Annotated in this window: 107 protein-coding genes and 1 pseudogene (1 of these 108 only partly in view); 61 read left to right on the forward strand and 47 right to left on the reverse strand. The window is 64.3% G+C overall.

From position 1 onward, the window contains the following. Nucleotides 1-112: 112 nt before the first annotated feature. Nucleotides 113-946: an S-formylglutathione hydrolase gene (fghA, locus tag LB551_RS12595; protein WP_224659703.1), complete on the forward strand. Its 834-nt coding sequence runs from the start codon at nt 113-115 to the stop codon at nt 944-946. 17 nt (nt 947-963) lie between these two features. On the opposite strand, the gene LB551_RS12600 is transcribed toward fghA, so the two are convergent. Next, nucleotides 964-1,929, reverse strand: a complete 966-nt coding sequence (locus LB551_RS12600) for an alpha/beta fold hydrolase (protein WP_224659366.1) — start codon at nt 1,927-1,929, stop codon at nt 964-966. A gap of 171 nt (nt 1,930-2,100) precedes the next feature. Between LB551_RS12600 and LB551_RS12605 the strand changes: the two genes are divergently transcribed. Together LB551_RS12605 and LB551_RS12610 are read left to right on the forward strand one after the other, a co-directional pair. Further along, nucleotides 2,101-3,156: a PdxA family protein gene (locus LB551_RS12605; RefSeq protein ID WP_224659367.1), complete on the forward strand. Its 1,056-nt coding sequence runs from the start codon at nt 2,101-2,103 to the stop codon at nt 3,154-3,156. 41 nt (nt 3,157-3,197) lie between these two features. Continuing rightward, entirely contained in the window at nt 3,198-4,271 is a 1,074-nt protein-coding gene (locus tag LB551_RS12610; RefSeq protein WP_224659368.1) for a tartrate dehydrogenase, read from the forward strand. Nucleotides 4,272-4,345: 74 nt separating this feature from the next. On the opposite strand, the gene LB551_RS12615 is transcribed toward LB551_RS12610, so the two are convergent. From LB551_RS12615 to LB551_RS12625, 3 genes are all read right to left on the reverse strand, one after another. Continuing rightward, nucleotides 4,346-5,689: an MmgE/PrpD family protein gene (locus tag LB551_RS12615; protein WP_224659369.1), complete on the reverse strand. Its 1,344-nt coding sequence runs from the start codon at nt 5,687-5,689 to the stop codon at nt 4,346-4,348. Between the two features lie 67 nt (nt 5,690-5,756). Continuing rightward, complete coding sequence (locus tag LB551_RS12620) at nt 5,757-6,506, reverse strand: SDR family NAD(P)-dependent oxidoreductase (protein WP_224659370.1); 750 nt, start codon at nt 6,504-6,506, stop codon at nt 5,757-5,759. 73 nt (nt 6,507-6,579) lie between these two features. Beyond that, nucleotides 6,580-7,290 carry an FCD domain-containing protein gene (locus LB551_RS12625; RefSeq protein ID WP_224659371.1) on the reverse strand — a complete coding sequence of 237 codons (711 nt, stop codon included), beginning with the start codon at nt 7,288-7,290 and terminating at the stop codon, nt 6,580-6,582. 100 nt (nt 7,291-7,390) lie between these two features. Between LB551_RS12625 and LB551_RS12630 the strand changes: the two genes are divergently transcribed. The 9 genes from LB551_RS12630 (at nt 7,391) to LB551_RS12670 (ending at nt 17,502) form a co-directional block, all read left to right on the forward strand. Continuing rightward, complete coding sequence (locus LB551_RS12630) at nt 7,391-7,975, forward strand: chromate transporter (protein WP_224659372.1); 585 nt, start codon at nt 7,391-7,393, stop codon at nt 7,973-7,975. Further along, complete coding sequence (locus LB551_RS12635; protein ID WP_224659373.1) at nt 7,962-8,501, forward strand: chromate transporter; 540 nt, start codon at nt 7,962-7,964, stop codon at nt 8,499-8,501. The genes LB551_RS12630 and LB551_RS12635 overlap by 14 nt, the downstream gene beginning before the upstream one ends. A 229-nt stretch (nt 8,502-8,730) precedes the next feature. Then, nucleotides 8,731-9,798: an ABC transporter ATP-binding protein gene (locus LB551_RS12640; protein WP_140551289.1), complete on the forward strand. Its 1,068-nt coding sequence runs from the start codon at nt 8,731-8,733 to the stop codon at nt 9,796-9,798. Between the two features lie 12 nt (nt 9,799-9,810). Then, nucleotides 9,811-10,857 (forward strand): ABC transporter substrate-binding protein, encoded by a 1,047-nt coding sequence (locus LB551_RS12645; RefSeq protein WP_140551288.1) that lies wholly within the window; start codon nt 9,811-9,813, stop codon nt 10,855-10,857. Nucleotides 10,858-11,051: 194 nt separating this feature from the next. Further along, nucleotides 11,052-12,722: an ABC transporter permease gene (locus LB551_RS12650; protein ID WP_224659374.1), complete on the forward strand. Its 1,671-nt coding sequence runs from the start codon at nt 11,052-11,054 to the stop codon at nt 12,720-12,722. Between the two features lie 211 nt (nt 12,723-12,933). After that, nucleotides 12,934-13,641, forward strand: coding sequence for an FCD domain-containing protein (locus LB551_RS12655; RefSeq protein ID WP_140551287.1), 708 nt, complete (start codon nt 12,934-12,936; stop codon nt 13,639-13,641). Between the two features lie 243 nt (nt 13,642-13,884). Beyond that, nucleotides 13,885-15,294 carry an MmgE/PrpD family protein gene (locus LB551_RS12660; RefSeq protein ID WP_224659375.1) on the forward strand — a complete coding sequence of 470 codons (1,410 nt, stop codon included), beginning with the start codon at nt 13,885-13,887 and terminating at the stop codon, nt 15,292-15,294. Between the two features lie 59 nt (nt 15,295-15,353). Further along, nucleotides 15,354-16,445, forward strand: coding sequence for an isocitrate/isopropylmalate dehydrogenase family protein (locus tag LB551_RS12665; protein ID WP_224659376.1), 1,092 nt, complete (start codon nt 15,354-15,356; stop codon nt 16,443-16,445). Beyond that, the gene (locus LB551_RS12670; protein ID WP_224659377.1) at nt 16,432-17,502 is read left to right on the forward strand and encodes a tartrate dehydrogenase; all 1,071 of its coding nucleotides are present in this window, start codon (nt 16,432-16,434) and stop codon (nt 17,500-17,502) included. The genes LB551_RS12665 and LB551_RS12670 overlap by 14 nt, the downstream gene beginning before the upstream one ends. 42 nt (nt 17,503-17,544) lie before the next feature. On the opposite strand, the gene LB551_RS12675 is transcribed toward LB551_RS12670, so the two are convergent. Further along, the gene (locus LB551_RS12675; RefSeq protein WP_224659378.1) at nt 17,545-18,480 is read right to left on the reverse strand and encodes a LysR family transcriptional regulator; all 936 of its coding nucleotides are present in this window, start codon (nt 18,478-18,480) and stop codon (nt 17,545-17,547) included. 78 nt (nt 18,481-18,558) lie between these two features. Between LB551_RS12675 and LB551_RS12680 the strand changes: the two genes are divergently transcribed. Continuing rightward, complete coding sequence (locus LB551_RS12680) at nt 18,559-19,419, forward strand: class I SAM-dependent methyltransferase (protein WP_224659379.1); 861 nt, start codon at nt 18,559-18,561, stop codon at nt 19,417-19,419. 23 nt (nt 19,420-19,442) lie between these two features. Next, complete coding sequence (locus LB551_RS12685) at nt 19,443-19,970, forward strand: hypothetical protein (RefSeq protein WP_224659380.1); 528 nt, start codon at nt 19,443-19,445, stop codon at nt 19,968-19,970. A gap of 60 nt (nt 19,971-20,030) precedes the next feature. On the opposite strand, the gene LB551_RS12690 is transcribed toward LB551_RS12685, so the two are convergent. From LB551_RS12690 to LB551_RS12700, 3 genes and pseudogenes are all read right to left on the reverse strand, one after another. Beyond that, the gene (locus tag LB551_RS12690; protein ID WP_224659381.1) at nt 20,031-20,777 is read right to left on the reverse strand and encodes an SDR family NAD(P)-dependent oxidoreductase; all 747 of its coding nucleotides are present in this window, start codon (nt 20,775-20,777) and stop codon (nt 20,031-20,033) included. A 59-nt stretch (nt 20,778-20,836) separates the two neighbouring features. Further along, a pseudogene (locus tag LB551_RS12695) lies at nt 20,837-22,346 on the reverse strand (UxaA family hydrolase). A 190-nt stretch (nt 22,347-22,536) separates the two neighbouring features. Beyond that, nucleotides 22,537-23,211 carry a GntR family transcriptional regulator gene (locus LB551_RS12700; RefSeq protein ID WP_224659382.1) on the reverse strand — a complete coding sequence of 225 codons (675 nt, stop codon included), beginning with the start codon at nt 23,209-23,211 and terminating at the stop codon, nt 22,537-22,539. Between the two features lie 312 nt (nt 23,212-23,523). Here LB551_RS12700 and LB551_RS12705 point away from each other — a divergent pair, with 312 nt between their 5' ends. The 6 genes from LB551_RS12705 (at nt 23,524) to LB551_RS12730 (ending at nt 29,160) form a co-directional block, all read left to right on the forward strand. Next, entirely contained in the window at nt 23,524-25,023 is a 1,500-nt protein-coding gene (locus LB551_RS12705) for a sugar ABC transporter ATP-binding protein (protein WP_224659383.1), read from the forward strand. Continuing rightward, the gene (locus tag LB551_RS12710; protein WP_224659384.1) at nt 25,020-26,018 is read left to right on the forward strand and encodes an ABC transporter permease; all 999 of its coding nucleotides are present in this window, start codon (nt 25,020-25,022) and stop codon (nt 26,016-26,018) included. Before LB551_RS12705 ends, LB551_RS12710 begins: the two co-directional genes overlap by 4 nt. After that, complete coding sequence (locus tag LB551_RS12715; RefSeq protein ID WP_224659704.1) at nt 26,018-27,013, forward strand: ABC transporter permease; 996 nt, start codon at nt 26,018-26,020, stop codon at nt 27,011-27,013. The genes LB551_RS12710 and LB551_RS12715 overlap by 1 nt, the downstream gene beginning before the upstream one ends. Before the next feature lie 14 nt (nt 27,014-27,027). Beyond that, nucleotides 27,028-27,966, forward strand: coding sequence for a sugar ABC transporter substrate-binding protein (locus tag LB551_RS12720; RefSeq protein WP_224659385.1), 939 nt, complete (start codon nt 27,028-27,030; stop codon nt 27,964-27,966). 164 nt (nt 27,967-28,130) lie between these two features. After that, nucleotides 28,131-28,346, forward strand: a complete 216-nt coding sequence (locus tag LB551_RS12725) for a KTSC domain-containing protein (RefSeq protein WP_224659386.1) — start codon at nt 28,131-28,133, stop codon at nt 28,344-28,346. 133 nt (nt 28,347-28,479) lie between these two features. Beyond that, nucleotides 28,480-29,160 (forward strand): aspartyl/asparaginyl beta-hydroxylase domain-containing protein, encoded by a 681-nt coding sequence (locus tag LB551_RS12730; protein ID WP_224623579.1) that lies wholly within the window; start codon nt 28,480-28,482, stop codon nt 29,158-29,160. A 42-nt stretch (nt 29,161-29,202) separates the two neighbouring features. On the opposite strand, the gene hutH is transcribed toward LB551_RS12730, so the two are convergent. Continuing rightward, a complete protein-coding gene (gene hutH / locus LB551_RS12735) occupies nt 29,203-30,699 on the reverse strand; it encodes a histidine ammonia-lyase (protein ID WP_224659387.1) in 1,497 nt (498 codons plus the stop codon). 259 nt (nt 30,700-30,958) lie between these two features. Between hutH and LB551_RS12740 the strand changes: the two genes are divergently transcribed. After that, the gene (locus LB551_RS12740; protein ID WP_224659388.1) at nt 30,959-31,639 is read left to right on the forward strand and encodes a GntR family transcriptional regulator; all 681 of its coding nucleotides are present in this window, start codon (nt 30,959-30,961) and stop codon (nt 31,637-31,639) included. A gap of 194 nt (nt 31,640-31,833) precedes the next feature. After that, a complete protein-coding gene (locus LB551_RS12745; RefSeq protein ID WP_224659705.1) occupies nt 31,834-32,667 on the forward strand; it encodes an SDR family NAD(P)-dependent oxidoreductase in 834 nt (277 codons plus the stop codon). Nucleotides 32,668-32,673: 6 nt separating this feature from the next. On the opposite strand, the gene LB551_RS12750 is transcribed toward LB551_RS12745, so the two are convergent. Beyond that, entirely contained in the window at nt 32,674-33,549 is an 876-nt protein-coding gene (locus tag LB551_RS12750) for an SMP-30/gluconolactonase/LRE family protein (RefSeq protein WP_224659389.1), read from the reverse strand. Then, entirely contained in the window at nt 33,546-34,205 is a 660-nt protein-coding gene (locus LB551_RS12755; RefSeq protein WP_140497561.1) for a GntR family transcriptional regulator, read from the reverse strand. The genes LB551_RS12750 and LB551_RS12755 overlap by 4 nt, the downstream gene beginning before the upstream one ends. Nucleotides 34,206-34,345: 140 nt before the next feature. On the opposite strand from LB551_RS12755, the gene LB551_RS12760 reads away from it, so the two are divergent. From LB551_RS12760 to LB551_RS12800, 9 genes are all read left to right on the forward strand, one after another. Continuing rightward, on the forward strand, nt 34,346-35,542 hold the full coding sequence (locus LB551_RS12760; protein WP_224659390.1) for a UxaA family hydrolase: 1,197 nt from the start codon (nt 34,346-34,348) through the stop codon (nt 35,540-35,542). After that, nucleotides 35,539-36,348 (forward strand): ABC transporter permease, encoded by an 810-nt coding sequence (locus LB551_RS12765; RefSeq protein ID WP_224659391.1) that lies wholly within the window; start codon nt 35,539-35,541, stop codon nt 36,346-36,348. Before LB551_RS12760 ends, LB551_RS12765 begins: the two co-directional genes overlap by 4 nt. After that, a complete protein-coding gene (locus LB551_RS12770; RefSeq protein ID WP_181172489.1) occupies nt 36,345-37,097 on the forward strand; it encodes an ABC transporter permease in 753 nt (250 codons plus the stop codon). Before LB551_RS12765 ends, LB551_RS12770 begins: the two co-directional genes overlap by 4 nt. Further along, a complete protein-coding gene (locus LB551_RS12775) occupies nt 37,094-37,900 on the forward strand; it encodes an ABC transporter ATP-binding protein (protein ID WP_224659392.1) in 807 nt (268 codons plus the stop codon). The genes LB551_RS12770 and LB551_RS12775 overlap by 4 nt, the downstream gene beginning before the upstream one ends. Before the next feature lie 24 nt (nt 37,901-37,924). Then, nucleotides 37,925-39,157, forward strand: coding sequence for an ABC transporter substrate-binding protein (locus LB551_RS12780; protein ID WP_224659393.1), 1,233 nt, complete (start codon nt 37,925-37,927; stop codon nt 39,155-39,157). A gap of 57 nt (nt 39,158-39,214) precedes the next feature. Next, on the forward strand, nt 39,215-40,114 hold the full coding sequence (locus LB551_RS12785; RefSeq protein ID WP_224659394.1) for an NAD(P)-dependent oxidoreductase: 900 nt from the start codon (nt 39,215-39,217) through the stop codon (nt 40,112-40,114). Beyond that, a complete protein-coding gene (locus tag LB551_RS12790) occupies nt 40,111-40,392 on the forward strand; it encodes a UxaA family hydrolase (protein ID WP_224659395.1) in 282 nt (93 codons plus the stop codon). Before LB551_RS12785 ends, LB551_RS12790 begins: the two co-directional genes overlap by 4 nt. 128 nt (nt 40,393-40,520) lie before the next feature. After that, on the forward strand, nt 40,521-41,309 hold the full coding sequence (locus tag LB551_RS12795) for a DeoR/GlpR family DNA-binding transcription regulator (protein WP_224659396.1): 789 nt from the start codon (nt 40,521-40,523) through the stop codon (nt 41,307-41,309). Nucleotides 41,310-41,392: 83 nt separating this feature from the next. Next, nucleotides 41,393-43,870, forward strand: a complete 2,478-nt coding sequence (locus tag LB551_RS12800) for an FAD-dependent oxidoreductase (protein WP_224659397.1) — start codon at nt 41,393-41,395, stop codon at nt 43,868-43,870. On the opposite strand, the gene LB551_RS12805 is transcribed toward LB551_RS12800, so the two are convergent. Beyond that, on the reverse strand, nt 43,867-44,736 hold the full coding sequence (locus tag LB551_RS12805; RefSeq protein WP_224659398.1) for a LysR substrate-binding domain-containing protein: 870 nt from the start codon (nt 44,734-44,736) through the stop codon (nt 43,867-43,869). The two genes, LB551_RS12800 and LB551_RS12805, sit on opposite strands and share 4 nt — an antisense overlap. A 292-nt stretch (nt 44,737-45,028) precedes the next feature. On the opposite strand from LB551_RS12805, the gene LB551_RS12810 reads away from it, so the two are divergent. From LB551_RS12810 to LB551_RS12850, 9 genes are all read left to right on the forward strand, one after another. Beyond that, nucleotides 45,029-46,228 (forward strand): 2-aminoethylphosphonate--pyruvate transaminase, encoded by a 1,200-nt coding sequence (locus tag LB551_RS12810; RefSeq protein WP_224659399.1) that lies wholly within the window; start codon nt 45,029-45,031, stop codon nt 46,226-46,228. A gap of 25 nt (nt 46,229-46,253) precedes the next feature. Beyond that, nucleotides 46,254-47,510, forward strand: coding sequence for a phosphonoacetate hydrolase (gene phnA / locus LB551_RS12815; RefSeq protein ID WP_224659400.1), 1,257 nt, complete (start codon nt 46,254-46,256; stop codon nt 47,508-47,510). Between the two features lie 236 nt (nt 47,511-47,746). Next, entirely contained in the window at nt 47,747-49,204 is a 1,458-nt protein-coding gene (gene phnY, locus LB551_RS12820) for a phosphonoacetaldehyde dehydrogenase (protein WP_224659401.1), read from the forward strand. A gap of 71 nt (nt 49,205-49,275) precedes the next feature. Further along, nucleotides 49,276-50,634 (forward strand): aspartate aminotransferase family protein, encoded by a 1,359-nt coding sequence (locus LB551_RS12825; RefSeq protein ID WP_224659402.1) that lies wholly within the window; start codon nt 49,276-49,278, stop codon nt 50,632-50,634. A 2-nt stretch (nt 50,635-50,636) separates the two neighbouring features. Then, nucleotides 50,637-51,647: an NAD(P)-dependent oxidoreductase gene (locus LB551_RS12830; protein ID WP_224659403.1), complete on the forward strand. Its 1,011-nt coding sequence runs from the start codon at nt 50,637-50,639 to the stop codon at nt 51,645-51,647. A 255-nt stretch (nt 51,648-51,902) separates the two neighbouring features. Further along, nucleotides 51,903-52,931 (forward strand): 2-aminoethylphosphonate ABC transporter substrate-binding protein, encoded by a 1,029-nt coding sequence (locus LB551_RS12835; RefSeq protein ID WP_140564380.1) that lies wholly within the window; start codon nt 51,903-51,905, stop codon nt 52,929-52,931. Between the two features lie 59 nt (nt 52,932-52,990). Then, nucleotides 52,991-54,103 carry an ABC transporter ATP-binding protein gene (locus LB551_RS12840; protein WP_224659404.1) on the forward strand — a complete coding sequence of 371 codons (1,113 nt, stop codon included), beginning with the start codon at nt 52,991-52,993 and terminating at the stop codon, nt 54,101-54,103. After that, nucleotides 54,096-54,953 (forward strand): 2-aminoethylphosphonate ABC transporter permease subunit, encoded by an 858-nt coding sequence (locus LB551_RS12845; protein ID WP_224659405.1) that lies wholly within the window; start codon nt 54,096-54,098, stop codon nt 54,951-54,953. The genes LB551_RS12840 and LB551_RS12845 overlap by 8 nt, the downstream gene beginning before the upstream one ends. Before the next feature lie 2 nt (nt 54,954-54,955). Further along, on the forward strand, nt 54,956-55,753 hold the full coding sequence (locus tag LB551_RS12850; RefSeq protein WP_224659406.1) for an ABC transporter permease subunit: 798 nt from the start codon (nt 54,956-54,958) through the stop codon (nt 55,751-55,753). A 7-nt stretch (nt 55,754-55,760) separates the two neighbouring features. On the opposite strand, the gene LB551_RS12855 is transcribed toward LB551_RS12850, so the two are convergent. The 8 genes from LB551_RS12855 to LB551_RS12890 form a co-directional block, all read right to left on the reverse strand. Then, nucleotides 55,761-56,207, reverse strand: coding sequence for a MaoC/PaaZ C-terminal domain-containing protein (locus tag LB551_RS12855; RefSeq protein WP_140551264.1), 447 nt, complete (start codon nt 56,205-56,207; stop codon nt 55,761-55,763). A gap of 8 nt (nt 56,208-56,215) precedes the next feature. Further along, complete coding sequence (locus LB551_RS12860) at nt 56,216-57,292, reverse strand: Gfo/Idh/MocA family protein (RefSeq protein ID WP_224659407.1); 1,077 nt, start codon at nt 57,290-57,292, stop codon at nt 56,216-56,218. Further along, a complete protein-coding gene (locus LB551_RS12865; protein WP_224623567.1) occupies nt 57,285-57,614 on the reverse strand; it encodes an L-rhamnose mutarotase in 330 nt (109 codons plus the stop codon). The genes LB551_RS12860 and LB551_RS12865 overlap by 8 nt, the downstream gene beginning before the upstream one ends. A 10-nt stretch (nt 57,615-57,624) precedes the next feature. After that, nucleotides 57,625-58,737 (reverse strand): mandelate racemase/muconate lactonizing enzyme family protein, encoded by a 1,113-nt coding sequence (locus LB551_RS12870; protein WP_224659408.1) that lies wholly within the window; start codon nt 58,735-58,737, stop codon nt 57,625-57,627. A gap of 4 nt (nt 58,738-58,741) precedes the next feature. Continuing rightward, nucleotides 58,742-59,839 (reverse strand): ABC transporter ATP-binding protein, encoded by a 1,098-nt coding sequence (locus tag LB551_RS12875; RefSeq protein WP_224659409.1) that lies wholly within the window; start codon nt 59,837-59,839, stop codon nt 58,742-58,744. Nucleotides 59,840-59,843: 4 nt separating this feature from the next. Beyond that, nucleotides 59,844-60,710: a carbohydrate ABC transporter permease gene (locus LB551_RS12880; RefSeq protein ID WP_224659410.1), complete on the reverse strand. Its 867-nt coding sequence runs from the start codon at nt 60,708-60,710 to the stop codon at nt 59,844-59,846. After that, nucleotides 60,710-61,606, reverse strand: a complete 897-nt coding sequence (locus tag LB551_RS12885; RefSeq protein WP_224623565.1) for a carbohydrate ABC transporter permease — start codon at nt 61,604-61,606, stop codon at nt 60,710-60,712. The genes LB551_RS12880 and LB551_RS12885 overlap by 1 nt, the downstream gene beginning before the upstream one ends. Before the next feature lie 145 nt (nt 61,607-61,751). Next, nucleotides 61,752-63,071: an ABC transporter substrate-binding protein gene (locus LB551_RS12890; RefSeq protein ID WP_140655549.1), complete on the reverse strand. Its 1,320-nt coding sequence runs from the start codon at nt 63,069-63,071 to the stop codon at nt 61,752-61,754. 166 nt (nt 63,072-63,237) lie between these two features. Between LB551_RS12890 and LB551_RS12895 the strand changes: the two genes are divergently transcribed. Together LB551_RS12895 and LB551_RS12900 are read left to right on the forward strand one after the other, a co-directional pair. Then, complete coding sequence (locus LB551_RS12895; RefSeq protein WP_140514524.1) at nt 63,238-64,023, forward strand: IclR family transcriptional regulator; 786 nt, start codon at nt 63,238-63,240, stop codon at nt 64,021-64,023. Between the two features lie 63 nt (nt 64,024-64,086). After that, complete coding sequence (locus LB551_RS12900; RefSeq protein ID WP_224659411.1) at nt 64,087-64,923, forward strand: amidohydrolase family protein; 837 nt, start codon at nt 64,087-64,089, stop codon at nt 64,921-64,923. Between the two features lie 20 nt (nt 64,924-64,943). On the opposite strand, the gene LB551_RS12905 is transcribed toward LB551_RS12900, so the two are convergent. The 8 genes from LB551_RS12905 to LB551_RS12940 all read right to left on the reverse strand — a co-directional run bounded on the left by LB551_RS12905 (nt 64,944) and on the right by LB551_RS12940 (nt 72,505). After that, nucleotides 64,944-65,912, reverse strand: a complete 969-nt coding sequence (locus tag LB551_RS12905) for an ABC transporter permease (protein WP_140551255.1) — start codon at nt 65,910-65,912, stop codon at nt 64,944-64,946. Between the two features lies 1 nt (nt 65,913). Next, nucleotides 65,914-66,864 (reverse strand): ABC transporter permease, encoded by a 951-nt coding sequence (locus LB551_RS12910; RefSeq protein ID WP_224659412.1) that lies wholly within the window; start codon nt 66,862-66,864, stop codon nt 65,914-65,916. Then, nucleotides 66,861-67,601, reverse strand: a complete 741-nt coding sequence (locus tag LB551_RS12915) for an ATP-binding cassette domain-containing protein (RefSeq protein WP_224659413.1) — start codon at nt 67,599-67,601, stop codon at nt 66,861-66,863. Before LB551_RS12915 ends, LB551_RS12910 begins: the two co-directional genes overlap by 4 nt. Then, complete coding sequence (locus LB551_RS12920; protein WP_224659414.1) at nt 67,594-68,331, reverse strand: ATP-binding cassette domain-containing protein; 738 nt, start codon at nt 68,329-68,331, stop codon at nt 67,594-67,596. Before LB551_RS12920 ends, LB551_RS12915 begins: the two co-directional genes overlap by 8 nt. A gap of 72 nt (nt 68,332-68,403) precedes the next feature. After that, the gene (locus tag LB551_RS12925) at nt 68,404-69,591 is read right to left on the reverse strand and encodes an ABC transporter substrate-binding protein (protein ID WP_224659415.1); all 1,188 of its coding nucleotides are present in this window, start codon (nt 69,589-69,591) and stop codon (nt 68,404-68,406) included. A 21-nt stretch (nt 69,592-69,612) separates the two neighbouring features. Next, entirely contained in the window at nt 69,613-70,758 is a 1,146-nt protein-coding gene (locus LB551_RS12930) for an ABC transporter substrate-binding protein (protein WP_224659706.1), read from the reverse strand. A 32-nt stretch (nt 70,759-70,790) separates the two neighbouring features. Beyond that, entirely contained in the window at nt 70,791-71,951 is a 1,161-nt protein-coding gene (locus LB551_RS12935; RefSeq protein ID WP_224659416.1) for a CaiB/BaiF CoA transferase family protein, read from the reverse strand. A gap of 2 nt (nt 71,952-71,953) precedes the next feature. After that, nucleotides 71,954-72,505: a MaoC family dehydratase gene (locus LB551_RS12940; RefSeq protein ID WP_140551249.1), complete on the reverse strand. Its 552-nt coding sequence runs from the start codon at nt 72,503-72,505 to the stop codon at nt 71,954-71,956. 198 nt (nt 72,506-72,703) lie between these two features. Here LB551_RS12940 and LB551_RS12945 point away from each other — a divergent pair, with 198 nt between their 5' ends. Further along, a complete protein-coding gene (locus LB551_RS12945; RefSeq protein WP_224659417.1) occupies nt 72,704-73,801 on the forward strand; it encodes a lactonase family protein in 1,098 nt (365 codons plus the stop codon). A 310-nt stretch (nt 73,802-74,111) separates the two neighbouring features. On the opposite strand, the gene LB551_RS12950 is transcribed toward LB551_RS12945, so the two are convergent. From LB551_RS12950 to LB551_RS12960, 3 genes are all read right to left on the reverse strand, one after another. Then, nucleotides 74,112-75,101, reverse strand: a complete 990-nt coding sequence (locus LB551_RS12950; protein WP_224659418.1) for a Tim44 domain-containing protein — start codon at nt 75,099-75,101, stop codon at nt 74,112-74,114. Nucleotides 75,102-75,176: 75 nt separating this feature from the next. Further along, entirely contained in the window at nt 75,177-75,473 is a 297-nt protein-coding gene (locus LB551_RS12955) for a zf-TFIIB domain-containing protein (RefSeq protein ID WP_140497640.1), read from the reverse strand. A 311-nt stretch (nt 75,474-75,784) separates the two neighbouring features. Further along, on the reverse strand, nt 75,785-76,774 hold the full coding sequence (locus tag LB551_RS12960; protein ID WP_224659419.1) for a zinc-dependent alcohol dehydrogenase family protein: 990 nt from the start codon (nt 76,772-76,774) through the stop codon (nt 75,785-75,787). 102 nt (nt 76,775-76,876) lie between these two features. Between LB551_RS12960 and LB551_RS12965 the strand changes: the two genes are divergently transcribed. Next, the gene (locus LB551_RS12965; protein WP_224659420.1) at nt 76,877-77,779 is read left to right on the forward strand and encodes a LysR family transcriptional regulator; all 903 of its coding nucleotides are present in this window, start codon (nt 76,877-76,879) and stop codon (nt 77,777-77,779) included. Nucleotides 77,780-77,920: 141 nt separating this feature from the next. Next, on the forward strand, nt 77,921-79,567 hold the full coding sequence (locus LB551_RS12970; RefSeq protein ID WP_224659421.1) for an acetolactate synthase large subunit: 1,647 nt from the start codon (nt 77,921-77,923) through the stop codon (nt 79,565-79,567). Between the two features lie 94 nt (nt 79,568-79,661). On the opposite strand, the gene LB551_RS12975 is transcribed toward LB551_RS12970, so the two are convergent. The 8 genes from LB551_RS12975 to LB551_RS13010 form a co-directional block, all read right to left on the reverse strand. Beyond that, nucleotides 79,662-80,810 carry a substrate-binding protein gene (locus tag LB551_RS12975; protein ID WP_411970942.1) on the reverse strand — a complete coding sequence of 383 codons (1,149 nt, stop codon included), beginning with the start codon at nt 80,808-80,810 and terminating at the stop codon, nt 79,662-79,664. Nucleotides 80,811-80,911: 101 nt separating this feature from the next. Then, on the reverse strand, nt 80,912-81,613 hold the full coding sequence (locus LB551_RS12980) for an ABC transporter ATP-binding protein (RefSeq protein WP_140638473.1): 702 nt from the start codon (nt 81,611-81,613) through the stop codon (nt 80,912-80,914). Nucleotides 81,614-81,615: 2 nt separating this feature from the next. Continuing rightward, complete coding sequence (locus tag LB551_RS12985; protein ID WP_224623551.1) at nt 81,616-82,320, reverse strand: ATP-binding cassette domain-containing protein; 705 nt, start codon at nt 82,318-82,320, stop codon at nt 81,616-81,618. After that, nucleotides 82,317-83,303 carry a branched-chain amino acid ABC transporter permease gene (locus LB551_RS12990; RefSeq protein WP_224659423.1) on the reverse strand — a complete coding sequence of 329 codons (987 nt, stop codon included), beginning with the start codon at nt 83,301-83,303 and terminating at the stop codon, nt 82,317-82,319. The genes LB551_RS12985 and LB551_RS12990 overlap by 4 nt, the downstream gene beginning before the upstream one ends. Continuing rightward, complete coding sequence (gene urtB / locus LB551_RS12995; RefSeq protein WP_140551239.1) at nt 83,300-84,157, reverse strand: urea ABC transporter permease subunit UrtB; 858 nt, start codon at nt 84,155-84,157, stop codon at nt 83,300-83,302. The genes LB551_RS12990 and urtB overlap by 4 nt, the downstream gene beginning before the upstream one ends. Before the next feature lie 4 nt (nt 84,158-84,161). Next, nucleotides 84,162-85,283: a class II histone deacetylase gene (locus LB551_RS13000; protein WP_140551238.1), complete on the reverse strand. Its 1,122-nt coding sequence runs from the start codon at nt 85,281-85,283 to the stop codon at nt 84,162-84,164. Between the two features lie 83 nt (nt 85,284-85,366). Next, a complete protein-coding gene (locus LB551_RS13005) occupies nt 85,367-88,090 on the reverse strand; it encodes a LuxR C-terminal-related transcriptional regulator (protein WP_224659424.1) in 2,724 nt (907 codons plus the stop codon). Next, nucleotides 88,087-88,731 (reverse strand): GNAT family N-acetyltransferase, encoded by a 645-nt coding sequence (locus LB551_RS13010; RefSeq protein ID WP_181172488.1) that lies wholly within the window; start codon nt 88,729-88,731, stop codon nt 88,087-88,089. Before LB551_RS13010 ends, LB551_RS13005 begins: the two co-directional genes overlap by 4 nt. 177 nt (nt 88,732-88,908) lie before the next feature. Here LB551_RS13010 and LB551_RS13015 point away from each other — a divergent pair, with 177 nt between their 5' ends. The 4 genes from LB551_RS13015 to LB551_RS13030 are packed head-to-tail and all read left to right on the forward strand — an operon-like array spanning nt 88,909 to nt 93,261. Then, a complete protein-coding gene (locus LB551_RS13015) occupies nt 88,909-90,210 on the forward strand; it encodes an ArgE/DapE family deacylase (protein ID WP_224623546.1) in 1,302 nt (433 codons plus the stop codon). After that, a complete protein-coding gene (locus tag LB551_RS13020; protein ID WP_224659425.1) occupies nt 90,207-91,265 on the forward strand; it encodes a phosphotransferase in 1,059 nt (352 codons plus the stop codon). Before LB551_RS13015 ends, LB551_RS13020 begins: the two co-directional genes overlap by 4 nt. After that, on the forward strand, nt 91,266-92,585 hold the full coding sequence (locus tag LB551_RS13025) for an aspartate aminotransferase family protein (protein ID WP_224659426.1): 1,320 nt from the start codon (nt 91,266-91,268) through the stop codon (nt 92,583-92,585). 19 nt (nt 92,586-92,604) lie between these two features. After that, complete coding sequence (locus LB551_RS13030; protein ID WP_224659427.1) at nt 92,605-93,261, forward strand: GntR family transcriptional regulator; 657 nt, start codon at nt 92,605-92,607, stop codon at nt 93,259-93,261. A gap of 32 nt (nt 93,262-93,293) precedes the next feature. Here the strand turns inward: LB551_RS13030 and LB551_RS13035 are convergent, their stop codons facing one another. Genes LB551_RS13035 through LB551_RS13055 form a run of 5 tightly spaced genes read right to left on the reverse strand, consistent with a single transcriptional unit; the run spans nt 93,294 to nt 98,032 of the window. Then, nucleotides 93,294-94,592 (reverse strand): FAD-dependent oxidoreductase, encoded by a 1,299-nt coding sequence (locus LB551_RS13035; RefSeq protein WP_318012731.1) that lies wholly within the window; start codon nt 94,590-94,592, stop codon nt 93,294-93,296. Further along, the gene (locus LB551_RS13040) at nt 94,589-95,566 is read right to left on the reverse strand and encodes a branched-chain amino acid ABC transporter permease (protein ID WP_224659428.1); all 978 of its coding nucleotides are present in this window, start codon (nt 95,564-95,566) and stop codon (nt 94,589-94,591) included. Before LB551_RS13040 ends, LB551_RS13035 begins: the two co-directional genes overlap by 4 nt. Next, on the reverse strand, nt 95,563-96,471 hold the full coding sequence (locus tag LB551_RS13045; protein ID WP_224659429.1) for a branched-chain amino acid ABC transporter permease: 909 nt from the start codon (nt 96,469-96,471) through the stop codon (nt 95,563-95,565). The genes LB551_RS13040 and LB551_RS13045 overlap by 4 nt, the downstream gene beginning before the upstream one ends. After that, complete coding sequence (locus tag LB551_RS13050) at nt 96,468-97,235, reverse strand: ABC transporter ATP-binding protein (RefSeq protein WP_224659430.1); 768 nt, start codon at nt 97,233-97,235, stop codon at nt 96,468-96,470. The genes LB551_RS13045 and LB551_RS13050 overlap by 4 nt, the downstream gene beginning before the upstream one ends. Next, nucleotides 97,232-98,032, reverse strand: coding sequence for an ABC transporter ATP-binding protein (locus LB551_RS13055; RefSeq protein WP_224659431.1), 801 nt, complete (start codon nt 98,030-98,032; stop codon nt 97,232-97,234). The genes LB551_RS13050 and LB551_RS13055 overlap by 4 nt, the downstream gene beginning before the upstream one ends. Before the next feature lie 145 nt (nt 98,033-98,177). On the opposite strand from LB551_RS13055, the gene LB551_RS13060 reads away from it, so the two are divergent. From LB551_RS13060 to LB551_RS13085, 6 genes are all read left to right on the forward strand, one after another. Continuing rightward, the gene (locus tag LB551_RS13060; protein ID WP_224659432.1) at nt 98,178-98,906 is read left to right on the forward strand and encodes a GntR family transcriptional regulator; all 729 of its coding nucleotides are present in this window, start codon (nt 98,178-98,180) and stop codon (nt 98,904-98,906) included. After that, nucleotides 98,907-99,404 carry a DUF3830 family protein gene (locus tag LB551_RS13065; RefSeq protein ID WP_224659433.1) on the forward strand — a complete coding sequence of 166 codons (498 nt, stop codon included), beginning with the start codon at nt 98,907-98,909 and terminating at the stop codon, nt 99,402-99,404. Nucleotide 99,405: 1 nt separating this feature from the next. After that, nucleotides 99,406-99,765, forward strand: coding sequence for a TIGR04076 family protein (locus LB551_RS13070; protein WP_224659434.1), 360 nt, complete (start codon nt 99,406-99,408; stop codon nt 99,763-99,765). Then, nucleotides 99,762-100,817, forward strand: a complete 1,056-nt coding sequence (locus LB551_RS13075; RefSeq protein ID WP_224659435.1) for an aldo/keto reductase — start codon at nt 99,762-99,764, stop codon at nt 100,815-100,817. Before LB551_RS13070 ends, LB551_RS13075 begins: the two co-directional genes overlap by 4 nt. After that, nucleotides 100,814-101,245 carry a DUF4440 domain-containing protein gene (locus tag LB551_RS13080; RefSeq protein ID WP_224659436.1) on the forward strand — a complete coding sequence of 144 codons (432 nt, stop codon included), beginning with the start codon at nt 100,814-100,816 and terminating at the stop codon, nt 101,243-101,245. The genes LB551_RS13075 and LB551_RS13080 overlap by 4 nt, the downstream gene beginning before the upstream one ends. A 63-nt stretch (nt 101,246-101,308) precedes the next feature. After that, nucleotides 101,309-102,568, forward strand: a complete 1,260-nt coding sequence (locus LB551_RS13085; RefSeq protein WP_140551225.1) for an ABC transporter substrate-binding protein — start codon at nt 101,309-101,311, stop codon at nt 102,566-102,568. A 202-nt stretch (nt 102,569-102,770) separates the two neighbouring features. Here the strand turns inward: LB551_RS13085 and LB551_RS13090 are convergent, their stop codons facing one another. Beyond that, complete coding sequence (locus LB551_RS13090) at nt 102,771-104,432, reverse strand: alkaline phosphatase family protein (RefSeq protein WP_224659437.1); 1,662 nt, start codon at nt 104,430-104,432, stop codon at nt 102,771-102,773. A gap of 129 nt (nt 104,433-104,561) precedes the next feature. On the opposite strand from LB551_RS13090, the gene pcaD reads away from it, so the two are divergent. From pcaD to LB551_RS13105, 3 genes are all read left to right on the forward strand, one after another. After that, on the forward strand, nt 104,562-105,386 hold the full coding sequence (pcaD, locus tag LB551_RS13095; RefSeq protein WP_224659438.1) for a 3-oxoadipate enol-lactonase: 825 nt from the start codon (nt 104,562-104,564) through the stop codon (nt 105,384-105,386). 87 nt (nt 105,387-105,473) lie between these two features. Next, on the forward strand, nt 105,474-105,818 hold the full coding sequence (locus tag LB551_RS13100; protein ID WP_224659439.1) for a hypothetical protein: 345 nt from the start codon (nt 105,474-105,476) through the stop codon (nt 105,816-105,818). 154 nt (nt 105,819-105,972) lie between these two features. Then, the gene (locus tag LB551_RS13105; protein ID WP_140551222.1) at nt 105,973-107,007 is read left to right on the forward strand and encodes a LacI family DNA-binding transcriptional regulator; all 1,035 of its coding nucleotides are present in this window, start codon (nt 105,973-105,975) and stop codon (nt 107,005-107,007) included. Here the strand turns inward: LB551_RS13105 and LB551_RS13110 are convergent. Together LB551_RS13110 and LB551_RS13115 are read right to left on the reverse strand one after the other, a co-directional pair. Next, entirely contained in the window at nt 106,995-107,960 is a 966-nt protein-coding gene (locus LB551_RS13110) for an alpha/beta hydrolase (RefSeq protein WP_411970943.1), read from the reverse strand. The two genes, LB551_RS13105 and LB551_RS13110, sit on opposite strands and share 13 nt — an antisense overlap. Nucleotides 107,961-107,968: 8 nt before the next feature. Beyond that, the gene (locus LB551_RS13115) at nt 107,969-109,117 is read right to left on the reverse strand and encodes a Gfo/Idh/MocA family protein (protein WP_224659440.1); all 1,149 of its coding nucleotides are present in this window, start codon (nt 109,115-109,117) and stop codon (nt 107,969-107,971) included. Between the two features lie 168 nt (nt 109,118-109,285). Between LB551_RS13115 and LB551_RS13120 the strand changes: the two genes are divergently transcribed. The 3 genes in view from LB551_RS13120 to LB551_RS13130 are tightly spaced (at most 2 nt apart) and all read left to right on the forward strand, a layout consistent with a single transcriptional unit that may run on beyond the window. After that, nucleotides 109,286-110,632: an ABC transporter substrate-binding protein gene (locus LB551_RS13120; RefSeq protein WP_224659441.1), complete on the forward strand. Its 1,347-nt coding sequence runs from the start codon at nt 109,286-109,288 to the stop codon at nt 110,630-110,632. Nucleotides 110,633-110,634: 2 nt separating this feature from the next. Further along, nucleotides 110,635-111,567, forward strand: a complete 933-nt coding sequence (locus tag LB551_RS13125) for a carbohydrate ABC transporter permease (protein ID WP_224659442.1) — start codon at nt 110,635-110,637, stop codon at nt 111,565-111,567. Next, nucleotides 111,564-111,861, forward strand: the beginning of a protein-coding gene (locus LB551_RS13130) for a carbohydrate ABC transporter permease (protein ID WP_140551217.1). 539 nt of this gene lie beyond the right edge of the window; the window shows 298 of its 837 coding nt (coding positions 1-298); the start codon lies at nt 111,564-111,566; its stop codon lies beyond the right edge, outside the window. The genes LB551_RS13125 and LB551_RS13130 overlap by 4 nt, the downstream gene beginning before the upstream one ends.

The following is a 111,861-nucleotide window of genomic DNA, read 5'->3' on the forward strand; positions in this document are numbered from 1 at the left end:
ACCGAGGTGCACCTCGGTCACGCCGCTGGTGCTGTTTGCAGGGCTGAAGGTTGCGGGTGCGGCGGCCGGCAGTTATGTCGGACCGAAAGGTCATGACGAAAAGGCAGAGTTGATGAAAGTCGTTTCCACGTCCAAGTCGCATGGCGGCGTCCAGGGTGTTTACTCGCACGCTTCAGAGGTCTGCGCCTGCGACATGACCTTTGCCGTCTTCGTGCCGCCGCAGGCCAAGGATGGGCCGGTGCCGGTGCTGTGGTATCTTTCGGGTCTCACCTGCACCCATGCCAACGTCATGGACAAGGGCGAGTACCGGCGCCTGGCGGCCGAGCTTGGTCTCATCGTGGTCTGCCCCGACACCAGCCCGCGCGGTGTCGATGTGCCGGACGAGAAGGATAATTGGCAGTTCGGCTGCGGCGCCGGTTTCTATGTCGATGCGACGCAGCAGCCTTACGCCAGGAACTACCGTATGTATTCCTACGTTCTCGACGAGCTGCCGGGATTAATCGCCGCGAACTTCCCTGCCGACACGGCGCGCCAGGGCATATCGGGTCATTCGATGGGCGGACACGGCGCGTTGACGATCGCGCTGAAGAACCCCGACCGCTTCAGGAGTTGCTCGGCCTTCGCGCCGATCGTTCAGCCGACGACAGCTGGCTGGTCGCGGCCTGCGCTCGAGAAATATCTCGGCGCCGACGACAGGCGCTGGCGCGCCTATGACGCCACGCTGCTTATCGAGGACGGCCGCCGTTTTGGCGAGTTCCTGGTTGATCAGGGCACGGCCGATGGGTTCCTTGACGAAGGCCTCCGTCCGTGGCTGCTCGATGAAGCCTGCAAGAAGGCCGGCATCGACCTCACCTTGCGCATACAGGAAGGCTACGATCATTCCTACAACTTCATCTCGACCTTCATGGACGATCACCTGAAGTGGCACGCCGCGCGGCTAGGCTGAAGAACCGCCGGGCATTATCAGCGGTAGGGCTTCGGCTCGCCGCCTTTGAAGAACGTCCAGAAGCTTTCATAGATCAGGTCGGGACGGTGCTCGGCCGGGTAGTGGCCCGTCGGAATGGCCCAGCCTCTAAGGTCCGGCGCCCAAGGGGCCCATGCCTCGATAGGCGTGAGATGGCGTCCGACATGACTGTTGCTGCCCCAGATCACCATGACCGGGCATCCGATCTTCTTCTTGCCGAAATCGGCTGTGTCCATGGCAAGGTCGAGTGTCACGGTCGCCCGGTAGTCCTCGCACACCGCGTGGATCTGCTCAGGCGTCGTGCAGCGGGCATATTCCTTGAAGGCTTCCGGCGTGAATATCTCCAGCCCCACGCCCTTCTTGTTGAGCTTGTACTGGATGTAATAGTCGAGGTCTGCACAGATCAGCTTTTCCGGGAATGGCGCCTTCTGCGCCATGAAGAACCAGTGATAGCTTTCCAGCCCCCAGCCTAGGGTGACGTTGGTGAGAAGATGATAGGTCGGGATGATATCGAGCGCGCAGAAGCGCGTGATCCTGTCAGGCCGATCGAGCGCCATGCGGAAACCGACGCGGGCGCCGCGGTCATGGCCGGCAAGCGCGAATTTTTCAAAGCCGAGTTCGCTCATCACGTCGAAGGCATCTTCGCCCATGGCGCGGAAGCTGTATGCGGCATGGTCAGGGCCGCCGTCGGGCTTCGAACTGTCGCCGTAGCCGCGCAGGTCGATGGCAACCACCGTGAAGGATTTCGCCAGCGAAGGCGCGATCCGGTGCCAACTGACATGTGTCAACGGATTGCCGTGGACCAGCAGCAATGCCGGGCCTGAGCCCGCGATCGCGACATTGATCTCGGCTCCCCTGGTCTTGATCCTCCTGTAGGAAAATCCCTCCATCAGGCTCCGATGCTCCGTCTCCAGTGGGGGCATGAGGGATGCGGCGGCGACGTCCGAGGTGTTTTGACTGGCCATAAGGTTCTCCAGAACTCTGTCCCCTAAACCTCGCCTTCAAATTGAATACTGTCAACAATTTTCAGTTGACTTTTTTTGGATGCAGCGCAACATCGCACCGAGGTCGCCAAGCGAGGCTTGCGCGGCCAGTATCGGGTGGCCTTGCCACCGCCGAGCCGAAGGGGCGTGTCCATGCCAGATCCAGATAAGTCCTCGCGCAAAGCCGTTTCGCCGCTGCCTCGCCTGGCCCTGTTGCCGGGCGATATGACCGGCATCGGCCCGGAACTCGTTGCGCGCGTGCTGTCGGATGGCCGGCTTTCCGATGCTGCGCGCATTGTCGTTCTCGGCGACCGGCGTGTCCTGGAGATGGGCGCCCGCGATGCCGGCGTGTCTCTCTCCATCAAGACCGTGCCGGACGTCGCCTCGATCGACTGGAACGCGGCGGAGACGCCTGTCATCGATCTCGGTAATATCGATCCCGCGGCCTTGCCGCGCGGCGTGGTTTCCGCCGAGTCCGGAAAGCTGACCGGAGACACGTTGGCCGCCGCCGTGCGGCTGGCGATGAAGGGCGAAGTGGACGGCATCACCTTCGCACCGCTGAACAAGGCGGCGCTTCATGCCGGCGGCTGGAAATTTCCGGACGAGCACAAGATGTTTGCCCATTTGCTGGAACACAAAGGGTATTTCTCCGAGATGAACGTGCTCGACGGCCAATGGATGTCGCGCGTCACCTCGCACGTCTCCATGCGCACGGCTCTCGACCAGATCACCCATGACAGCATCATCGAGGCGATCCAACTTGTTGACCGCACCATGCAACGCGCCGGCATGAAGAAGCCGCGCATCGCCGTCGCTGCCCTCAACCCGCATGCCGGCGAGAACGGGCTGTTCGGGCGCGAGGAGATCGATCTGATCGGTCCGGCGGTCAAGGTCGCCGCGGCAACGGGCATCGATTGCAGCGGGCCTTTCCCCGCCGACACCATCTACATCAAGGCCTTCGCCGGCGAATATGACAGTGTGGTCGCCATGTACCATGACCAGGGCCAGATCGCGACCAAGCTGCGCGGCTTCAATCGCGGCGTGACCGTCACGGCCGGCCTCGAAACCGTCTTCACCACGCCGGCGCACGGAACCGCCTTCGACATCGTCGGCAAAGGCGTCGCCTCGACAGGTGCGCTGGAGAGTGCGGTTCGACTTGCGGCCCAGCTTGCGCGCCGCAAAAACGCGGAGCGCCAGGCTGCAGCCTGACCGATGTCAGCCAACCGGCCTTGAAACCAACTGGAAGCCAAATGACGAAATCCAACAGTTTCCGCATCGCGGTCATCCCCGGCGATGGCATCGGCAAGGAGGTCGTGCCGGAGGGCGTACGCGTCCTGGAAAAGGTCGCTTCGCGCTTCGGCATCGGCCTGTCGTTCGACTGGTTCGATTTCGCCTCCTACGATTATTATGCCCGTCACGGCCGGATGCTGCCTGAGGACTGGAAGGCAAGGATCGGATCGCATGACGCGATCTTCTTTGGCGCCGTCGGCTGGCCTGCCGGCGTGCCCGACCACGTGTCGCTGTGGGGGTCGCTTCTCCAGTTCAGGCGCGAGTTCGATCAATACGTCAACCTGCGGCCGGTGCGCCTTATGCCGGGTGTGCCGAGCCCGCTCGCCGGGCGCGGCCCAGGCGATATCGATTTCTGGGTGGTGCGCGAAAACACCGAAGGCGAGTATTCGTCGATAGGCGGCCGCATCTTCCCCGGCACCGAGCGCGAAGTGGTGGTGCAGGAAACGGTCATGACGCGCATTGGCGTCGATCGTGTGCTGAGGTTCGCGTTCGAGCTTGCCGCCAAGGGCAAGCGCAAACACCTGACCTCGGCCACCAAGTCGAACGGCATCTCGATCAGCATGCCCTACTGGGACGAGCGCGTGGAGGAAATGGCCAAGGCTTTTCCCGATGTGCGCTGGGACAAATACCACATCGATATCCTGACGGCCCAGTTCGTGCTTCATCCCGACTGGTTCGACGTCGTCGTCGCCTCCAACCTTTTCGGCGACATTCTGTCCGATCTCGGCCCGGCCTGCACGGGAACGATCGGCATCGCGCCGAGCGCCAATATCAATCCCGACCGCAATTTTCCGTCCCTGTTCGAGCCGGTTCACGGCTCGGCGCCGGATATTGCGGGGCAAGGGATTGCAAATCCCGTCGGGCAGATCTGGTCGGCCGCGATGATGCTCGACCATCTCGGCCAGGCTGAGGCGGCCGCCGGGATCGTTTCGGCCATCGAGACCATTCTCGCCGAGCCTTCGCTGCGCACGCGCGACCTTGGCGGCGCCGCAAACACCGTCGAGTGCGGCAAGGCGATCGCCGCAGCACTTTGACCTTCAGATCGTCGGCACCAAGGCAGAGAGGGTGTTTGCGTCGGCGAGATCGACCGCCGCTGCATGAGAACCGTTCAGCCCACGGGGGTTGCGGCGCGGGCGATGGCGGCGGCGTCTTCGAGCGTCTCTATCTCCCAGCACAGATCCCGCAGGCGCGCCGTTGCCGTAGCGCCCAGAACCGGTTCGGCAAGCCCGCCGAACTTTGCGTTCAGATCGTCGTCGGTCATCGGCCGCGCCAGGCTGCCGATCGCGTGCTCGACATGTTTCCTCAGGACGCGGCCGTCCTTGAGTCTGATCGTCACGTGACATTCGTCTTCGGCGACGCTTTGGGACGCCGCTGCACTCACGCGGTCGCGCAGCGCAATCACCTCCGGGTCGCGCACGCTCGCATCGCTGTATTCCTCCTCGCCGGCGCGGCCTTCGATGATGGCCACCGCTGCCGAATGGTAGACGCTGAACTTGCCCTCGAGACCGACCTTCGGCGTCTTCTTGCCGGTCAGCTCAAGCACCAGCGGATCGACTTCCAGTTCGATGCCCTCGATCTGCGCGGCCGTCAGTCCGAACTCGTTGCGCAATTGCACGCAGCCGTCGATGATCGGGTGGATGACGATGCCGCAGGCAAACGGCTTGTAGGTGTTCAGCGCGATCTCGAAGCTCTCGCCCAGACCTTTGGTGATCTCGTCGAAATTGCGTTCGGTCGACATGACGTGGGCGAAACCGCGCGGCGCCTCGAGCACGCGATTTGACGAGGTGAAATCGCGTTGCGCCATGAAGGCGGAGAGCAGTCCATTTTGCGCTGCGCGGCCCGGATGGAAGCTCTTGCACATGGTGCCGAACATCTCGCGGAAACCCGAAGACTGCGTTCCGGCGATGCCGAGCGCCCAGATCATCTGCTGTTCGGTGAGGCCAAGCAGCCGCCCCGCTGCGGCGGCGGCGCCAAAGACGCCGGCTGTTCCGGTGATGTGCCAGCCGATGTCGTAGTGAGCGGGGTAGACCGCGTTGCCGATACGGCATTCGACCTCGACGCCGAGGATAAAGGCATGCAGCAGATCACGGCCGCTTACCGGCCGCAGCTGCGCAAGGCTCAAGATGGCGGAGGCGACCGGCCCGGCGGGATGGATGATGGTGCGCAGATGCGTGTCGTCGAAGTCGAAAACATGGCTGGCGATGCCGTTGAGAAGCGCGGCATTGAGTGCGTCCAGCCGTTCGCCGCGGCCCAATATGGAAGCCTGATCCCTGCCGGCAAACGGCGACACGGCCGCGAGCGCAATATCGACGCTCGCATGTTGCGAGCCGCCCACCGCACAGCCTGTCCAGTTGAGGAAGGAGCGTACCGCTTCGCGCCGGACATTACCGGGCACGCTGTCTGCGGATGCCGACACGACATAGCGGGCCAGTGTGGCGGTGACGTCAATCATTTGATCTCTCTGGATTGCCGTTGCACAGGACTGCCTGCCGGCGTGCTTTGTTGGTGATTGGCGCGGATCACGCCATGAAGGCGCCGCCGTTGACGTGAACGGTCTGGCCGGTGATGTAGCGGGCTGCGGGGCCGCAGAGATAGCGCACGAGCAAGGCTACTTCCCGCGGCGTTCCAAGCCGGCCGACCGGCGGCAGTTTCCCGACATGGTGAGAGGGTTCTCCGCCTGCCCGCACTGTGTCGATCATGCCGGGCGAAACGCAATTGACGGTAATGCCGTCGCCGGCAAGGTCATGGGCGAGCGCGCGCGTGAAGCCGGACAGGCCCGCCTTCGCGGTCACGACATGAGCGCGTCCGCCGGCGCCGGTATGCGCCGACAAGCCACCGATGTTGATCACTGCTCCCTGTCCTGACTTCTTGAGGTGCGGGAGCGCCGCATGGGCGGTCAGGAACGCGCCGTCGAGGATGATCGAAAGCACGTCGCGCCATTCGGTGAAGCTCATATCCTCGAACGCGGTTTCATGTCGTACGGCGGCGCTGTTGACGAGAATGTCTATGCCGCCGAACTCCCGAACGGTCGCGCCGACCAAGGCATCGACGGCACCTGGGTCGACGACATCCGCCAGGACGGCCTTGGCCTTTCCTCCGGCGGCTGCGATTTCATTGACGACGGACTGGGCTTCAGCCTGGGAGTTGCGTGCGTTCACGACCACGGCGGCCCCGGCGCCAGCAAGCTCCAGCGCCATGATGCGTCCGATATTGCGGGCGGCTCCCGTTACGATGGCGACGCGGCCTGCAAGTTCCCGTCCGCCGTTCATGCCAAGCTCCCGTCGGACCGGTCCGGGCCGGCCACTGCCATTGAAGGCATCTCTCGAGACCAATCGGTGCGGCTCATGCGAGATCCCCGGTGTCGGGCGCGTTGCCGCTCGAATGTCCAGGGACGGCCGCTGCCGGCAGGGTCATACGGCTCTTGCCGCTCAGCACATGCAGGAAGGCTGCCTCCATGGCGGCTGTCGCGTCGCCGTTTCGCAATGCCGCAACGATGCGGCGATGCTCAATATTGGACACGGAGAGGCCGCCGCCTTGCAGCAGCGCGCGCTCCCGAAACAGGTGCAGTTCCTTGACGAGTTCGGAATAGGCCTTGTGCAGCCGGCCGTTGCCCGCGAAGCGCAGGATCGAATCGTGGAATTCCAGATTGAGTGGGTAGTAGGCATCGAGCGAATGCATGGCGACCGCCTCCTCCATGCCATCGAGCAAGCGCTCGAGTTCCGAAATATGCGCCGCCGTGACCTTCGTGGCCAGGAGGCGCGCCGCCGACGCGAACAACCCCGCACGCACGTCGTATAGCTCGGCGGCCTGGTCCTCGCCGATCCTGCGCATGAACACGCCCCGGTTGGGGACAAGCTCGAGCAGCCCTTTCTCGGCAAGCGCGCGGCACACTTCGCGGATGGGACCGCGGCTCACCGAAAAGCGGGTCGCCAGCGAATTCTCGTTCAGTCTTTCACCCGGGGCGAATTCTCCCGACAGGATGAGGCTCTCCAACTCGCGCCGCAGGACGCTCGTCAGGGAGTGGTTCTGAAGAAACTCAAGCTCGGCCCTCATGAGATCGTGATCTACTATTTACTGCAAACTGTCAACAGAATACAGTGCGACTGACAGGCAGGATCATTGCTGGCCGAAAGCTGGAGAAAACCGGAGTTTCATGCCTCAGGCGGACATCCCGCTGGTGAAGGATGCGTTGCCTTCGCCAAGCCTTTTCGAACTCTTCCTGGCGTTTGCCAAGCTCGGCATCACGAGCATTGGCGGGGGCGTGAACGGCATGATGCACACGGAATTCGTGGTGAATCGGGGCTGGTTCACCGACCGGCAGTTTCTGTCCGGCCTAGCTCTTGCGCAGTCCTTGCCCGGTGTCAACGTTGCAAACCTGGCGCTCTGGCTCGGATATCAACTCAGGGGTTTCGTCGGAGCCTTCGTGGCGCTGTTGGCAGTGGTGCTGCCCCCGGCCATCGCGATCATCCTGATAGGAAATGTCGTGCTGAGGCTCAGCGCCGATCCCGCGATCGGCGCGCTGCTTGCGGGCCTCGCCGTCGCGGCAGCCGGACTGTCGCTTTCCGTCGGCTATCTTGCCATGCGGTATGCCTGCGTCGACGTCATTTCAACGGTCCTGTTTGCCTGCACGCTGGTCGGTGCATCCGTCTTTCATCTTTCTGCTCTCGCCATCGTTGCGGTGCTGGCGCCCATCGGCATCGGCATCGGCTTTGTAAGAAAACGGCATGAAAGACGATGATCTGCTTCTTACCCTGTGTCTGGTGTTCGCGCCCTTGTCATTGATGGCCATCGGCGGCGGATCCTCCATTCTGGGCGAATTGCAGCACAGCGTCGTCGATGACAGGCACTGGCTGACCAACAAGGCTTTCCTCGACATGTTTGCCATCTCCCGCGTCGCACCCGGACCGGGAACCCTGATCGTCACGCTGATGGGATGGCACCTTGCCGGATGGGCGGGGGCTATCGTTTCGACGATCGCGATTTTTGCGCCGTCCTCGCTGCTGGTGATCGTGATCGCGCATTTCTGGCACAGCCGTCCGGATGCGGCGTGGCAAGGCGCCCTGGTCTATGGTTTGGCGCCGCTCGCCGCAGGGCTGGTGCTGTCCAGCGTCTTGGCTCTCCTGAGCAACGCGAAAGGCGGCTGGATCGCCTGGTGCGTGGCCATCATGGTCGCCGTTGCGGCGCGTAGGGTTCGTTTGGGGCCCTTGACGCTGATGGTTGTCGGATCGGTCCTCTTTTGCAGCCTGCTGATGGCTGTAGGATAACGCATGTCGCCCAAATTTTGGGACAGTGACAAGGCATGGAGAAGAGCTGAAGCGCGTCGCACGGATCCGTTTCCACGCGAAGCGCCCGGCAATTCCGGCCGACAAATGCCGCTGCTCTCAACGGCAATGCAGATAGTCGTCAGTTAATTGTTGACAATTAACAAAATTAGATCGACCTTGGGGAAGAGGCACAGGCACATCGCTTGTGAGTGAGTGTTCGGGAGGACCCATGGCCTTTGTGGAACTCGACAATCTGACCAAGCGGTACGGGAAGTTGACCGTCGTCAATCAGGTCGACCTCTCTATCGAGAAGGGCAAGCTGGTGTGCCTGCTCGGCCCGTCGGGCTGTGGCAAGACCACCACCTTGCGCCTGGTCGCCGGGTTCGTTCAGCCGTCGGATGGTCAGATCCGCGTCGGGGGCCGTGTGGTGTCGTCGCCGCATGCCAGCGAGCCTCCGGAAGCCCGCAACATGTCGATGATCTTCCAAAGCTATGCGCTCTGGCCGCATATGACGGTTTTCGAGAACATCGCCTACGGCCTGCGGCTCCGCCGTATGGGCAAGAGCGACATTCAGGCGAAGGCCGGTCGCATCCTCCAGGCGACCAAGCTTGAAAAACTGGCTGAGCGCTATCCGGGCGAATTGTCGGGCGGTCAGCAGCAGCGTGTTTCCCTTGCCAGGGCCCTTGTCATCGAGCCGGAGACGCTGCTGCTCGACGAGCCGCTTTCCAATCTCGACGCCAATCTTCGTGAGGAGATGCGGTTTGAAATCCGTCGGCTTCACGACGAGTTCCGCTACACGACCGTCTACGTCACTCACGATCAGACCGAGGCCATGACCGCCGCCGATGTCATCGTGGTGATGAACCAGGGCAATGTCGAGCAGGCTGGTTCTCCCGAGGACATCTACGAACGACCGCGCTCGGAATTCGTCGCGCAGTTCATCGGCGGCACCAACATCTTCAAGGGCAAGCGGATCGGAACGGACACCGTCGATTGCGGCAATGGTTTGGTGCTGCGCTGCGGCAGCGGCGACTACGCCTCCAACGGCCAGACCGCGGTGTCGGTGCGGCATCACGACCTGCACCTCACGAACGAGAAGCCGAAAGGCGATCCGAGCAACTGGGCCACCGGAAAGGTGCTGCGCCAGGTCTATCTTGGGTCGCATCGCGATTATCTCGTCAATCTATCAGGTGGCGAAACCGTGCGGGCGATTGCGCCCGTCGATGTCGCGGTCCCGGAAAACCAGCAAATCTGGCTTCATTGCCCACCTGATCGCTGCCGGGCGCTCGCGCACTAAAGGGAGAGAGAAATGTCGAACACGAAAGTCGCAGCAGGCGCGCTTTTGGCAGCCTTGGCGTGGAGCCAGGTGGCCTGGGCCGCCCCGCCGGAGCCCTATCATGTGACGGACGAGCTGGTTGCCGCGGCAACCAAGGAGGGCTCGGTCGTCTACTACACCTCCACCGACGTGCAGGTTGCCGAGAAACTGGGCTCCGCCTTCGAGGCGCATTATCCGGGCATCAAGGTCCAGGTGGAGAGGGCCGGTTCCGAGCGCGTCTTTCAGCGCATAGGGCAGGAATATTCGAGCGGCATCCACAATGCCGATGTCATCGAGACCTCCGACGCATCCCACTTCCTCACATTCAAGGATCAGAACTGGCTGACGCCGGCCGTTCCCGAGGACGTGGCCAAGATGTGGCCGGAAAAGGATCGTGACCCCGACGGGCTCTATGCGGCTTTCCGCGCCACGCTGACCGTCATCGCCTACCGGACCGACTTGGTGAAGGAAGAGGACGCACCAAAGACCTGGACCGATCTGCTCGATCCCAAATACAAGGACAAGCTGGTCAAGTCGCATCCTGGCTACAGCGGCAACGTGATGACCGCGACCTATGCCCTCAGCCAGCTTCTCGGTTGGGACTATTTCGAGAAACTGGGCAAGCAGGGCGTCATGCAGGTCCAGTCCTCGACGGAGCCGCCGAAGGTCCTTGCCCAGGGCGAGCGCCCGATCCAGGCTGATGGCAATGAGTACAACGTGTTCATCCTCCAGGACAAAGGCGTGCCGATCAAGGCGGTCTATCCGGCGGAAGGAACCTCCATCGCCTACGGCAACGCCGCCATCCTGGCTTACGCTCCTCATCCAAACGCAGCCAAGCTTTTCTATTCCTTCATGTTCTCGCAGGAAGCCCAGCAATTGAACGACGATTTCGGTGGTCTGCGTTCGGTTCGGCCGGACGTGAAGGAAAAATCCAACCGCACGCCGCTTTCCCAGATCAAGCTGCTTGAGTCCGATCCGGCGAACGTTCGCGACGCCATCGAAGAGATCAAGCAGAAATACGAAGAGTATTTCGGCACGTGAGTAGCGGTTCGCCGTCAAGTTGGACCGGTGGCAGAATGAAATGATTTTGCGATGTCGTCGTGGGCGACATCGCAAGATCCCGGGTCGGGCCGGGGGTGTTCTGCCGATATCAGATCAAGCTCAGAGGTGACCAGGTGACCATCGCTGCATTGTCCCCCGATTCCGCCACAAGGCGGCGCCTCGGCAGGTTCGATTTGTCGACACCTCTTTTCGTGCTGCTGGCCGGCATCCTGTGCGTGCTGGTGCTGCTGCCGTTGTTCTGGCTGGGCTACTACAGCATCACCAACAAGGCGGGTTCCCTGACCCTGGCGAATTTCGCCCGCCTCTTTACCGACGCCACAATTCGCAGGGCGTTCCTCATCGCACTTGGCATGGCCGGCTGCGTCGGCCTGTTCTCGTGTCTCGTCGCCACGCCGCTGGCCTGGCTTGTCGCGCGCACCGACATGCCGGGGCAGCGCCTTGTCCGCAGTCTGGTGACGGCATCGTTCGTGACGCCGCCCTTCCTGGGCGCCATTGCCTGGGCAATGCTGGCCGCGCCGAACAGCGGTATTCTCAACAATATCTACCGCTGGGCCTTCGGTCTCGACCAGTCGCAAAGCCTGTTCGATATCTACACCTTCACCGGGCTGGTCTTCGCGGTCACCTGCTATTCGTTTCCCTTCGTCTTCACGCTGGTGGCCAACGCCTTCGACAAGGTGCCGTCCGACCTGGAGGAAGCATCGGCGATCCTCGGCGGCAAGCCCGGCACGACATTGCGGCGGGTGACGCTGCCCATGGTGCTGCCTGCCATGCTGGCCGGGTCCCTGGTGGCCATCGTCCAGGCCTTCACCATGTTCGGCTCGCCGGCGATCCTGGCGCTGCCGGCCGGCTTCCACGTCATCACCACCAAGATCTGGAGCTATTTCCAGTTTCCGCCGCGGCTCGATCTCGCCGCGGCCAGTGCCGTGCCCCTGCTCGTGGTCACCATGCTCCTGCTCTGGGGGCAGAGATGGCTGCTCGGGCGCCGCGGCTATACCGTGCTCGGCGGCAAGAGCGGCACGCCGCGGCGCGTGAAGCTGGGCAACTGGAAATGGCTGGCCGGCGCATATGTGTTGTTCATCCTGTGCGTGACGGTCCTGTTTCCCTATCTGGCCCTGCTCAAAGTGGCTCTGACGCACAATATTTCCGAGCCGCTGAGCTGGAGTTCGTTGACGCTCCATAATTTCCATTTCGTGCTCTTCGAATTTTCCAGCACGCGGCTGGCCATCTGGAACACCTTGATCCTTGGTTTGTCGACGGCAACGATCGCGACCGGCATCGCGCTTGTGGTGTCGTATCTGGTTGCGCGCCGCGCCGCGCCGGGCGCGGCATTTCTGGGCGTGCTGGCAACCGCGCCGATAGCCATTCCGGGCATCGTGCTCGGCGTCGGGCTTTTCCTCGCCTATGCCAACCCGACATTCGGTCTCTACGGTACCTTGTGGATCCTGCTGATCGCCTTCCTGACGATCGAGCTTCCGGCCGGTTATCAGCAATTGTCATCGGCATTCCATGGCGTGCATCCGGAACTGGAGGAAGCCAGCCGCATTCTCGGCGCCACCCGCCTGAAGACCTTATGGCAGATCACGGCGCCGTTGCTGCGCACCAGCCTGATCGCGGCCTGGTGCTTCGTCTTCATAGGCACCTTCCGGGAATTGTCGGCGACCGTGCTTCTGACGACGGCGCAGACCAAGCTGGTCTCAGTCATCATCTACGACCTCAACGAGAGCGGCGACTACGGAGCGATTGCGGTGCTCGGCATCTTGCTGCTGGTGGTTTCGTTCACCGTTGTTTTTATTGCGAACAAGGTCCCGGTTCTCGGCGGAGCGCCTTCGAGGAGCGGTGGCTGAGGTGGATGCGGTCTTGATTCCACAGCAATTGTCCGCGTTTCGCTTGACAAGAGGAAGTATGTCTCAGTCATGGTCCTGCTTGGATGCCGTCGGCATCAATTGGACGAAGGAGATCAAACCGTGGATGATGCCCAGGCAAAGTGTTCGCGGCCAGCCAGGCCGGATCAGGCAAATCGTGTCGTCCGCGGGGCATTGAACGGAATTCGGGCTAATGGCTAACGAAACCGAAAACATGTCGGGATTTTCGCCCATCGACTTTTTGCGCACGCGCTCGCTCGCCAATGTCGTGCAGCACGAAATAGAGCGAATGATCGTCGAGGGAGAATTCACGCCCAACGAACGGATCAACGAAAACGCGCTGGCCCAGCAGCTCAAGGTCAGTCGGGGGCCGATCCGGGAAGCTTGCAGCGCGCTTGCGGCTCTGGGGCTGATCCAGGTGATCCCCAACCGGGGCTTCTTCGTGCGCGAGCTCAGCGAAGATGAAGCCCGCGATGTGTCGGAAGCACGCGCCTGCATCTTCGCCTGCATGACCATGAGCGTCGCGGAGAAGATCACCGATCCCGAAATTGCCAAATTGCGTGCGCTCGTCGACCGCATGGACGAACTGGCGAAGATCGGCGAGGTGAGCCAGTATTATCCGGTCAATCTGGAGTTCCATTCGGAACTGGCGAGGATGTGCGGCAACGGCCGCCTGGCGCAGATCTATCTCGGCCTTGCACGGGAACTCCACATCCAGCGCTACCGCGCACTGGCGAGTGGCGACGTGCTCGACATATCCAATCGCGAGCACCGGGCGATCGTGGAGGCCGTTGCCGCGCGTGATCCGCAGCGGGCCTTCGCAGCCGGGCGCGAGCACATCGTCAACGGAACCTCGCGCACGCGCCGGGCAACCGTGGCTTTGCGACACGCTTCGGACTGACCGCCGTAGAGACGCTTCTCGGAAGAAGGCGAATTCGCCGCTGAAGCGCCGGAATGCGCCGTTTATGGTCTGCGCTCGTCATTTCCGTCCCACAGATCAGTCCGGCCGGTCCTCATTTTGTCGACAAAAAATTGTTGACAGTTTACCAAAACTGCCTTCTTAGTCCTGCTCGCAACCCTGGCAAGCAAGGGCCCGCGCGAGCGGGTTCTTGGTTCGAGGCACGGTCGACAAAGAGGATTTTCAATGCACGACATGGCACAGGCAGGTCTCACGAAATACGTGGCGGAGTTCGTCGCAGCAGCCACTCCGCAGGATCTGCCGGATGACGTCATCGCTCTCGGCAAGAAGTCGATACTGGACGGCATCGGACTTGCTCTTTCGGGCTCCGTCGCGCAAAGCGGCGACCTCGTCCGCCGCCATCTCGACGAACTCGGGCTGATGCCTGGCGCCGCGACGGTGATCGGCGCGGGCCGCAAGGTTGCGCCGCGCTTTGCCGCATTTGCGAATGGCGTTGGCATCCATGCCGATGATTATGACGACACCCAGTTGGCCGTCGCTTCCGATCGCGTCTATGGCTTGCTGACGCATCCGACTGCGCCGGCGTTGCCCGCGGCACTGGCCGTCGGCGAACTGGTGGGCGCCTCGGGCAGGGAGGTCATGCTAGCCTACCATCTCGGGGTCGAGGTCGAGTGCAAGATCGCCGAAGCGATCGCGCCTCGCCACTATCAGACAGGATTTCACGCGACGGCCACTTGCGGCACGTTCGCCGCCGCCTCGGCCGCGGCCTCGCTGCTTCGCTTCGATGCCAAGACCACGGCGCGCGCTCTTTCGATCGCCGGCAGTCAGTCGGCCGGCCTGCGCGAGAATTTCGGCACGATGACCAAGCCGTTCCATGCAGGGCGCGCATCGGAAAGCGGGGTCGCCGCCGCGCAGTTCGCCGCCCATGGATGGACTGCCACCGACAAGATTCTGGAGGCCCCGCGCGGCTTCTTCCAGGCCGCCGGCGGCGGTTACGACGAGAACGCCATCCGTGGACGCCTCGGCGCGCCGTGGACGTTCGCCGACCCCGGCATCTCGATCAAGCCGCATCCCTCGGGGTCCTTGACCCATCCCGGCATGACCGAGATGGCGCGCCTTATCCGTGAGAATGATATCAAGGCCGCTGACGTGAAGCGCGTGCGGGTCGGCACCAACTCGAACATGCCGAATGCCCTGATCCATCACAATCCGCATGACGAACTCCAGGCCAAGTTCTCGATGGAGTTCTGCATGGCCATCCTGCTGCTCGACGGCAAGGCCGGACTTGGCGAGTTCACCGACGCGACGACGCAGCGGGCCGATGTCAAAGCCATGATCGACAAAGTGGATTTCGTAATCGATGAAAAGGCCGAGAAGGCCGGCTATCACAAGATGACGACGATCATCGATGTCACGCTGAATGACGGCCGTGTCATTCACGGCGAAGCCGACTTCGGAAAGGGCAGTCCGGCCAACCCGATGAGCTACGAGGAGGTTGCCGACAAGTTCAGGGACAATGCGGCTCATGCCCGTCTTGCCCGTTCGGCGGCGGACGAGGTCGTCGCGCTGGTGCGCGACCTGGAGCGGCAGCCCTCGCTGGAGCGGCTGATGAGCCTCGTCGCCAAGGCCGGCTGACAGATCTCCAAGGGGCCGCGACGGCAGAGCCGCGGCCGGCAATTCAGAAAGGTCGGCCGATGGCCCATCTCACGATCGGCATCCTCAATGGCGACGACATCGGACACGAAATCGTGCCTGCCGCCGTGCGCGTCGCCAGGGCCGCCGCCGCGCGCAGCGGCCTTGACATCGACTGGCGCCCGATGCCGATCGGCCGCGCGGCGCTCGACACGCACGGATCGACCATGCCCGACGGCACGCTCGAGACGCTTTCGACATTGGACGGCTTCATACTCGGGCCGATCGGACATCGGGCCTATCCAAAGGTGACTGGCGCCATCAATCCGCACCCGATCCTGCGCAAGCATTTCGGCCTTTTTGCCAATGTCCGGCCGACGCGCTCCTTTCCCGGTCTCGGCGCGCTGTTCGACGACGTCGATCTCGTCATCGTGCGGGAAAACAACGAGGGCTTTCAGCCTGATCGCAATGTCGTTGCCGGTTCAGGAGAATTCCGGCCAACGCACGACACGACCATTTCGGTTCGCGTCATCACCCGCGCCGGCAGCTACCGTGTCGCCAAGGCGGCACTCGAACTTGCCAGAACCAGGCGCAAGAAGTTGACGATCGTTCACAAGGACACCGTGTTCAAGCTCGGCTGCGGCATGTTCGTGGAGGAGTGCTATCGGGCCGCCGAGCAATTCCCCGATGTCGCCGTCGACGAGGTGATAGTGGACACCTTCGCCATGCGGCTGTTGCGGGATCCACAGACATTCGATGTCGTCGTCACCACCAATATGTTCGGCGACATCCTCAGCGACGAGGCCGCCGGCCTCGTCGGCGGCCTCGGCATGGCGCCCGGCCTGTGTATCGGCGAAGGCGATATAGCCATGGCGCAGGCGGCGCACGGGTCCGCGCCCGATATCGCCGGCAAGGGCGTCGTCAATCCCTATGCGATGATCGAATCCACCCGCATGCTGCTGCAATGGCTTGGCCACAACCGCGGCGTTCCCGAGGCGCTTCGCGCGGCTTCCATGATGGCGGGGGCCACTGTTGCGGCGCTCGCGCGGCCCGAGACGCGGACCGGCGACATACGCGGAACCGCCAACACCGAGGGAATGACCAGCGCCATCGTCGCTGCCATCGAGAAGGAAACTGAAAATGTCCTCGCATAGGATCGCTGTCATCGGTGGTGACGGTATCGGGCCGGAGGTCGTCGAAGCCGGCGTGAAGGTGCTGGAAGCCCTGACCGCTGTCGAGCCGGGTCTGGCCTTCGACTTCAAGCGCTTCGACTGGGGCTCCGACTATTACCGCCGCAACGGCCGCATGATGCCGCAGGACGGCCTCGGGCAATTGAAGGGTTTCGACGCGATCTATTTCGGCTCGGTCGGAGATCCGAACCTTCCCGACGACGTCACCCTCTGGGGCCTGCGCCTGGCCATCTGCCAGGGGTTCGACCAGTATGCCAATGTGCGGCCGACGCGCCTCTTGCCCGGGCTGACCGGCCCGTTGCGGCCCGATCTCGGCAAGCAGATAGACTGGGTGATCGTGCGCGAAAACAGTGAAGGCGAATATGCCGGCGTCGGTGGTCGCGCCCATCGCGGACTGCCCATCGAGGTCGGCATGGATGTCGCCGTCTTTACCCGCGCCGGGATAGAACGCATCGCCCGTTTCGCCTGCGAGCTTGCGCTGTCGCGTCCCCGCAAGCTTCTGACCGTCGTCACCAAATCGAATGCGCAGCGCCACGGCATGGTGCTGTGGGACGAAGTCGTGCGCGGCGTGCTTCGCGACTATCCCGGTCTCAGCGTCGACTGGATGCTGGTGGACGCCATGACCCAGCGCATGGTCAACAAACCCGGCAGCATCGACACGGTTTTGGCGACCAACCTGCATGCCGATATCCTCTCCGACCTGGCCGCTGCCTTAGGCGGATCACTCGGCATCGGCTCGACGTCGAACATCGATCCCTCGCGCAGCCGACCTTCCATGTTCGAACCCATCCATGGTTCGGCCTTCGACATTACCGGCAAGGGCGTCGCCAATCCGCTCGGATCGTTCTGGACGGCGAGCCTGATGCTTGAGCATCTCGGCGAGCAGGCCGCGGCGCGGCGCCTCATGGTTGCCATCGAAATTGTCACGGACCGCGCGGAGTATCTCAGCCCGGATCTCGGCGGCACCGCGAGCACCGCCGAAGTTACCGCCGCGGTGATTGCGGCCCTTCGCGCCAATTAGCGCGGCACGGGCAGGCAAGCCCGTCATCGAGAGCGGTTGGCCTCAGGGAGTTTGCGCGCCTTCGGCGTCCGTTCCCCGATATTTCACATGCTCGATGAACGCGCGCAGCTTGGGCAGGACCTGGCGTTTGTCGGGATAGTACAGAAAAACTCCCGGCGTCGTGACGGCGAAGGGCGTGAGCAACGCTTGTAACCGGCCGTCGGCAATCGGGGCCTCGGTGAGAGGGCCGGGGACCTGTGCAAGTCCCACTCCTTGGATCGCGGCGCCAAGCAGTGTCGGGTAGTCATGCGCGACCAGCGGCCCGGAGACGATTGCCTCGACGGTCTTGTTGCCGTCGATGAAGGGCCAGGGCGCGATCGATCCGTTCGAGCGGCGCATGCGCAGGCAGGCATGGCCGCGCAGATCGTCAATCCGCTCCGGCCGCTTCTGCCGGCGCAGATAGCCAGGGCTGCCGACGACCACGAGCGGGAACGGCGGCGTCAGCCGAACCGCGACCATGTCGGCGGCGATAAACTGGCCGAGCCGGATGCCGGCGTCGAACCCGTCGGCCGCCAGGTCGACCAACTCACCGCTTGCGGCGATCTCCACCTCTACTTCGGGATAGGCCTGGCAAAAGGATGCCACCAGCGGCTCCAGCAGGATCGGCACCACGGCGCGCGGCACAGAGAGGCGCAACAGCCCGGTCGGCCGCTGCCCGAGCTCACGTGCGACCTCGGTGGCGGCGACCAGTTCCTCGAAAGCGGGCTTTGCGCGCGAAAGGAACCGTTCCCCGGCTTCGGTCAGGCCGACGCTGCGCGTCGTGCGCATGAAGAGCGCCGCGCCGACGCGCGCCTCGAGCGCGCGCACCGCCTGGCTGATTGCCGATGGCGTGACGCCGAGCTCCGCGGCCGCTTTTCGGAAGCTGCGGTGCTGCGCGACGCCGAGGAACGCCTCCACGCCGTCGAGCGCACCTTTCCGGACCGTGAAGTTCTGCTTCATGCCCCATCAACATTATCGCGAATAGTCGACCGCTGGAAGCGGGCGTAGATTGCACCTTGCAAATCAGGAGGCGCACCGATGTCGAGCCGCAGGATACTGGACAACGATCTTGGGAGACCCCTTGCCGACGCGCTTGATGGCGTGCGCGACCACTACCGCGCGACGGGCCTGACCGAACGGCTTAAGGCAGCGCTCGCCGCCTTCGGGCCGGAGGATCAGCGGCTGATGCCCCGGCAACTGGCCGCTCTCGACCAGTTTCACACCCGGGGACTTGCCGCGACTGCCGAGCTTGCCAGCTTGACCGGGATCACGGCCGACATGTCGGTTCTGGATGTCGGCTCCGGCGTCGGCGGGCCGGCGCGTTTTCTTGCCGCGACCTATGGCTGCCGGGTTACGGGTGTTGAGCTCAGCGAGCCGTTCGTGGCCGCAGCGCGCTATCTGACGGAACGCACTGGGCAGAGCGAACAGGTGTCGTTCCAGATTGGCAGCGCATTGCAGCTTCCACTTGACGACGGCCGTTTCGATGTCGCGCTGCTGCAGCATGTGGCCATGAACATCGCCGACCGGGCGCGGCTCTATCGCGAGATCCGGCGGGTGCTGAAACCGGGCGGCAGGTTCGCGACCTTCGACGTCGTGTCGAACGGCGGCGAGCCGCATTATCCCGTCCCCTGGGCGCGGCTGCCCGCAACCAGCTTTCTCCTGACGGCCGCGGCGACCCGCAGCGCAATTGAAACGGCCGGTTTCCGCGCGCTGGCCTGGCAGGACGACACCGAAGCCGCCAAGGCCTGGATCGCCCAACTGCGCGCGTCGGGGCCACTGCTGTCGCCGAACCTTGGCGTGGTCATGGGGCCGGACATGTCGGAGCTGGCGTCCAACCTCGGACGGAATCTCATGGAAGGCCGGCTCGGCATCCTGACGGCCGTGTTCGAGGCCGCGTGAATCAACGTCTCTTGGGAGGCCATATGTCGCCTGCAACCATTTTCCTGCTACACCTCGCTCTAGGCTACGTCCCTTGGCTGCTCTGCGTCGGCGTGTATATCTTGCCCCGGCTCAGATCGTTGACCGGGGTCGAGGCGCAACGCGCTATCGCCACGCTGCACAGCTTCCGCTTCTTCGGGCTTGTCTTCATCATTCCAGGCGTCGTCGGGCCCAATTTGCCGGCTGATTTCGCCACCTTCGCCGCCTATGGCGACTTCGCAACCGGCGTGTTGGCCATGCTGGCGCTTCTGACGATAAGGATACGTCCGCTGTTCTGGTTGTTCGTCGTCGCCTTCAACCTCGTTGGAACGATCGATATCGGCGTCGACTACTATCACGGGAGCCAGGCCGGTCTTCCTGCGGTGGCGGGGGAGTTAGGCGCCACATACGCGATCCCCGTAATCTATGTCCCACTGCTGATGATCACGCACGCCGTCGCGTTCTACCTGATGCTGCGCCCCCAGCTCCAGGCAACTCGAGTCTTCGCCGGCGACGCGGCCGCATCTCCGTGACGCAGCAAGTGCCGGTGTACCGGCGCGCCGCACGGCGAAGAGGGTTTCGCCCGTATTCGATTAATAGGTCGTGCGCCCGCCCGACAGGTCGAAGGTCGAGGCGGTGGTGAAGCTGTTTTCCTTTGAGACGAGCCAGGCGACCATGGCGGCGGCCTCGTCGACCTCCAGCAGACGGCCGCGTGGGATGCGCGAGCGCATGTATTCGATGTGCTCGGGCGTGAGCTGTTCGAGGATTCGGGTCTGCGCGGTGGCCGGCGAGATGCAGTTGACCGCAATGTCATACTGAGCGAGCTCCTTGCCGAGCGACTTGGTCATGCCGATGACCGCCGCCTTCGAAGCGGAATAGGCGGCGGCGTTGGGATTGCCCTCCTTGCCGGCGACGGAAGCGATGTTGACGATCCGCCCGTAATTGCGCGACTTCATCCCGGGCACCACGGCGCGGTTGACATAGAAAGTGCCGTTGACGTTGATGTCGATGATCTTCTTCCACGTCTCTATGTCGTAGCTGTCGAGCGGGGCGGCGGGACCGGCAACGCCGGCGGAATTGACCAGGATGGAGATTTTCCCGGCGCTCTCCTCGGTTTTTGCCCGCGCGGCGTCCACCGTCTCCCAATCCGCAATGTCGACGACCAGGGTCGTGGCGGCTTTGCCAAGGTCGCGCTTGGCCGTTTCGAGGCGCGCCTCGTCGACGTCCCACAAGGTGACCGTCGCGCCGGAGGCGACGAAGCGTTTGGCCATCGCGAAGCCGAGGCCTTGCGCGCCTCCGGTGACCACGGCGTGTTGGCCGTCAAGATCGATCCTGTTCATGCCGAGCGTTCTTTCTGGTTGAGAGAATTGAGGTTGCCTGTTGCGGGCGGGCGATGTCGCTACATGGTAGCGCCGAGGTTCCAGGGCACGAACTCATTATCGCCGTAGCCCAGCGATTCCGATTTGGTACGCCCGCCCGAAGCTACGCGCAGGAGCTCTGCGAAGATCTCCTGGCCTTTGTCGTCCAGCGTGACGCCGTCGAGGATGTCCCCGCAATTGATGTCCATGTCTTCGCGCATCTGCTCGAAAATGAAGGAATTGGAGGCAAGCTTGATCGAGGGTGTCGGCTTGCAGCCGAAGGCCGAACCGCGCCCGGTGGTGAAGCACAATATGTTCGCGCCGCCGGCAACCTGGCCGGTGGCCGAGACCGGATCGTAGCCCGGCGTGTCCATGAAGACGAGGCCGCGTTCGTTGATCGGTTCGGCATATTCCAGCACCGCGCGCAGATTGGTCGTCCCGCCCTTGGCGGACGCGCCGAGCGACTTCTCCAGGATCGTCGTCAACCCGCCGAGCTTGTTGCCGGGAGACGGGTTGTTGTTCATTTCCATGTCGTGCTTTGCGGTGTAGTCCTCCCACCAGCGGATACGCTCGATCAGCTTCTCGCCGATCGCGCGGCTTTCCGCACGCATGGTCAGCAGATGTTCGGCGCCGTAGATCTCCGGCGTCTCGGACAGCACCGCCGTGCCGCCTTGCGCGACAAGCAGGTCCACCGCGGCGCCAAGCGCCGGATTGGCGCTGATGCCGGAATAGCCGTCCGACCCGCCGCATTGCAGCGCGAGCACCAGTTCGGAGGCCGGCTGCGGCGTCCTTTGCGCGGCGTTGACGGTGGGCAGCATATCGAGGATCGCCTTCACCCCGGCCTCGACCGTCTTGCGTGTGCCGCCGGTCTCCTGGATGGTCATCGTGCGGAAGGTCGTGCTCTCCTCGATATTATAGGACTGCATCCAGCGCGGAATCTGGAACGCTTCGCAGCCAAGCCCGACCATCAGCACGCCGCCGACATTGGGATTCGTGGCAAAACCCCACTGCGTGCGCTTCAGGAGGTCGTAAGCGGGGCCCTTGGTGTCGATGCCGCAGCCGGTGCCATGGACGAGTGAGATCACGCCGTCGACATTGGGATAGTCGCGCAGGATACCGCGGCGGTTGATCTCTTCCACGATGAAGCGGGCGACGCTGGCCGAACAATTCACCGAAGTCAGGACAGCGATGAAGTTGCGCGTCCCGATTTTACCGCTCGGCCTGCGGTAACCCATGAAGGTCGCGCGCTCGGCGTCAGGGACGACAGGCGTTTGCCTGGCGTTGGTGCCGAACAGATAGTCGCGTTCGAAATTGCGCAGATACACATTGCTCGTGAACCCAATCGCCGGCAGCGATCGGTCCGAGGGCGAATCCGATGGTCTGCCCATATTTCACGACCGGCTCATCCGACCCGATGTCGCACAACGCCATCTTGTGTCCGCGCGGTATGCGCGCCTTGGCGGGCACGTCGCCTGCCTTGTCGCCGATCTTCAGCGGATCGACCGCCAGAAGGATGTTGTCGGCATGCGAAAGCTGGATGAACCGCGCCATTACAAACTCTGAAAAAGCCCCGCCGGCACAATGCCGTCGAATGGATCAGAATACTAATATAATAGAATGTCAACGGTCAAGCTGCGAACACGGCTCACCGGGCCTCGCAAACCGCCGGATGGCAGGTCACAAGCCGACGCTGAATGGACCTGGAACCTGCGCCGCCCGTCTCGGCGCTCAGTCGAGGTCGTCAGTCGAGAAGCTCGGCGGCGACTTCGAGCGTGTTGCGAAATGACGTCTCGAGGTGATGTTCCATCGCCTTTGCGGCGCCCTCGGCATCGTGACGCTTCAGCGCGTCCAGAATGGCTTCGTGCTGTTCGATCGTCTGCTCGCCATAGCCGGGCTTCGGAATAGCGAGATAGCGGCCGCGGTCCATCTGCGCCTTGGAGATGTCGACGGCGCGCCAGATCATCGGCAAACCGCATATTTCGGCGATGGTGCGGTGAAAGACGTCGTCGAGCTGAATCGCTGTGGCGTATCTGCCGCGCGCTATGGCGAGCTTATGCGCGGCCATATTGTCTTCCAGCAATTCACTGGCGGCCGGCGTCAGCTTGGCGGCGGCGCGCCTGGCGCTCTCCATCTCCAATGCACGCCGAATGACATAGGCTTCCTCGAGGTCGGCCCGGCTGATGGGAGCAACGTAGGTGCCGGTCTGCGCCAGGATCTTGACGAGCCCTTCGTCGCTGATGCGCTTGACCGCTTCGCGCACGGGCGTGCGCGAGACGCCCAGCGCTTCGGCGATGGCGACCTCGTTGATGACCTCACCCGGTTTCAGCCGTCCGACGACTATCATGTTGCGGATCTTGTTGTAGATCTGGTCGCGCAGCGGGAGGGCTCGATTGAGGGTCGAAGGATCTAGATCCATGGAAAATCCCATCGTTCGTCCACCTGAAATGGCAAAATTATTCGAATGTCAACGGAATGCACCTGCATGCGACGCGGGGCTCGTTGCGATCCGACGCCAGTGACGGAGCGGTCAGATCCAGCTTGCCAGAACTATTATATTAGTGCAATAGTGCCGCCCGTTGCGTGATTTTCAGTCTATGATGAAGTGCCTGGTGCGGATGCGCTGAAGGGGGCCTTCGGGCCGGCTCGAGGTGGGCCGAACCGTGCCTGGAAGTCCATTATACTAACATAACGCTACCGGCCGCATGCTACCAGGGAGGACCAAGCCTAGATGAGTGCCGCCGTTTGTGCCCTGGACATGAGAGGCATCTCCAAGACTTTTCCCGGCGTGAAGGCCCTGTCGAACGTCAATTTCGCCGTCCGGTTCGGCACCGTCCATGCGGTCGTCGGCGAGAATGGCGCCGGCAAGTCGACGCTGATGAAGGTGCTCAACGGATCCTATGCTCCGACCGCCGGCACAATCCTCGTCGGCGGCGCCGAAGTGCGCATGCGGCGTCCCGCCGACGCCCAGGCGCTCGGCATCCGCATGGTGCATCAGGAGATCAATCTTGTTCCCGACCTGACCGTCGCGGAGAACGTTTATCTCGGCCGCATGCCCGGCAGATGCAGCTGGCTGCGCAAGGGCGAAATGGTCAGGAAGGCCGCCGCCGTCCTCGACGAGCTGGGCGCGGCTATCAACCCGCGCGAGCGGCTCGGCGACCTGTCGATCAGCCAGCAGCAACTGGTCGAGATCGCCAAGGCCTATGCGGCGCAGCCCAGGATCATCGTGCTGGACGAGCCGACGTCGAGTCTGAGCGAGCACGAAACCGCGGCGCTGTTCCGGATCCTTCGCAAGATGCGCGATGACGGCATCGCCATCGTCTACATCAGCCATAGGCTGAAGGAGGTTCTTGAGATCGCCGACGAGGTGACCGTGCTGCGCGACGGCTCAATGATCGAGACCCGCCCGATAGACGGCATAACCGCGGCCGAAATGATCAGGCTGATGGTTGGCCGCGAGGTCAGCAACGTGTTCCCGAAAAGCCCAGCCGCGATCGGCAAGTCCGTGCTGCGTGTCGAACGCATCGGCGACGGGGCGCATTTCCGCGATGTCAGCTTCGATGTGCGCGCTGGCGAGATACTGGGCTTGACCGGACTGGTCGGGGCGGGCCGCACCGAGGTAGCGCGCGCCATCTTCGGCCTGTCGCGGCTGGTGGAGGGAACGGTCAGCGTCAACGGGCGCAAGGTCGCCATCAACTCTCCTTCCGAGGCGGTGCGAGCCGGGATCGCCTACGTTCCCGAGGACCGCAAGGGCGACGGCATCGTTCCGGGCATGTCGGTCCGCGAGAACATCAGCCTGCCGATATTGCGGCGTCTGACCAGCTTCGGCCGCATCAGGCGCAGCGCCGACCGTTCGCTGGCGGCGACCTATGTGAAGCAGTTTTCCATTTCGCCTCCCGACGGGGAGCGGCGCATCGACCTGTTGTCGGGGGGCAACCAGCAGAAGGCGGTCATCGCTAAATGGCTCGCGGCCAAGCCCTCCGTACTCATCCTCGACGAGCCGACGCGCGGCGTCGACGTCGGCGCCAAGGCCGAAATCCACAGCATCATCGGCCGGCTCGTGGCCGACGGCATGGCGGTGGTGATGATCTCGTCGGAACTGCCCGAAATCCTCGGCGTCTGCGATCGCGTCGTGGTGATGCGCGACGGCCGTGCATCGGAGCCGCTCGCCCGCGCCGAACTGAGCGAGGAGCGCATCATGGCGCTGGCGACGGGGGAGGAGGCGGCATGACTGATGCGGCCATGGAGACCAGCGCGGCGACCCGCAATGACCGCTTCACGCGTGGCAGCAGGCTTGCCGATGTCCTGTCCAAGGCGGGGCTTGGCTTTGCCATACTTGCAGTGATGCTCTACGGCTCGTTCGTCAGCCCCGCCTTCTTCACCACAGGCAATCTGCTCAACGTCCTGACCTCGATGTCCATTGTCGGCATCGTCGTCGTCGGCATGACTTTCGTGCTCGTGGCCGGCGGCTTGGCCGACCTGTCGGTGCCGGCCGCCATCGCCTGCGGGGCCATCCTTTCGCTCGGGCTGCAGCCAATGATCGGGCCGGTTCCTGCCTTCGTCCTGGCGGTGGCGCTTGCGGGCCTTATCGGCCTGCTCAACGGCGTGCTGGTCGGCTATGTCGGTATCAATCCCATCATCGCCACGCTCGGCATCGGCACCATCGGGCTGGGCATCGTGCAGGCGGCCGTCGGCGGCGTCATCGTCTATGGCAACAATCCCGCTTCGGCCGAATTCGCCAAGGGCCGGCTCTTTGGCGTCCCGGTCGTGGTGTTGATTTTCCTGCTGATCGCTCTCATAGGCCATTTCGTCCTCTCGCGCTCTTTCTGGGGCAGGTGGACGCTCGCCACGGGCGGCAATTACCGCGCCGCCGAGGCGAGCGCGGTGCCGGTGGAGGCGGTGAAGGCCGGTGCGTTCGTGATCACGGCGTTGGCTTCGGGCGTCAGCGGCGGCCTGCTGGGCCTGACCTTGCAAAGCGCGCGGCCGCTGATCGGCGCCGGCTACGAGTTCAGCGCAATCACCGCGGTCGTGGTCGGCGGCGTGTCGATCATCGGCGGTTTCGGCTCGGTGCCGAGGGCGATCGCGGGCCTGATCTTCGTGCAGCTTTTGACCAACGTCATGGTGCTCGACGGCGTGCGCACACCGATCCAGGGTTTTGTCCTCGGCATCCTCATCGTCGGCGCCGTCGGCATGGATGTGGTATTGCGCAAGCGGGGGGTGGCGTGATGCGCTTCCTGGCGCTTGCCTCGCGGCACAGGGTGGTGATCATCCTCGGCCTGACGCTGATTATTTCCGCCCTGGTGGTTCCGGGTTATTTCTCCGCATCGACCCTCGGACTCGGCCTCGACCGGGCGGCGACGATCGGCCTGATCGCCATTGGACTTACGGTGCTTCTGGTCGCCGGCCAGATCGACCTCTCCGGCGGCGCGGTGTTCGCGCTGGCGGGAATCATGTCGGTAATCCTGCAGCGCGAGATCGGCATCCTGCCCGCCGCACTTGTCGGTATCCTGGTCGGCATGCTGGCAGGCGCCATCAACGGCGCGCTGGTCGTCGGGCTGAAGGTGAACTCGCTGGTGTTGACCCTGGCGACGATGCTGATCTTCCGCTCGCTCGCGCATTGGATCACCGACAGCCAGCCGGTGACCGGCACCGACATCATGCTTTCGCTGGCGTTCGCCAAGATCCATCTCGAAACCTTCACTATCCGCAGTGCGCTGTTCATCGTTCTGATCGTGCTGCTGCATGTCTGGTTGACGCGTACCATACCGGGCCGAAATGTCTTTGCGGTGGGGTCCAATCCGGCGGCAGCCAAGGAGAGCGGCATCGCCTCCGATCGCATCGTTTTTCTGGGCTTCGTCTTCGCCGGCACGCTCGCCGGTCTCGCAGGCGTTCTCCAGAGCCTCGTCACGAACACCGGTTCGCCCGTCTTCGGCTCGGAGCTGACGGTCGCCGTCATTGCCGCGGTCGTGGTCGGCGGAACCCGCCTCGAAGGCGGCAAGGGATCCGCGCTCGGCACGCTTGGCGGCGTGCTGACGATCGGCTCGCTGACCATCGCGATGGAGTTCCAATCCGTTCCCGCATACGTCCAGCAGGTCGTGTCGGGGCTTATCCTGATCCTGCTCGTCGTGCTCGATCGGGCCGTGACTACAAAGGGGAGGGCGTCGGGCACAGGCCCCGCGCTCATTCGCGACAATCCAATCACTCAAGGAGGAAATACATGATCGGGAGGAAACCTATGGTTGGCAAGAAAAGCATGCTCCACATCACCGCCATGGCGGTAATATTGGCCTCGACGGGCTGGGCCGGTGCAAAGACGGTCTGCTACGTTACAGCAGCGGATTCGCATGCCTATGCGACGCCGGCCAACAAGGCGCTCCAGGCGCGCGCCGGCGAGCTCGGCATCGAGATCCTGAGCCTCAGCCAGGATTTCGACGTCCAGAAGGGCACCGAGCAGCTCAACACCTGCGTTGCGCGCAAAGTTGACGGCATCATCCTGTGGCCGCTCGATCCGCAGGCCTACATACCGGGCCTCGCCCGCGCGCAGCAGGCGAACATTCCCGCGATCCTCATCAACTCGCCGATGAGCGACGATGCCAAGCCGTTCATCAGGTCGTTCACCGGGCCCGACGTCTACGAGGAAGGCAAGCTTGCGGCCGACTCGCTCGGCAAGGCGCTGGGTGGCAAGGGTTCCGTCGTCATCATCGCCGGCCAGGCTGGCAACGGCACGACGATCGGCCGTGTGACGGGCTTCACCGACCGTCTCAAGGAAACCAATGCCGACATCAAGGTGCTCGACACGGTCAATGCCGATTTCGACCAGCAGAAGGCGCTGGTGGTCAGCCGCGACCTGATCACCCGTTTCGGCGACCAGATCAGCGGCGTCTACGCCAATGACGACACCATGGCGCGCGGCTTCATCGACGCCTGGAAGGAGGCCAATCCGTCCAAGGCGGCACCGCCGATCGTCGGCATCAACGGCCAGAAGGATGCGTTCGAATCGATCCGCACCAACGAAATGTACTCCACCATCGTGCAGTCGCCGGTCGAGGACGGCCGCCTGGCCATCAACACCATGGCGGAGATCATGGACGGCAAGGAGGTCAAGGACCGTTTGCCGATCCCATTGACGGTCGTCACCAAGGACAATGTCAACGCGGTCGAGCCGGCGTTCTGATCCCCTGGGGCCGGCTCGGCAGAACCGGGCCGGCTCCTTCATCTTCTGGCGCGGACGGACGATACGGCTGCGCTGCTCGTTATAGGAAGGCCTGCCAGCCAAGACTGCCCGGCACAGTTGGAACTTCCGTTTGCGCCCCGGATTATCCATCCGGGAGAACGCCAATGCCTTCTACGGCCATCCGCAGCACACAGTACCATCCCGCCACCAGGGTGCTTTCGGTCTGGTTCGTGCCGAGCGGAAATCGCTATGACTACGAAGACGTGGAGCGCGAGACCTACGCTGCCTTCAAAGCCGCCTCTTCCAAGGGGCGCTTCTTCAATGAATATATACGGGATCGCTACCGGTTTCGTCTGGTCGAACGCGCCCCTGAACGCTGACGAACGCCAGCAACAAAGCGCGGGATCGCGGGACCGTTCGTCGGTCACGAATTCGTGCTGACAGGCATACGCCGAACAGGATCAGCAACTTAATTGCCGGATATTCGTTTCATGATGTCCTCGAGGCCATGAAATGTCTCAAGTTTACGATCTTGCATCCGGTCTGGTGCGGCGGATCTACGAAAAGCGCATCGACGCGCCGGCGATCCTCGATGCCGCCAGCGAATTTCCAAACGCCACCAAGTTCACGGCCGCCTGGCAGGCCATTCGCGACGAAGCGCTTGCCGTGGGCAAGGCGCCCCGCTTCCACGACATCATGCCTGAACAGGCCGACATCTCGGCCAATGACGGTCGCGACTGGCGTATGTTCGTGCTGAAGGCCTACGATATCGCGGTTCCGCAAAACCTAGCGCGGATGCCTGTCCTCGACCGGCTGCTTGCGGAATGCCCTGAAGTGAAGTCGGCGGCGATCTCTTTCCTTGCCCCGGGCAAGCACATCCCCAGCCATCGCGGCCCTTTCAGGGGCATAATGAGGTTCCATCTCGGCCTTGTGATCCCTCGGCAGGCAGATGGCCGTCCGGCAACGGTCATGATGATCAATCATCAGGAGAGGCGGATCGCCGACGGCGAATGCCTGTTGTGGGACGACACGTTCCCTCACGAAGTGACAAACAACGCCGACAAGCCTCGTGTGGCCTTGCTTTTGGATATCTGGCGTCCACGAATGCCGCCCGACATGGAAATCCTGTCACGGCTGATCGTCCACGGCGTGCAGGCAGGCATGCGCCGCAGGGGCGTGTCCTTTTCTGCGTGAGGGGAGCCGCGGGCCACGGGGCTCGCCGAGCGCCTTGGCGCGTCAGTTGCGTGGGCCCGCCACCATCCGTGCGATCCGTGTCATGTCCGTGCTCATTTCGCGGTCATCGTCAAGCGGGCTGACAAGGGAGCGCACGGCGGCGAAGGTGCGCTGCGGTCCCTCGCCCATGCTGTCGACGACACCGCGCAATTCCACCCCCGTAGCCGCAAAGATCAGTTCCATCGCAACGAGATAACGCAGGCGCTCGACGATCTCGGCGGTCTTGGCCACCACGCGCGGGGCCATCGACGACTGATCCTCGATGCCGTCCGAAACGGCAAGCGGGCTGAGCGACATCGGGTTGGCGAGGTGCCGGATCTCGACTTCCAGCGCGGCAAGCGGTTTCTGCAGCTCCGCATAGCCCTGGCGGCTCCCACCCCTGGCCGACAGGAAGCGCGGCAGCTCCGCCGTTATCGGCGACATCAGCTTCATGCAACGGTTGGCGGTGCCGACCGCGCAATGCGCAAGCGCCTGGCCGAGCTGTTCCCAGGCCAGCGTCATCGCCGTCAGGTCGAAGTTGCCGTTCGAGATGACCCGCTCGATCTCCGGCAGGATAACCGGGTTGTCGCCTGAGTGGGCCAGTTCGATCTCCGTCGCCAGCTTCGCCTGTTCGAACGCATACAGCAGGCCGCCCCACACCTGCGGCACGCAGCGGTAGCTGAGCGGGTCCTGGAGACGCCGCGCGGCGTTGTCCTCCCACAAGCCGCTTCCCGCCAGTTCCACCCGCAGACGCGTGCCGATCTCGCGCTGGCCGAATGCCGGGCGGGCTGACAGCGCCTCCTCGCTGATTGCGCTGACGGATGAGCGGAATGCCTCATAATTGAGGGCCACGGCCGCCAGAGACCAGTCGATGAGATGGTCGACGTCTTCCAGGCACAGACATGCCGTTCCGGTCGAAAGGCTGTTCGCGACGATGATGGCGTGGCCGTCCTTTTCGCGCAGGTTGAGTGGTTCGAGCCCGGCGAGGGCCAGCGCCTCGGCGGACGGCATGATCTTGCCCTGGAACTCCGCTTCGCCGTCGCCGCGCAGCGCCCTCGCCATATGCCCGAGAGCGGCAAGGTCCGCCGCCCCGATCGATCCCCAACTGGGGATCACCGGATGAACCCGGGCGTTGAGTGCCTCCACAAGGCCCATGGCCACACGTTCGGAGGTGCCGGTGCCGCCGGCCGCCATGCCTGAAATCCTTGCGGCCATAAGCGCCCGCACGGCCTCCGTCGGAAGGGCGGGGCCGATGCCCATACTGTGGCTGAGCGGTACGCTGTGCTGGAACGCGATCAGATCGGCCTGCGCAAGCGGAGTATCCACGCACGCACCGAGACCGGTGGTGACGCCGTACATGGGCTTGCCAAGTTGCGTGAGATGCTCGATGAGCGCACGGCTCTCGCGGATGCGGCGCATCGCCTGACCGCCCAACTCAAGGCGCGCGTTGCGCCGTGCGACCTCGGCCACATCAGCCGCACTGAGCGGCTTGCCGTCAAGCACTACCATTCTGAGTGTCATATCCTGCCCCCATGATCGCTGCCGCTAATGCCGCGCCGGCCTGACCGCATGCGGCCGGCGGTTGCCAGTTTTGCTGTTTCCGCGGGCCAAACTGCAAGCCATTCCCGTTCCGAAGGATTTCGCCGCGGGATCCCGCGTCGATGCCGGCGCATCGCGGCCGGCTTGCCACTCTTCTCTTACACATCTCGTACACCTGGATACCTATATCCGAGAATGAAGCTTTCCCCTAAGCTGACGATGCGTGGAATGGGAGCATGGATTGCGCGGATTTGGCGAAGGCTTGATCGAGAGGCCGCAAACGGTTGCCGAGCAGGTCGCCAATGTCTTGCGCGAGGCCATTGCCAGCGGGACCCTGAAGGCCGGCACGACGTTGCGCCAGGATGATCTGGCCGAGCAGTTTGGCTTCAGCCGGATGCCGATCCGGGACGCTCTTCGTCAGCTCGAGGCCGAAGGCATCGTATCCATCCACCCGACAAAGGGTGCGCACGTCGCCAGAATGGACGGCGACGAGATCCGCGAAATCTATGCCGTGCGCGAACTGCTCGAGTGCGAGGCGCTGCGGCTCTCCATTCCCGGCCTGCCCGGCGGCAAGCTGGACGAGGCCGAACAGGTGCTCGATCAGATCGATGCCGAGCGCAATGTCGGCAGGTGGGGCGTGCTGAACCGGGCCTTTCATCTGGCGCTTTATGACGCCTGCGGCAATCGCCGGTTGCTCGGCCTGATCGAGGCGCACCATAATGCCGCCGACCGCTACGTCCGTATCCTGTTGTCGAACCTCGACTACCGCACCCGCTCGCAGACGGAGCATCGCGACCTCTTGGCCGCTTGCCGGCGACGCGACGCCGGCAAGGCCGTCAGCGTTTTGACGCAGCATCTGCGCCAAGGCAGCGAGACATTGGTCAACGCCATAGAAGGCGACGGTCTGTCGCGAAAACCTTAGAACTTGTCCAACCCAATAGATGCGTGACGGTCTGTACGCCTTGCGCCTGGCAGCTGCCGTCAACCACGCTGCTTTTCGGTTGTGCTCAGATTTGATCAAATAGACGAATTGGTTCTAGATTTTTTCCCAGAAATGGGTTTTGAAGGGCATTCCGACGAGAAAATGATCAAATTGGAAAGGCTGGGCCATTGACGGTGCAAAAGGAAGAGATCGACATCCAGAATGCGCTGGCTCTTGCCGAGCGCTTCACGATGGCCGGCCGGCGCGCCTTGGTGACCGGCGGCAGCGTCAGCATCGGTCGTGAGATCGTGCGGGTTTTTGCCGAGGCGGGCGCCGATGTGGCCGTCCATTTCGCTCGCGACGCCGACGTGGCATTCGGGCAGCCGGATGCGGCCGCCGAAGCTGTCCGTGAAATTCTCGGGAAGGGCAGGCGCGGCGTCGCCATCGATGCTGATTTCGCTCGGGCCGGGGAGGCGGCCCGCTGTGTCCAGGCGGCGATCGAGGCGTTGGGTGGTGTGGACGTGCTTGTCGTCTGCGCCTCGATCCAGTACCGCACACCGTTCCTCGACCTTCCCGCCGAGCAGATCGAGCGCCAGATCCAGATCAACTTCAAGGCGACGATCGAACTGCTGCAGGCCGCCTTGCCCGGCATGAAGGACAATGGCTGGGGCCGTGTGCTGACGATCGGCAGCATCAACCAGACGCGGCCCGAATCCGATCTCGCCGTCTATGCCGCGCTGAAGAGCGCGCAGCACAATCTGTCGTTCAACCTTGCCAAGGATTATGCGCCGTACGGGGTGACGATCAACAATCTGTCGCCGGGACTTGTCGTTACCGAGCGCAATCGCTGGCGCCGCGAGGACGCGGCCAAATGGGCCGAGATCCAGGAGGGGTCCGCCCCGATGCAGCGCGCCGGCGAGGCGCGCGAGATGGCGGGAGCGGCGTTGCTGCTTTGCTCCGACGCCGGCAGCTTCATCACCGGAGCGGACCTGCAGGCGACGGGTGGCCGTCATCTCGGCTGGCAATAACAGAGGCTAACCGGCGAAAGCCGGCTCCGGCAGTCCGGCCACGCCGACATCGAGCGCAAGCAGGCAACCCGCCAGAGGCTCCTTGGCCAGTTGAGCCTCCGTCAGCTTTTGCGTCGCGGTGGTCACGTACAGTGTCTTCAGGCCCGGGCCGCCGAAGGCGCAGGAGGTCGGCTGGGTGACCGGCAGAGGGACCAGCCTGTCGAGCCGGCCGTCGGGCGCGAACCGCGCCAGCGAGCCGCCTTGGTAGCGCGCATTCCAGAGGAAGCCGTCCGCATCGACGGTGGCGCCGTCGGGCCTTCCAGGCGCCGCGTGCCGGTCGGCGAACAGGGACCACGGCCCCACAAATCCGCTCGCCGGGTCGAAATCCGCCCGCTCTATGTCGCCTTGCCGTGTATCCGTGAAGTAGACGGTGCGGCCATCCGGGGCAAAGGCGATAGCATTGGGCACGGCGATCCCGTCGCGGATCCGGCTCGAACTTCCGGCGGTGTTGATCCGGTAAAGCGCCCCGGACGCATGCAGCCCATAGTCCCACATGCTGCCGCAGACTATGCCGCCGCCGGGATCGCACTTCATGTCGTTCAGCCGATGCTCGGGCGGCCCGTCCTCCACGCGCGCCAACAGGCTCAGTGCGCCGCTGGCGGGATCGAATGCGTGAAGACCTTGCCGCAAGGCCACGACGACACCGCCCGATGCTCGTGGAACCACCGAGCCGATGACCTCAGGCATCGGCCACGACGTCACCGCTCCTGTCTCGGGTCGCAGCCTGTGCAGGCAAGGGCGCCGCAGGTCGACCCAGAACAACTCTCCGCCCCGCGCCAGCCATGTCGGCGATTCGCCGAGCGTATCGCCCGTCGACGCCGCGACCTCGAACCGGGCCGTCATTGCCGGCCGATATCGGGTTTGGGATCGACGGCGATGCGCGCCAGGAGGTCGTGTTTGGCCTTTTCGATATGCGCGCCCATCAAGGTCGCCGCCGAGCCGGCATCCTGGCGCTCTATGGCCCGGATGATATGGCGATGATCGTCGATGACGCCATGGAAGCGCCCCTCGTCATAGCCGTAGCGTTGCCAGATCGCCGCCACCAGCAGCCAGTTGCGGTCCACCATCGACAGCGCGCCCGGATTGCCCGCCGCCTCGTTGATGACGCCATGAAAGATGTTGTTGGCATGCGGGACGGCAAGGAAGTCGTCGCTGGCCACCCTTTGCTCCAGCATGTCCTGCGCGGCTTTCAGATCGCGCAGATGCTCGGCGGTGCGCCGTTCGCTGGCGCGGCGCGCCAGCATCGTTTCGACGGCGCTGCGGATATCGAACAGGTCGATCACAAACGACATGTGGACCGTCCTGACGCTGGCGCCGCGATTGGGTTCCAGCACGACCAGTCCGGTGCCGCTCAAGGCGCGCAAGGCCTCGCGCACCGGCATGTGGCTCACGCCATAACGGCCGGCGAGATCGTCGATCCTCAGCCTTGCCCCGAATGGAATGGCTCCGGAAACGATGTCGTCACGAAGAAGCTTCTGAACGTCGGGAATACGCGCCATGCATCCAAGCCTACCCTGATTTGAGCAAATATTGCTCGCACGGCGATCGAAAGAAGTCAATTTTGCCCTTGCCAAGGCGACATTTGATCAAATATTGAGATTTAAAGAGATCGCCACGCTCGCGACGGTTGGAAACGCCAATGCCACTGCCTGCCTCCGGTGCCGGGAAAATCGACGGCCTGCCGCCATTCAGTGGCTACAGGCGGGCCGACGGCCGCGCCGGAATCCGCAATTATGTGCTGATCTTGTGCATCAATGGTTTGGCGCTGCGTGTCAGCGAGCGGATCGCGGCGGGTCTCGAAGGCGCGCTTCTGGCCGCGACGAGCGCGGGCAGGGGGCACATCGAGCCGGACCTCGGCCTGCATCTTGATCAACTTGTCGGTCTCGGCCGCAATCCGAACGCCGCCGCCGTTCTGGTGGTCGGAGTGGATTCGGCGACGACCGAGATGGTCGCGGCCCGCATTTCGGCTTGCGGCAAGCCGGTCGCCAGCGTTTCCTTCGCCGAGCAGCATGAGGACATGCTGTCGGTCATGGGCGAGGGCATCAGGCGCGGCGCGGCGTTGCTGCGCGAGGCTTCGCGGATCCGGCGCGAGACCTTGCCCGGCGCGCAGCTGGTGGTCGGCATCGAGTGTGGCCATTCCGACGCGACCTCGGGTCTGGTCAGCAATCCGGTCGTGGGGGCCGCGGTCGATCTTCTGGTTTCGCATGGCGGCACCGTCATTGTCGGTGAGACCGTCGAGTGGCTGGGGGCAGAACATATACTCGCGGCGCGCGCCCGCGATGCAACGGTGGCACGACAGATCCTGCAGGCTGTGGAGCGCAAGGAAGGCTTCGCCGCCGCGTCCGGCCACAGCCTGACCGGCAACAATCCGGGCGAGGAGAATATACGCGGCGGGTTGAGCACGATCGAGGAGAAGTCGCTCGGCGCCCTGGCCAAGACGGGAACTTGCCGGATCGACGGCGTGCTCGGCATGGCCGAGCCGGTCACCGCCGGCGGCCTCTACCTCATGGACGGTCCGTCCTTCTCGCCGGAATCGATGACAGGCTTCGCCGCGGCCGGTGCCCAGATCATGCTGTTCACAACCGGACCAGGCAACAGCACCGCGAGCGCGCTCGCGCCGACGATCAAGATCACGGCGCGGCGCGAGACGGCCCGCCGGCTGCCTGAGCAGATCGATTTCGACGCCAGCCCGGTTTCGGAGGGGACCGAAACCGTCACCGAAGCGGCAAACCGGCTGCTGGCGACCATCCTCGATGTCGCCGGTGGCACGCTCACCTTCGGCGAGATTTTGGGAGAAGGGCTCGAAGTTCCGACCCGCGTGCGAGGCTCGTTGTGACGGCTATCTCCTCGAACGACGCCGGCCAAGGGACACTGCGCTTTGCGCGCCTGGCCAGCCTGTTCGTGTATTTGCGCACGATGGGCCTGTTCGTGATCGCTTGGTATGTCGCATCGTTCTTCGTGCCTTCGAAGCTGCTCTTGCCGTCGCCGGTCGCGGTTGCGCTTGCGCTGCGCGATACGGCCCTCAACGGCGAACTGCTCGGCAATGCAGGGATCAGCCTTGTCCGGCTGCTGGCAAGCGTCGCGGCGGCCGCCGCGATGGCGGTGCCGCTCGGACTGCTGATGGGCCGCAGCCGGCTCTGGAACGATCTGCTCGAACTGCCGGTGGAGATCCTGCGGCCGATAGCCGGCATCGCCTGGATACCGCTTGCGCTCTACATCTTCGGCATCGGCCATCGGCTGCCGCTGTTCATCATGTTCTATACCGCCTTCTTCCCGCTGCTGGTCGGCACCGCCGCGGGCGCCGCCTCCGTCGACAGGCGGCTCGTCGCGGCGGCCAGCACGATGGGCCTATCCGGACCGGCGATCATGCGGCGCGTCATCGTTCCGGCGGCGCTGCCGGCGATCCTGGTCTCGGCCCGGCTTGCCGTGGCGGCGTCGTGGACCGCCGTCGTCGCTGCCGAACTGGTAGGGGCGCCGAACGGCCTCGGCTACGCCATCGAATACTACCGCAGCATGCTGTCGACGCCGACGGTGATGGCTTTCATCGTCACCATCGGCCTGCTCGGCTTCCTGACGGACAAGGGGTTGCGCTGGCTCTCGGATGTCTTGACCCCATGGGCGCGGACGGAGGCAGCGCGATGAAAAGGCTTGCGCTTCGCCTCGTCGTTCCCGTGCTGCTGCTGGTCGTCTGGGAAGCTCTCGCTTCCGGCTCCGCCCAGGCGCCACGTCCCAGCACGGTCGCCGAAACGGCCATTTCCATGCTGCGCGACGGCGATCTCGCGGCCGGTCTCGCCACCAGCCTCGGACGGGTCTTCGCCGGCTTCGCGGCAGCCGCGCTGCTGGCGATCCCGCTTGGCATCGCCATGGGCAGCATCCCGGCCGTCGAGCGCAATCTCGATCCGCTGGTCGAGACCTTCCGGCCGATAGCGGCACTTGCCATCTTGCCCCTGGTTATCCTCTGGTTGGGCTCGGGTTCCGGGGCAGCGGTCGCCATCGTTGCCTATGCCGCCTTCTTCCCGATCCTGATCAACACCATCTCGGGCGTGAAGCGTATCGAGCCCAGCCTGATGCGCGCCGCGCTGACCATGGGGCTGGCGCCGCTGACGCGGATGCGGGTGGTGCTGCTGCCGGCCGCCTTGCCATCCATTCTGGTCGGCATGCGCATCGGCCTCGGCATCGCCTGGACGGCGATCATTGCCGCCGAACTTGCGGTCGGCGCCAAGTCCGGCAGCAGCGGCGGCATCGGCCAGATGATGTTCGTCTTCTACGCCTACTCGATCAACCTCAACGGCATGGTGGTCTGCATGATCGCGGTCGGCATCGTAGCCTTCGCGCTCGACCGCATCCTGCGTGCCGCACTCGCCTTCGCCGTGCCGTGGAGCCAGCCATGAGCGATGCCAAGATCCGCCTCGACGGCGTCAGCAAATCCTTCGGGGGATCTGCCTCCGTGGTGGCGGTCGACAGCCTGTCGCTGGACATCAGGGCCGGCGAGTTCATGGCTATCGTCGGCCCGTCCGGATGCGGCAAGACGACCGTTCTCAACATGCTCGCCGGCCTCGACAGGCCGACGTCGGGCACGATGAGCCTGAACGGCAGGCCGATCGAAGGACCGGGGGCCGAACGCGGCGTGATGTTCCAGGACTATGCCCTGTTTCCCTGGCGCACCGTGCGCGGCAATGTCGAGTTCGGATTGATCTATGGGCCGGCCGGGCGAGGGCTTTCGCCCACGCAGCGCGCCGACCGCGTCAACCGCACCGTCGAAATGGTCGGCCTGACCGGCTCCGAGGACAAATACCCGCACCAGCTATCGGGCGGCATGCGGCAGCGCGTGGCACTGGCGCGCCTGATGGCGAACGAGCCGGAAATCCTGCTGATGGACGAGCCGCTGGCGGCGCTGGACGCGCAGACCCGCGTCATCCTGCAAGACGAATTGCTGCGCATCTGGGGGCAGGACCGCCCCGCCACCCAGCGGCGGACGGTCGTCTTCATCACGCACGCCATAGACGAGGCGGTGTTCCTGGCCGACCGGGTCGCGGTGCTCAGCAGCCATCCGGGCCGCCTGAAGCAGGTCATCGACATCGACCTGCCCAGGCCGCGCGGCGACGAGACGCGGCGCTCCGGCGATTTCGCCAGGCTCAGCCAATCGATCTGGGAACTGATCCGCGAAGAAGCTTACCGCGCAACGATGAACTGAAGCGACAACAGGGAGAGGATTGTCATGAGGAAACTTCTGGAAACCGCATTCAACCGACGCGCAGTCCTGAGTGGTGCCGCGGCTGCCGTGCTGGCCATGCCATCGATCGTGCGGGCGCAGGATCGCAAGCCGGCCAAGGTCTCAATCGGCCGCCAGCCTTACGCGGCCGGCAACTCGCCGCTGACGCAACGCATGATCAACGAAAAGCTGCTGGAGAAGGCGGCTGCCGAACTCGGCTACGACCTGACAGTCGACTGGCGCGACTATCCCTCCGCGCTGCCGATGGTGGAAGCTTTCGTCTCCGGCGATCTCGACATCGGCATGTGGGGCAACACGCCGATCGTGCGGCTGCTTTCGCAGGCGCAGCCGATCAACATTCTCACCGTCGGCGAGGGCCACATGCGCATGGTGCTGGCGACCCGCAAGGGCTCCGCCATCAAGAACATCGGTGACCTCAAGGGCAAGACCGTCGGCGCGCTTGTCGGCGGCGATCCCTACAACGCGCTCTCGCAAATGCTGCTGCAGGAACTGGGCGACGCCGACCCGCGCGCCTTCGGCATCAACATCGTCAACACGCCGACCCAGGCCGTTGCCGCGTCCCTGCCGGAGGGCATGGACGCGTCGGTGGTGATCTACCCGGCCTTCCTGAAGGCGAATGCCGAAACCGGCCTCACCGGGATCATGAATTCGTTCGGCTATACCGAAGCCGGCTACAGCGGACCCGCGGGCGACGGCGAGGGACACATGCTGCCCGGCGTCAAGAAGTCGAAATTCTACCCCGACGGCTACTACCTGCATCGCTCCTTCTGGATCTGCAGCGATCGAATCGTCGGCGACGATGCCGCGCTCGGCCAAGCCTTCCTGACGGCCGCGCAACGCGCGCTTGCCGATCTCCAGAAGATCGACCCGCGGGAGATATCGCAGTCGGTTGTCAAATATTGGGGGCTCGATCCCGCGCTGGGCGCCAAGGTCATCGGCGACGAGGTGCTTTTCCAGCGCGGCTGGATCTGGCCGACCGAAGGCGATGCGGCGGCGATCAGCCAGATCTCCCAGTTCATGGTTGCCGGCAAGATGATTCCTGAGGCGCTGAGCTGGGACCAGGTCAAGGCGGCCTTCGGCAAAGCGGCGCCGCTGCTTCAGAAAGCCTATGAGGGCACAGGCAAGGTCCCGGACGAAAGCGGCTTCACCGACAAGAATGCCAAGGATCTGCGTGGCTTGCCGGCATGGCAGCTCGACCAGTGGAAAGTGCCGTCCTGAGGAGTTCGGGCGGCACGCGCATTCGCAGTAGAGTCATTCAGGGAAGGAAGCTGATCCATGACGTCAGTCGGTTTTGTCGGACTTGGAACCATGGGCGCACCGATGGCCCGCAACGTGCTCAAGGCGGGGCACCCACTGACGGTCTTCGACCTCAATCCCGTGGCGGTGAAAAAACTGGTCGACGCCGGCGCCCGGGCGGCGGCGTCGCCGCGCGAGGTTGCGCAGCAATCGGAAATCGTCATCACCATGCTGCCGGATGCGCCTGATGTGGAGGCCGCCGTGCTCGGTGCCGACGGCATCGGTCAGGGCCTCAAGCCCGGCAGCCTCTATATCGACATGAGCACGATCGACCCGCAGACCACCCAGCGCATCGGAGCATGGCTGGCGCAGCGCGGCGTCGACATGATCGACAGCCCGGTCGGCAAGACGGTGGAGCACGCCATCGCGGGAACCTCGACGCTGATGATCGGCGGCGATGCCGCCGTGCTGGAGCGCGCCCGCCCGATCCTGTCGAGCATGGGGGCCGACCTTATCCATTGCGGCGGGCTCGGCATGGGGCAGGCAATGAAGCTCACCAACAACCTGCTGGCCAGCGTGCTGATCACGGCCAGCTCCGAGGCGCTGGTCGCCGGCGCCAAGGCGGGCCTGACGCTCGACACCATGATCAGCGTGCTGAAGACGACGATGGCCTGGAACCAGCAATTGGCGGTGGCGATGCACAATCGCGCGCTCAAGGGCGACTTCGAGCCCGGCTTCATGGTCAAGCTTGCCCACAAGGATTGCCGGCTTGCCCTGGCGATGAACGATGCGCTTGGCGTCGAGACGCCGGTCGGGGGCGCCACGCTCGCCGTGCTCAGGGAGGCGATGGACGCCGGCATGGCCGGCAAGGACGTCGGCGCCGTGCTGAAGCTGCGCGAAGACGCGACCGGCGTCCAGGTCCGGCTTGCCGGCGCATGACCAAGCCTGGAGCCATAGTGCTGCACGCTGACGACGACGTGGCTGTCCTCGTCGAACCAGTCGAGGCAGGCGCCGAAGTGACGACGCGAGGCGCCCGCGAGGGGCTTGTCCTCAGGGCCGGCGCCGCGTTGCAAGCCGGCCATAAGCTGGCGTTGCACGACCTGGCCGCCGGCTCCATCATACGCAAATACGGCGAGGCGATCGGCCGCCTGACGGCTGCCGTGGCGGCCGGCGACCACGTCCACGTGCACAATCTGCAAAGCCTGCGGGGACGCTGACGCCCGACCAGCATCCCGAACAGGCCGGACCTTTATCGATCTGCCATGGCCACGCCGTCCTTGCGGTTGCCTCCTGGCCGGTTCACTGCCACATATTGCAACATCATTCGTTCGATATGAGGCTCTTCATGTCCCCCGACAGCCGTCTGCCGGCACGTGCCCTTGCTCCCCGCCGCCATGACGAGATCCTGAGGCGCCTGGGCGTCCAGGGCTCCGTCAGCGTCGCCGAACTGGCCGGTTTCTTCGACGTCTCGCGCGAGACCATCCGCCGCGACCTGAAGCTGCTTTCTGACCAGGGACGGCTCGGCATCGTGCATGGCGGCGCCGCTCGCTTCGAGCCGAGCGAGCCGGCAATGAGCCTGCGCAGTCGGGAGAATGCGCACGGCAAGGCCGCCATCGGCAGGGCGGCGGCCGGCCTTGTCAGCAGCGGTATGGTGGTCTTTCTCGATTCCGGCACCACCACCTTGGCCGTCGCGCAGGCCATGAACGACCTGCGCGATCTCACCATCTGCACGACCAGCCTGAAGATTGCGCTGCATCTGTGCCATGTCCCCGGCATGCGTGTGCACATACTGGGCGGTGAAGTCGACCCGGGCGAGGAGGCCGCTTCCGGCATCGATGCGCTCGATGCAATGGCGCGCTTTCGCGTCGACATCGCCTTTCTCGGCGGCGGCGCGTTGTCCCCCGATGGCGAGGTGACCGATTTCACCAGGGCCGGTGCCGAGCAGCGCGGCCGCATGATCGCGCTCGCCGGCAAGACCTATTTCGTCCTCGACAGCAGCAAGTTCGGCAAGCTGACGCCGCTCAGGATTCCGAACTTCGATCGCGCCGCCGGCGTTATCGTCGACGTCCGGCCGCAGCCTGCGCTTGCCGACGCCCTTCTGCAAAAAGGACCGGAGCTGATCATCGCGTCTTGATGTGATATTTTGTGACTTTTTGACTTGATATTTGGTTTTGCTGTGTTAGCTTGCCGGCCATTCCTCAAGATGGCGGAACGCTCATGGCACATGAATTTCCAACGCAGGCACGCGTCGTGATCGTCGGCGGCGGCATCATCGGCTGCTCCGTCGCCTATCACCTGACGAAGCTCGGCTGGGCCGACGTCGTACTGCTCGAGCAGGGGCAGCTCAGCGGTGGCACCACCTGGCATGCCGCCGGCCTTGTCGGGCAGTTGCGCAGCCATTCCAACATGACCAGCCTGATCCGGTATTCCACGCAGCTTTATGGCGAACTGGAGGCCGAGACCGGTCTCGCCACCGGCTGGAAGAACTGCGGTTCGCTATCCGTTGCTCGCACCGCCGATCGCATGACGGTGCTGAAGCGCACGGCTGCCTCGGCGCGCGCCCAAGGGGTCGAGATCGACGTCATCTCAGCAAAGGAAGCAGGCGATCTGTGGCCGGTCATGGCGACGGACGATCTGGTCGGTGCGGTCTGGCTGCCTGGCGACGGCAAGGCCAATCCGACCGATCTCACGCAATCGCTCGCCAAGGGCGCGCGCAATCGCGGCGCGAGGATATTCGAGCGGGTCAAGGTCACCGGCATCACGGTGAGAAACGGCGTCGCCTGCGGTGTCGAGACCGACCGCGGCGACATCGCCGCCGAGATCGTCGTCAACTGCGCGGGCCAGTGGGCGCGTAAGGTCGGGCTGATGTGCGGCGTTTCGGTGCCGCTGCATTCGGCCGAGCACATGTACATCGTCACGGGCCGGATCGAGGGTGTGCATCCGGACCTGCCCGTGATGCGCGATCCGGACGGCTTCATCTATTTCAAGGAAGAGGTCGGCGGGCTGGTCATGGGCGGCTTCGAACCGCATGCCAAGCCGTGGGGCATGAACGGCATCCCCGAGAATTTCGAGTTCGCGCTGCTGCCGGACGATTGGGACCAGTTCGGGATTCTGATGGAAAACGCGCTGGTGCGCGTGCCGCGGCTGGCGCAAGCCGAGGTCAAGAAGTTCTACAACGGTCCCGAGAGCTTCACGCCCGACAACAACTTTCTCCTCGGCGAGGCGCCGGAGCTGAAGAATTTCTATGTTGGCGCCGGCTTTAACTCGATGGGCATCGCCAGCGCCGGCGGCGCCGGCAAGGCACTGGCCGAGTGGATCGTCAACGGCGCGCCGACCATGGATCTGTGGCCTGTCGATATCAGGCGCTTCGCCGCCTTCAACAACAATCCGCGCTGGCTGCATGACCGCGTCAAGGAGACGCTCGGCCTGCACTATGCCATGCCGTGGCCGAACCGCGAGCTGGACACCGCCCGACCCTTCCGCCGCTCGCCGCTCTATGACCGGCTGGCAGCCAGGGGCGCCTGCTTCGGCTCCAAGATGGGCTGGGAGCGCGCCAACTGGTTCGCGGGCCCGGGAGAGAGGGCCGGGAACGACTATGCCTTCGGCCGCCAGAACTGGCACGAGGCGGTCAAGCGCGAAATGAAGGCGACGCGCGAGGCTGTCGCCGTGTTCGACCAGACTTCCTTCGCCAAGCTCCTCGTCCAGGGCCGCGACGCCTGTGCCGTGCTCAACCGCATCTGCGCCGGCAATGTCGATGTACCGGTCGGTACATCCGTTTACACGGGCGTTCTCAACGCGCGCGGCGGCTACGAAAGCGATCTCACCGTGATGCGGCTTGGTGCGCAAAAATTCCTCATCGTCACCGGTTCCGCGCAAGCGGTCCACGACGCCGACTGGATCGCCAGGAACATCCCACCGGACGCGCATGCCATCCTGACCGACGTCACCTCGTCCTACGCGGTGCTGGCGCTGATGGGGCCGCGCTCGCGCGATCTCCTGAGCAAATTGTCGTCGGCCGATCTTTCCAATGCCGGCTTCCCCTTCGCCACCATCCGCGAGATCGACATCGGCCACGCTACCGCCTACGCCAACCGCATGACCTATGTCGGCGAGCTCGGCTGGGAGCTGATCGTGCCGACCGAATTCGCCGCCGGCGTCTACGAGGCGCTGCACGAGGCTGGCGGCGAATTCGGCCTCCTGGACGCTGGCTATTACGCGCTTGATGCCTTGCGCATCGAAAAGGGGTTTCGTGCCTGGGGCCGTGAGTTGACGCCTGACATCACCCCTTGGCAGGCGGGGCTCGGCTTTGCCGTCGCCATGGACAAACCGGGTGGCTTCATTGGCCGCGACGCGCTGGTCGAGGCCAAGCCGTCGACGGCCCCGGCAAAACGCATCGTACTGTTTACGCTCGACGATGCCGAGCCGATGCTGTGGAGCGGCGAACTGATCCTGCGCGACGGCAAACCCGTCGGCGAGGTCCGCTCGGCTGCCTACGGCCACACGCTTGGCCGCTCGGTGGCGCTCGGATTGATCGAGAACGAGGCGGGCGTGGACGCCTCGTTTCTGGCTAGCGGCCGTTTCGAGATCGATCTTGCCGGCGTGCGCCACGCGGCCACGGCACATTTGCGCACCCCTTACGACCCGAAGTCGGAAAGGGTCAAAGCGGATGTGGAGGAGATCAGGGCTGCGGCTTAATCCGCCGACATCGAACGCGCCATGTCGAGGAAGGCGCGCACCAGCTTGCCGCCGCTGCGTTCGCGCAGGCAGATCAGCGCTTCGTCCATCAAGGTCTCAGGCGCGTCGAGCGCGATCGCTACCAGCCGCGAATCCTGGCCGAATTCGGCCGCCGAGACAAAGCCGATGCCGGCACCCGAGGCGACGATCTCGCGGACGGCTTCGCGGCCTTCGGCCTCGATCACCGGCCTGAGTTCGACCTTCGATGCCGCGGCCAGATCCTCGAGCTTCTGGCGCGTCTTGGAGCCGCGCTCCCGCATGACCAGCGATTCCTGCGCGAGTTGCTTGAGGCTCAATGATTTCTTGCTCGACAGCGGATGATCGACGGACGCAAAAGCGATGATCGGCGTCGAATTGAGTTTCAGCACCTCGAAGTCGCGTCCGGTCGGCACCTCGCCCAGCACGCCGATGTCGGCATCATAGCTGTAGAGGCTGCTGATCACCGTCTCGGTGTTGCCGGCGCGCAGCGAAACCTGGACGCCGGGATAGCGCGCGCGAAAACTGCCGAGGATGTGAAGCAGATGATGCGCGGCGTCGGCGACGATGCGCAGCGTGCCGGAGCGCAGGGCGCGAGATTCCGTCAGAAGCTCGAGCGCCTGTTGCTCGGTGTCGAACATGCGGTGGGTAATTTCGAGCAGCTTCTGGCCCGAATGGGTCAGCGTGACCTGCTTCTTGTTCCGGTTGAACAGCAGCACGTCATATTCTTCCTCGAGCTTGCGCACCTGGTCCGAAATTGCCGGCTGCGTCAGGAACAGCGCTTCCGCGGCACGTGAAAACCCACCTGATATCGCCACCTGGTGAAAGGCTCGCAATTGAACGTAGCGCATGTTCTCAGCCTTCTAGATCCGAGTTTCGGCCGTCAGCCTATCATAAGCCTTGCAGGCAAAAAGGCATGAAGGAACGATTCTTCTTATATCTGGGGATGATCGCCTACGGTCACGACCGTGTCATGGCTCGCACGCAGGCTGCGCTCGGCCGGAGGCGCGATTATCCCGCCGGGCAATAATTTGACTGCAAGCCATATCATCGGCTGAGATTATACATCGATACAAAATAACGATTTTACAAATATGTCGTTCCAGCCAAGAATGTCTCCACATAGAAGCAGCGGAGGACACTATGCTCGCCGAGACGAAATTTGCCGCAGAGCCGTTGGCCGGTCCGGCGCTGGGCGAGCCGTACCTGCTGACGCCGGGGCCGCTCACCACCTCCTATCCGGTCAAGCAGGCGATGCTGCGCGACTGGGGATCCTGGGACGGCGATTTCCGCGCCATGACCTCAGACATGCGCCGCCGCCTGCTGGCCCTGACCGGCGACGCGAAAGGCGAATTCGACTGCGTGCCGATGCAAGGCTCAGGCTCCTTCTGCGTCGAGGCGATGCTGGGCTCGTTCGTGCCGAAGGACGGCAAGGTTCTGGTCCTGGCCAATGGCGCCTATGGCCTGCGCGCGGCCCAGACCATGCAGTATCTCGGCCGCGCCTATACGCTGATCGACAAGGGCGACTACCTGCCGCCGCGCGGCGACGAGGTGGCCGCCGCCCTCGAAGCCGATACTGCCATCACGCATGTGATCGCCATCCATTGCGAGACCAGTTCCGGCATCCTCAACCCCGTCGCCGAGATTGCCGAGGCCGTCCATGCCAAGGGCCGCAAGCTGCTGGTCGATTCCATGAGCGCCTTCGGTGCCATCGCGCTCGACGTCAACGAGATCCGCTACGAGGCGATGGTCTCGTCCGCCAACAAGTGCATCGAGGGCGTGCCGGGCTTCGGTTTCATCATCGCCCGCAAGAGCGAATTGGAAGCCGCCAAGGGCCGCAGCCACTCGCTGTCGCTCGACGTCCATGCGCAGTGGGCGCATATGAACAAGACCGGGCAGTGGCGCTACACGCCGCCGACCCATGTCGTGGCCGCCTTCCTTGAAGCGCTTCGCCAGCACGAGGCCGAAGGCGGGGTTGCCGGCCGCGGCGCCCGCTACACCAGGAACCGCGACGTGATGGTGGCCGGTATGCGCGAGCTCGGCTTCGAGACATTGCTCAGGGACCGCTGGCTGTCGCCGATCATCGTCACCTTCTTCAACCCGGCCCACGCCAACTTCGCCTTCGACCGCTTCTACGAGCTGATGAAGGACAAGGGCTTCATCATCTATCCGGGCAAGCTGACCGTCGTCGATAGCTTCCGTATCGGCTGCATCGGCCAGATGGACGAACATGTCATGCGCCGCGTCGTAGAGGCGGCGGCGCAGTCGCTGAAGGAGATGAACGTCGATACCGCCGCTCCTCCCGCCGCGGCAATCGCCGAGCGCGCCAAACTCGCCGCCTGAAGCGGCAGAATTTTCGAGGATTTCGATGAACCAGATGTCTCCCATCAACGTCGCGGTCAACGGCCGCACCTACGCCTGGCCGCGTGTGCCGGCCATCGCCATCTGCCTTGACGGCTGCGAGCCGGCCTATCTCGATGAGGCCATCAAGGCCGGGCTGATGCCGGCGCTGGCCAGGATCAAGCAGAAGGGCACGGTGCGTTTTGCGCATTCGGTCATTCCGAGCTTCACCAATCCCAACAACCTGTCGATCGCCACCGGCCGCCCGCCCTCGGTGCACGGCATTTGCGGCAACTATCTCTACGAACGCGAAACCGGCAAGGAAGTGATGATGAACGACCCGCGCTTCCTGCGCGCGCCGACCATCTTCCAGGCCTTCTACGATGCCGGCGCCAAGGTCGCCGTCGTCACCGCCAAGGACAAATTGCGCGCGCTGCTCGGCAAGGGCCTCGCCTTCGACGACGGCCGTGCGCTGTGCTTCTCGGCGGAGAAGTCCGACACGACGACTTCAGCCGAGCACGGCATCGACAATGCCTCGAAGCATTTCGGGCTGCCGGTGCCGGAAGTCTATTCGGCCGAACTGTCGGAATTCGTCTTCGCCGCCGGCGTCCAGCTGCTGAAGGAATTCCGTCCCGACATCATGTACCTGACCACCACCGACTATGTGCAGCACAAATACGCGCCGGGCGTGCCGCAGGCCAACGCCTTCTACGAGATGTTCGACAAGTACCTGACCGAGCTCGATGCGCTAGGCGCGGCAATCGTCGTCACCGCCGACCATGGCATGAAGCCCAAGCACAAGCAGGATGGTTCGCCCGACGTCGTCTATGTCCAGGACCTGCTTGACGAATGGCTGGGCAAGGATGCCGCGCGCGTCATCCTGCCGATCACAGATCCCTATGTCGTGCATCACGGCGCGCTCGGCTCCTTCGCCACCGCCTATCTTCCTGATGGTGCGGACCAGGCCGACATCATGGCGCGGCTGGCGAAGATCGACGGCATCATGTTGGTTGTCGACAGCCCGACCGCCTGCGAGCGCTTCGAACTGCCGGCCGACCGCATCGGCGACATCGTGCTGATCTCGACGCAGAACAAGACGATCGGCACCTCGGAACACCGCCACGACCTGGCGGCCCTCAACGAGCCGCTGCGCTCGCATGGCGGGCTGACCGAGCAGGAGGTGCCGTTCATCGTCAACCGCGTGCTGCCCGATTTGCCCGATGAGCCGACACTGCGCAATTTCGACGCCTTCTACTACGCGACGCTTGCCGCGGCGTTGGCGTAAGCTGAGCCAGTGTCGACCCCCACTCCGCCTCGCTCCGCTCGGCACCTTTCCCCCGATCGACGGGGGATAGGAAAGGCGCCAAGCTGTCTCTGCCGCGTTTTGGCTTGGAAATTATCGGGCGCTCACGTTGCCGAACTTCCTCTCCCCCGTCGATCGGGGGAGAGGTTGCCCGAATGGCCGGAGTGGGGGTCGATCCTCCGCCGCGGCATGCCAAAGAATCTGCTGGAGCAGAGCACATGACCCAACTCGACCCTGCCATCAAAGTTCGCCACGAGCCGATGCGCATCGCCGGCAAGAAGGTTGATGCCGACGACGTCGTCGAGGTGCGCTATCCCTGGAACGACACCGTTATCGGCACCGTCCCTGCCGGCCGCGCCGAGCATGCCCGCCAGGCGTTCAAAATCGCCGCCGGCTACAGGTCGAAGCTGACGCGCTACGAGCGCCAGCAGATCCTGTTTCGCACGGCGGAAAAACTGGCGTCGCGCCGGGAGGAAATCTCTGATCTCATCACGCTCGAGCTCGGCATCTCCAAGGCGGATTCGCTCTATGAGGTCGGCCGCGCCTATGACGTGTTCACATTGTCGGCGCAGATGTGCATCCAGGATGACGGCCAGATCTTCTCCTGCGATCTCACCCCGCACGGCAAGGCGCGCAAGATCTTCACGACGCGCGAGCCGCTGAAGGCGATCTCGGCGATCACCCCGTTCAACCATCCGCTCAACATGGTCTCGCACAAGGTGGCGCCGGCGATCGCCACCAACAATTGCGTGGTGGTCAAGCCGACCGAACTGACGCCGATGACGGCGCTGCTTTTGGCCGACATCCTCTACGAAGCCGGCCTGCCGCCGGAAATGCTGTCGGTGGTGACCGGCTGGCCGGCCGACATCGGCAACGAGATGATCACCAACGACAATATCGACCTGATAACCTTCACCGGCGGCGTGCCGGTCGGCAAGATGATCGCCCGCACCGCCGGTTACAAACGCCAGGTGCTGGAGCTCGGCGGCAACGATCCGCTGATCATCCTCAATGATCTCTCGGACGACGATCTGGCCAGGGCCGCCGATCTGGCCGTCGCGGGCGCCACGAAGAACTCCGGCCAGCGCTGCACGGCGGTCAAGCGCATCCTCGTCCAGGAAAGCGTCGCCGACCGCTTCGTGCCGCTGGTGCTGGAGCGGGCCAGAAAGATCCGCTTCGGCGACCCCATGGATCGTACGACAGATCTCGGCACCGTCGTGCATGAGAAGGCGGCGGCACTGTTCGAAGCCCGGGTCCACATGGCCGCCGGACAGGGCGCTGAAATCCTCTACAATCCGGGCCGGCAAGGCGCGCTGCTGCCGCCGATCGTCGTCGACCGCGTGCCGCACACATCCGAACTGGTCATGGAAGAGACCTTCGGGCCTATCATCCCGATCGTGCGCGCACCGGACGACGACGAGGCGCTGATCGCGCTATCGAACTCGACCGCCTTCGGTCTGTCGTCGGGCGTCTGCACCAACTCGTTTCCGCGCATGCAGAAATACATCGCCGGCCTTGAGGTCGGCACGGTCAATATCTGGGAAGTGCCGGGCTACCGCATCGAGATGTCGCCCTTCGGCGGCATCAAGGACAGTGGCAATGGCTACAAGGAAGGCGTCATCGAGGCGATGAAGAGCTACACCAATGTGAAGACGTTTTCGCTGCCCTGGTCCTGACCCGACCGCTCGGCCGACAGAACAACCGAGGGGGCGTCCCACGCTCCCTCATTCGCGTTTCGGAGACGGTTATGGCCGCGATCAAAGAGCTTGTGCACACCGAGGGCGATTCCAACACCACGGCGGCCCGCAGCCGCTGGGATTCCGGGCAGGACGACCCGCGCATCCGCGGGCTGCTTGACCGCGACGCTTCGGCCTTCATGCACCAGAGCCTGTCCAGCCCCTGTCTTTCGACGATCGCCAAGGCCGAAGGCATCTGGATCGAGGACACCGCCGGCCGGCGTTTCATGGATTTTCACGGCAACAGCGTGCACCATCTCGGATATGGCCATCCCAAGCTGGTAGCCGCGATCAAGAAACAGCTCGACGATCTCTGTTTTGCGCCGCGCCGCTTCACCTGCGAACCCGCAGTCGAACTGGCCGAGAAATTGGCCGAGCTGGCGCCCGACGATCTCGGCAAGGTGCTGTTCACGACAGGCGGTTCCGACGCCATCGAGGTGGCGCTGAAGATCGCGCGCGCCGCGACCGGCCGCTTCAAGACGGTTTCGTTCTGGGATGCCTTTCATGGCGCCGGCTTCGGTGCCGCAAGCGTCGGCGGCGAAGCGACCTTCCGTTCCCATATCGCCGGTCCGATGATGACCGGCACCGAACATGTCGCGCCCTGGGACGGCTACCGCTGTCCTTACGGCCACGGCACCCTGGAAGCCTCCGGGCTCGCCTGCGCCAACATGATCGCCTATGTCCTCGGCCGCGAACAGGATGTGGCCGCGGTCGTCGCCGAGCCGATGCGGGCAACGCCCAACCCGCCGCCGCCGGGTTTCTGGAAGCGGGTGCGCGAGGCCTGCGACCGGCACGGCACGCTGCTGATCTTCGACGAGATCCCGACCGGCCTTGGCAAGACCGGAAAATTCTTCGCCCATGAGCATGACGGCGTGACGCCGGACATCGTCGTTCTCGGCAAGTCGCTCGGCGGCGGCATCCTGCCGATCGCCGCTGTCATCGCCCGCCGCGATCTCGACGTTACCGGCGGTTTTGCCATCGGTCACTACACCCACGAGAAGAACCCGGTGACGACGCGCGCGGCGTTGACGACGATCGATATCATCCTGGAAGAAGGACTGGTCGAGCGTGCGGCCGAGCTTGGCCGGCATATGCTGGGACGCATGCAGGATCTGATGGGGCGCTCGCCCCATGTCGGCGATGTCAGGGGCAGGGGACTGATGGTCGGCGTCGAACTTGTCGAGGACCGTACCTCGCGCCAGCCCGCGCGCGATCTTGCCGAACGCGTCTTCTACGCCTGCCTCGAACGGGGGCTGAGCTTCAAGGTCAGCCATGGCAACGTGCTGACGCTATCGCCGCCGCTGGTGATTTCGAAAGCCGATCTCGACCGTGCGCTCGATATCGTCGAACGCGCCGTGCTGACGGCCTGAGCATGAAGGCAGTCCGCACCGACCGCGAGCTTGAATGCCCAGGCATCGATGCCGGCTTGCGGGCAAGGGGCGTCGAGCTGGTGACGCTGCCGGACGGCATTTCCGAGGCGGAGCTCAAAGCCGCGGTCGCCGACGCCGATCTGCTCTTGATGTGCTACACGCCAGTCACTGCGGAGGTGATCGACGCGGCGCCCAGGTTGAAGGGCATCGTCAAATATGGCGTCGGTATCGACGCCATCGATATCCCTGCCACCATGCGGCGTGGCATTCCCGTCGTCAACGTGCCCGAATATGCCGAGGAAACCGTCGCCGAAGGTGCTTTCGCCATGATGATCGCGCTGGCCAAGCGGTTGCCCGCCATCACCACGGCGGTATCGCGCGATGGCTGGATCTGGCCCGAGCCGCGCTGGCTGGGACGCGACATTTCAGGCGCCACGCTTGGGATCGTCGGTTGCGGCAAGATCGGCCGCAGCATGGCGCGCATGGCCGGGCAGGGGTTCCATGCGCGGCTTCTTGGCTTCGATCCCGGTGTCGACGCCGAAACGATGCGCGCCGCCGGCATCGAAAAAGCCGACGACCTCCGGACAATGCTTCGCGCCTGCGACTTCGTCTCAATCCATTGCGTGCTGAACGACACCACGCGCGGCCTGATCGGCAAGGCTGAACTCGCCTGTCTCAAGCCTTCCGCCATCATCGTCAACGTCTCGCGCGGCGCGCTCATCGACGAGGCGGCCCTTGTCGAGGCGATCGTTTCCGGGCGCATCGGCGGCGCCGGGCTCGATGTCTATTCGGTCGAGCCGCTGGCCAAATCGGGCCATTCGATGAGCGCGCTTTTCGGCCGCGACGACGTCATCCTGTTCCCGCACCTCACCTTCTTTACGCATGAGGCGATGCGCCGGCTCGAGGACGACACGCTCGCGCGCTGCTTTGAGATTCTCGACGGCCGGCCGGTGACCGTGCGCTCGTCCGACCCGCGGTTGCGGGCGCAGACTTCTGGCGTTTCATTCGTCTGATCATCACCTGCTCGAACGCTTCGACGGCCTGCCCTGAGCAGGCCGAAACATGTTCACGACATGACTGCGACGGTTCCATGACAACTATCAGATGAAGTTTGCCTGTCATAAAATAAATAGATTTTACTTATCGATATCCAATCCCCAGAGTTGTCCATATCGACGACCCTGCCGGTACTGATCGAAGCAGAAGCAGCCGGCGCGGTCGCCACAGTGCATCGCAGAATGTGCCAACAATCAAAAGGGGAACTGGACATGAAATCACGCAACGCAACCATGGTCGCGGCTTTCGCCGCGTTGCTGGCGTCGGCTGCCCTCATCGGGCCGGCGATGGCGGATGGCGTCGTCACCATCTACTCCGCCGATGGCCTGCATGACGGCAACGGCAGCTGGTTCGAAACCGAGTTCGCCGCCTTCACCAAGGCCACCGGCATCAAGGTGCAGTATATCGAGGCTGGTTCGGGCGGTGTCGTCGAGCGTGTCGCCAAGGAGAAGTCGAACCCGCAAGCGGACGTGCTGGTGACATTGCCGCCCTTCGTGCAGCGCGCCGCCGCCGGCGGCCTGCTGCAGGATTACAAGCCCGAAGGAGCGGATCAGATCGACGGCGGCACCGACAAATACCGGCCGCTGGTCAACAACTACATGAATTTCATCTACAACAGCGCCGTGCTTTCGGAAGCGCCGAAGAGCTACGACGATCTGCTGGACCCGAAATTCAAGGGCAAGATCCAATACTCGACGCCCGGCCAGGCCGGCGACGGCACCGCTGTCATGCTGCAGATCATCCATGCCTTCGGCGGCGAGGATGCAGGTTTCGAGTTCATGAAGAAATTGCAGGACAACAATGTCGGCCCTTCCGCCTCGACCGGCAAGCTGACCGCGCTGGTCAACAAGGGCGAGCTGCATGTCGCCAATGGCGATTTGCAGATGAACATGTCGCAAATGGCCGACAATCCCAACATCAAGGTGTTCTGGCCGGCGGGGCCTGACGGCGTTCGCTCCACCTTTGCGCTGCCTTATGAGATTGGCCTGGTAACCGGCGCGCCCAATGCCGACAATGGCAAGAAGCTGATCGACTTCCTGCTCTCAAAGGAAGCTCAGTCGAAGGTCAGTTCCGTGGCTCTTGGCCTGCCGGCCCGCAAGGATGTGACGCCGAACGACGCCAATTTCGCGAAGGCGCAGGAGGCGATGAAGGGGCTGACCATCTGGTCGCCGAACTGGGATGACGCTCTGGCCAAGCTGCCCGACTACGTCAAGCGGTGGAACGAAGCGACCGGAAGTTGATCCCTGCCAATCCGGAGGACCATGCCATGTCGGCCGCCGCTTTTACTGGGACCAGTGTCATGGACATCGACGCCGCGAAGGTTCGCGGCGCCGGCTCCAACGTCCATTTCGACAAGGTCGTTGTCGCCTATGGCGCGCATGTCGTCCTGCATCCGCTGACCCTGGATATTGCTCCCGGCGAGATCCTGGCGATGATCGGCCCGTCCGGCTCCGGCAAGACCACCGCCTTGCGGGCGGTGGCCGGCTTCGTGCGGCCGAGAAGCGGACGAATCCGCATTGGCGCGACGGATGTGACCGATCTGCCGCCTTATGAGCGCGGGCTCGGCATGGTGGTGCAGAACTACGCGCTGTTTCCGCATATGCGGGTCGAGGACAACGTCGCCTTCGGCCTCAGGGCTCAGGGCGCCGACAAGGCGCTGATCGCCGAGCGGGTCAAGGATGCACTCGGCACCGTCGGCATGGCTGCCTATGCAGCACGTTATCCGCGCGAGCTTTCCGGCGGCCAGCAGCAGCGTGTCGCGATTGCGCGCGCTCTTGCCGTGCGGCCCCGCGTGCTGCTGCTTGACGAGCCGCTTTCAGCGCTGGACGCACAGATCCGCCGCAACATGGTCGAGGAGATCGCCAGGCTGCACCGCAGCCTGCCGGGCCTGACGATCCTCTATGTCACTCACGACCAGACAGAGGCGCTCACCCTCGCCGACAAGATCGCCATCATGCGTGACGGGTCCGTCTGTTCGCATGGACCGACGACCGAGCTCTACCGCCGCCCGCCCAACCGCTTCACCGCCGAGTTTCTCGGCCGCGCCAATCTCCTGCCGGTAACCATTGCCGAGGCTGCCGGCTCCAGGGGTTTTGCCGCGGCAAGGCATGGCGATGCGGTGCTCATGGGGACCGGCCGTGACGAGAAGGCCGGCGACAAGAGCCTGCTTTGTATCAGGCCCCAGCACCTCAGCTTGACGGCCGATGGCGACCATACCAACCGCATTGTCGGCACGCTCCTGGAGGTGCACTGGCAAGGCGAACTCACCCATCTCGTGCTCGATGTCGACGGCACGACGGTGCGCGTCTCGGCGACGAGACTGCCGATGGCCCTACCGGAACCCGGCGCCAAGGTGCCGCTGTTCTTCGCGCCCACCGACACCTCGCTCGTTCCGGAAGACGCCGGTGTCTGAGGCTGTCGCCATCGCCTCGCCGGCAATCAGGAGAGAGCCTGGCAGATTCTGGATCGTGCCGCCGGCCGCACTCTTGGCCCTGCTGTTCTTCTATCCGCTGGCGCTCATCGCCCGGCAGGCCTTCCTGGACGATAGCGGGGTTGCCAATGTCGCCGAAGTGATCCGCGTCCTGCATTCGCGTTTCTTCCTCAACGCGCTGATCAACACGGTGACGATTTCAGCTACCGCGACTGCCGGGTGCCTGATCGTCGGTCTCGTGCTGGCACTGATCCTGGCCTTCGTTCCGTTCCCCGGCAGCGGCTTCATCGCCAGGCTGATCGACACCTTCATCGCATTGCCGACCTTCCTGGTGACGCTCGCCTTCACTTTCCTCTACGGTTCGGCAGGCATGCTCAATGCAGGACTGATGGAGGCCTTTTCACTGCCGTCGCCGCCCGTCGATTTCCTCTATTCGACCTGGGGCGTGGTGCTGGCCGAGGTCACTGTCTACACGCCGTTCATCCTGCGGCCGCTGCTTGCCGCCTTCTCGCTCGTCGACCGCGGCCAGATCGAAGCGGCAAGCGTGCTCGGCGCGCGGTCGTTCCGCATCGTGCGCCAAATCATCCTGCCGGCTGCTATCCCGGCGCTCATTGCCGGCGGGAGCCTCTGCCTGCTTCTCACCGTCAACGAGTTCGGCATAGTGCTGTTCATCGGCGCCAAAGGGGTCATCACGCTGCCGCTGCTGATCTATGGCAAGGCGATCCAGGAATCGGCCTATCAGGTCGCCTGCGTTATCGCCCTGATCAATATCGCGCTGTCGCTCGGCCTGTTCGGGCTTTATCGTTTCGCAGCCGGCCGGCTGGGGGTCTAGCCATGCTGGTCTGGTCCCGCTCCGGTCGCCTCGTTCTGTGGCTCCTCTTCGCGCTGATCTTCGGTGTGCTGTTCCTGGCGCCGCTTGCGGTCATCCTCTTGTCCAGCCTTGCCGGCCAGTGGAACGGGGTGCTGCCGAGCAGCCTGACGACGGAACACTACGGCGACGTCTTGCATGGCGCGGCCGGCGATGCGGTCAAGGCCAGCCTTCTCACCGGTTTTGCAGCCAGCGCGCTGGCGCTGGTCAGCGGCACCTGGGCGGCGCTGTCGCTGCGGGTCCAGGGACATGCGCTGCGGCGCCTGCTCGGCCTGTTGTTCTTCATCCCCAGCGCCGTGCCGTCGGTCTCCGTCGGGCTTGGCCTGCTGGTCGCCTTCAGTCATCCGCCGCTGCTGCTCAACGGTACGATCGCGATCGTCATGATCGCGCATTTCGTGCTGATCTCGGCCTTTACCTTTGGCAACGTGTCGGCCGGACTGGCGCGGCTCTCGCCCGATTTCGAGCAGGTGGCATCGAGCCTCGGCGCGCGGCCGGCCTACCGCCTCTGGCACGTCACCTTGCCTCTGCTCGCACCCTATCTGGTCGCGGCGTTCGGGCTCAGCTTCGCGCTGTCGATGGGTGAACTCGGCGCCACCGTGATGGTCTATCCGCCGGGTTGGGTGACGCTGCCGGTGTCGATCTTCAGCCTCACTGACCGCGGCGACATCTTTGCCGGCGCGGCGCTCACCATGATCCTGGTGGTGGCGACCCTGGCTCTGCTGCTCGGACTGGAGCGCATCACCGCCCGCGCCACGGGATCGTAGCGCCGCCTCAGCCGGGTTTGCGTTCGACGATGTAGATGTGGTCCGCGGCCAGCACCACTTCATCGCGCTGGTTGATCACCTCGCAGCGCTCGATCACCCGGCCCGCGGCCGGCCGCTTCGGATCGTCCTCTTTGGCTGCGATGGTGGTGCGCGTGCGGATCGTATCGCCGATGAACACCGGCTTGATGAAACGCAGCCGGTCATATCCATAGGAGAAGGCAACCGGGTTGACGACGCTCGCCGTCAGTCCGATTCCGACCGAGAACACCAGCGTGCCGTGCGCGATGCGCTGGCCGAACGGCGTCGTCTTCATGAACTCGGCGTCCATATGGTGTGGGAAGAAATCGCCGGTGTGTCCGGCATGGACGATGAAGTCGGTCTCGGTAATGGTGCGGCCGCTGGTCAGCCGCGAGGAGCCGATCTCGTAGTCTTCGAAATAAATTATCTGTTCCATGTCCTGCCTTACGGCTTTTCGGCCAGCGGCGTCGCCGGCGCCGCGCTCGATTTATAGGCGGCTTCCACCAGCGCCATCGTGCTCCAGGCGTCCTCGACCGAGCTGACCAACTCGTCGTCTTCTGCGCAAGCAAAGCGTTGGACATTGGCCATGCGCCCGACAAAGGCATCGGGGAACCATTCGCCGGCGAGTGGCACGGCAATCCAATCCGTCCCGCCTTTCGGGTATATTTCCAGGACATCCGGTTCGCCGCGGGGATAGTCGAGATTGAGGCCGAGTTTGAGATAGGCCGCGCCCTCGGTGCCGCAGATGCGGAATTCGCAGGCCTGGTGCCGGCGCCCGAACTTGTGGTCATGATTGATCGACAGCGCGCAGCGCACGGTGTCGCCATAATCGAGGATGGCGCTGGTGCGCGTCTGAGCCACGGTATGGTTGGGGTGGCCGAGCGTCTTGGCGTGCACCCCTTTGGGATCGCCCAGCAATTGCCTGACGAGGTCGAGATAGTGGATCGAATGCATGGCGATCTCGACACGCGGCGCCTTGAGCAGGAATTCCCACAATTCCCAAGGCGTCGCCAGCGCCAGCCAGGCGTCGAAATCGACGACCTCCCCGAGCCATCCCTTGGCGATGGCATCCTTGAGCGCCAGCATCATCGGTGCGAAACGCAGTTGGAAATTCACCGCAGCCTTGAGCTTCCTGGAGCGGCAGATTTCGAGGATTTCGGTTGCCTCGCCCAGATAGTTGCCCATCGGCTTCTGGATCAGTGCGACCGCCCCCTCGGGAAGCGCCTTCAGGATCTCGGCATGCCGACCGGGCGGTGTCGCGAGATCGAAGATCGCATCGTTGATTCCGGCGGCTTCTTCCACGGAGCGGAATGCGTTGACACCCCATTTCTCGGCCAGCATCCGCGCCTTGGCCTGGTCTGGATCATAGAGGCCGGCAATCGGAAACTTGGCCTTCCGGTAGGCGGGAAAATGGGCATCGCCGACAATCGAACCTGCGCCAAAGGTGACGATCGGCCGGGGCTTTGTAGGCTTAGGCCAGGACTGGATGAGTGAGGCAGGGTCGAAACCGCCTTCAGTCATGATGGAAGACCTCGTCCATAGAAGCCCACCATTCGCCTTCCTTTCGGGTCGCCAGCGGCTCCTGGCAAGGCATGCAGAGGGCCCACCATTCCTGCGTCTTCGGATCGGCTGCCATCTTGGCCATGTCGGCGGCATAGTCGGTGCCATGGTATTCGAAATAGGCAAACAGCAGGTTCTCCGGCCGCTTCAGGTAGATCGAATAGTTCTTGATGTTGCAGGCCGAGATCATGGTCAGCACGTCGGGCCAGACGGCGGCATGGAGGCGCACATATTCCTCGACCTTTTCCGGCTTCAGTCCCAGAACCATTCCCATCCGCTGCATATCAGTTCTCCTATTTGATGATCGCCGTGGTGAACTCGGCGATGCTCATGGCCTTGACCGCGTCCCAGTCCCAATCGATGCCGATGCCGGGCTCGTCGGGTGCCAGCGCCTGCCCATCCTCGATGCGCATGCGCTTGCCGGTCAACTGGTCAAGCTGCGGAATGTACTCGACATACCGGCCGTTCTGAACAGCGCAGGTGAGGCTGACATGCAATTCCATAAGGAAATGCGGACAGACCGGGACGTCGAAGGCCTCCGCCGCATGCGCCACTTTTAGCCAGGGCGTGATACCGCCAATGCGACCGACATCGACCTGCACGATCGAACAGGCGCCTTTCTGCATGTATTCGCGGAAATGCCTGATGGAATAGAGCGACTCGCCGATGGCGATCGGCGTCGGCGTCGAGTTCGACAGCCTGACATGCCCATCGATGTTGTCCGCCGGCAGCGGCTCCTCGATCCAGGCGAGATCGAGTTCACGCAGCCTCGCCGCGCGGCGAATCGCCTCGTCGATGGAGAATCCCTGATTGGCGTCGGTCATGATCTCGTAGCCGTCGCCCACCGCCTTGCGCACCGCCGCCAGCCGCGCCAGATCTTCCGATCCGTGTGGTTTGCCGATCTTCACCTTCGAGCCGCGAAAGCCCTTGGCCTTGGCGGCCAGCGCGTCATCGACCAGCGCCTGCGTCTCGATGTGCAGCCAGCCGCCCTCCGTCGTGTAGAGCGGGCAGCGGTCCTTGGCGCCGCCGGCGAGCTTCCACAGCGGCAGGCCCTGTTTCTTCGCCCTGAGATCCCACAGCGCCGTGTCGATCGCGGCTATGGCTATGGCGGTGATCGCGCCGATGGTCGTTGCGTGGGTGGCGAATTCGAGATCGTGCCAGATCGCCTCGATCATGTCGGGGTCACGGCCGATCAGACGCGGCGCCAGATGGTCGGACAGGAGCCGCATCACCGACGAGCCGCCGGTGCCGATCGTGTAGCTGTAGCCGGTGCCGACGGCGCCGTCGGAATCGGTGATCGTGACGAGAGGCGTTTCCTGGCTGACGAAACTCTGGATCGCGTCCGTGCGCTTGACCTTGGGCACAAGGTCCACCATCCGAAGTTCTATCTTTTCGATTCTGGCCATGTCGTCAGCTCCGCAATGACTTTCCGGTGTTGGCAGCAAACAGATGCGCCTGCGACAGGTCGAGGCTCATGGCCACCCGCTCGCCCGATCCAAGCGGTCGTGGATTCAGCATCCGCGACACCCAGTCTGCGCCATTGAATTCGACGAATACCAGCGTCTCGTTGCCGAGCGGCTCGGTAACGGTGATCGGCAGTTCGATCTGGTGAACGTCGGCCGCACCGCCGGAACTGATACCATGGCCAGTCGGGTATATGTCGTCGGGCCGCAGCCCGAATACCACCTTGTCACCCCTGGCGATATTGGGTTTGAACTGGTTGGGCAGTGGCAGCTTTTCGCCGCTGGCGAAAACCAGTTGGCCGTCATCGATCGTCGCCTCGTGCAAATTCATCGGCGGCGAGCCGATGAAGCCGGCGACGAAGCGCGTCGCCGGCCGCCGGAACACCTCGTCGGGCGTGCCGATCTGTTCGATATGGCCGTCGCGCATGATGACGATGCGGTCGGCAAGCGTCATCGCCTCGACCTGGTCATGGGTGACATAGATCACCGTCGACCGCACCTTGGCGTGCAGCTTCTTGATTTCGGTGCGCATCTGCGTGCGCAGTTTGGCGTCGAGGTTGGAAAGCGGCTCATCGAACAGGAACACGTCGGGATCGCGCACGATGGCGCGGCCCATGGCGACGCGCTGGCGCTGGCCGCCGGAAAGCTGCGACGGGCGACGGTCGAGCAGCGTGTCGAGGCCGAGGATCGCCGAGGCTTCGGCGACGCGGCGCTCCATGTCCTCCTTGGCGGCCCCGGCGATCTTCAGGGAGAAGCCGAGGTTCTCGCGCACCGTCATGTGCGGATAAAGCGCGTAGGACTGGAACACCATCGAGATGTTGCGCGAACGCGGCGGCAAATCGTTGACGACACGGCCGCCGATCTCGATCGAGCCGGCGCTGATCTCTTCCAGCCCGGCGATCATCCTGAGCGTCGTCGACTTGCCGCAGCCGGACGGACCGACCAGCGCGATGAATTCGCGGTCCGCGATGTCGAGGTCGATGCCGTGCACGATGCCGACATTGCCGTAGCGCTTGGTCAGCTTTTGGAGGGAAACCGTTGCCATGGGATCAGCCTTTCACCGCGCCGGAGGTCAAGCCGCCGACGAGGTGTTTCTGGACGATGTAGGTGAGGGTGAGCGCCGGGATGATCATCACCACGGCGAGCGCGCACATGCCGCGCCAGTCGATGGTGAACTCGGCCGTGTAGTCGAGCAGGCCGACCGGCAGCGTCTTGGCGCTGACCGAACGGGTCAGCTGCGAGGCCAGCGCAAACTCGTTCCAGCAGGTCAGGAAAGCAAAGATCGCGGCGGACGCGATGCCCGGCCCCGCAAGCGGGAACTCCACCTGCCAGAAGGCCTGCCAGCGGGTGCAGCCGTCGATCTGGGCGGCTTCCGCGAGGTCCTTCGGCACCTGACGGAAGAAGCCGTCGATCAGCCAGATCGTAAACGGCACATTGAGCGCGACATAGGCCAGGATCAGCCCGAAATGCGTGTCGATGATGCCGAGCCGCACGTAGAGGAAGAACAGCGGCAGCGACAGCGCGATGCCCGGCACCGTGCGCGTCAGCATCAGGCCGAGGAAGACGCCCGACTTGCCGCGGAAACGGTAGCGCGCGAAGGCATAGCCGCCGGCCATGCCGATGGCCACCGCGATCGCCGTCGAGGTTACCGAGATGATCAAGGAATTGCGGAAATATTCGATGACCGGGATGCCGCCCTTGCCGATGCCTGAGAACATCGCGACATAGGCGTCGAACGAGATCTGCTGCGGGATCCACACCGGCGGCTTGGCCATGATCTCCACCGTCGGCCGCAGCGACGAAAGCACGATCCAGAGGCCGGGCAGGCAGATGGTCAGCATCGCCAGGAACAGGCCGATGCGATAGGCGATGCCCAGCAGCCGGCGCTTGAGGCGGGCGGAAGAATTCTCGTCCATCACCACTCCGCACCGATCTGCGTGCGCGCCGCGGCGAGCTTGTTGAAGAAATAGACGGTGAAGGCGATCGAAAGCAGGATCGAGAAATAGGCCATGGCGTTGGCCATGCCCATGCGCCCGTCGCTGTAGGCGGTGCGCGCCACCAGCGTCCACAAAAGCTCGGTGCGGCCGGCCGGTCCGCCATCGGTCATGATCTTGACGATGTCGTAGGCGCGCGCGACGTCGAGCGAGCGTATGGTCATGGCGATATAGGCGAAAGGCATGACGAACGGCCACGTCACATAACGGAATGTCTGCCACGGCGTGCAGCCGTCGACGCGCGCCGCCTCGATGGGCTCCTTGGGCATGGCGAGCAGGCCGGCGAGGATCAGGATGGCGAAGATCGCCGTCGACGACCAGATCTCGGCGATCGAGATGGCGATGAAGGCGAGATGGCCTTCGATCAGCCACGGAATGGCATCCCTGGTGATGCCGAGCGATTGCAGGGCGTTGTTCACCAGGCCGATATTGTCGTTGAACATGAACTTGAACTGGAAGCCGACGAGGATCGGCGAGAACATCATCGGAAACATCATCAGCGTGCGCAGGATGCGCTGGCCGCGCGTCGCCTTTTCGACCAGCATGGCGAGGCCGAGGCCCAGCAGCATTTCGAGATTGAGCGCGATGGTCAGCAGCAGAACCGTGCGGCCGAACGCCCACCAGAAATCGGCGTTCGCCAGGATCGAGAGATAATTGCGGAAGCCGACAAAGACGAAGAACGTTTCGGGCTTGGTCAGCCGGAACGGCGTGAAGCTGGAATAGAGCGACAAAAGCAACGGCACCACGACGACCGCCGCCAGCACGATGATCGCCGGAAGCAGCAGCAGGAATGGCGCGGATGGCTTGAAGCCCTTCATTGGGACCCTGTGAGTTGCATTCGATTGCCGCCTGTCGAGCCGGGCGGGGCAGGCGTCGTCATCGTGGCACACCCGAGGCAGTGCGCGCCTTAAGACGCGAGCGCCTCCCCCATGACTGATGGGGGAGGCGGCCTTGGGAGCGGTTCTACAGCTTGCCGGCGTCTTCGAGGATTTGCGTCGCCTTGGCGGCGGCTTCGTCGAGCGCCTGCTTGGACGTCTTGTCGCCGAGAATCGCCGCCTGCAATTCGGGATAGACGGCGTTCGAGATCTCGATCCATTCAGGCGTCTGCGGCACGGCGAAGGCGTGCTTGGCTTCTTCCTGGAAGGCGGAGAGAACCTCCTTCTTGTACGGATCGTTTTCGGCCTGCTTCAGGTCCCAGTCCCAGACCGCGGTGCGGGTCGGCAGCGGGCCCGCGGCGGCTTCCAGCTTCTGGCTGTCCTCGTTGGTGAGCCACCACACCAGCGATGCCGCGGCCTCCTTGTTCGGGCAGTTCTCGGTCACCGAGAAGCCATGGAAACCGGACCAGCCGGTGCGCTTGCCGGACGAGCCTTTCGGCGCGACCTTGACGCCGACATTGCCGGCGACCTTCGACGACTTCGGATCGTTGAAGAAGCCGGCCCAGCCCGGCCAGTCGAGATTGATGGCGACGGTGCCGGAGGCAAAACCCTGGCCGAGATCGTCCCAGAGATAATTGGTGGTTCCGGCCGGCACGGCCTTGGCCTTGTAGAGGTTGACGAACCAGTCGAGCGCCCGCACGCCGGCTTCGGAGTTGAAGACGGGCTTGCCGTCCTTGTCGAGATACTCGCCGCCCTCGGCTACCACCATCTCGTAGAAGCGGCCGTTGATCGCCTCTTCCTTGCCGGCGAACTGCGTGCCGTAGAAGTTGGGCGGGTTGGCGAAGAACTCGGCCTGGTCGGTGACCTCTTTCCAGGTGTCCGGCGGCACCAGATCATAGCCGTATTTCGCCTTGAACTTGGCCTTGTTGTCGGCGTTCTCGTAGAGGCTCTTCTGGTAATAGAGGGCAGAGACGTCGAACTGCGCGCGCGGCAGCATCTCCAGCTTGCCATCGATGGTCGCCGCCTTGATCGTCGACGGCACGAAGGCGTCGATCTCTTCCTTGGGCAGCAATTTGCTGAGGTCGGTATAGAGGCCGGTATATTGCGGCGCGAAGGAGGAGTGATTCCAGCCGACGCACCAGTTGGTGCTGCCCGAGGCGATGTCGGACTTCAACTCCTTGTCGATGTCGAAGCCGTTCTTCTTGGTCAGGATGTTGACCTTCGCGCCGGTCGCCTTCTCCCATTCGGGAATGCGCTCGTAGAGCTTTTCATATTGCTGGCCGCCGATCAGCTTCACGTCGACGGTAACGCCTTCGAACTTGCCGGGCAGGTCGCCGGCAAGGGCTGCGCCTGCGCCTGACGCAAGCAACAATGCGCCGGCGCACACGCCGGAAAGCAGTCTGTTCATTGGTATCCTCCCTGGGTGCGCCTCAGCGGCGACCGCAACTCGTCTGATGACAAGAAGCGCTACATTCATATACAAACAAAACATTCATGGATACGTCAAGGCGAAATTTGTTTCCGCCGGCTGCGTTCCTGCGTATATGAAGAATCGATTTCACTGGAGGGAAGCCATGGATGATAGCGAAGACGAGCGGTATCGCGCGCCTGCGCTCGACAAGGGGCTCGACATCCTGGAACTGCTGGCAGGCGTCGACGGCGGCCTGACGCAGGCGGAAATCGCCAAGAAGCTCGACCGCAGCCCCAACGAGTTCTACCGCATGCTGGACCGGCTGGTGCGGCGCGGCTATGTCACGCGGCTCGATGGTGACCGCTATTCACTGACGCTCAAGCTGTTTGGCCTGGCGCAACTGCACGCGCCGGTGCGGCGGCTGGTTTCCTATGCGACGCCCTTGATGCGGGAGCTGGCGGAGACATCGCAGCAGGCCAACCAACTTGTTGTTTTTGATCGCGGTTCCGCCGTGGTGATCGGCCAGCAGGAGGCGCCGAACTACTGGGGCATCTCGATCCGGGTCGGTGCCCACATCAGCCTCTTCGACACCGGTTCGGGACATGTGCTGCTCGCCTTCCGTTCGCAGGAGGAGCGCCAGATGATGATCTCCGAACATGTCCGCAGCACCGACAATACCGCGCAGCCGCCCGAGTTCTTTGCCCGTCTCGACCAGATCAGGGAACGGGGATATGAGATGATGGCCTCGATGCAGACCGCCGGCGTCTACAATCTGTCGGCACCGGTGCGCGGCTCCGACGGCAAGGCCATCGCGGCGCTTTCGATTCCTTACATCACCGTCGTCAACGCACCGTCCGCGCCGGACATGACCCGCACCATCGAACTGCTGCTGGCGACATGTGAAAAGCTGTCGCGTCTGGCCGGGTCGGCCGTCGGCTCATCGGTGTAATTCTTATTTGAATGAAGAATTCCTCCGTGAGATGATGTGAAAGACATAGGGAGGAGCCTTGCCATGATCGTCGACACCCACCTGCATCTCATCGATCGCTCGGCCCTACGCTACCCGTGGCTTGCCGGCGTGCCGGCACTCGATCGCGACTTCTCCTATGAGGAGTACGCCGTGGAAGCCCAGCGTGTCGGCGTCGAGCGCGTGCTGCATATGGAGGTCGATGTCGATCCGGCCGACATCGAGGCCGAGACCCAACGTATCGAAGGCCTGTCGAGACAGGCCGGCAGCATGCTGGCCGGGGCGATCGCCGCCTGCCGTCCGGAAGAGGCCGGCTTTGCGGCCTATCTGGAGCGCCAGCGAGCAAAGCCGTTCGTCAAGGGTTTTCGCCGCGTCCTCCACGTCATGCCCGACGAACTCTCGGAAGGCGCGCTGTTCCGGGACAACATCCGGCGGCTTGGCGGCACCGGGCTCACCTTCGATCTCGTCGTGCTGCCGCACCAGATTCCCAAGGCGATCGCGCTCGCCGACCTGGCGCCTGACGTCCAGTTCGTCCTCGACCATTGCGGCGTTCCGGACATCAAGGGCATCGGCGAGCACCCGTGGCGCGAACACATGAGCGACATCGCGCGGCGTCCGAACGTCGTGGCCAAGATTTCCGGCGTCGTCGCCTATGCAGATCCCGGCAGTTGGACGGTTGAGACATTGCGGCCCTATGTCGAACACACGATCGGTTCGTTCGGCTGGGATCGTGTCGTCTGGGGCAGCGATTGGCCTGTCTGCACGCTGGGTGGCGGTCTGTCGACCTGGGTGGCGGCGACCCATGCGCTGCTTGCCGGCTGCAGCGTTGCGGAACGCGACAAGCTCTTGTCGGCGAACGCCCGCAAGCTCTGGCGGCTTTAACCGGCTCTGCTTGGGGTTCTTCAGATCGTCGCCGAAACGTGCCGTTCGCGGCCGTAGAGCGAAACCAGCAGCACGATGATGAAGCCGAGTGCTGCCTGCACGGCCGAGGGCTGGAAGCCGAGCCCGATCAGCAGCGTGTTGATCTCGGTCAGCACCAGCACGCCGGCGATGGTCCCGAGATAGCTGCCGCGCCCGCCGACCAGCGCGGCGCCGCCGACGACCACCGCCGCGATGGTCTGGAACAGATAGGGCTGCCCGACATCGCCATAGGCTGAGCCGGTGAAGCCGAGCAGCAGCACGCCCGCCACCGCGGCGAAGAAGGCGCTTGCCGCATAGGTGATCACCCACATGCGGACGGGATCGATCAGCGCCAGCGGCGCGGCACCCGGATTGCTGCCGAGTGCGTAGAGCCGGCGTCCATAGGGCGTCCGCTCCAGCACCAGGACGACGAGCGCCGCCAGCACGACGAGGCAGGGCACCAGCCATGGAACCGGCAGCGGCCCGGCCGATCCGCCGATCGACACGAAGCTCGAAACCGCTTGCGGCGCGGAGCCTGAAGGGAAGCCGGCTGTCCACAAAAGCACCAGCCCTTGCACGACCATGCCGATGCCGAGCGTGACGATGAGCGGCTGGATGTCGAGGCTGCGCGCGATCAGCCCGTTGAGGCCGCCGATAAGGATCGCCAGCACGCCGACGAGGCCGCAGACCAGGACAAAATTCCAGCCGTCGCCGTAGAGTTGCGCGGCCACGACATTGGCGAAGCCGATGACGAAGGGGATCGACAGGTCGATGCCGCCCATGATGACGACCAGCGTCTGCCCGATCGAGGCGACGGCGAGCAGCGAGGCAAGCACCAGCATGGCGCGCACCGCAAACGGGCTGGAGTAGCCCGGAATGAGGATGGTGCCGGCAAGATGCAGAAGGGCGGCAACACAGAAGGCGCCGACGACACGGGCATTGGTTGTCGCGAATAGATTTCGACCAGCCATGTCAGCGCCTCCCCACGGCAAAGCGTTCCTGCAGCGCGGTCAGCATCACCGCCAACACCAGTATGGCGCCGTAGGCGATCTGCAGCACGAAGGTCGAGACGTTGAACGTCGTCAGCACGCTCTGCAGCAGGAAGATGTCGACAGCGCCGATCGCAGCACCCGCAACGCCACCACGGCCGCCGGCAAGACTGACACCGCCAAGCGCGACAGCCGCAATGGCGATCAGCGTGTAGGTCGGGCCGATGTTGGGATCGGCCGACCCGATCAGCGCGGTCAGCATCAGTCCGGCGCAGCCGGCAAGGATGCCGGTCATGACATAGGCGATGAAGCGCACGAGCGTGACGTCGACGCCGGCGGTGTAGGCAGCGCGATCATCGCTGCCGACAGCCATCAGTTGGTCGTAATAGGGGCTGCGCCGCACCAGCCACCAGAAAAGCAACATCAATGCGAGCGGCAGAAGCGAGAACGGGCCTGCCAGGGCTTTCAGCCAGGCCGGCGCCGGGCCGATCGGCGCCGGCAGGATGGTCAGCGTCACCCCGGTCAGGATCAGATAGGTGCCGAGCGTGGCTACGATCGGCTGGATGCGCACGATTGTCGCCAGGAACCCGTTCGCCGCCCCGACCAGCGCACCGATGAGCAGTGCCGCCGGAACAAGCACCAGCGGCGAGGATATTCCGGCGCGCAGAAACAGCACCTGGATCACGATGGCGTTGACGAATCCCATCAGCGGCCCGACCGAAATATCGATGCCGCCGCGCCCGGCAAGGATCACCGGGGTCGAGGCGATGGCCGCGCCGATCAGCGGCGCCGCCAGCCCAACCAGCGCACCCCAGGAGCCCGGCTGGAACCGTGCCGGGCTCAGCATCAGATTGACCGCCAGCAGGACGATCAGCAGCACGACGGCGAAGCCGACGCTTCGCCCGAAGGACAACAGGCGTGCAAAGGGTCTCATGCTGCGCGTCCGAACATGGCTGCGATCACGTTCTCGGTGGTCATCGCCAGGCCGGCGATTTCCGCCGCGACTTCATTTTCGCGGAACACCAGCACGCGATGGCAGAGAAGAAGGATCTCCTCGATCTCGCTGGACAGGATGACGAGCCCCATGCCGTCGGAAGCCAGCCCGCGAAAGACGTCGTAGAGAACATGCCGGGTCGCCACGTCGACGCCGCGCGTCGGGTCGTTGAGAAGCAGCATTGCGGGGTCCAGCGCCAGGGCCCGCGCCAAAAGCACCTTCTGCTGGTTGCCGCCGGACAGGGTGGTGATCGGCGCGTCGGGCCGGGGCGCTGATATCGACAGCCTTTCGCGATAGGCCTCGTAGCGCGCCTTGCGTGCCGCCGGGCTGATCAGGCCGAGGCGGGTATCGCGAGACAGCGTCGAGACGGCGAAATTGTCGAGCACCGACTGGGTCGGGAAAATGCCATTGGCACGCCCGCGCGGAAGATAGGCGATGCCGCTCGATACGGCCTTGCGAAAGCCGGTGATGGCGCGGGATGCGCCGGGCAGATCGAGGGTGATCGAACCGCCAAGCGGTGCGACGAGGCCGGCGAGCATTTCGAGGAAAAGCTCCTGGCCATGGCCATCCAGGCCGGCGAGCCCAACGATCTCCCCGGGAGCTATTCGCTGCATGATCGGGCTGGCGCCCGGTGCGATGACGAGGTCGCGGATGGTGAGGGCGGCGCGATCAGCCATGCGCCAGCTCCGCGGCGGTGCGTGGCGCCATCGCCTTGAGAAGTTCCGCCGGCGTCGAGGCGCCGCGCTCCTCGGTGCGCACCACGCTGCCGCCGCGAAGGATGGAGATGCGATCCGAAAGCGACGTCACCTCGTCCATGCGGTGCGTGATGAACAGGATCAGGCAGCCATCGCCGGCAAGCCTGCGCATCAGCGGAAAAACCGATTCGCGGTCGGCGAAGTCGAGTGCTGCGGTCACTTCGTCGAGTATCAGGATCTTTGGATTGCGCACGACCGCACGGGCAAGAACGACGAGTTGCTGCGCTGCGAGCGGCAACTGCCCGGCGGGCATGTCGAGCGGCACGTCGGTGACGGCGAAACGTTTGAGCGCGGCGGCTGCCCTGTCGCGCCGCTCGTTGCGGGGAACCGCGCGCCGGACCAGGCCGTCGAGGCCAAGCAGGATGTTGTCGGTGACGCTGCGGTCCGGCGCGATCAGCACTTCCTGGAAGACCGTGGCGAAGCCTTGCGCCTGGAAGGCCGAGGGGATTCCGCCCGAAAACGGCCTGCCTTGCAGCAGGACCGCGCCGCTGTCTGGCTGAACGATGCCGGACAACAGCTTGACCATGGTGCTCTTGCCCGAGCCGTTCTCGCCCAGGATGGTGTGGATCGTCCCCGCCCGGAACGCGATCGAAGCGTCCGCAAGCGCGACCGTCTCGCCATAGCGTTTGGATATGTTTCTGATTTCAAGCATGTCGAGTTTCAAAGCTGGCAAGCCGGCCATCCGAAAGGAGCCGGCTTGTCGAGGTCCTATCTGGCCCAGGCGTCACTTCGCGCAGGCGTCAGGTACTTTCGAGTAATCCCATCCCTTGGTCGGCGCCGGGTTGGAGAAATAGGCGTCGAGCCATTCTTCCGGCATCGGATCCTTGGGCGGCACCGGGAAGATCGATACGGCATCCGTCGTCATGCAGTCCTTGTACCATTGGCCGAGATCGGCGTTGTGGACCGGCGGAATCGGAATGAGCAGCGTGTTCAGCTTCGGCTTCTGGCCGTCGAGCATGCGTTCGCCGACGCGAAACAACGTTTCGGCGGTCCAGTGCGGCAGCACGGCATGGCCTTCGAAGCGGTACTTGTCGGGGTTGGCCTTCCAGTAGCCCAGGGCATCGCCGGTGATCGAACCGGTGATCAGCGGCGCCGGCCGGCCGGCTTCGGCGAAGGCTTCCGCGACGACGCGGCTTTCGCTGCCTGTCGTCCATACCGCATCGATCGGGGCCGGGTTGGTGGCGATCGCCTGCAGCACCACCGTCTTGGTGACATTGGCCGTCCAATTGCCGTTGACCGTACGCGAGACCTTCAGTTTGGAGTTCTCCGCCAACGCCTTGTCGGCGCCCTGGCGCTCCTGAACCACGATCGGGTGGCCGGCGATGCCCTCGACCAGCAGGATGCTGGCGCCATCAGGCTCGGCCTTGCCGATCGCCGTCATCATGTCGTAGCCCCAGCGCGCATAGTTGGAATCGACATTGATCGCGTTCGGGCTGGTCACCGAACCGGCGGCGGTGATGAACGGGATGCCGGCTTTGGCGGCGGCATCGATGGCGTCGTCGAGCGCTGTTGCCGAGCCCGGGATCGAGGTGATGATCGAGCACTTCTTGTCGATGAAGGCGCGGATCTGGTTGATCTGCTGGCTGGCGTCGTTGTTGGAATCCGACACTTCGAAGCTGGAGACGGTGCCGTCGGCGATCAGTCCGTCCACCAGGCGCTTCAACTCCTTGGTGACGGTGACCCGCCAGGGGTTGCCCTGGTAGGATTCCGAATGGCACCATTTCCATGGCTTGGGCGGCGGGGTGAAATTGTCCCAAGCCGATGGCAGCACCTTCTGCGGCGCGCCGTCATATTGCGCCTTGAGTTCATCGGGCAACCCGCTGATGACGCCTTGCACGTCTTCGGCAAAGGCTGTCGTTGCGAGTGAGGCGAAGGCGGTTGCGGCCACAAGGCCGCGGATCAGGCTTTTCATTGTCTCCTCCGTTCGATTTCTTCAGGCTCCTCCACCGGCAGTGCCGGTCGCCTGCGCCGGGGCGCTCTGCCGAAACAGGCGATTGAGATCGGCAATGACCTGGCTGGAACGATGCCCTGAGGTGATGCCGGAATTGACGCGGTCGGACGCGGCCTGCTGGAACGCCATGTAACCATCATGGCGAGGCCGCACCCATGCGCCCTCCAGGGTCGCGCGCGTATCGCGATAGAAATTGCCGGTCGCCGCATTGACGGCCTGATCCTCCCAGGCCGCGGCATGGCCGGGCTGTCCGCCGGCCGCGGCATAGGGGCCCCGCTGGACCTTGCCGCTGGCGAGCCAGTAGGCGAAATCGGTTGCCGCCTCTTTCTCGTTCGAGAAGGCCGACACCGCTATGCCTGTGCCGCCAAGCGCCGTGCCAACCGGGCCGCTGGCGCCGACAACAGGGATGTCGCCAAAAGCCAGGCGATGTGGGCGAAACCCGGCCATCGCATAGGAAACGTAGCCATAGATCAGCGGCGAGCAGACGATCGGGGATCCGGCCTCACCCATCCGCTCCGAGACGGCGATCGGGTCCATCTCGAGGCAGGCGGGGTCGACCAGCGCGGCAATCTCTCGCATTGTCTCGAAGACCTCGCTGCCGGCCTCGCCGTCGATGAGATCGCGCGATGGGTCGGTCGCGCAAGCATGCCCGAGATTGCCGGCGAGCGTGAAGAACACCATCATCGAATGCGGTGGCCGCAACGGCAGCAGCACGCGTCCCTGCCGGGCGAGATCGAGCACTTCGCTCCATCGCGATGGCGGTGCCTCGAGCGCATCGGGTCGCCATGCCTGTACCTGCGTCGCCGCATCGATGGGAAACGCCCACTGCCGTCCTTGCCAGGTATAACTCGGATAGGACTGGCCGACGCTACCGGAGGAAAGTGCTGCGCGTTCCGCCTCGCGGCCGGCGACATCGAGCGGCTCCAGGCAGCGTTCGGCTGTGATCTGGCCGACATGCGGATGATCGATGACGATCAGGTCATAGGCGCGCGCCAGTTCCTCGACCGGGAAGGACTCGAAGTCCTGCAGCGAACGCTTGTCCCATTCGACGGCAATGCCGGTTCTCTGCTTCCAAAGCGACGAACAGGCGACCATCGGATCATAGCCGCGCGGATGGTTCCAGGTCATGCCCCTGAGCGTGGGTTTGAGGAAGCGCGTGGTCACAGGCCGAACTCCTCGCGGATCGCGGCGCTATGCTCGCCGATGCGCGGTGCTGCCCGATCGACCTTGGCCCTGATGCCGTCGACCCTGAGCGGCGAGCTGGTGGTGAGGATCGAGACATCGTCCTCGCGCGTCACCGTCTGCAGCATGTCGAGCGACTGGAACCCTCCGCTTGCCAACATTTCCGGCCACGTCAGCACCTTGGCGCACCAGATATCGGCGGGTTCGAGAATGGCCAGCCACTCGTCGACCGTCCTGGTAGCGATCCTCTGCGCGATGATCGCCTTGATGTCGTCGCGCGCGGTGAACCACGATGCCGGCTCGTCGCGGTAAGGCTCCAATTCTTCGAGCGACAGCAGGTCGGCGAGTTTCGGGATCGGCGTCATGGCGATGGCGAGGTACCCGTCCTTGGCGGGATAGACGCCGTAAGGTGCCGACAGATAGGCATGTGCGCTGCGGAAGCTGGAGCGGCGCGGCAAACGGCGGCCGTCATTGAGATGCGTGGTGAGTACCTCGAACTGGAAGTCGACCAGCGCTTCCAAGAGGCTGGTTTCGATATGGCTGCCCTGGCCGGTGATGCCGCGCCGCACAAGGGCGGCCAGTATGCCTTGCGCGCATGCCGCGCCCGCCAGCATGTCGCCGATGGCAAGCCCGAACGGCACCGGCCCCTGGTCCTCGTCGCCGTTCAGCCACATCACCCCGGAGCGCGCCTGCGCCAGGAGATCCTGGCCGGGCCGCTTGACCCATGGGCCTTCCTCGCCATAGCCGCTGATCGAGGCATAGACCAGGCGCGGGTTGATCTTGCGGACGGCCTCGTAGTCGAGGCCGAGCCGTTCGATGACACCCGGCCTGAAATTCTGGATCAGCACGTCGGCCTTGCCCAGCAGGCCGTGCAGCGCCTTGAGATCCGCCTTGTCCTTGAGGTCGATGGCGAGGCTTTCCTTGGCCCGGTTGATGGCATGGAAAATGGTGGAATCGCCGCCGATCTCGGTGTCGCTGAGATAGAGCCGGCGCGACAGGTCGCCGCCGTCCGGACGCTCGATCTTGATGACGCGGGCGCCGAGATCGAGCAGCCTGAGCGAGCAATAAGGCCCGGACAGGAACTGGCTCATGTCGACGACGACGAGACCGGCAAGCGGCAATTCGGCTGCTGCCGGCATTTCTACTTCTCCGTCTTGCCGACGAAATCGGCAGGGTTGCGGTACTTCACCGTCTGCAGATGCTCGCAATAGAGAACGAGTTCGCCTTCGCCCTTGAACACCTCGTAGCTGGCGCGGATCAGCCCCATTTCCTTGTAGCGCGGCGTCTTGTCGAGGTTGGAGCGGATCGAATAGATCGTATCGCCGATGAAGACGGGCTTTATGAAGCGGAGCTTGTCGTAGCCATAGGAAAACGCATTGACGCAGTTGGTTGCGACGAGCCCCAAGCCAGCCGAGAAGACGAAGGCGCCCGCCACCAGCCTCTTGCCGAAAATGCCCTCTGTCTCGGCAAACATCTGGTCCTGCACGTAAGGATGGATGTCGAGCACCAGCGTGTTGAAGAGGTGGCTGTCGCCCTCCGCCATGGTGCGGCGCAACGAGCGGATTTTCTGGCCGACCGGCCAGTCCTCGTAGAACCAGTTCTCGGCGTTCCAAACCGGCAGGGCGGCATGCGCCTCGGGCATGTTGGCCGGGTGCGTCGAGGCGACGCCGACAGTCGGTGCGAAGTCGTTCATCGCTGGCTCCGGAAGCCCTGCGCGCGGCACGGCACAAGTTTCGGAACACGCATCAAGGCGCCAGATTGCACGACGTCTCCTCCCGTCAATCTTCTTTTGTAAATAGTATTTTCACATATGGGGTTGCGTTGCAAGCGAGGACAGGCGAAATTTTGGCTGTTCCGCTGCGCCCGAGCGCGAGCGGACAGGGAGGAAAACATGCGCGATGCCTGTCTGGTCTTTGTCGGCAGCCTGAACCGGGAGGCGCCCTATTTCCAAGGCGCACGCGGTGTCGGTCTCGGCGTCTACAGTTTCGACGAGGAGACGCTGGAAACACGCAAACTGGCCGAGACCAGTGACATCGACAATCCGACCTTCCTGTCGGTGACGCCGGACGGTTCGCGCCTCTATGCCAATTCGGAAGTGTTCGCCTGGCGAGAAGGAACGGTTTCTGCCTACGGCTTCGACCGCGCCTCGGGCACGCTCACTTACCTGAACAAGCAGCCGTCGCTAGGCAGCATCACCGCGCATAACACCATCAGCCGCGACGGCACGAAGCTGCTGGTCGCCAATTACGGCATGGGCGAGGGCGGTCCGGATCGCGCAGTCGCGGTCTATGGCTTCGACAGGGATGGCACCTTGTCGGCTCCTCTGGCCAGCGTTTCGCACAACGGCACCGGCCCGAACGCGGCCCGGCAGGAGCGCTCGCATGCCCATAGCGTCACCGAAACCATCGCCGGCGGAACGGCCATCGTCGCCGATCTCGGCATCGACCGGCTGGTGTCCTACCGGATCGAGCACGATGGCAATCTGACCAAACTGGCCGAATCCGCTTTGCCGCCGGGCGCCGGTCCGCGCCATCTCGCCTTGCATCCGAATGGCCGTTTCGTCTTCGTCATGAACGAGCTGGATTCGACCATCGTGTCGATGGCGCTGGACGAGGCAAGCGGCAAGCTCTCGATCATCGACGCCAGGCCGGCCGTGCCGGCCGAGGCGCGCCAGGCCAATCACTGCGCCGATATCCAGATCTCGCCCGACGGCCGCTTCCTCTACGGCTCCAACCGAGGCCATGACAGCGTGGTCATCATGGCCGTCGACCAGCAAAGTGGCGCGCTGAGCCTCCTCGGCTATGTCCCTTGCGGGGGCGCCACGCCGCGCAACCTGGCGCTTACGCCGTCAGGCGGCCATCTGTTCTCGGCCAACCAGAATGCAGACCGCATTTCGATTTTCGCCCGCGATGCCGAGAGCGGTGGGCTGACCGACACCGGCCGTGCCATCGCGATCGGCACGCCGATGTGCGTCAAGATCGTGCGGTGAACCGTGCGCAACATCGGCATCGAAGCCTCGGACTGAAACGGGCCGGAGCTCAGGCCGGGAGATCCGGGTTGACGGATTCCTTCGGGCCTTCGCCGGCGCGCCGTTGAGGGAGCCTTGAACGCAAAAACCCGCCTGTGCGGCGGGTCTCTGGCGCAACTCAGCACCATAGATAAATATCTACCATAGCTGCCTGCACCCAGTCAAGAAAAAATTCCTATCTTGAGCAGCTGCCGGCCATGGAAGGCTGCTGACATAGCCGGACCGGCCGACGTCAGGCCGCCTTTGTCAACTCGAGTTCACACTCTGGAGCTCAGGCCTGTTGTATTGCCGAGAGCTTCCAACTCGAGCCATTCTGACGCGTGAAGGTCCACAGCTCCGTCGTCTCCGTGGGATGATCCTCGTCGCCCTCGACGACCTTGCCGCTGGCCCGTTCGCGCATCACGTCGCGCGATTCGTAACGCAGGGCCGCCGTTGCATAGTCGCGGTCATCCTCGCGCCAGCTTTCCGCGATGTCGGCCTGCAGGAGGGTGACGTCGGACACCTCGTTCCTGAGGCCCTTCTTCGCATTGTCGGCCAGCTCTTCCGACAGATAGGACACCATTTCGGGCGTCAGCGCACGCCGCAAGGCGGCATGATCTTCACGCCCGAATGCTTCCTGGACATCGCTCAACAGCTGCTGGAATGCGTCGAGGTCGGCCTGGGCGAGCCGGATCTCATCGGAACCGGTGGCCGCCGCGGAGCCTCCGCCTGAACCGCCGCCAAAGCCGGGAATCGTGAAGGAACGCGCATTGTTCGCATCGCTCTGTCCGGCGGCGCGGTTTTCAAATCGCGAGGCATTGCCGGCGCCGGCGAGCGCAGGGGCGGGGCCACGCGCGGATTGCGACCGGAAGAACCTGATTGCCAGCATGATGGCGCCACCGATCAGCACGGCCTGCAGCAGGAAACCGAACATGCCGGCCAGCCCGCCGAAGCCCTGGCCCAGGAGCAGCCCGATCAGGCCGCCGATCAGCAGGCCGCGCATCATTGTCCCACCGAAGCCGCTCATGAAGCCGGGCCTCTGCGGGCCGGCCTGAGGCTGCCGGGCCGCGGTGTTCACGCCGGTGTTGGGTGTCATCGAACGCTCGACTGGAGCGGTCGGCGCCGGAGCGGTCCTGGTCGGCGGCGCCGATTGGAACGTGCGCATGCCGCGGCTGCCGAAACTGCCGCCGCGACGGGCCTCGGCATGGTCGATCGCGACCATGGAGAATGCCAGGAACAGTCCGGCAAACAGGGCGGCAAATCGGCTTGTGCGGGAAATCATCTGGACGGACCTTTTATCGATGTGGTTTCGGAAATTCTCGGCGGACGCCCACCCGGCTAACCGGGCGTCGTGCGGTCAATCGAACAGCTCTTCGAAGAACGATTTCTTCCGTTTCGGATAGCGGTGGCCCTGCGAGCGCGCATAGTCGTCATCGCGGTCCCGGCCATGCTGCGGCTGGGAGAACGCGGCCGGCTGTGGCGCGGGCGAGGCCTCCTTGGCCGACCGCTCGATGATCTTGTCGAGTTCGCCTCGGTCAAGCCAGACGCCACGGCACTGCGGGCAATAATCGATCTCGATACCCTGGCGTTCGCTCATCACGAGCGCCACGCGGCAGGAGGGGCAAACCAAGCCAAGAAGGGAAGAAGATGTCATATGGGGCTCCAAACCAAAAGAGATGAGCCCGCCTGACCGAAAGGGTGGAAACGGGCCCGTTAAAGCGGTCCGACATCACGGTCGCGAGATGCGACAGTCAGAGGGGCCCGGCCCGCATGCGAGAATTAGGAACGCAGAGCGGCGCCTTCAAGGGCGACATTGTCCGCGAGGATCGAATTTGTTCCCCATCGCTGACGTCATTGCGCGTCGAGCGCTGGGTACCGCGCCTGCGCCCACGCCCCCGGCGTCCCTGCTCAGACCGTCACCACGATCTCAGATCGTCACCACGATCTCAGATCGTCACCACGATCTCAGATCGTCACCACGATCTTGCCGAACTGCTCGTTCGATTCGAGATAGCGATGCGCCTCGACGATGTGCTCGAACGGGAAGGTCCTGTCGATGATAGGCTTCAGCGCGCCGGCCTCCAGCCCTTCGAGGATGAATGCCTTGGCGGCTTCCAGCTTCGCTGGGTCGCCGGTGATCTCGTGGACGAGGTAGCCGCGCAGCGTCAATGTCTTGCCAAGCACGGCGGGCAAGGGAAACGGCGTCGGCTCGGGGCTCAACCCGCCATATTCGATGAGAATGCCACCAGGGGACATCGCCGCCGCGAGCGGCTCGAAGATCGGGCCGCCGATTGCATCCAGAACCACGCGCACGCCTTGCGGTCCGGCGATTGCTTCCAGTCTTGCGGCAAGATCCTCTTCGGTCAGAACCACGACATGTGGCGCGCCGGCGTCGAGCAGGGCCTGTTTCTTCGTCGAGGTCCGTGTCACAGCGATCGCCGTCGCGCCGACGCTGTTGACGATCTGGATCGCGGCAAGCCCAACGCTGCTCGAGGCTGCCGTCATGACGACGAAGTCCTCGTTGCGCAGCCTGGCGATGTCGATCAGCGCGCCATAGGCGGTGAGGTACGCCATCCACATCGCGGCCGCGGTCTGCCAGTCGAGTGATGTCGGGTTTTTGACGACGAGCCCGGCGGGATAGGTAACTAGCTCTCCATAAGCCGGCCAGCGGATCATCGATTGCGGCGGGATGACGCTGACGGCATCACCCGGCGCCAGACCCGTCACAGCTTCACCGACAGCCTCGATGAGGCCTGCGGCCTCCAGGCCAAGCCCGGACGGCAGGGTGGGCGTCTCGATATAGGTGCCCGCGCGCAGCAGCGCCTCGGCGCGATTGAGGCCGAGCGCCTTGACGCGGATCTGAACCTCGCCCGGGCCGGGTTGGGGAGGGTCCACATTTTCGATCCGCAAGACTTCGGGCCCACCATGCTGGTGAAAGCGAACAACGCGCGCCATTGGGTTACTCCAAATTGTCTGAACCGAAAGGAGCTATGCCCGTAAGACAAAGTTGGATAAATGGCATCGGAAGCAGGACAGTAGAAACCAGGAGTTTCGAATATGGATCGGCTTGCGAGCATGGCCGTGTTCGTCAGGGCGGTCGACCTCGGCTCGTTCGCGGCGGCCGCGGCCGCACTCGATCTGTCAGGACCGATGGTCGGCAAACACGTCCGGTTTCTGGAGGAGCGCCTCGGCATGCGCCTGCTCAACCGCACCACGCGCCGGCAGAGCCTCACCGAGTTTGGACGCGCCTATTACGACCGCTGTCGGCTGGTGCTGGCCGAGGCCGAAGCGGCCGATCAACTCGCCGCCGGCCAGCTCTCGGAACCGCGCGGCAAGCTGCGCGTCACCATGCCGGCGCATTTCGGCCGCCACTGCGTAACACCCGTGCTGCTGAACTTGGCGCGGCAATATCCGATGCTGGAACTCGACCTGTCGCTCAGCGACCGCTTCGCCGATCTTGCCGAGGACGGCTACGATCTTGCCATCCGAACCGGCGATCTGGAGGACAGGGCAGGCGTGATCGCGCGCCGCGTCGCTCGCCAGGGCATGGTTGTCTGTGCGGCGCCGTCCTATCTGAAAACTCAGGGCGAGCCACGGCGGATCGAAGACCTCGCCAATCATCATGCCATCGTATACCGCCGGCTCGGCCAAGCCGTTCAGCCTTGGCTGTTCCCGCGCGAGGGACAACCAGCACAGGAGATCATGCCCGGCGGCCGGCTGCGGCTGGACGATCTCGATGCCATCGCCGACGCTTCGGCCGAGGGCATGGGGCTCGCCTGGTTGCCCTGGTGGCTGGTTCGCGAGCGCATTCAGGCCGGCGCGCTGGTCGAGCTCCTGCCGGACCAGCCGCGATGTCTCTATGACTGCCACGCTCTTTGGCTGCAGACGCCCCATTTGGCGCTGAAAGTTCGGCTGGCCGTCGATGCGTTGGCGGCCGCCTTGCCGAAACGGATGGCTTGAGCGCCAGCACTCGCGACCACTCTCGTTTGGGATCGCGCGGACATTCCGTGAAGAGGCGCCTCGGCTCTTTGAGGCATCGCTTTCCAGTGCCATATCAGGCAAAGCTGGCGGCATGCGGGCACATTGCAGGAGAGACGGTTGATGACCAAAGGTTCGGATCTGTTCGTGGCGGCCCTCGAGAACGAAGGGGTCGACCGGATATTCGGCATTCCGGGCGAGGAGAATCTCGACATCGTCGAATCCATCCGCCGCTCCTCGATCCAGCTCATCCTGACCCGTCACGAGCAGGCGGCCGCCTTCATGGCAGCCACGTATGGCCGGCTCACCGGCAAGCCAGGTGTGTGCATCACCACGCTCGGCCCCGGCGCGCTCAATCTGACGACCGGCTCGGCCTATGCGCTGCTCGGCGCCATGCCGATGATCATGATCACCGGCCAGAAGGGAATCCTGTCGTCCAGGCAGGCGCGGTTCCAGATCGTCGACATCGTCGCGGCGATGAAACCGCTGACCAAGCTGTCGCGCCAGATCGTCTCGCCCAAAATGATCCCCTCACTGGTGCGCGAAGCTTTCCGCGTCGCGCAGGAAGAGCGGCCAGGCCCCGTGCATCTGGAACTGCCGGAAGACATTGCGGCGGCGGAGTGCGATCCGGTTCCGCTGGTGCCGACGCATCCGGTCGAACTGCCGTTGGCCGGTGCGGGCGCGCTCGACCGCGCCGCCCGCATGATCATCGAGGCCAAACGTCCCCTGCTGATGTTCGGCGCCGCGGCGTCGCGGCCGCGCGTCACGCCTGATGTCGCCCAGTTCGTGCTGCGCACCCAAATTCCCTATTTCACCACGCAGATGGGCAAGGGCACCGTGCCTGGCGGCACCGAACTCTATATGGGCACGGCGGCCCTTTCGGAACGCGACTACGTGCACGAGGCCATAGAACAGGCCGACCTGATCGTCACCATCGGTCACGATACGGTCGAGAAGCCGCCCTTCATCATGGGCGCCAACGGGCCGAAGGTCATCCATGTCGGCTATCAAACCGCCGATGTCGAGCAGGTCTATTTCCCGCAGACCGAGATCGTCGGCGACCTCGGCCCTTCGCTGGCGCTGCTGGCGGATCGCATCGAGGGCAAGATCCCCAACGCGCAGGCCCTGCTGCCGCTGCGCGAAGGCATTCTGAGCCGCATCGCCGCGCGCGCCACCGAGGACCGCTTCACGCCGCAACGCATCGTGCATGACGTGCGTTCCGTGATGCCGGCCGACGGTATCCTTGCCCTCGACAACGGCATGTACAAGATCTGGTTCGCGCGCAACTACCGCACGCGCATGGCAAATACGCTGCTGCTCGACAATGCGCTGGCCACAATGGGCGCGGGGCTGCCGTCGGCGATGATGGCGGCACTGCTTTATCCGCAGCGCCGCGTCATGGCCATCTGCGGCGACGGCGGCTTCATGATGAACAGCCAGGAACTGGAGACCGCCGTCCGGCTCAAGCTCAACCTTGTCGTTCTGCTGCTCGAGGACCACGCCTATGGCATGATCCGCTGGAAACAGGCGGTCGACGAGTTTCCGGATTTCGGCATGACCTTCGGCAATCCCGACTTCGTCAAATACGCCGAGGCCTATGGCGCCAAGGGAACCAGGGTCGGCGCGATCGCCGAATTCCGGCCGGCGCTGGAACAGGCCTTCACCGGCGGCGGCGTCCATCTCGTCGTCGTGCCCATCGACTATTCCGAAAACATCAGGGTGCTTGTCGACGAATTGCGTGAGCGGCTGCCGGCGGTGCAGGCGACCTGACGGCGGTCGGCGCCAAAGCGTTGCCGGCAAAGACCAGATTCGGTGCGATGGCTGCGCGGCTGGGGCAAACCCGTATGCCGCGCAGCCGGGACTCCTACAGCTTGCAGTAGGGCGTTACCGGAGCAATGGTACCAAAGTCCTTGACGATCTCGTAGCTGATGCCATCGGCCGCCGCCTTGCCGACATACGAATGGCAGAGCGTGTGGTTGTTGCTGGCGTCGACGCGGATCTTGCCCTGAGGCGCGTCGAACTCGATGGTCGGCAGTGCCTTGAGCACGTCGTCGTCCTTCAGCGACCCTGCTTTTTCGGCGGCAAGCGCGTAAAGGTGCAGGCCGTTGTAGCCGGCCTCGCCGATCCCGTTGACCATCTTCTCCTGGCCGAACTTTTCGCGGAAGCTCGAAATGAACTTCTTGTTTACCGGGTTGTCGAGCGCCATCCAATAGGGCTGCGGCGCATAGGTTCCGGCCGCCACGCCGGGCGGCAGCGCGTCCTTGTTGAACACCTCATCGAGCGGCGCGATCAACGGCTGCTTGACGTCGAAGCTGCGGTACTGCTTGAGCTGCGTGACCGCGTCGTTGCCGACCACCATCGACCACACGACATCGGGCTTCAGCGACTTGATTTTCTGGAAGGCGGGACCGAAATCCGTCGTGCCGAACGGATAGTAGTCTGCGCCGATGATCTTGCCGCCGGCCTTTTCATAGGCGGCCGTGATCGCCTCGGTCATCTTCTGCGGCCAGGCGTAGTCTGAAGCCATGATGTAGATCGTCTTGCCGAGATTCTCCGCCACCCATGGCATCATCGGGTCGACCTGCTGCATCGGGATCGGACCCGTGGCGACGAAGTAGCGGTTGCACTCGCCGCCCTCGAAATTGGTCGGATAGAAGAACAGCTTCTTGGCCTTCGATGTCACCGACAGCGTGGCACTTCGCTCGGGCGAAATGATCGTGCCCATGATCACGTCGACCTTGTCTTCGTTGAGGAGCTTGCGCGCCTTGTCGATCGAGCCCTTGGTCGTGGTCTGGTTGTCCTCGACGAACAGTTCGACTTGGCGCCCGCCGATGCCATTGGCGGCGTTGAGCTCTGCGGCGGCGAGCTTGTAGCAATTGAGCAGCGTCTCGCCGAGTATCGCCTGCAAGCCGGTGATCGGGATCGACAGGCCGACCTTGACGGTGTCGGCCGCGCGCAGGATGCCTGGAGCGCCGACTATGGCGAAGGCAGCCGCGGCGCCGCCGGATTTCAAGACAGTTCTTCTGCTTATCATTGTTGTGTTCCCTTCCAGTCCAGGCGCGCCCCATGCACGCCTTACAAAGTCAACAGGTTCCAGGCGCTTTCAGGCGCGCCCTATAAGGCCAACAAATCCTTGAGCAGGCTCTCGTCGGCGAATGACTCCGGCGCGCCTTCGTGCACGATCCTGCCTTTCTCCATCACCAGACAGCGGTCCGCCGCCTTGAGGACGAGATCGAGATTCTGCTCGACCAGGACGATCGCGATGCCGCGCTCGCGCGCGATGCGCGGCACCAGTTCGGCGATCGTCTGGACGATGTTCGGCTGAATGCCTTCCGAGGGCTCGTCGAGCAGCAGCACCGATGGCAGGCCGCACAGCGCACGGCCGATCGCCAGCATCTGCTGCTGTCCGCCCGAGAGCGTGCCGGCGATTTGCGCCTCGCGTTCGCGCAGGATCGGAAAATAGCCGAAAATGTCGGCCGGAATGCCGCCGTCGCCACGATCTTTGGCGGCACGGGTGCCGACTTCAAGGTTCTGTCGCACAGTGAGCTGGTTGAAGATGCCGCGCCCCTGCGGCACATGCGCGATGCCGGCGCGCGCGCGGCGGAAGGCCGGCGCATTGGTAAGGTCCTGGTCACCGAGAACCACCGCGCCGCCGCTCGCCTTCAAACCGCCGGCGATGACGCGCAGCAGCGTCGTCTTGCCGGCGCCGTTGCGGCCGAGCAGGCCGACGACTTCGCCCGCCGCGACGCCGAGATCGATGCCGTTCAGCACCGGGAGCAGGCCATAACCGGCCGAGACGGCAAGTGTCCGCAGCATGCTCAGCGCCTCCCAAGATAGACGTCGCGGACCATCTCGTCAGCTTCGATGTCGTGGAAGGGGCCGCTGCGCAGCCGGCGCCCCTGGTGCAGCACCAGGGTCTCGCAATTCAGCGCCCGCACGAAACGGATGTCGTGCTCGACCGCGACGATCGAGAACTCGCCCTTGAGCCGCAAAAGCATCTGCGCCGTCGCTAGCGTCTCCTGCGGCGTCATGCCGGCGGTCGGCTCGTCGAGCAGCAGCAGGCGCGGCTCGATCGCCAGCGCCATGCCGATCTCCAGCCACTGCTTCTGGCCATGCGCAAGTTCGCCGGCCAGCGTGGCGGAGCGGTTGCCGAGCGCGACCAGCTCCATCAACTCGCCGACCGGGCGCGCCGGGGAGGGGGCGCCCCAGCGCGCCACCTTCAGATTGTCTTCCACCGACAGGCTGGGGAACACCGACGGGATCTGGAATTTGCGGGCGATGCCAAGCCGGGCGATACGGTGCAGCGGCAGGCCGGCTATGTCGTGGCCGAGGAAACGCACGCTGCCGCTGGTCGGGCGCAGCGTGCCGGTCAGAACGTTGAGGAACGTGCTCTTGCCGGCTCCGTTTGGGCCGATGATGCAGCAGAGTTCCTTGTCGCGCACGGTAAGGTTCAATCCTTCCAGCGCTTGCAGCCCGCCAAAGCGGATGCCGACATTCTCGGCCTCGAGCAGGACGTCGCTCATTGCGTGCGCCTCCGGGCCCTGAACAGGTTTTTCAGCCGTGCATGGATCGACAGTATGCCGTCCGGCAGCACGAAGACGATGATGACGAAGACGCAGCCGAGCAGCAGCGGCCACAGGCTCGGGTTGAAGCTGCTGATCTGCTGCTGCGCGCGCTGGATGAAGATTGCGCCGAGCACCGGCCCAAGCAGCGTGCCGCGCCCGCCGACCGCCACCCAGACGATGACTTCCGTCGACAGAAGCAGTCCGGAGAGGTCCGGTGCCACCAGCCCGGCCATGCAGACGTAAAGCGCGCCGGCGAGCCCGGCGATTGCCGCCGATGCGATGAAGGTCACCAGCAGCCGCAGGGGAGCGTTGTGGCCCAGTGCTGCTGCCCGAACCTCATTGTCCTGGATCGCGGTCAGCACCGTGCCCCAGCGGCCACGGCCGATCGACCACAGCGTCAGCACGGCCACCGTCGCGATGGCCGCGACGAAGATATAGCTCGGCAGGTCCTGGCTGAGATCGACATGCAGACCGCCAAGATCGAATTCGATCGGCGGGATGCCTATCAGGCCGCTGTCGCCGCCCGTGACCGAACTCCAGGAGATGGCCGCCTGCTGGCAGATGACGCCCATGGCCAGCGTGACGATGGTGAAGTAGCTGCCGCGGATGCCGCCGAAGAACAGGAAGTAGCCGATGATGGCGGCGACGAAGGCCGCGCCCGCGACCGCCCCTGTGATGCCGATAAGGCTGGCGAAGGGGATAGCGTCAGTGAGCGTGACCAATGCCATGATGTAGCCGCCGATGCCGAAGAAGGCGGCGTGGCCGAAACATAGGATTCCGGTGCGGCCCCAGAAGAAGTCGAGGCTCGCGGCGAACAGGCCGAAGATCAGCGCGTCGCGGATCACCGTCAGCTGATAGCCGTCGGCGAAGAAGGGATAGACGATGGCAAGCGCCACGCAGACGCCGAAGATCAGCAGCCAGTTGCGGTCCCGGGCGATCATCGCGAAGCCCCGTTGAACAGGCCGTTGGGTCGCACGCGCACGGCGACGATGGCCGCCAGCAGCACGACCGCCTGCGCCAGCGATGGCGAGATCTGGTAGTTGAGGATGCTGGTCAGGCCACCGACGAAGACGCTGCCGGCGACGAGGCCGCCGATCGAGCCGACGCCACCGACGATGACGACGAAGAAGGCGTTGGCGAGATAGTTCACCCCCATCTGCGGCAGCACGATCGCCAGCGGCGCGACCAGTCCGCCAGCCAGCCCCGCGATTGCCGCGCCGAAGGTGAAGGCGATGGCATAGGTGCGCCGCGTGTTGATGCCGACGCCCTCCGCCATTTCGCGATTCTGGATGACGGTGCGGATGTCGAGCCCGAACGACGTCCGGCTGATCAGCAGGATGACACCGAGCAGGGTCAGCATGGCGATGGCAATCAGGATCAGCCGGTAGGCCGGATAGACTGTGAAGAAGAGGTCGAGCGTGCCCTCGACCGGCGGCGTCACGGGCTTGGCGCCGAGGCCAAAGGTCAGTTCCAGCCCCTGCTGGAGGATGAGGCTGACGCCCCAGGTGGCAAGCACCGTCGACACCGGCCGCGAATAGAGGTGGCGAATGATGGCGAATTCCAGGATGCAGCCGACCACGGCGCCGGCGATGGGTGCGGCCGCCAGGCCCAGCCAGAACGATCCGCCCATGCTCTGGATGAAGTAGACCGCGAAGGCGCCGACGCTGACGAACTCGCCATGCGCCAGATTGGTCACGTTCATCAGGCCGAAGCTGATGGCGAGTCCGAGCCCGACCAGCATAAGGATGCTGATCAGCGTCAGCGCATTGAGCAATGTCGTGATGGCGAAATCCATCGCTTCAGGCCGCGCTGGCGAGGCGTTGGCGCAAGCCCGCGAGCAGGCCTTCGGCCGCATCGATCACCGCTGCCTGATGCGGCTGCAGGTCCTGCCCCGCCCAGTCGTCGATATGGTCCGACAGCGGGTCGACCACCTCGGTGCGGTGATTGGCTAGCGTCTCGATGACGGCGTGGCCGCAGAATGGCACATAGCCTTCGGAATAGCCGCCTTCATGGCTCATCATCAGCCGTCCGTTCGAGACTTCGGCGGCGAGGGCCACCATGCGTGCGGCAAGGCGGCGAAAACATTCGCTGTTGAGCATCATGCGGCCGAGCGGGTCGAAGCCGGACGCATCGAAACCGGAAGCGACGATGACGAGGTCCGGCTTGAACGCGCGCAAGGCAGGGCCGATGACGCGGTCGAACGTGGCTTCATAGGCGCCGGTGCCGCTGCCGGCCGGCAGCGGGACGTTGATGTTATAGCCTTCGCCGGGCCCCTTGCCGTTGTCGCGGAGCGCGCCGCGTCCGGTCGGATAGAGATTGTCCTGATGCACGGAAATGGTCAGCACCGAGGGGTCGGAATAGAAAACCGTCTCGGTGCCATTGCCATGATGCACATCCCAGTCGACCACGGCGGCGCGGCCGAGCAGGCCCTCATGCTGCAGCCGGCGGACGGACACGCCGATGTTGGAGAACAGGCAATTGCCTATGGCCTGGTCGGGCTCGGCATGGTGGCCCGGCGGCCGCGCCAGCGCGTAGGCGTTGTCGACGCGGCCGGTCAGCACGGCGCGCATGGCGGCATAGGTCGTGCCGGCGGACAAAAGGGCGATGTCGAAACTGTTGAGCCCGATCGGGGCCTGCGGCCCGGCGAAGCCGGAACCGCGTTCGCTGAGCATCCTGATGTCGTCGACATGGCGACGCGTATGCACGCGCAGCAGATCCTCGACCGAAACCGGCTCCGCGATGATCGGCACGAGATGGCGGGACAGGCCGCTGACCTGGATGAGATTGTTGAGCCGGCGCTTCGAGCCGGGTGACTCCAGGTGCCGGCCGGGCTCCACGAAACGGCCGGGAGGCATCATGTCGGCGCTGGAGCCGGTGTCATGCCACATCAGCTGTTCGTGAAAAACGTAACCTGTCGCCATCCGCAGCGTCCTCCAAAACGATTTTGAGGCTAACAGGCCTGAGCAGGCTTCGCCCGACCCGAAAGGATGGGTTGGCCCGTTGCCTATACCCCTCCTTTCGGAGGGGCATGCCGGCTCTCGGCGGCCTGGGCTGCGCGCACCGCCTGGACGCGATTGGTGACGGCCAGCTTGCCGAAGATGTTCTTCAGGTGCCATTTCACCGTGGTTTCGCTTACCGACAGGGCAACCGCTATATCGCGATTGGACATGCCTTCGGTCAGGCAGTGCAGCAGTTCGGACTCGCGCTGCGTGAGTTGCTCCTTCTCCGCGGCCGGCGCGGCTGGCTTGCGCGTCCCGAGGGGCATCGTCTGCGCCGCATCGATGATGCGCGTGGCATAGGCCGACAGTGCCGGATCCGACTTTGCCTGCGCCGCACGCAGCCGCATCAAGCCTTCGATGACGAGCCTTCCTTCGTCGACGAAGGAGCGGATGAAGCCGGACGGTCGGGCAAGCCGCAGCGCATCGAGCAGATAACGGTCGGCTTCGCGCGTGTCATGGCTGGCACTGGCCGTCTTGGCGCGCAGGATCAGCGCCAGTATGTGCCGGCGGATGCGTCCGCCGCTTCCGGTCCGCGCCAGAAGAGCATCGAAAATCCCGGCCGCTTCGGCATGGGCTTTCTCGGCTGTCAGCAGGCGGCCTTCGGCAAAGAACTCGAACTCGTTGGCGGTGGTGATGGCCATCGGGGCTTCGGCGTCACCGCGGTGCTCGGTCAGCAGTGCGCGCGCTTCGGCATTGCGGTTCTGGTCGAGCAGCATCCGTATGCGGTCATGCAGGACCATCGATGCCAGGCGACGGTACACGGTGCCGCGCACGCGCTGGTAGACGCGGTCGAGCATGTCGAGCGCGGCCTCCGGGCGGCCGGTCAATTGCAGCACGCGGGCATATGTAGGCACGCTGGCCAAGGGATAGACGATGACCGCCGCGCCCTCGATCAGCGGTCCGAGGTTCTCCACCAGCGCCAGGGCTTCGCCCGAGGAATTGGTCTCATAGGCGAGTTCGGCAAGCAGCGTTCCGGCGAGCGCCTCGGCATAGGAATTGGCGCCGATCCGGGCCCTCGCCTCGATGATGGCGTTGCGCAGCAGCCGTTCGGCGGCGGGCAGCCGTCCGGCCGAACGCTCGATGACAGCCATGTAGCAGTTGGCGATGGTAACGCCGAGCAGGCTGCCGCTTCGTTCATGCGCCAGCCGCGCGGCATCAATCGCGGCGCGTGCGCCATCGAGATCGCCCAGCGCATAGAGATTGTAGCCGATGACGTTGGCGGTGGCGCCCTCCATGAACCAGGCGTCGGGCGCGATGATGCGCAGGGCCGCCAATGCGGTGTCGCGCGCGTCCTCGAACTGCTCCAGAGTGCTGTGCACCGCGGCATCGAGCACCGCGAGTTCGGCTTCGATCGTGGTGCCGGCCAGCGTGCCCGGATCCTTGCCGTCAGCAGGCCCGCTTTCGACGAGCTTGCGCGAGGAGGCGAGTGTCTGCTTGGCAATCTCCGGTTGGCTGCTGTGCACCGCCAGCCACAGCACGACCAATTGCAGCCGGATGCGCTGGTCGATCAGTTTTTTTGGCAGCAGCGCCAGCAGCTGGCGCACATAGAGCAGCTGGCATTGGGCGATGAGATCGAGCGCGTTGTTCTCGACGAACACCGCCGCGCGGGCCTGGTCGCCGGCGGCCAGCGCGTGGCCGATCGCCTCGGTCAGCATCTTGCGTTCGCCGAACCATTCCGAGGCCGCCAGATGCAGCGGCGCGATCATTTCCGGTTCGCGCCGCTCCATTTCGCGGCTGAGGAAATCGCGGAACAGATGATGGTAGCGGAACCAGCGCCGCTCCTCGTCGAGCGGCACCAGGAATAGATTGCGCGTTTCGATTTCCGTGATCGCCGCCTCCGCGTCCGCAGCGCGCATCACCGCGCGGCAGGCGTCGGCGCAGAAGCGTTCGAAGATCGAGCTGTAGAGCAGGAATTTTGCAATGTCGGGCGGCAGTTCGCCGAACACTTCGCCCATCAGGAAGTCGGCCACGTTGCGGCTGGCGCCGGTGAAATTGCCGATGACGGTTTCAGGCGCACGCGCGGCGCTCAGCGACAGCGAAGCGAGCTGCAGGCCGGCGGCCCAGCCTTCCGCGCGGGAACACAAGGTTTCCACCGTGGTGGCGCTGACGCTCAGGCCGAGTTTGTCGTTGAAGAACGCCTCGGCTTCGGATGAGGCGAAACGCAGATCGTCGGGCCCGATCTCGAACACGTCGCCGAGCACCCTGAGCTTGCCGAGCTGCAGGTCGGGCAAGCTGCGCGAACCGATGACGAAGGCGACATTGGCAGGCGCCTGCCGCGTCAGCCGTTCCATGAAGCGCTTCACGGCCGGCGCTTCGACGGCGTGATAGTCGTCGAAGAACAGGGTGATGTCGGCCTCACGGGCGGCAAAGCCCGCGACCAGTGCGGCAAGCACGACATCGAGCTGCGGGATCGGGCTCGACTGGAACGCAAGATCGAGTTCGGCCGGATTTTGCACGAGATGACGAAGCGCCCCCACCAGGTGGGCGAGGAAAGCGCCTTCGTCATTGTCGCTCGCCTCGCAGGACAGCCATGCCGTCAGCCGGCCGAGGCGTGCCGTTTCAGCCATCCATTGGGCCATCGTGGTCGATTTGCCAAAGCCGGCGGGCGCCGAAAACAGCACGATGCGGGTGTCGACATGCCGGTCCAGCGTCGACAGGATGCTCTTGCGCCGTACCCATCGGCGGTGGTGGAGCGATGCCTGGCTGGCTGGTTGTGAAGGTGTTTTCATCTGGCGTGGGGACACCATTCCGTCTCGATCAAGGGAATCTGCGGCGCCGCGTCACGCGGCAATGTTCCCTTGATCCTGGGATCGTCGGCGATTTCGAAGCCGGTCGCAAAGGGCTCGAATCCGCAGGCCCTGTAAAAACCGATGACGCTGTGATGGTCGAAGCTGCTGGTGTGCAGCCAGATGCGGCTGGGCTTGAGGCGCCATGCCAGGTCGAGCGCGCCGGCCATCAGCCGCTTGCCGAAACCACGGCCGGTCACGGAGGGGAACAGGCCGAAATAGGTGATCTCGATCTCGTCGTCGGCCACCGAAAATTCGACCATGCCGACATGGGCGCCGCTTTCATCATGGCCGTGATAGAGGTGCTGGCGCGGATCGGCGAAATGCGTGGCGATCTCGGCATCCGACATTTCGGCAGCGCGATCCCAGAGCCAGGGTGCACCGATCTCCAGGAAGATCGTGCGGTAGGAAGCACTGTCGGGTTTCGTGATCCTTGTCATGGTCAACGGCCGCGCGAGATCCGGCACCGGTGCGAGCGCTTCCATCCATGTCACCGCATTGACGATCTTGCCGGCCGGCACGCGCCGATAGCCGACCGTCAGATTGGTGTTTTCATCAGGCAACCTGCCTTCGGTGACCAACATCTGTCCTCGACCTTTCGCCGCGTCGCGACACCGGCATGCAGGAAGCTGATGCCAACTCTGCGCTCGCCTGCCAAGGGGTTCTCGGGGTGGGTCAAGATTTTTGGCCCGCCTGTCCCTTGCATTTCACAGAGATGGCATATGAGATATGATACACCATCGAAGGGAAAGCGGAATATCATGCCTGAGCGAATTGCGGACGAGGCCATTTTGAACGCGGTCGACGACGGCTTCGCGCGGCAGGTGGAATTCCTTGCGGACCTCGTGCGCTTTCCCTCGCAACGGGGCGAAGAACACGCGGCGCAATCGTTCATGACAGCCGCGTATGAAGCGGATGGCTATACGGTGGACATGTGGCGCGTCGATGTCGATGCCATTCGCGACCTGCCAGGCTTTTCGCCCGTCGCCGTCTCCTATGACGACGCCTTCAACGTCGTCGCCACCCACACGCCGCGAAACGCGACCGGCCGCTCGCTGATCCTCAACGGCCATATCGACGTCGTGCCGACGGGGCCACTCGATCGCTGGCTGCGCGACCCCTATGACCCGGTCATCGAGGACGGCTGGATGCATGGCCGCGGCGCCGGCGACATGAAGGCCGGCCTCTCGGCCTGCCTTTACGCGCTGGCCGCATTGCGCAGCCTGGGCTATCAGCCGGCCGCGAAGGTCTTCCTGCAATCGGTGGTCGAGGAAGAATGCACCGGCAATGGCGCGCTCGCTTGTCTGCAGCGCGGCTACCGCGCCGACGCCGCCTTCATCCCCGAACCCCTGGAGCCGAAGCTGATGCGGGCGCAGGTCGGCCCGATCTGGTTTAGGGTCGAGGTCGACGGCGATCCCCAGCATGCGTCGGGCGCTTTCTCGGCCGGCGCCAACGCCATCGAAAAGGCTTTCCTCATCATCCAGGCGTTGAAGCAGCTCGAAATCGTCTGGAACGCGCGCAAGGTCGACGACAGGCATTTCTGCGATCACCCGCATCCGATCCGTTTCAATCTCGGCAAGATCGAAGGCGGCGAATGGACATCGAGCGTCCCCGCGCGCTGCGTGTTCGAGATGCGTGTCGCCACCTATCCCGGCCAGAAGCTGGAGGATGCGAGAGCCGAGCTCGAGGCCTGCATCGCCGATGCGGCCCGCGCCGATCCGTTCCTGGCCAACCGCCCGCCCAGGATGACCTACAATGGCTTCATGGCCGAGGGCTATGTGCTGGAGGGCGCCGACGAGATGGAAGCCGTGCTGCGCCGTAGCCATACCGCCGTCTGGGGTGAGCCGCTGCAGGAACACGTCACCTCGGCCACCACGGATGCGCGCTTCTTCGGCCTTTACGCCGACACGCCGGCCATCGTCTACGGCCCGATCTGCCGCATGCCGCATGGCTATGATGAAGCGGTGGACCTCGATTCCGTGCGCAAGGTGACCCAGACGATCGCGCTGTTCATCGCCGACTGGTGTGGGCTGGAGCCTGTCGACCCCGAGGCGAGGCCATGACCGGCGCCGTGACGGACGCATTCGGCGAGACACTGGCCGAGGACGCGCCCGATGTCTCGATCGCCGATGCGCTTGCCATCCTGAGCCGGCACTACGGCCTTGCCGGCACCGCTCAGCCCTTGCCTGGCGAGCGCGACCACAATTTCCACATCCGCACCGATGGCAATGGCGAGTTTGTCCTGAAAATCTCGCATCCGGCGGAAGAGGCCGGCTTCACCGATTTCCAGAACAAGGCGCTGGACCACATCCTTGCGGTCGACGCTGCTTTGCCGGTCCCTTCAGTGCGCAAAAGCCTCGATGGCGATGCGCAGTTCACCGTCAGCATCGGCGGTTCGCAGCCGCGTATCGTCCGCCTGGTCACCTATTTGCCCGGCCAGTTGCTGTCGCGCTCGCCGGTATCGGCTGCGCAAGATCGCAATCTCGGCATCTTCCTCGCTCGTCTTGCCCGGGCACTGCGCGGCTTTTTCCATCCGGCCGCGGGCAGCGACCTTTTGTGGGACATCCGCAAGGTCGCCAAGACGCGGCCCATGCTGGGGCATATCGCCGATGCTAGGCATCGGGCCATGGTCGAGCGCGTCATCAATGCCTTCGAGGAGCACGCCGCGCCCCTCATCCCCAGCCTGCGCGCCCAGATCGTCCACAACGACATGAATTCCTACAATGTGGTGATGGACGCATCGCGGCCGGAGGTCGTCAGCGGCATCCTCGACTTCGGCGACATGATCCATTCGCCGCTGATCTGCGATCTCGCCATCGGCGCCGTCTATCGCTGGCCGGCCGACGGCCACCCGCTGGCGCCCGCCGCGCGCTTCGTCGCCGGTTATCAATCGGTGCAGCCGCTCGAGGCCGAGGAGATCGGCATCCTGTTCGACCTGATCCGTGCCCGCCTGGCGCTCATCGCCAACATCGCGACCTGGCAGGCGGAGCGCTTCCCGGCCAAGCGCGATTACGTGCTGCGCCTCATCACCGAGGTCTGGGCCTCGCTCGAGCGGCTGGACGGACTGTCACATAGCGATGCCCGTCGCTATTTCCTCGATCATTCCAATCCGGAGTAGATGTTCGTGTCCCAATCCTCGCCCGCAAATGCCTCCGCCGACGCCAGCACATCTGTATCCGAGCGTGCGCTGCTCGAGCGCCGTGCCAGGCTGCTCGGCCCGACCTATCGCGCCTTCTACCGCAATCCGATCCATCTCGTGCGTGGCAGCGGCGTCTGGCTCTACGATGCCCAGGGACGCAAGTTTCTCGACGCCTACAACAACGTCGCCTCGGTCGGGCACTGCCACCCACGCGTCGTCGAGGCGCTGTCGGGGCAGGCGGCCACGCTCAACACCCATACGCGTTATCTCAGCGAAATCATCCTCGACTACGCCGAAAGACTTCTCGGCACGCTTCCGCCCCATCTCGGTCATGCCATGTTCACCTGCAGCGGCAGCGAGGCCAACGATCTCGCCATCCGCATCGCCCAGCATTCCAGCGGCAATACCGGCGTGATCATCACCGATTTTGCCTATCATGGCGCCACCATTGCCACCGCGCAGCTGTCGCCGGCAGCGGTCGGGGCAAAGGGCGTGCCCGCGCAGCACAGGACCGTGGCGGCGCCGGACACGTTTCGCGATCAAGGCCGGGCCGCGCGCGATTTCGCCAGGAACGTCGCCGCCGCCATCGAGGACATGCGTGCGCAAGGCATCCGTCCGGCGGCGCTGCTGCTCGACTCCGCCTTTTCCAGCGACGGAATTTTCTTCCCCGATGCATCGGTGATGCGCGAGGCGGCCGATCACGTCAGAAAGGCGGGCGGCATCGTCATTGCCGACGAAGTCCAGTCCGGCTTCGGCAGGCTCGGCCAAGGCATGTGGGGTTTCGCCAATTACGGCCTCGAGCCCGACATCCTGACCATGGGCAAGCCGATCGGCGACGGGCATCCGATGGCCGCGGTCATCGTGCGGCCGCAGCTTGTTGCCTCCTTCGGCTCCAACACCGGCTATTTCAACACATTCGGCGGCAATCCGGTCGCCGCCGCCGTCGGCATCGCGGTGCTCGATGTGATCGAAGGCGAGGGACTGATCGAGAATGCGCGCATGGTTGGGGCCTATACGGGCGAGCTGCTGCGCGCCTTGCAGGGTCGCCACGGCATGGTCGCCGATGTCAGGCATAACGGCCTCTATTTCGGCGTCGAGTTGACGGCGGATGGGGACGAGGCGCTGGCTGCCAGCAAGACGTCGGCGGTCGTGGAAGCCATGCGCGAGGATGGCGTGCTGATCTCGTCGTGCGGTCCGCGCGGCAACGTGCTGAAGATCAGACCGCCGCTGCCGTTCGCCAGGGACAATGCCGAGCAACTGGCCGAAACGCTCGATCGCAGCCTGTCGCGCTGGGGATAGGGAAGGGGCGGCGATCGACATGCTGAAGCTCGAACATCAGACCCTGAACGACCGCGCCTATGGCGCGCTCAAGCAGGAGCTGATTTCGGGCGGCTTCAGTCCGGGCCAGACATTGGTGATCCGCAAGCTTGCCGAGACGTTCGGCATTTCGACGACGCCGATCCGCGAGGCGCTGCAACGGCTCGTCGCCGAGCGGCTTCTGGAGTTGCAGAACAACCGCTCGATCATCGTGCCCTTGCTGTCTGCGCCCGCCTTCGAGGAACTGACGCGCATCCGCGTCGCGGTGGAGGGACTGGCGGGCGAGATGGCCGCCTCGCACATCACCGAAGACGGGCTGGTCGACATACAGGCCACGCTGGCGGGCATGCAGCGCGCGATCGAGGCGGGCGACGCCGGGGCCTATCTCACGCTCAACGAGGCCTTCCACTTCGCCATCTACCGGCATGCCGGCGCGCCGATCCTGCTTAACATGATCCGTGACCTCTGGGGACGGGTCGGGCCCTATCTCAAGCTCCTGATGCAGGCCGAGCGCTATATACCCCAGTCGAACGAGGCGCATCGCGAGATCGTCGCCGCGTTGGCGCAGCGCAATGGCGCCGGCGTCAGGGCCTTCATAGAACAGGACATCGCCACGGCGGCAGCGGTGCTGGCAGGGAATCTTCGTGCGGCCGAATGACGACGCGATCCCGTCGCGGCCCGGCGATCGGCCTATCCGGTCTTGTCCAGCCGGTCGCGAAGCATGCTCCACGGCAGCAGCGCGTTCGGCGCAAAGCGCAGCAGGCTGTGGAACGGCATCGGCGACGGCGGCGCAAAGGGCAGCGGCAGATCGCGGGCGTCGGTTCCTCCAGCCCAATCCGCAAGCACCTTGCCCATGGCCGTGGTCATGGCGATCCCGCGACCGTTGCAGGCGCGACCGGCGATCAGCCCCGGTCCGAGATCGATGAGGTGGGGCAGGAAATCGGGTTCGACCGCTGCCATCCCCGACCAGCCATAAGCGAGTGGCGGCAGGTCCGGGAGCTCGAGATGCCGGGCCAGCCGCCGCCGGATCGTCTGCGGCAGGCGTCGGTCGGCACCGAGGCCGAAGACATGCATGCCGCCGCTGATCAGCCTGTTCTCGGCATCGAAGCGGTAGGTGAAGAGATTGCGTCTCGTGTCGCCGACGCCTTGCCCGCCGGGCAACAGGCGGCTGCGCACCTCGCGCGGCAGCGGCGCCGTCGCGATCTGGAAGATCTTCAGCGGGAAATAACTTTTCCGAAGCCCCGGATTGAGCTGTCCGCCATAGGCATTGGTGGCGATCAGCACCTTTCCGGTGCGCACCGAACCCATTTGCGTCTTCAGCGACCAGCCGTCCGCGATGGGGTCGATCGCGGCGACGCGCGTGTGCTCGAACAGGCGCGCGCCGGCTTTTTCCGCCACCTCGGCCAGGCCGCGCGCATAGGCGACCGGATTGAGCACGCCGCCGGAGCGGTCCATCCAGCCGCCGGCATAGCCGCGCGCGCCGGTCAGCGCCTCGACTTCTTGGCGGTCCAAGACGACGGCCGGCCGGCCGCGCTGCGCCCATTGCCCTGCGCGTGATTTGACCTTCTCGAGCGCGGCGGGGGAATGCGCGGGCTGGATCCATCCGCTCTGCACCGCGTCGCACTCGATGCCGTGCCGCCTGATCAGGCCGAAGACCAGATCGGCGCTGCCGGCGGCGAAATCGATCAGCCTCTCGCCGCGCGCGGGTCCGAGATGGGCTTTTATCGCATTCGGATCCATTTTGGCGAAGTTGGGCACGACGAAGCCGGCGTTCCTGCCGGTAGCGCCCCAGGCGATGGTTTCGGCCTCGAGAACGGCGACCGAAAGACCTCTGGCCGCCGCATGCAAGGCCGTCGAAAGGGCAGTGAAGCCGCCGCCGACGATGGCAAGGTCGACGTCAATCTCGCCTTCCAGCGCCGGGCGGAGGCGGGTCTCACGGCTGACCGCATGCCACAGCGAAAGCGCTTCCTGCCGGCCCATTGCGGTCACGACCCGCTCTCGCGGGCGGCAACCTTCGCCCGCTTGCCGAGCCGTGCCCGGCGCGGCCGTTCCCCGAACAGGCCGTTGGGGCGGACAAGGAGGATGATGCACAGCATGACGCCGATTGCGACGATCTGCAGGGATGCGGCGCGCGCCTGTTGCTCCGGCGGGAACAGCGCACTGGTCAGCGTGCCCGATCCGGCCCAGATCCCCCAGACCAAGATGCTGCCGATGACGGCGCCGGGATTGCTGCCCGAGCCGCCGACGATGAGCATCACCCAGACCTGGAACGTCAGGATCGGCAGGTAATTGTCCGGCGCGATGAAGCCGGTGAAATGCGCCTGCAAGGCGCCCGCAAGCGCCATGATGGTGCCGCCGACGGCGAAGGCCTGGACACGGTAGAAGCGCGCGCTCTTGCCGAGAGAGATCGCCGCCCGCTCGTCCTCCCGAAGCGCCTTCAGCACCCGGCCCCACGGGCTGCGAGACAGGTGCTCCAGCGCCAGATAGGCGACCAGCGTGACTGCTGAGACGACGGCAAGGTTCGACAGGTTGAACAGCAGCGGCGTCTCGGCGAGGCTGCCGAAAGGGCGCGGGATGAAACCAATGCCGAACGGACCGCCGGTTAGTCTCTGAGCATTGAGCGCGACCAGTTGCACGACGACGGCGACGCCGAAGGTGGTGATGGCCAGATAGTCGGATCTGAGCCGCAGCGTGGCGATGCCCGTCAGTGCCGCGGCGATGCCGCCGACGACCATGGCGCCGAGCCAGCCGGCCAGGATCGGCAGGCCGAAGCCGCCGAGACGCGCGGCATCGTCCGGCGTCGTCAGCAGCGCCGAGGTGTAGGCGCCGATGGCGACGAAGCCGGCGAGCCCGACATTGAAGAGCCCGGTCAGCCCCCATTGCAGATTGAGCCCCAGCGTGACCAGCGAGAAGATCAGCGCCGTGGTCAGGAAGAATGCGCCGTAGCCGATGAGGTCGATCATCTTTCCCGAACTCCGAAAAGGCCGATCGGCCGCACGAACAGCACCGCCATCAAGATGATGAAGGAGACGGCGGCGCGCCATTCGGCGCCGATCAACTGCACGGCGCCCGCTTCAGCAAGCCCGATGATCAGCCCGCCGAGCACGGCGCCGGGGATGCTGCCGATGCCGCCGAGAATGGCCGCGGCGAACATCGGCAGCAGCATGTCGAAACCCATGAAGGGGCGGATCTGCACCAGGATGCCGATCATCACGCCGGCGACGCAGGCAAGCGCTGCGCCGATGATCCAGGTGACACGCACCACCTTGGCGACGTCGATGCCGACGATGCGGGCAAGTGCCGCATTCTGGCTCAGGGCCTGCATGGAACGGCCGGTCTGGGTGCGCGTCATCAACAGATGCACACCCAGCACCAGAACCGCCGTCAGCAGCAAAAGCGCGATCTGGTCCGGCGTGATGCGGATGCCGAAGCCGACCGGCATGGCGATCTGGATGGCGCGGCTGAAATAGGTCGGCCGTGAGGTGAAGGTGAACTCGAGCAGGCTGCGCAGCGCCATCGAGGCGCCGAAGCTTGCCATCACCACGATGATGGCCTGGCCCTGAGAGCGCAGCCGCGCGAACAGCACCTTGTCCAGCAGCAGCGCCAGCAGGGCGGTGAATGCCATGCCGACAACCAGCGCGACGATGAGCGGCCAGCCAAAGGAAAACGGGGAGATCGGCGCCACCTTGCCGACCGTCGCGCCGATGGCGCCGACGACGGCCAGCGTCGCATAGGTGCCCCAGGCCATGAAGTCGCCATGGGCGAAGTTCGAAAAGCGCAGGATCGAATAGGTGAGCGTCACGCCGATGGCGCCGAGGCCGATCATCGAGCCCGTCAGCAATCCGTCGACGATGAATTGCAGGTTCATGCCGCACTTCCCTTGCCTGAAGGCGCGGCCTTGCCGGCGCTGTTCGGGCGCTGGCCAAGATAGAGTTCGGCGACCACCGGATCGCTCCACAGTTCAGAGGCAATGCCCTCGTGCCGGTCCTTGCCTTCGACCAGCACATAGGCGCGATCGCCGATGGCGAGCGCCGCCTTGGCGTTCTGTTCGACCAGCAGGATGGTGACGCCTGACTTGCGGATGCCGGCCAGCATCTCGAACACCATCGAGACGAATTTCGGCGACAGGCCGGCCGACGGCTCGTCCAGCACCAGCACCTTGGGATGGACGATCAGCGCCCGCGCCACGGCCAGCATCTGGCGCTGCCCGCCCGACAGATTGCCGGCGGCGATGCGGCGCTGGCGCGCAAGGTCCGGGAAGGTCGCGTACATCTCGTCGATGCGGGCGGGAACCTCGCGGCGCTCGATGATGCCGCAGGCGACCCTGAGATTGTCGTCGACCGACATCAGTGGAAATACGTTCTCCGTCTGTGGCACGAAGGCGAGCCCAAGCCGCACCATGGTGTGGGCCGGTGCGGCGGTGATATTCTTGCCGTCGAGGAGGACCGTACCGCCGGTGACCGGGACGAGACCGGCAATTGCCTTGATCAGGCTCGACTTGCCGGCACCGTTGGGGCCGAGGACAACGACGATTTCACCCTTCCTCACCGTGATCGAGGCGCCGCGCACGATCGGCACGCCGGGTTCGTAACCGGCTTCGAGGTTGCGGACGTCAAGCACGGTCCCGCTCATGCCGTGCCCCCGAGATAAGCCTCGATGACGCGAGGATCGCGCGCCACTTCGTCGGCCGTGCCCTCGCACAGAAGCTCGCCGCCGGCCATCACCAGGACGCGATGGCAGAGCCGCGTCACCATGTCGATGTTGTGCTCGATCAGAAGAAAGGTGATGCCGCTTTTGTTGATGTCACGGATGCGGTCGATGATGACTTCGAGCAGCGTGGCGTTGACTCCGGCCGCGGGCTCGTCGAGCAGGATGATGGCCGGGTCGGCCATCATCACACGGGCAAGTTCGAGCAGTTTGCGCTGGCCGCCGGAAAGCACCCGCGCCGGCTCGTGCGCCAGCCGGGTGAGCGACACCAGTTCAAGCAGTTCGGCGGCCTTCTCGGCGGCTGCCCTCTCTTCGGCGGCGACCCGCCACGGAATCAGGAAATTGGCGAGCAGCCGCTCTCCGGCCTGACCTTGCGCGGCGAGCATGACGTTTTCGATCAGCGTGAGATTGGGCAAGGGCCGCGGAATTTGGAAGGTGCGCCCGAGACCCCGGCCAATGCGCAGATGCGCTGCTTCGCCGGAGACGAGCGCCCCGTTGAGACGGATCTCGCCGCTTGTCGGCAGGATGCTGCCGGCAAGCAGGTCGAACATCGTCGTCTTGCCGGCGCCGTTGGGGCCGATCAGGCCGAGGATCTCGCCCGGGCGGACCTCGAACGAGACGTTGTTGACGGCGACGAGGCCGCCGAAACGCCGCACGACGTTCTTCGCTGCCAGAACCGGCGCCTGGGTCTCCGTCCCATGCCGTTTCGCCGTGTCGTTCATCAAGCCCTCTGGCCGAAGCGATCTTTGCCGCTTTCTGATTTTTTGATTTGTGATCACACTTGCTTTGATCACGCTAATCAGCTTTAATTTTCTCCGCAAGCCGAAAACAGGCCAGGCCGACGAAAAGGCCGAGATCGGGAACGCCATGCAAAGGGCTGCTGTCGAGCGCAACAACGAGGTCATCGCCGCGCAACTCGCGCCGGTCGGCCGCGAGACGGTGCAGGACCGCGTCTATTCCGAATTGCGCCGGGCGCTCATCGGCGGTCTGTTCGAACCGAGCCAGGTTCTGACCATACGCGGCCTTGCCGATGCGCTGGTCACGTCCACCATGCCGGTGCGCGAGGCGCTCGGGCGGCTAATCACGGAAAAGGCGCTGGAAGCGCTTCCCAACCGGTCGGTGCGGGTGCCGCCGATCACGCTGGAACGCATCGACGACCTCCTGCGCGCCCGTGCCCTGATCGAAGGCGAGGCGATCGCGCTTGCCGCCACGCGTATGGATCCGCGCCAGATCGCCACCATCGAAACCATTCTCGGTGAATGGGATGAGATGCGGGCGCTGAAGCACAAGAAGGATGTCGATCGCGAGGTGACGCTCAACCAGAGTTTTCATTTCGAGATCTATCGCGCCTGCGGTTCCGCCGTCCTGATCCCGATGATCGAGAGCCTCTGGCTGCAGTCGGGGCCATGCATCCGCGTTGCGATCTATGCCTTTTCCGAGGCCGGCGAGGTCGACACCGCTCACTATCATCGCAGCATCGTCGCCGCGCTTGCCGCGCAGGACGCCCAGGCCGCGCGCGAGGCGCTGGTGGCCGACATCAGCCGTCCCTTCGCTTTCCTGCGCGACAAGCTGAAGTTGACGGCGAAGGCGGAGTGAATGACCGATATGACCAGACGCGCCATCAGGATCACCGAGCCGCGTTCCGAGCTGTCGGTGACGGCGCAGTTGCTGCCGGAAAAAGCACCCGAGAACGCCGCGTTCCTGTGGTCTTACCTGGCCGAGCCGCGCGTCGTCGCGGGCATTCATGCCATGTGGACCGGCCCGGAAATCTCCTGTCCGATCCCCACGACACATCTGAAGGGCGAGGCCTTTGCCCAAGCCTTGCCGGCGGAGAACGCGACGCTGACGCCGCAGCCCGGTGATATCGTGCTTTCCTACGTGCCGCCGCGCATGTGGGGCGGCAACCCGCATGCGATCTTCGACATCGGCCTGTTCTACGGGCAAGGCGCGCGCCTGTTGTTTCCGATCGGCTGGCTGGCGGGAAGCGTCGTTGCGCAGGTACTGCCCGAAGAACGCGATCAGTTCGCTTCTGCCTGCGGCATCATTCGCCGCAATGGCGCCTGCGATGTCACCTTCACGCGGCTGGAGAGCTGAAATGGCTGAACGCGACGACAGCTTCGAACTTTTCGACCTCCGCGTCGAGGCCGTCATCCCCGAAGGAAAGCCGGTTTATTGCGGCGCCAGGCCCGGCGACTATTTCGAGCTGAAGGGCGAGATGCTGTCGATGCCGGCGGGCCAGGGATTCTCGATCTATTCCATAGCGGCCGTGCTGCCGCTGCTGGCGGCGAAGCAACGCCCCACCCATGCCAATGACTGGATGACCTCGGATGCCGAGATCGCCTGTCCCGATCCCAATTGCGCCAGCAGGCTCAGGATCGTCAGGACCGGCAAACGGCGGTTCAGCCACGCCGAGACCACGGCGGTGCCGCTGCCGAAGGAGAGTGGAGAGAGATGACCGCCAAGACTTTCGAACTCAGCCCCGGCTATACCATCTCGCGCGTCATTCGCGGTGGCTGGCAATTGGCTGGCGGCCACGGCGCGGTCGACCGTCAGCAGGCAGTGGCCGATCTGGTCGCCACTTTCGACGCCGGCATCTGGACCTATGACTGCGCCGATATCTACACCGGCGTTGAGGAGCTTATCGGAGCGGCGCGGCTGCGTCTGGCCAACGAACGTGGCCTCGATGCCGCCGCCAGGATGAGAGTCCACACCAAGCTGGTGCCGGACCTCGAGCGGCTCGCCGGCATCAGTCGCGATTACATCAGAGGCATCGTCGACCAGTCTCTGCGGCGGCTGAAGACCGAGCGGCTCGACCTCGTGCAGTTCCACTGGTGGGACTATTCAGTGCCTCGCTATGTCGACGCGATGGGCTGGCTCGACGAGCTCCGGCTCGAAGGCAAGGTGCGCAATGTCGGCACCACCAATTTCGATACGCAGCGTCTCGGCGAGATCCTGTCGGCGGGCGTGCCAATCGTCAGCCAGCAACTGCAATACTCCGTCCTCGACCAGCGCCCGGCGGCGAGCCTCGCCACGCTCGCCGCACGCAACGGCGTCAGCTTTCTCTGCTACGGTTCGGTGGCCGGCGGCTTTCTCGGCGAGAAATGGCTCGGTGCTGCCGAGCCGGACATGCCGCTCGAAAACCGCTCGCTGGTCAAATATAAGCTGATCATCGACGACTTCGGCGGCTGGGAGCTCTTCCAATCCCTGCTCAATGTGCTGAAGCGGATCGGCGATTGCCACGGCGTCGACATCGCCACCGTCGCCAGCGCCTGGGTGCTCGAGCAGCCGCAGGTGGCGGCCGTCATCGTCGGCGCCCGCAACCAGGCGCATGCGCTGGCCAATGCGAAAATCATGGATGTGGCGCTCGGGACCGAGGACCGGGCAGAGATCGGCGCCGTGATCGCCCAGAGCCGCGGTCCCCTCGGCGACGTCTACACGCTGGAACGCGACCGTCACGGCCGCCACGGCTCGATCATGCACTACAATCTCAACGCGGCCCGGCCATGAGCACCGCCATCGAAAGCCTGTTTTCGCGGGCCAGCACCGAGATCGTCGAATTGCATCGCTTCTTCGTCGACTGGTTCGTCGCATCGCGCGCCGGCAAGGCCGATTTCAGCCGCTTCGAACGCGTCATGGGCGAAGGCTTGGCCATGGTCACGCCGGACGGCAAGGTCCTCGATCGCGATGCGGTCGTCGACCACGTCCGCACGAGCCGCGCTTCCTGCGACGAAGGCTTCGCCATCTCGATCGAGGACATCCGGCCGGGCTGGCAAACCGGCGACGCGATCGTCGTACTCTATGTCGAGGCGCAGTTGCGGGGCGGCAAGCACAGCCGCCGTCAGTCGAGTGCGCTCTTCACCACCAATCCATCGGCGCCCAACGGCCTCGAATGGCGACATCTGCATGAAACCTGGCTGCAGGTGCCGGAAAGCTGAACAGGCTCCAGACGTGAAATTTGGTTCGTGTAACTTAATTCGTGTAGCTCAAGGGGAACAACAATGAGAAAGACGATACTCCAACTCACCACCGCGCTCGCTCTCGTGACGCTCGCCGGCGCGGCCCATGCCGCCGACTGCAAGATCACGGTCGGCCTCGTCATGGAATTGACCGGACCGGCCGGTGAATACGGCCAGGCCGGCGCAAAATCGGTCGAGATGGCCTTCCGCGACATCAACGACGCCGGCGGCGTTCGCGGCTGCGATCTGGTGACCGACACGCGCGACAGCCAGAGCCAGGGCAATATCGCCGTCGATGCGGCGACCCAGCTGGTTCAGGTCAAGAAAGTGCCGGTGATCATTGGCGGCATTATCTCCTCGGTGTCGATCCCGATCCTGACCTCGGTCACCGCACCGGCCAAGATCGTCCAGGTCTCGCCGGCGTCCTCCTCGCCGACGCTGACCGCGCTCGGGCGCGATGGCAAGACCAACGGCATCTTCTTCCGCACCATCACCTCCGATGCGCTGCAAGGCGTGGCCGCTGCCAAATACGCCATCGACAAGGGCTTCAAGAAGCTGTCGATCATCCATGTCAACAATGATTTCGGCGTCAACATGGTGGCCGAATTCTCGCGCGCCTACAAAGCGCTCGGCGGCACCGTCGTCTCCGACACGCCCTACAACGAGAAGCAGTCGAGCTATGCCTCGGAAGTCACGGCGGCTATGGCCGGCGAGCCTGACGGGCTTTACCTCGTCAGCACGCCGGTTGACGGCGCCACCGTCGCCCGTACCTGGATTTCGCAGGGCGGCGTCCAGAAATTTCTGCTCAACGACGGCATGAACAGCCCTGATTTCATCGAGTCCGTCGGCGCCGACTATCTCAAGGAGGCCTATGGCACCTCCTCCGGCACCAGCCCGACCGCCTCCACCGATTATTTCACCAAGAACTACAAGGCGTTCTCGGGCATCGAGCCTTCGAATCCCGCGGCCGACCGTTCCTATGATGCCGGCGCCATTGTCGGCCTGGCAATCGCCATCGCCGGCTCAGAGGATCCGGCCAAGATCAAGGACGCCATGTACAAGGCGGTCGATCCGGCGGGCACGCCGATCTTTGCCGGCAAGGAAGAGTTCGCCAAGGCGCTCGGATTGATCAAGGACGGCAAGCCGATCCGCTACGAAGGTGTCATCGGACCGGTCGCCTTTGACAAATATGGCGACATCACCGGTCCGTTCCGCTTGTGGAAAATCGTCGACGGCAAGGTGACGACCGACGGTGAAATGACCACCGACGACGTCAATGCCCTGCAGGCGAAGCTCCAGTAGGCCGTCGCTTCTCTCCAGTCCGGCATCGATCGCTCGATGCCGGATTGCTCGCAATGCCGCTCCTGCGGTCTAAAGCGCGTCGCGTTGAAACGGATTCATGCGACGCGCTTTAGGTCTTTGTTTTTATGCATGTTGTTTTCCCAAAACCGAGGTCACGGCGACATGCATAAACTCCATGCCGCCACGGCAACGGCATCCAGGCTCATTCTCCCGATTTGCGTGACAACCAGCGCCTGCGTCTTTCGCGCTGTTCGGCGAGTTCCGCCTCGTCCCAGTAGCCGATCAGCACGCCGGGCTCGATCAAGGGATCGAAGTGCCGCATCTTGTCGTCGTTTCCCGTCAGCCATTCGTCGGCGGCGGTGATGCGGTTGTTGGGCAGGGCCAGCCAGCGGAACAGCGCCTGCCGCAAACGTTCGATGTCGGCCGCCGCCGATGCTTCGGTGCCGAGATCGTTGAGTTCGTGCGGATCGCTGTGCAGGTCGAAGAACATCGGCGCCAGGCCCTCGCCATGGACCAGTTTGAAGCGGCTGTCGGTGATCATGTAGAGCTTGCAGCCGGCGACTGGCATGGCGAGCTTCAGCCGCGCGGCATCGCCGCCATAGTCGTACTCGCTCACCGCGTGGCGCCGCCAGTTCACGTCCCGGCCGGCCAGCAGCGGCAGCAGCGATCGGCCTTCGAGAATGTGCGGCTTCGCCTTGCCGCCGAAGAAGTCGAGGAAGGTAGGCACGAGGTCGATCATCTCCACCAGCGCCTCCGACGTCGTGCCGCGCGTCGCGTCGGCCTGCCGACGCGGATCGTAGACGATCATCGGTACCTTGGCCGCGACGTCGTGGAACAGGTATTTTTCGCCCAGCCAATGGTCGCCGAGATAGTCGCCGTGGTCGGAGGTGAACACGATCAACGTGTTGTCGAACAGGCCGCGCTCCTCCATGAACTCGAACAATCCGCCCAACTGATCGTCGATCTGCCTGATCAAGCCCATATAGCAGGGAACGACCCTTTCGCGGACCTCGTCGCGGGAGAAATTCCTGGAATAGCGTTCCTGCTGGAAGGCTTCGAAGATCGGGTGAGGCGAGACGCGTTCTGCTTCGCTGCGCACGACAGGCTTTATGTCGGCCTTGCCGTACATGTCGTGATAGGGCGCCGGCACGATGTAGGGCCAGTGCGGCTTGATATAGGAGAGATGCGCGCACCAGGCCTCGCCCTTTGCCTCGGCCTCCTCGATGAAGCGCATGGCGCGGCGCGTCATGTAGGGTGTTTCCGAATGCTCCTCGGGGATGCGCGCCGGCTTGTCGGCATGGAGGAGCAGCCAGCCGTTGAAATTCTCGCCATTCTCACCTTCACCGGAATTGGCCCAGTGTTCCCACGGATTGGCGGCGTCGAAGCCGTGCTCGCGCAGATAGGCGTCGTAGGCCGGATCAGGATCATAGGCGGATGACGGATGCAGCCCGTCATCGCGCTCGAACGGTTCGAAGCCGCATTCGGCGACGCGCACGCCGATGATGGACGTCTTGTCGATGCCGAGGCGCTCCATGCCTTCCTCGTCGGCCCTCATATGCGTCTTGCCGATCAGCGCGCAGCGCACGCCGATCTCGCGCAGATGCTCGCCGAGCGTAGGCTCGCCGACCCTGAGCGGCACGCCGTTATGCGTCGATCCATGCGAGCGGACATAGCGGCCTGTATAGGCGCTCATGCGCGAGGGCCCGCACACGGTCGATTGCACATAGGCGTTGGTGAAGCGCACCCCCCGGCTGGCCAGCCGGTCGATGTTCGGCGTGTGCAGGGTCTTGTGTCCGGCGCAGCTCAGATAGTCGAAGCGCAACTGGTCGCACATGATGAAAAGGACGTTGCGGCGGTCTGTCATTGGTTGTCCGTCATTGTGGTCTCGCAAGACCGGTGTGCCAGAACAGCCGATGTCCTTCAACGATGCCTCAAAATATCATTTTACCGAACCAAATGCCTCATGCACTGTGGGAGCCGGAGGGTCGAAATCGTGCCATTCGTCACCATTGGCGGCCTTGCGCTGCACCATCGTTACATCGAGGCGACCGGCACCGCGCGGCCGGTGGTGTTCATCAATTCCCTGGGTACCGACTTGCGCATCTGGGACGATGTCATCTCGCAATTAAGCGGTGACAGGCCTCTGCTGGTCTACGACAAGCGCGGCCACGGACTGTCCGACATCGGCGGCGGCATCCGGTCGATCGATGATCATGTCGACGACCTCCTGGGCCTCATCGATCATTTCGATCTCGGCAGGGTCGTGCTGTTCGGCCTGTCGGTCGGCGGCTTGATCGCACAGCGGCTCTATACCCGTCATCCCAGCTGCGTGGAGGCTCTGATCCTGTCCGACACGGCGCACAAGATCGGCACGGACGAGAGCTGGAACACGCGCATCGCCACCGTCGAGCGCGATGGGATCGAGGCGATAGCCGACGGCGTGATGAAAGCATGGTTCACGCCGGATTTCCATGCCGCGCGCGCTGCCGACCTTGCCGGTTGCCGCAACATGCTGACCAGGCAAGCGCTGCCGGGTTATATCGGGACATGCAAGGCGGTCCGCGACGCCGACCTCACTGAGGCCGCGCGGCGCATCGCGGTGCCCACGCTCTGTATCGTCGGCGACCAGGACGGCTCGACACCGCCCGATCTCGTCCGCTCGCTGACAGCGCTGATCCCCGGCGCCCGCTTCGAGATCATCCCTAACGCCGGCCATATTCCCTGCATCGAACAGCCGGAGGCGCTGGTCGCATTGATCCGCGATTTTGTCGCGTCGCTTCCTCCGGGGCAGAAACCTTTGAGCGCGGCTACCCCTTGATCGCCGAGCCGACGATGGAATCGACGAAGAAGCGCTGCAGCAGGACGGCGCCACGCTGGGCGCAACGAGCTTGAACAGGATCAGCAATTGGGATGCGCCGTCCATGCGTGCGTCGTCGATCAGATCGTCGGGCACGCCCGCAATGAACTGGCGCATCAGGAAGATGCCGAAGCCATTGGCGAGGTTGGGCACGACGATGCCGGCGAGGCTGGCATTGAGGCCGATCGAGCCGACGAGGAATGGCGCTGCGAGTTCCATCCCCCGGCGCATCTCCTGCAGCCGCCCGACGTGCCGGGTATGGAGGCTGCCGGCATCATCGAAGCCGTCGCACGACGGGGGCGCTGGTTCTGGCGCCGGTGTAGCGTCTCCCGACTCGGGGCCATCTCCCTCGGGTTGCTTCGAAGCTCCGGTATTTTTAAGCGTAAAAAATAATTTGACGCGCGTAATAACTGTGCGTTGTATGAGAACCGTCAAAACTTGACTGGACAAGTTCGGTCGAGCATTGCTGCTTCCAGGCAAGGGCCGCATGACTGGTGTCGGCTGGAGCGATGGACCGACGGGCGAGGGCAAGGGACCCTGAATATCGATGGCGGAAAAGACGCACCGCACGATGGATGACTTCGCCCGGGCGTGCGGCGTGTCACGGCCGACCCTGTCCAAATATTTCGATGATCCGGCGAGCGTCAAGCCGGCGACGCGGGCCCGCATCGAGGCTGCACTTCGCTCCTCAGATTATCAGCCGAACCTTTTCGCCCGCAATCTCAACCGCAAGCGCACCCGCAATGTCGGCATCGTCGTGCCGGCGATTACCGATCCGTTCTATGCCGAGATGGTCAGCCGCATCGAACTGCGCTGCCGCGACGAGGGTTTTTGGCCGATCGTCATCTCCTCGCACGGTTCGCCCAGGCTTGAGTCGGAATCGGTCAAGACGCTCACCTCGCTGAAGGTGGCCGGCGCCATCGTGGCCCCGCTGGGATCGGTCTCCGAGCCGGGCGTGTTCGAACGGATGGGCGAGGACATCCCGATCGTCTATTTCGACACCTATATCGAGGGCGACACGCCCTTCGTCGGCAACGACAACCACCAGAGCACGTCGATCATGGTCGATTATCTCTGCCGGTCCGGCGAGCCGCCGGTGTATGTCGACATCCCGCACGTCAACCACAATTCGGGCGAGCGGCTGCAAAGCTACATCGAGACGATGCGGGCCGCCGGCCTTGAGCCTGTCGTCATCGACGCGGCGCGTGATTACACCTGGGACTTCGAGCGGATCGGCCATGAATGGATGGAAAGGACGCTCGACAAGGGAGGCCTGCCTGGCCGCACGATCCTGTGCGCCAATGACCGTCTCGCTTTCGGTATCATGTCGGCTGCGTTCACGCGCGGGCTGAAGATCGGCCGCAAGCCCGATTGCGACTTCCGTGTCGCCGCCCATGACGACCACCCGTTGAGCCGCTACACTTGCCCGCCGCTCACCACCATGGCGCAGGACTTCGCCGCAATGGCCGGCCGCAGCGTAGAGATCTTGCTGGCCTTGCTGGACGAGGCCGGCCCGCCCGCGCATGACATCGTGCGAAACGTCAAGCTCGGCGCGACCCTGGTGATGCGTCAGTCGGCCTGAGCGCGCGTCTGCAATTCGAACCAGGCCGCGGCCTCGCTCATCGCTTGCCGCGCGGCGAGAATATAGCGGCCCATCGACACGAAGCCGTGGATCTGGCCCGGCCAGTGCCGCAGGACCAGCGGCACCCCTTCAGTGAGCAGGCGTTCGCCATAGGCGGTCCCTTCATCGGCCAGGATATCGTGACCGGCGGTCACGACAAACGCCGGCGCCGCGCCTGCAAGGCTCGGTGCCAGCAGCGGCGAAACGCGCCAGTCCTTGATGTCGTCCGGGGTGCGCACATAGTGGTCGCGGAACCAGGCCATGGTGGCGGCGGTCAGTCCAAACCCGTTGCCGAAACGGCGGTAGCTGTCCGCCGCCTGGCGGGCATCGGTGTTGGGATAGATCAAGATCTGGGCGGCAAGCGGCGATGCTTGCCCATCGCGGGCGAGCAGTGCCAGCACGGCGGCAAGATTGCCGCCGGCGCTGTCGCCGGCAACGGCGATGCGGGCCGGGTCGATGCCGAGCTCCCCGGCGTCTTGCGCCATGAAGCGAAGCGCTGCCGCACAGTCCTCGAGCCCGGCGGGGAATTTGTGCTCCGGTGCCAGTCGGTAATCGGGGCAGACGACGACGGCATTGGCCAGATTGGCCAGCCAGCGGCAGATCTCGTCATGCGAATCGAGATTGCCGATGACCCAGCCGCCGCCATGCAGATAAAGCACGGCGCGCGCCCCGGTTCGCGGTGCGCCGATGCCGCGATGCACGCGGATCGGAACCGGGCCGTTCGGTCCGTCGATCTGCCGCTGCGAGGTCGCCGCGACCGGCTCATGTTCGCCCTGCTGCGTCGGGAACGAAGCGTTGTAGGCGGCCCGCGCCGCCGCCACGCTGCCGTTCTCGAACGGCTCACCACCGGCCGCGCGGCCGATTTCCAGGGCACGCAGAGCATCAGGATCGAGCGTCATCGCAATCTCCGTCATGATCGCATCTAGGCGAGCAGGCCGCGGGCTTCGTCCTCCGAGAGTAGGGCCGGCTGCACGACATCGCCAGCAATGGCGACGGAGCTTTTCGTTTCGCCCGAGAGCAGGATCGCCTCCATGATCTCCAGCACGTGCAGCGCCAGATTGCCGGACGCGCGGGGCGTGGCACCTGTCGCGAGCGAACGCACGAGGTCGGCGACGCCGAGCATGCGATAGTTGGCGCGGTCGGGCGCGGCATAGGGCCAGTTGCGGGCGCCGTAGAGTTCGCCCTCGCTGGCGAAATCCTTCCAGTCGGCGCCCCGCTCGGACAGCGACACGGTGCCGCCGAACGTGTCGGGGTCGGGCAGGCGCAGCGAGCCCTCCGTGCCATGCAACTCGATCGGATGATTGGAGTGCTTGAACACGTCCCATGAGGCGCCGAAGGTGACTGTCGCTCCTGACCGGAATTCGAGCAGCGACAGCACGTTGGTCGGTGTGCCGACCTTGAAGGTCGTGTTCTTGAACGGTCCCTCGGCCGATATCAGCCGCTCCTGCTGGCCCCGCGTCGCCATCGCCATGACGCGGCTGACCGGGCCGAGCAGATTGACCAGCATGGTCAGATAGTAGGGCCCCATGTCGAACACCGGGCCGCCGCCTGGCTGGTAGTAGAATTGCGGGTTGGGGTGCCAGTGCTCCATGCCGCGCCCCATCATGAAGGCGGTGCCGGTGACCGGCCGGCCAATGGCGCCTTCATCCATCAGGCGCCGCGCCCGCCGCCCGGCGGCGCCGAGGAAGGTGTCGGGGGCCGAGCCGAGCAGCAGCCCCCGCTTGGCCGCCTCCGATACCAGGCGGCGCCCATCGCTGGCCGAGGTCGCCAGCGGCTTTTCGGTAAACACATGCTTGCCCGCCGAGAGCGCCGAAAGCGAAACGTCGAAATGTGCTGCCGGGATGGTCAGATTGAGGACGAGATCGATCTCGGGATCGGCCAGCATGGCGTCGACGCCGAGCGCACGGATGCCATATTCCCTCGCCCGCAGCGCCGCCATGTCGGCCGAGATGTCGGCGCAGGCGCGCAGCTCGATGCCGCCGAAAAGCGCGGCATTGCGCAGATAGGTCATCGAGATGTTGCCGCATCCGACGACGCCGATCCCAAGCTTCGTCCTCGATCTTCCGTGCATTTTCTTGTCGCTCCTCCGATGCATGGCCTGCCCAATCCGTTGCGCCGGCAGCCGATCACGTCTGGCAAACCGCTATACAGCATTTTGAATATTGACGCGCGTAAAATTTTTATAGAACATGCGAAAAAGCTGGCGATATCGGGAGGCTGCCAGCCCTAGGAGGAGAAAATGACAGATATGAAAAAGCGGCCAATCGCCGCATCTGAGCCTGTGGGTCATGTAACGATTGCCGACCGCCGGCAATTTCTTATCGGTTCCGCCGGCCTTCTGGGCGCGGCGGCGTTCGGGGCAGGGACCTCTCTCGGCATTGGGCGTGCCCGCGCCCAGTCGCGCGCCGAAATAAGCTTCGCCAGCGCTGCCTTCTTCGGCAAGGAGACCTTCGGCGACCTGATCAAGGCCTTCAACGAATCGCAGGACCGCGTCCTGGTCAAGAACATCGAACTGCCCCCGCCGAGCTCCTCGACGGAAGTCTACCAGGGGCTGGTGCAACAGCTTGCCCGCCGCAGCGGCACGCCGGACGTTTTCAGCCAGGACGTGATCTGGATCGCCGGCTTCGCTGCCGCCGGCTGGGCGCTGCCGCTCGACGAGTATTTCCCAGCCGACAAGCGCACTGCTTACTTCACCGGAACGCTCAACGCCTGTACCTATGGCGGCAAGCTCACAGCACTGCCGTGGTTCATGGATTCGGGCATGTTCTATTACCGCAAGGACGTGCTGGACAAGCACGGCGGCAAGGTGCCGGACAACTGGGCCGACATGGCGACGCTCGCCGCCGCCGCGCAGAAGGCCGGCGACGTCGATTTCGGCTATCTCTGGCAGGGCAAGCAGGCCGAGGTTCTGGTCTGCGACGCGGTCGAGATCATCACCTCCAACAACGGCGCTATCCTGGCGCCCGACGGCAAGTCGTCGCTGATCAACCAGAAGGGCGCGGTGGAAGCGATCCAGTTCCTGCACGACACCATCGCCACGACCAAGATCAGCCCGCAGGACGTGCTGTCCTGGGATGAGGAGCCGTCGCGCCAGCCCTTCACCTCCGGCAAGGCGATGTTCATGCGCAACTGGTCCTATGTCTATCCTATCGCGCAGGATCCCAAGGCCTCGCAGGTGGTCGACAAGGTCGGCGTCGCGCCGCTGCCCGCCTTCCCCGGCGGCAAGAGCTCGGCCTGCCTCGGCGGCTATCAGCTCGGCGTCAACGCCAACTCGAAGCAGCGCGAGGCCGCGATCGAGCTTTTGACCTGGCTATCGTTAACCGAGACCCAGCACCGCATCGCGCTGAACTTCGGCCTGGCGCCAACACGGCCGGCGCTGTTCCAGGATGAGCAGATCAAGAAGGAACAGCCGTTCATGGCGAGCCTGGAGAAAGTCTTCACGGGCGCCACGGCGCGGCCGATCACGCCTGAATATGCCAAGGTGACGCTGGCGCTGCAGTCCGGCATCTCCAAGGCGCTGGTCTCCGGCAAGGTCCAGGCCGAGATGGACGCGCTCGCCGACCAGATCAACAAGATCGTCGCCTGATCATGACCGCGGCCGCCACCGTTTCGCGCGCCGGCCGGCCGCGGCGGCTTGGCAAGGCGCTTCCCGGCGCCTTCTGGGCCCTCATCCTGCTGACGCCGGCCTTCGTGTCGCTGGCGTCGGTTTCCTTCTACCCGATCGTCAACGGGCTCTATCTCTCGCTGACCAACACCTCGCTGATCACGCAGGATCAGGATTTCACCGGCTTCGCCAATTACGTCCAGCTCTGGGGCGATCCGCAGTTCTGGAATGCCTGGTGGCATACGATGTGGTTCACCGCTGCCTCGACGGTGCTGGAGACGGTGATCGGGCTCTGCATGGCGCTCATCCTGTGCGAGGCCTTCAAAGGGCGTGGGCTCGTCCGCGCGGCCATGCTGGTGCCATGGGCGATGCCCACCGTCGTCACTTCGAAAATGTTCGGCTGGCTGTTCGACGGCCAGAACGGCATCATCAATTACATCCTCCTGCATGCCGGCCTGATCGACCACAACATCAACTGGTACGGTTCCCCCGATACGGCGATGACCACCATCATCATCGCCGATGTCTGGAAGACGACGCCATTCATGGCGCTGCTGCTTTTGACAGGGTTGCAGACCGTGCCCAATTCGCTGATCGAGGCGGCGCGCATGGACGGCGCCAGGGGCTGGACCACCTTCTGGCATATTCGCCTGCCGCTATTGATGCCGACCTTGCTGATTGCCGGCCTGTTCCGGGCGCTCGACGCTTTCCGCGTCTTCGACCTTGTTTACGTGCTGACCGGCGGCGGCCCGGCCGATTCGACCGAAACGCTGTCGACCCTGTCCTACAAGGTGCTGTTCTCGACGCTGCAATTCGGCTACGGCTCGGCCGTGTCGACGGCGATGTTCATCACCGAAGGCATCATTGCGCTGGCCTTCGTCCTCTACCTCGTCAGGCAGATCAGGAGGGCGCAATGAACCGGACGCGCCCGCCGCTGCAAAGCCTCGCCATCTATGCCGGCGCCGTGCTGATCCTGGTCTGGTCGGCCGGACCGTTCATCTGGCAGTTCTCGACCTCGTTCCAGCTCGACAAGATGCTGACCTCGGGCTCGCCGTCGCTGATCCCGCACCCTTTCACGCTGGAGCACTACTACAACGCCTTCGTCGAGAAAGAGCTTCACCGTTATGTCTGGAACTCGCTGGTGGTGTCGCTGGCGACGACATTCCTGTGCCTCTTCGTCGGCTCGCTGGCCGCCTTCGCGCTGTCGCGGC

The sequence above is a fragment of the Mesorhizobium sp. BR1-1-2 genome (assembly GCF_020165435.1).
Taxonomy (GTDB): domain Bacteria; phylum Pseudomonadota; class Alphaproteobacteria; order Rhizobiales; family Rhizobiaceae; genus Mesorhizobium.

What these genes read in the sequence shown, in the direction of transcription:
- fghA (WP_224659703.1), top strand. Translation starts at nt 113, where the DNA reads ATGAAAGTCGTTTCCACGTCCAAGTCGCATGGCGGCGTCCAGGGTGTT.
- LB551_RS12600 (WP_224659366.1), bottom strand. Translation starts at nt 1,929, where the DNA reads ATGGCCAGTCAAAACACCTCGGACGTCGCCGCCGCATCCCTCATGCCC.
- LB551_RS12605 (WP_224659367.1), top strand. Translation starts at nt 2,101, where the DNA reads ATGCCAGATCCAGATAAGTCCTCGCGCAAAGCCGTTTCGCCGCTGCCT.
- LB551_RS12610 (WP_224659368.1), top strand. Translation starts at nt 3,198, where the DNA reads ATGACGAAATCCAACAGTTTCCGCATCGCGGTCATCCCCGGCGATGGC.
- LB551_RS12615 (WP_224659369.1), bottom strand. Translation starts at nt 5,689, where the DNA reads ATGATTGACGTCACCGCCACACTGGCCCGCTATGTCGTGTCGGCATCC.
- LB551_RS12620 (WP_224659370.1), bottom strand. Translation starts at nt 6,506, where the DNA reads ATGAACGGCGGACGGGAACTTGCAGGCCGCGTCGCCATCGTAACGGGA.
- LB551_RS12625 (WP_224659371.1), bottom strand. Translation starts at nt 7,290, where the DNA reads ATGAGGGCCGAGCTTGAGTTTCTTCAGAACCACTCCCTGACGAGCGTC.
- LB551_RS12630 (WP_224659372.1), top strand. Translation starts at nt 7,391, where the DNA reads ATGCCTCAGGCGGACATCCCGCTGGTGAAGGATGCGTTGCCTTCGCCA.
- LB551_RS12635 (WP_224659373.1), top strand. Translation starts at nt 7,962, where the DNA reads ATGAAAGACGATGATCTGCTTCTTACCCTGTGTCTGGTGTTCGCGCCC.
- LB551_RS12640 (WP_140551289.1), top strand. Translation starts at nt 8,731, where the DNA reads ATGGCCTTTGTGGAACTCGACAATCTGACCAAGCGGTACGGGAAGTTG.
- LB551_RS12645 (WP_140551288.1), top strand. Translation starts at nt 9,811, where the DNA reads ATGTCGAACACGAAAGTCGCAGCAGGCGCGCTTTTGGCAGCCTTGGCG.
- LB551_RS12655 (WP_140551287.1), top strand. Translation starts at nt 12,934, where the DNA reads ATGGCTAACGAAACCGAAAACATGTCGGGATTTTCGCCCATCGACTTT.
- LB551_RS12660 (WP_224659375.1), top strand. Translation starts at nt 13,885, where the DNA reads ATGCACGACATGGCACAGGCAGGTCTCACGAAATACGTGGCGGAGTTC.
- LB551_RS12665 (WP_224659376.1), top strand. Translation starts at nt 15,354, where the DNA reads ATGGCCCATCTCACGATCGGCATCCTCAATGGCGACGACATCGGACAC.
- LB551_RS12670 (WP_224659377.1), top strand. Translation starts at nt 16,432, where the DNA reads ATGTCCTCGCATAGGATCGCTGTCATCGGTGGTGACGGTATCGGGCCG.
- LB551_RS12675 (WP_224659378.1), bottom strand. Translation starts at nt 18,480, where the DNA reads ATGAAGCAGAACTTCACGGTCCGGAAAGGTGCGCTCGACGGCGTGGAG.
- LB551_RS12680 (WP_224659379.1), top strand. Translation starts at nt 18,559, where the DNA reads ATGTCGAGCCGCAGGATACTGGACAACGATCTTGGGAGACCCCTTGCC.
- LB551_RS12685 (WP_224659380.1), top strand. Translation starts at nt 19,443, where the DNA reads ATGTCGCCTGCAACCATTTTCCTGCTACACCTCGCTCTAGGCTACGTC.
- LB551_RS12690 (WP_224659381.1), bottom strand. Translation starts at nt 20,777, where the DNA reads ATGAACAGGATCGATCTTGACGGCCAACACGCCGTGGTCACCGGAGGC.
- LB551_RS12700 (WP_224659382.1), bottom strand. Translation starts at nt 23,211, where the DNA reads ATGGATCTAGATCCTTCGACCCTCAATCGAGCCCTCCCGCTGCGCGAC.
- LB551_RS12705 (WP_224659383.1), top strand. Translation starts at nt 23,524, where the DNA reads ATGAGTGCCGCCGTTTGTGCCCTGGACATGAGAGGCATCTCCAAGACT.
- LB551_RS12710 (WP_224659384.1), top strand. Translation starts at nt 25,020, where the DNA reads ATGACTGATGCGGCCATGGAGACCAGCGCGGCGACCCGCAATGACCGC.
- LB551_RS12715 (WP_224659704.1), top strand. Translation starts at nt 26,018, where the DNA reads ATGCGCTTCCTGGCGCTTGCCTCGCGGCACAGGGTGGTGATCATCCTC.
- LB551_RS12720 (WP_224659385.1), top strand. Translation starts at nt 27,028, where the DNA reads ATGGTTGGCAAGAAAAGCATGCTCCACATCACCGCCATGGCGGTAATA.
- LB551_RS12725 (WP_224659386.1), top strand. Translation starts at nt 28,131, where the DNA reads ATGCCTTCTACGGCCATCCGCAGCACACAGTACCATCCCGCCACCAGG.
- LB551_RS12730 (WP_224623579.1), top strand. Translation starts at nt 28,480, where the DNA reads ATGTCTCAAGTTTACGATCTTGCATCCGGTCTGGTGCGGCGGATCTAC.
- hutH (WP_224659387.1), bottom strand. Translation starts at nt 30,699, where the DNA reads ATGACACTCAGAATGGTAGTGCTTGACGGCAAGCCGCTCAGTGCGGCT.
- LB551_RS12750 (WP_224659389.1), bottom strand. Translation starts at nt 33,549, where the DNA reads ATGACGGCCCGGTTCGAGGTCGCGGCGTCGACGGGCGATACGCTCGGC.
- LB551_RS12755 (WP_140497561.1), bottom strand. Translation starts at nt 34,205, where the DNA reads ATGGCGCGTATTCCCGACGTTCAGAAGCTTCTTCGTGACGACATCGTT.
- LB551_RS12760 (WP_224659390.1), top strand. Translation starts at nt 34,346, where the DNA reads ATGCCACTGCCTGCCTCCGGTGCCGGGAAAATCGACGGCCTGCCGCCA.
- LB551_RS12770 (WP_181172489.1), top strand. Translation starts at nt 36,345, where the DNA reads ATGAAAAGGCTTGCGCTTCGCCTCGTCGTTCCCGTGCTGCTGCTGGTC.
- LB551_RS12775 (WP_224659392.1), top strand. Translation starts at nt 37,094, where the DNA reads ATGAGCGATGCCAAGATCCGCCTCGACGGCGTCAGCAAATCCTTCGGG.
- LB551_RS12780 (WP_224659393.1), top strand. Translation starts at nt 37,925, where the DNA reads ATGAGGAAACTTCTGGAAACCGCATTCAACCGACGCGCAGTCCTGAGT.
- LB551_RS12785 (WP_224659394.1), top strand. Translation starts at nt 39,215, where the DNA reads ATGACGTCAGTCGGTTTTGTCGGACTTGGAACCATGGGCGCACCGATG.
- LB551_RS12790 (WP_224659395.1), top strand. Translation starts at nt 40,111, where the DNA reads ATGACCAAGCCTGGAGCCATAGTGCTGCACGCTGACGACGACGTGGCT.
- LB551_RS12795 (WP_224659396.1), top strand. Translation starts at nt 40,521, where the DNA reads ATGTCCCCCGACAGCCGTCTGCCGGCACGTGCCCTTGCTCCCCGCCGC.
- LB551_RS12800 (WP_224659397.1), top strand. Translation starts at nt 41,393, where the DNA reads ATGGCACATGAATTTCCAACGCAGGCACGCGTCGTGATCGTCGGCGGC.
- LB551_RS12805 (WP_224659398.1), bottom strand. Translation starts at nt 44,736, where the DNA reads ATGCGCTACGTTCAATTGCGAGCCTTTCACCAGGTGGCGATATCAGGT.
- LB551_RS12810 (WP_224659399.1), top strand. Translation starts at nt 45,029, where the DNA reads ATGCTCGCCGAGACGAAATTTGCCGCAGAGCCGTTGGCCGGTCCGGCG.
- phnA (WP_224659400.1), top strand. Translation starts at nt 46,254, where the DNA reads ATGAACCAGATGTCTCCCATCAACGTCGCGGTCAACGGCCGCACCTAC.
- phnY (WP_224659401.1), top strand. Translation starts at nt 47,747, where the DNA reads ATGACCCAACTCGACCCTGCCATCAAAGTTCGCCACGAGCCGATGCGC.
- LB551_RS12825 (WP_224659402.1), top strand. Translation starts at nt 49,276, where the DNA reads ATGGCCGCGATCAAAGAGCTTGTGCACACCGAGGGCGATTCCAACACC.
- LB551_RS12830 (WP_224659403.1), top strand. Translation starts at nt 50,637, where the DNA reads ATGAAGGCAGTCCGCACCGACCGCGAGCTTGAATGCCCAGGCATCGAT.
- LB551_RS12835 (WP_140564380.1), top strand. Translation starts at nt 51,903, where the DNA reads ATGAAATCACGCAACGCAACCATGGTCGCGGCTTTCGCCGCGTTGCTG.
- LB551_RS12840 (WP_224659404.1), top strand. Translation starts at nt 52,991, where the DNA reads ATGGACATCGACGCCGCGAAGGTTCGCGGCGCCGGCTCCAACGTCCAT.
- LB551_RS12850 (WP_224659406.1), top strand. Translation starts at nt 54,956, where the DNA reads ATGCTGGTCTGGTCCCGCTCCGGTCGCCTCGTTCTGTGGCTCCTCTTC.
- LB551_RS12855 (WP_140551264.1), bottom strand. Translation starts at nt 56,207, where the DNA reads ATGGAACAGATAATTTATTTCGAAGACTACGAGATCGGCTCCTCGCGG.
- LB551_RS12860 (WP_224659407.1), bottom strand. Translation starts at nt 57,292, where the DNA reads ATGACTGAAGGCGGTTTCGACCCTGCCTCACTCATCCAGTCCTGGCCT.
- LB551_RS12865 (WP_224623567.1), bottom strand. Translation starts at nt 57,614, where the DNA reads ATGCAGCGGATGGGAATGGTTCTGGGACTGAAGCCGGAAAAGGTCGAG.
- LB551_RS12870 (WP_224659408.1), bottom strand. Translation starts at nt 58,737, where the DNA reads ATGGCCAGAATCGAAAAGATAGAACTTCGGATGGTGGACCTTGTGCCC.
- LB551_RS12875 (WP_224659409.1), bottom strand. Translation starts at nt 59,839, where the DNA reads ATGGCAACGGTTTCCCTCCAAAAGCTGACCAAGCGCTACGGCAATGTC.
- LB551_RS12880 (WP_224659410.1), bottom strand. Translation starts at nt 60,710, where the DNA reads ATGGACGAGAATTCTTCCGCCCGCCTCAAGCGCCGGCTGCTGGGCATC.
- LB551_RS12885 (WP_224623565.1), bottom strand. Translation starts at nt 61,606, where the DNA reads ATGAAGGGCTTCAAGCCATCCGCGCCATTCCTGCTGCTGCTTCCGGCG.
- LB551_RS12890 (WP_140655549.1), bottom strand. Translation starts at nt 63,071, where the DNA reads ATGAACAGACTGCTTTCCGGCGTGTGCGCCGGCGCATTGTTGCTTGCG.
- LB551_RS12895 (WP_140514524.1), top strand. Translation starts at nt 63,238, where the DNA reads ATGGATGATAGCGAAGACGAGCGGTATCGCGCGCCTGCGCTCGACAAG.
- LB551_RS12900 (WP_224659411.1), top strand. Translation starts at nt 64,087, where the DNA reads ATGATCGTCGACACCCACCTGCATCTCATCGATCGCTCGGCCCTACGC.
- LB551_RS12905 (WP_140551255.1), bottom strand. Translation starts at nt 65,912, where the DNA reads ATGGCTGGTCGAAATCTATTCGCGACAACCAATGCCCGTGTCGTCGGC.
- LB551_RS12910 (WP_224659412.1), bottom strand. Translation starts at nt 66,864, where the DNA reads ATGAGACCCTTTGCACGCCTGTTGTCCTTCGGGCGAAGCGTCGGCTTC.
- LB551_RS12915 (WP_224659413.1), bottom strand. Translation starts at nt 67,601, where the DNA reads ATGGCTGATCGCGCCGCCCTCACCATCCGCGACCTCGTCATCGCACCG.
- LB551_RS12920 (WP_224659414.1), bottom strand. Translation starts at nt 68,331, where the DNA reads ATGCTTGAAATCAGAAACATATCCAAACGCTATGGCGAGACGGTCGCG.
- LB551_RS12925 (WP_224659415.1), bottom strand. Translation starts at nt 69,591, where the DNA reads ATGAAAAGCCTGATCCGCGGCCTTGTGGCCGCAACCGCCTTCGCCTCA.
- LB551_RS12930 (WP_224659706.1), bottom strand. Translation starts at nt 70,758, where the DNA reads ATGACCTGGAACCATCCGCGCGGCTATGATCCGATGGTCGCCTGTTCG.
- LB551_RS12935 (WP_224659416.1), bottom strand. Translation starts at nt 71,951, where the DNA reads ATGCCGGCAGCAGCCGAATTGCCGCTTGCCGGTCTCGTCGTCGTCGAC.
- LB551_RS12940 (WP_140551249.1), bottom strand. Translation starts at nt 72,505, where the DNA reads ATGAACGACTTCGCACCGACTGTCGGCGTCGCCTCGACGCACCCGGCC.
- LB551_RS12945 (WP_224659417.1), top strand. Translation starts at nt 72,704, where the DNA reads ATGCGCGATGCCTGTCTGGTCTTTGTCGGCAGCCTGAACCGGGAGGCG.
- LB551_RS12950 (WP_224659418.1), bottom strand. Translation starts at nt 75,101, where the DNA reads ATGATTTCCCGCACAAGCCGATTTGCCGCCCTGTTTGCCGGACTGTTC.
- LB551_RS12955 (WP_140497640.1), bottom strand. Translation starts at nt 75,473, where the DNA reads ATGACATCTTCTTCCCTTCTTGGCTTGGTTTGCCCCTCCTGCCGCGTG.
- LB551_RS12960 (WP_224659419.1), bottom strand. Translation starts at nt 76,774, where the DNA reads ATGGCGCGCGTTGTTCGCTTTCACCAGCATGGTGGGCCCGAAGTCTTG.
- LB551_RS12965 (WP_224659420.1), top strand. Translation starts at nt 76,877, where the DNA reads ATGGATCGGCTTGCGAGCATGGCCGTGTTCGTCAGGGCGGTCGACCTC.
- LB551_RS12970 (WP_224659421.1), top strand. Translation starts at nt 77,921, where the DNA reads ATGACCAAAGGTTCGGATCTGTTCGTGGCGGCCCTCGAGAACGAAGGG.
- LB551_RS12980 (WP_140638473.1), bottom strand. Translation starts at nt 81,613, where the DNA reads ATGCTGCGGACACTTGCCGTCTCGGCCGGTTATGGCCTGCTCCCGGTG.
- LB551_RS12985 (WP_224623551.1), bottom strand. Translation starts at nt 82,320, where the DNA reads ATGAGCGACGTCCTGCTCGAGGCCGAGAATGTCGGCATCCGCTTTGGC.
- LB551_RS12990 (WP_224659423.1), bottom strand. Translation starts at nt 83,303, where the DNA reads ATGATCGCCCGGGACCGCAACTGGCTGCTGATCTTCGGCGTCTGCGTG.
- urtB (WP_140551239.1), bottom strand. Translation starts at nt 84,157, where the DNA reads ATGGATTTCGCCATCACGACATTGCTCAATGCGCTGACGCTGATCAGC.
- LB551_RS13000 (WP_140551238.1), bottom strand. Translation starts at nt 85,283, where the DNA reads ATGGCGACAGGTTACGTTTTTCACGAACAGCTGATGTGGCATGACACC.
- LB551_RS13005 (WP_224659424.1), bottom strand. Translation starts at nt 88,090, where the DNA reads ATGAAAACACCTTCACAACCAGCCAGCCAGGCATCGCTCCACCACCGC.
- LB551_RS13010 (WP_181172488.1), bottom strand. Translation starts at nt 88,731, where the DNA reads ATGTTGGTCACCGAAGGCAGGTTGCCTGATGAAAACACCAATCTGACG.
- LB551_RS13015 (WP_224623546.1), top strand. Translation starts at nt 88,909, where the DNA reads ATGCCTGAGCGAATTGCGGACGAGGCCATTTTGAACGCGGTCGACGAC.
- LB551_RS13020 (WP_224659425.1), top strand. Translation starts at nt 90,207, where the DNA reads ATGACCGGCGCCGTGACGGACGCATTCGGCGAGACACTGGCCGAGGAC.
- LB551_RS13025 (WP_224659426.1), top strand. Translation starts at nt 91,266, where the DNA reads ATGTTCGTGTCCCAATCCTCGCCCGCAAATGCCTCCGCCGACGCCAGC.
- LB551_RS13030 (WP_224659427.1), top strand. Translation starts at nt 92,605, where the DNA reads ATGCTGAAGCTCGAACATCAGACCCTGAACGACCGCGCCTATGGCGCG.
- LB551_RS13040 (WP_224659428.1), bottom strand. Translation starts at nt 95,566, where the DNA reads ATGATCGACCTCATCGGCTACGGCGCATTCTTCCTGACCACGGCGCTG.
- LB551_RS13045 (WP_224659429.1), bottom strand. Translation starts at nt 96,471, where the DNA reads ATGAACCTGCAATTCATCGTCGACGGATTGCTGACGGGCTCGATGATC.
- LB551_RS13050 (WP_224659430.1), bottom strand. Translation starts at nt 97,235, where the DNA reads ATGAGCGGGACCGTGCTTGACGTCCGCAACCTCGAAGCCGGTTACGAA.
- LB551_RS13055 (WP_224659431.1), bottom strand. Translation starts at nt 98,032, where the DNA reads ATGAACGACACGGCGAAACGGCATGGGACGGAGACCCAGGCGCCGGTT.
- LB551_RS13060 (WP_224659432.1), top strand. Translation starts at nt 98,178, where the DNA reads ATGCAAAGGGCTGCTGTCGAGCGCAACAACGAGGTCATCGCCGCGCAA.
- LB551_RS13065 (WP_224659433.1), top strand. Translation starts at nt 98,907, where the DNA reads ATGACCGATATGACCAGACGCGCCATCAGGATCACCGAGCCGCGTTCC.
- LB551_RS13070 (WP_224659434.1), top strand. Translation starts at nt 99,406, where the DNA reads ATGGCTGAACGCGACGACAGCTTCGAACTTTTCGACCTCCGCGTCGAG.
- LB551_RS13075 (WP_224659435.1), top strand. Translation starts at nt 99,762, where the DNA reads ATGACCGCCAAGACTTTCGAACTCAGCCCCGGCTATACCATCTCGCGC.
- LB551_RS13080 (WP_224659436.1), top strand. Translation starts at nt 100,814, where the DNA reads ATGAGCACCGCCATCGAAAGCCTGTTTTCGCGGGCCAGCACCGAGATC.
- LB551_RS13085 (WP_140551225.1), top strand. Translation starts at nt 101,309, where the DNA reads ATGAGAAAGACGATACTCCAACTCACCACCGCGCTCGCTCTCGTGACG.
- LB551_RS13090 (WP_224659437.1), bottom strand. Translation starts at nt 104,432, where the DNA reads ATGACAGACCGCCGCAACGTCCTTTTCATCATGTGCGACCAGTTGCGC.
- LB551_RS13105 (WP_140551222.1), top strand. Translation starts at nt 105,973, where the DNA reads ATGGCGGAAAAGACGCACCGCACGATGGATGACTTCGCCCGGGCGTGC.
- LB551_RS13110 (WP_411970943.1), bottom strand. Translation starts at nt 107,960, where the DNA reads ATGACGGAGATTGCGATGACGCTCGATCCTGATGCTCTGCGTGCCCTG.
- LB551_RS13115 (WP_224659440.1), bottom strand. Translation starts at nt 109,117, where the DNA reads ATGCACGGAAGATCGAGGACGAAGCTTGGGATCGGCGTCGTCGGATGC.
- LB551_RS13120 (WP_224659441.1), top strand. Translation starts at nt 109,286, where the DNA reads ATGACAGATATGAAAAAGCGGCCAATCGCCGCATCTGAGCCTGTGGGT.
- LB551_RS13125 (WP_224659442.1), top strand. Translation starts at nt 110,635, where the DNA reads ATGACCGCGGCCGCCACCGTTTCGCGCGCCGGCCGGCCGCGGCGGCTT.